General features: G+C 65.4%; 101 protein-coding genes, 3 tRNA genes and 1 pseudogene. 48 read left to right on the forward strand and 57 right to left on the reverse strand.

All coding sequences use genetic code 11. The features are described from left to right. The 11 genes and pseudogenes from M3I53_RS11005 to M3I53_RS11055 all read right to left on the reverse strand — a co-directional run. Positions 1–613: pseudogene (locus tag M3I53_RS11005) on the reverse strand (hypothetical protein); the annotation flags it as partial. 544 nt (positions 614–1,157) lie between these two features. Continuing rightward, positions 1,158–3,254, reverse strand: coding sequence for an ABC transporter ATP-binding protein (locus tag M3I53_RS11010; protein ID WP_254315983.1), 2,097 nt, complete (start codon positions 3,252–3,254; stop codon positions 1,158–1,160). After that, positions 3,251–4,144: an ABC transporter permease gene (locus M3I53_RS11015; RefSeq protein WP_375542497.1), complete on the reverse strand. Its 894-nt coding sequence runs from the start codon at positions 4,142–4,144 to the stop codon at positions 3,251–3,253. Before M3I53_RS11015 ends, M3I53_RS11010 begins: the two co-directional genes overlap by 4 nt. Continuing rightward, positions 4,141–5,163 (reverse strand): ABC transporter permease, encoded by a 1,023-nt coding sequence (locus tag M3I53_RS11020; RefSeq protein ID WP_254315984.1) that lies wholly within the window; start codon positions 5,161–5,163, stop codon positions 4,141–4,143. Before M3I53_RS11020 ends, M3I53_RS11015 begins: the two co-directional genes overlap by 4 nt. Positions 5,164–5,195: 32 nt before the next feature. Beyond that, on the reverse strand, positions 5,196–6,884 hold the full coding sequence (locus tag M3I53_RS11025) for an ABC transporter substrate-binding protein (protein WP_254315985.1): 1,689 nt from the start codon (positions 6,882–6,884) through the stop codon (positions 5,196–5,198). 240 nt (positions 6,885–7,124) lie between these two features. Beyond that, positions 7,125–8,135 (reverse strand): HoxN/HupN/NixA family nickel/cobalt transporter, encoded by a 1,011-nt coding sequence (locus tag M3I53_RS11030; protein WP_254315986.1) that lies wholly within the window; start codon positions 8,133–8,135, stop codon positions 7,125–7,127. A gap of 48 nt (positions 8,136–8,183) precedes the next feature. After that, a complete protein-coding gene (locus M3I53_RS11035) occupies positions 8,184–8,702 on the reverse strand; it encodes a cupin domain-containing protein (protein WP_254315987.1) in 519 nt (172 codons plus the stop codon). Positions 8,703–8,843: 141 nt separating this feature from the next. Then, on the reverse strand, positions 8,844–10,952 hold the full coding sequence (gene fusA / locus M3I53_RS11040) for an elongation factor G (protein WP_309249517.1): 2,109 nt from the start codon (positions 10,950–10,952) through the stop codon (positions 8,844–8,846). A gap of 311 nt (positions 10,953–11,263) precedes the next feature. Next, positions 11,264–11,782, reverse strand: a complete 519-nt coding sequence (locus M3I53_RS11045; protein WP_375542498.1) for a DUF192 domain-containing protein — start codon at positions 11,780–11,782, stop codon at positions 11,264–11,266. Positions 11,783–12,014: 232 nt separating this feature from the next. Next, positions 12,015–12,215, reverse strand: coding sequence for a hypothetical protein (locus M3I53_RS11050; RefSeq protein WP_028213393.1), 201 nt, complete (start codon positions 12,213–12,215; stop codon positions 12,015–12,017). Positions 12,216–12,560: 345 nt separating this feature from the next. Beyond that, positions 12,561–13,142 (reverse strand): pseudouridine synthase, encoded by a 582-nt coding sequence (locus M3I53_RS11055; protein WP_254315989.1) that lies wholly within the window; start codon positions 13,140–13,142, stop codon positions 12,561–12,563. 344 nt (positions 13,143–13,486) lie between these two features. On the opposite strand from M3I53_RS11055, the gene icd reads away from it, so the two are divergent. Then, on the forward strand, positions 13,487–14,743 hold the full coding sequence (gene icd / locus M3I53_RS11060) for an NADP-dependent isocitrate dehydrogenase (RefSeq protein WP_254315990.1): 1,257 nt from the start codon (positions 13,487–13,489) through the stop codon (positions 14,741–14,743). A 178-nt stretch (positions 14,744–14,921) separates the two neighbouring features. Here icd and M3I53_RS11065 read toward each other — a convergent pair whose 3' ends face one another. Continuing rightward, complete coding sequence (locus M3I53_RS11065; RefSeq protein WP_254315991.1) at positions 14,922–15,116, reverse strand: hypothetical protein; 195 nt, start codon at positions 15,114–15,116, stop codon at positions 14,922–14,924. A gap of 313 nt (positions 15,117–15,429) precedes the next feature. On the opposite strand from M3I53_RS11065, the gene M3I53_RS11070 reads away from it, so the two are divergent. Continuing rightward, positions 15,430–17,034, forward strand: coding sequence for a multicopper oxidase family protein (locus tag M3I53_RS11070; protein ID WP_254315992.1), 1,605 nt, complete (start codon positions 15,430–15,432; stop codon positions 17,032–17,034). 79 nt (positions 17,035–17,113) lie between these two features. Here the strand turns inward: M3I53_RS11070 and cspD are convergent, their stop codons facing one another. Next, a complete protein-coding gene (gene cspD, locus M3I53_RS11075; RefSeq protein WP_017776809.1) occupies positions 17,114–17,320 on the reverse strand; it encodes a cold shock domain-containing protein CspD in 207 nt (68 codons plus the stop codon). A gap of 586 nt (positions 17,321–17,906) precedes the next feature. Between cspD and clpS the strand changes: the two genes are divergently transcribed. The 3 genes from clpS (at position 17,907) to M3I53_RS11090 (ending at position 22,134) form a co-directional block, all read left to right on the forward strand. Continuing rightward, on the forward strand, positions 17,907–18,221 hold the full coding sequence (clpS, locus tag M3I53_RS11080; RefSeq protein WP_028213389.1) for an ATP-dependent Clp protease adapter ClpS: 315 nt from the start codon (positions 17,907–17,909) through the stop codon (positions 18,219–18,221). Further along, positions 18,218–20,509 (forward strand): ATP-dependent Clp protease ATP-binding subunit ClpA, encoded by a 2,292-nt coding sequence (gene clpA / locus M3I53_RS11085; RefSeq protein WP_069262762.1) that lies wholly within the window; start codon positions 18,218–18,220, stop codon positions 20,507–20,509. The genes clpS and clpA overlap by 4 nt, the downstream gene beginning before the upstream one ends. A gap of 209 nt (positions 20,510–20,718) precedes the next feature. Continuing rightward, complete coding sequence (locus M3I53_RS11090; RefSeq protein WP_254315993.1) at positions 20,719–22,134, forward strand: amino acid permease; 1,416 nt, start codon at positions 20,719–20,721, stop codon at positions 22,132–22,134. A gap of 54 nt (positions 22,135–22,188) precedes the next feature. On the opposite strand, the gene dut is transcribed toward M3I53_RS11090, so the two are convergent. The 6 genes from dut to M3I53_RS11120 form a co-directional block, all read right to left on the reverse strand. Further along, a complete protein-coding gene (dut, locus tag M3I53_RS11095; RefSeq protein WP_028205273.1) occupies positions 22,189–22,635 on the reverse strand; it encodes a dUTP diphosphatase in 447 nt (148 codons plus the stop codon). 32 nt (positions 22,636–22,667) lie between these two features. Beyond that, complete coding sequence (locus M3I53_RS11100) at positions 22,668–23,672, reverse strand: LLM class flavin-dependent oxidoreductase (RefSeq protein ID WP_254315994.1); 1,005 nt, start codon at positions 23,670–23,672, stop codon at positions 22,668–22,670. 67 nt (positions 23,673–23,739) lie between these two features. Beyond that, positions 23,740–24,969, reverse strand: a complete 1,230-nt coding sequence (gene coaBC / locus M3I53_RS11105; RefSeq protein WP_302057647.1) for a bifunctional phosphopantothenoylcysteine decarboxylase/phosphopantothenate--cysteine ligase CoaBC — start codon at positions 24,967–24,969, stop codon at positions 23,740–23,742. Between the two features lie 85 nt (positions 24,970–25,054). Further along, complete coding sequence (gene lspA, locus M3I53_RS11110; protein WP_254315995.1) at positions 25,055–25,570, reverse strand: signal peptidase II; 516 nt, start codon at positions 25,568–25,570, stop codon at positions 25,055–25,057. After that, positions 25,570–28,419, reverse strand: a complete 2,850-nt coding sequence (gene ileS, locus M3I53_RS11115) for an isoleucine--tRNA ligase (RefSeq protein ID WP_254315996.1) — start codon at positions 28,417–28,419, stop codon at positions 25,570–25,572. The genes lspA and ileS overlap by 1 nt, the downstream gene beginning before the upstream one ends. A 141-nt stretch (positions 28,420–28,560) precedes the next feature. After that, positions 28,561–29,556, reverse strand: coding sequence for a bifunctional riboflavin kinase/FAD synthetase (locus M3I53_RS11120; RefSeq protein WP_254315997.1), 996 nt, complete (start codon positions 29,554–29,556; stop codon positions 28,561–28,563). Positions 29,557–29,745: 189 nt separating this feature from the next. Between M3I53_RS11120 and purN the strand changes: the two genes are divergently transcribed. The 5 genes from purN to nadC all read left to right on the forward strand — a co-directional run bounded on the left by purN (position 29,746) and on the right by nadC (position 35,672). Beyond that, a complete protein-coding gene (purN, locus tag M3I53_RS11125; RefSeq protein ID WP_254315998.1) occupies positions 29,746–30,405 on the forward strand; it encodes a phosphoribosylglycinamide formyltransferase in 660 nt (219 codons plus the stop codon). Continuing rightward, a complete protein-coding gene (locus M3I53_RS11130) occupies positions 30,402–31,793 on the forward strand; it encodes an RsmB/NOP family class I SAM-dependent RNA methyltransferase (RefSeq protein WP_254315999.1) in 1,392 nt (463 codons plus the stop codon). The genes purN and M3I53_RS11130 overlap by 4 nt, the downstream gene beginning before the upstream one ends. Positions 31,794–32,266: 473 nt before the next feature. After that, entirely contained in the window at positions 32,267–33,463 is a 1,197-nt protein-coding gene (locus M3I53_RS11135) for an acyl-CoA desaturase (RefSeq protein ID WP_254316000.1), read from the forward strand. Between the two features lie 178 nt (positions 33,464–33,641). After that, a complete protein-coding gene (nadA, locus tag M3I53_RS11140; RefSeq protein WP_254316206.1) occupies positions 33,642–34,772 on the forward strand; it encodes a quinolinate synthase NadA in 1,131 nt (376 codons plus the stop codon). Next, entirely contained in the window at positions 34,773–35,672 is a 900-nt protein-coding gene (gene nadC / locus M3I53_RS11145) for a carboxylating nicotinate-nucleotide diphosphorylase (RefSeq protein ID WP_254316001.1), read from the forward strand. It begins immediately after the preceding gene. A gap of 89 nt (positions 35,673–35,761) precedes the next feature. Here nadC and nadB read toward each other — a convergent pair whose 3' ends face one another. From nadB to radC, 4 genes are all read right to left on the reverse strand, one after another. After that, on the reverse strand, positions 35,762–37,363 hold the full coding sequence (gene nadB / locus M3I53_RS11150) for an L-aspartate oxidase (RefSeq protein WP_254316002.1): 1,602 nt from the start codon (positions 37,361–37,363) through the stop codon (positions 35,762–35,764). A gap of 290 nt (positions 37,364–37,653) precedes the next feature. Continuing rightward, a complete protein-coding gene (gene rpmG, locus M3I53_RS11155; RefSeq protein ID WP_027794136.1) occupies positions 37,654–37,821 on the reverse strand; it encodes a 50S ribosomal protein L33 in 168 nt (55 codons plus the stop codon). A gap of 10 nt (positions 37,822–37,831) precedes the next feature. After that, a complete protein-coding gene (gene rpmB / locus M3I53_RS11160; protein ID WP_027794135.1) occupies positions 37,832–38,065 on the reverse strand; it encodes a 50S ribosomal protein L28 in 234 nt (77 codons plus the stop codon). Positions 38,066–38,321: 256 nt separating this feature from the next. Next, entirely contained in the window at positions 38,322–39,146 is an 825-nt protein-coding gene (gene radC / locus M3I53_RS11165; RefSeq protein ID WP_254316003.1) for a DNA repair protein RadC, read from the reverse strand. 189 nt (positions 39,147–39,335) lie between these two features. On the opposite strand from radC, the gene M3I53_RS11170 reads away from it, so the two are divergent. Continuing rightward, on the forward strand, positions 39,336–39,791 hold the full coding sequence (locus M3I53_RS11170; protein ID WP_254316004.1) for a peptidylprolyl isomerase: 456 nt from the start codon (positions 39,336–39,338) through the stop codon (positions 39,789–39,791). A gap of 5 nt (positions 39,792–39,796) precedes the next feature. After that, complete coding sequence (ispH, locus tag M3I53_RS11175; protein WP_254316005.1) at positions 39,797–40,768, forward strand: 4-hydroxy-3-methylbut-2-enyl diphosphate reductase; 972 nt, start codon at positions 39,797–39,799, stop codon at positions 40,766–40,768. Between the two features lie 300 nt (positions 40,769–41,068). Here the strand turns inward: ispH and M3I53_RS11180 are convergent, their stop codons facing one another. Beyond that, positions 41,069–41,434 (reverse strand): hypothetical protein, encoded by a 366-nt coding sequence (locus M3I53_RS11180; protein WP_254316006.1) that lies wholly within the window; start codon positions 41,432–41,434, stop codon positions 41,069–41,071. A gap of 278 nt (positions 41,435–41,712) precedes the next feature. Between M3I53_RS11180 and M3I53_RS11185 the strand changes: the two genes are divergently transcribed. Genes M3I53_RS11185 through M3I53_RS11200 form a run of 4 tightly spaced genes read left to right on the forward strand, consistent with a single transcriptional unit; the run spans position 41,713 to position 45,357 of the window. After that, the gene (locus M3I53_RS11185; protein ID WP_254316007.1) at positions 41,713–42,663 is read left to right on the forward strand and encodes a branched-chain amino acid ABC transporter permease; all 951 of its coding nucleotides are present in this window, start codon (positions 41,713–41,715) and stop codon (positions 42,661–42,663) included. A gap of 16 nt (positions 42,664–42,679) precedes the next feature. Continuing rightward, entirely contained in the window at positions 42,680–43,849 is a 1,170-nt protein-coding gene (locus M3I53_RS11190; RefSeq protein WP_254316008.1) for an ABC transporter ATP-binding protein, read from the forward strand. A gap of 15 nt (positions 43,850–43,864) precedes the next feature. Next, a complete protein-coding gene (locus M3I53_RS11195; protein ID WP_254316009.1) occupies positions 43,865–44,641 on the forward strand; it encodes an ABC transporter ATP-binding protein in 777 nt (258 codons plus the stop codon). Continuing rightward, positions 44,641–45,357, forward strand: a complete 717-nt coding sequence (locus M3I53_RS11200) for an ABC transporter ATP-binding protein (RefSeq protein ID WP_254316010.1) — start codon at positions 44,641–44,643, stop codon at positions 45,355–45,357. The genes M3I53_RS11195 and M3I53_RS11200 overlap by 1 nt, the downstream gene beginning before the upstream one ends. A 95-nt stretch (positions 45,358–45,452) precedes the next feature. Here M3I53_RS11200 and M3I53_RS11205 read toward each other — a convergent pair whose 3' ends face one another. The 3 genes from M3I53_RS11205 to M3I53_RS11215 form a co-directional block, all read right to left on the reverse strand. Continuing rightward, entirely contained in the window at positions 45,453–45,923 is a 471-nt protein-coding gene (locus M3I53_RS11205) for a GNAT family acetyltransferase (protein ID WP_254316011.1), read from the reverse strand. A gap of 18 nt (positions 45,924–45,941) precedes the next feature. After that, positions 45,942–47,126, reverse strand: a complete 1,185-nt coding sequence (locus M3I53_RS11210) for an acetylornithine transaminase (RefSeq protein WP_254316012.1) — start codon at positions 47,124–47,126, stop codon at positions 45,942–45,944. Between the two features lie 332 nt (positions 47,127–47,458). Then, positions 47,459–48,490, reverse strand: coding sequence for a CDP-6-deoxy-delta-3,4-glucoseen reductase (locus M3I53_RS11215; RefSeq protein WP_254316013.1), 1,032 nt, complete (start codon positions 48,488–48,490; stop codon positions 47,459–47,461). A 121-nt stretch (positions 48,491–48,611) separates the two neighbouring features. On the opposite strand from M3I53_RS11215, the gene M3I53_RS11220 reads away from it, so the two are divergent. Continuing rightward, complete coding sequence (locus M3I53_RS11220) at positions 48,612–49,694, forward strand: NAD-dependent epimerase/dehydratase family protein (protein WP_254316014.1); 1,083 nt, start codon at positions 48,612–48,614, stop codon at positions 49,692–49,694. Positions 49,695–49,728: 34 nt separating this feature from the next. Here M3I53_RS11220 and M3I53_RS11225 read toward each other — a convergent pair whose 3' ends face one another. Together M3I53_RS11225 and M3I53_RS11230 are read right to left on the reverse strand one after the other, a co-directional pair. Continuing rightward, positions 49,729–49,917 (reverse strand): hypothetical protein, encoded by a 189-nt coding sequence (locus M3I53_RS11225; protein ID WP_254316015.1) that lies wholly within the window; start codon positions 49,915–49,917, stop codon positions 49,729–49,731. Positions 49,918–50,072: 155 nt separating this feature from the next. Next, complete coding sequence (locus M3I53_RS11230; RefSeq protein ID WP_254316016.1) at positions 50,073–50,780, reverse strand: pseudouridine synthase; 708 nt, start codon at positions 50,778–50,780, stop codon at positions 50,073–50,075. A gap of 254 nt (positions 50,781–51,034) precedes the next feature. Here M3I53_RS11230 and poxB point away from each other — a divergent pair, with 254 nt between their 5' ends. Beyond that, a complete protein-coding gene (gene poxB, locus M3I53_RS11235) occupies positions 51,035–52,753 on the forward strand; it encodes a ubiquinone-dependent pyruvate dehydrogenase (protein ID WP_254316017.1) in 1,719 nt (572 codons plus the stop codon). 127 nt (positions 52,754–52,880) lie between these two features. Here poxB and M3I53_RS11240 read toward each other — a convergent pair. Next, positions 52,881–52,965, reverse strand: a tRNA-Leu gene (locus M3I53_RS11240). Positions 52,966–53,075: 110 nt separating this feature from the next. Continuing rightward, positions 53,076–54,461: an oxygen-independent coproporphyrinogen III oxidase gene (gene hemN, locus M3I53_RS11245; protein WP_254316018.1), complete on the reverse strand. Its 1,386-nt coding sequence runs from the start codon at positions 54,459–54,461 to the stop codon at positions 53,076–53,078. A 222-nt stretch (positions 54,462–54,683) separates the two neighbouring features. On the opposite strand from hemN, the gene M3I53_RS11250 reads away from it, so the two are divergent. From M3I53_RS11250 to M3I53_RS11260, 3 genes are all read left to right on the forward strand, one after another. After that, a complete protein-coding gene (locus tag M3I53_RS11250) occupies positions 54,684–55,001 on the forward strand; it encodes a YkgJ family cysteine cluster protein (protein WP_254316019.1) in 318 nt (105 codons plus the stop codon). 80 nt (positions 55,002–55,081) lie between these two features. After that, positions 55,082–55,669, forward strand: coding sequence for a DUF1439 domain-containing protein (locus M3I53_RS11255; RefSeq protein ID WP_375542499.1), 588 nt, complete (start codon positions 55,082–55,084; stop codon positions 55,667–55,669). 91 nt (positions 55,670–55,760) lie between these two features. Next, positions 55,761–56,615 (forward strand): undecaprenyl-diphosphate phosphatase, encoded by an 855-nt coding sequence (locus tag M3I53_RS11260; RefSeq protein ID WP_254316020.1) that lies wholly within the window; start codon positions 55,761–55,763, stop codon positions 56,613–56,615. A gap of 57 nt (positions 56,616–56,672) precedes the next feature. Here M3I53_RS11260 and trmB read toward each other — a convergent pair whose 3' ends face one another. From trmB to M3I53_RS11285, 5 genes are all read right to left on the reverse strand, one after another. Further along, positions 56,673–57,440 (reverse strand): tRNA (guanosine(46)-N7)-methyltransferase TrmB, encoded by a 768-nt coding sequence (trmB, locus tag M3I53_RS11265; protein WP_254316021.1) that lies wholly within the window; start codon positions 57,438–57,440, stop codon positions 56,673–56,675. Between the two features lie 335 nt (positions 57,441–57,775). Further along, the gene (locus M3I53_RS11270) at positions 57,776–57,985 is read right to left on the reverse strand and encodes a hypothetical protein (protein WP_254316022.1); all 210 of its coding nucleotides are present in this window, start codon (positions 57,983–57,985) and stop codon (positions 57,776–57,778) included. A gap of 259 nt (positions 57,986–58,244) precedes the next feature. Then, positions 58,245–58,319: transfer RNA gene (locus tag M3I53_RS11275), tRNA-Gly, on the reverse strand. A gap of 96 nt (positions 58,320–58,415) precedes the next feature. Next, positions 58,416–58,979 carry a YggT family protein gene (locus tag M3I53_RS11280; RefSeq protein WP_254316023.1) on the reverse strand — a complete coding sequence of 188 codons (564 nt, stop codon included), beginning with the start codon at positions 58,977–58,979 and terminating at the stop codon, positions 58,416–58,418. Between the two features lie 105 nt (positions 58,980–59,084). Next, entirely contained in the window at positions 59,085–59,405 is a 321-nt protein-coding gene (locus M3I53_RS11285) for an EthD family reductase (RefSeq protein WP_254316024.1), read from the reverse strand. 600 nt (positions 59,406–60,005) lie between these two features. On the opposite strand from M3I53_RS11285, the gene M3I53_RS11290 reads away from it, so the two are divergent. Then, complete coding sequence (locus M3I53_RS11290; RefSeq protein ID WP_254316025.1) at positions 60,006–60,167, forward strand: hypothetical protein; 162 nt, start codon at positions 60,006–60,008, stop codon at positions 60,165–60,167. A 136-nt stretch (positions 60,168–60,303) separates the two neighbouring features. Here the strand turns inward: M3I53_RS11290 and M3I53_RS11295 are convergent, their stop codons facing one another. Further along, the gene (locus M3I53_RS11295; RefSeq protein ID WP_254316026.1) at positions 60,304–60,606 is read right to left on the reverse strand and encodes a hypothetical protein; all 303 of its coding nucleotides are present in this window, start codon (positions 60,604–60,606) and stop codon (positions 60,304–60,306) included. Between M3I53_RS11295 and M3I53_RS11300 the strand changes: the two genes are divergently transcribed. Further along, positions 60,584–60,892, forward strand: a complete 309-nt coding sequence (locus tag M3I53_RS11300; RefSeq protein ID WP_069262732.1) for a hypothetical protein — start codon at positions 60,584–60,586, stop codon at positions 60,890–60,892. The genes M3I53_RS11295 and M3I53_RS11300 overlap by 23 nt on opposite strands. Before the next feature lie 180 nt (positions 60,893–61,072). On the opposite strand, the gene M3I53_RS11305 is transcribed toward M3I53_RS11300, so the two are convergent. From M3I53_RS11305 to M3I53_RS11315, 3 genes are all read right to left on the reverse strand, one after another. Further along, entirely contained in the window at positions 61,073–61,747 is a 675-nt protein-coding gene (locus tag M3I53_RS11305; protein ID WP_254316027.1) for a LysE family translocator, read from the reverse strand. An 82-nt stretch (positions 61,748–61,829) separates the two neighbouring features. Next, positions 61,830–63,296: an NAD-dependent succinate-semialdehyde dehydrogenase gene (locus M3I53_RS11310; protein ID WP_375542506.1), complete on the reverse strand. Its 1,467-nt coding sequence runs from the start codon at positions 63,294–63,296 to the stop codon at positions 61,830–61,832. A 170-nt stretch (positions 63,297–63,466) separates the two neighbouring features. Beyond that, positions 63,467–65,044: a UbiD family decarboxylase gene (locus M3I53_RS11315; protein WP_254316029.1), complete on the reverse strand. Its 1,578-nt coding sequence runs from the start codon at positions 65,042–65,044 to the stop codon at positions 63,467–63,469. Positions 65,045–65,697: 653 nt separating this feature from the next. Here M3I53_RS11315 and M3I53_RS11320 point away from each other — a divergent pair. Further along, the gene (locus tag M3I53_RS11320; protein ID WP_254316030.1) at positions 65,698–66,921 is read left to right on the forward strand and encodes a transglycosylase SLT domain-containing protein; all 1,224 of its coding nucleotides are present in this window, start codon (positions 65,698–65,700) and stop codon (positions 66,919–66,921) included. A gap of 76 nt (positions 66,922–66,997) precedes the next feature. On the opposite strand, the gene M3I53_RS11325 is transcribed toward M3I53_RS11320, so the two are convergent. From M3I53_RS11325 to M3I53_RS11365, 9 genes are all read right to left on the reverse strand, one after another. Continuing rightward, the gene (locus tag M3I53_RS11325) at positions 66,998–68,191 is read right to left on the reverse strand and encodes a pyridoxal phosphate-dependent aminotransferase (protein ID WP_254316031.1); all 1,194 of its coding nucleotides are present in this window, start codon (positions 68,189–68,191) and stop codon (positions 66,998–67,000) included. Between the two features lie 84 nt (positions 68,192–68,275). Further along, positions 68,276–68,710, reverse strand: a complete 435-nt coding sequence (nusB, locus tag M3I53_RS11330; RefSeq protein ID WP_042260852.1) for a transcription antitermination factor NusB — start codon at positions 68,708–68,710, stop codon at positions 68,276–68,278. Beyond that, entirely contained in the window at positions 68,707–69,222 is a 516-nt protein-coding gene (gene ribH, locus M3I53_RS11335; RefSeq protein WP_254316032.1) for a 6,7-dimethyl-8-ribityllumazine synthase, read from the reverse strand. Before ribH ends, nusB begins: the two co-directional genes overlap by 4 nt. Before the next feature lie 57 nt (positions 69,223–69,279). After that, positions 69,280–70,446, reverse strand: a complete 1,167-nt coding sequence (gene ribBA, locus M3I53_RS11340; RefSeq protein WP_254316033.1) for a bifunctional 3,4-dihydroxy-2-butanone-4-phosphate synthase/GTP cyclohydrolase II — start codon at positions 70,444–70,446, stop codon at positions 69,280–69,282. A 232-nt stretch (positions 70,447–70,678) separates the two neighbouring features. Continuing rightward, the gene (locus tag M3I53_RS11345) at positions 70,679–72,514 is read right to left on the reverse strand and encodes an ABC transporter ATP-binding protein (protein ID WP_254316034.1); all 1,836 of its coding nucleotides are present in this window, start codon (positions 72,512–72,514) and stop codon (positions 70,679–70,681) included. A 404-nt stretch (positions 72,515–72,918) separates the two neighbouring features. Beyond that, entirely contained in the window at positions 72,919–73,557 is a 639-nt protein-coding gene (locus tag M3I53_RS11350; RefSeq protein ID WP_254316035.1) for a riboflavin synthase, read from the reverse strand. Between the two features lie 35 nt (positions 73,558–73,592). After that, on the reverse strand, positions 73,593–74,711 hold the full coding sequence (gene ribD, locus M3I53_RS11355) for a bifunctional diaminohydroxyphosphoribosylaminopyrimidine deaminase/5-amino-6-(5-phosphoribosylamino)uracil reductase RibD (RefSeq protein WP_254316036.1): 1,119 nt from the start codon (positions 74,709–74,711) through the stop codon (positions 73,593–73,595). A 78-nt stretch (positions 74,712–74,789) separates the two neighbouring features. Then, a complete protein-coding gene (gene hemL / locus M3I53_RS11360) occupies positions 74,790–76,115 on the reverse strand; it encodes a glutamate-1-semialdehyde 2,1-aminomutase (protein WP_254316037.1) in 1,326 nt (441 codons plus the stop codon). Between the two features lie 210 nt (positions 76,116–76,325). Beyond that, positions 76,326–76,865 carry a hypothetical protein gene (locus M3I53_RS11365; protein WP_254316038.1) on the reverse strand — a complete coding sequence of 180 codons (540 nt, stop codon included), beginning with the start codon at positions 76,863–76,865 and terminating at the stop codon, positions 76,326–76,328. A gap of 219 nt (positions 76,866–77,084) precedes the next feature. On the opposite strand from M3I53_RS11365, the gene M3I53_RS11370 reads away from it, so the two are divergent. Further along, positions 77,085–78,317 (forward strand): Bcr/CflA family multidrug efflux MFS transporter, encoded by a 1,233-nt coding sequence (locus tag M3I53_RS11370; protein WP_254316039.1) that lies wholly within the window; start codon positions 77,085–77,087, stop codon positions 78,315–78,317. A gap of 99 nt (positions 78,318–78,416) precedes the next feature. On the opposite strand, the gene M3I53_RS11375 is transcribed toward M3I53_RS11370, so the two are convergent. The 3 genes from M3I53_RS11375 to zwf all read right to left on the reverse strand — a co-directional run bounded on the left by M3I53_RS11375 (position 78,417) and on the right by zwf (position 82,578). Continuing rightward, complete coding sequence (locus tag M3I53_RS11375) at positions 78,417–80,333, reverse strand: bifunctional transcriptional regulator/glucokinase (protein WP_254316040.1); 1,917 nt, start codon at positions 80,331–80,333, stop codon at positions 78,417–78,419. Continuing rightward, the gene (pgl, locus tag M3I53_RS11380; RefSeq protein ID WP_254316041.1) at positions 80,314–81,015 is read right to left on the reverse strand and encodes a 6-phosphogluconolactonase; all 702 of its coding nucleotides are present in this window, start codon (positions 81,013–81,015) and stop codon (positions 80,314–80,316) included. The genes M3I53_RS11375 and pgl overlap by 20 nt, the downstream gene beginning before the upstream one ends. Positions 81,016–81,108: 93 nt before the next feature. Beyond that, positions 81,109–82,578 (reverse strand): glucose-6-phosphate dehydrogenase, encoded by a 1,470-nt coding sequence (gene zwf / locus M3I53_RS11385; protein ID WP_254316042.1) that lies wholly within the window; start codon positions 82,576–82,578, stop codon positions 81,109–81,111. Positions 82,579–83,152: 574 nt separating this feature from the next. On the opposite strand from zwf, the gene M3I53_RS11390 reads away from it, so the two are divergent. The 4 genes from M3I53_RS11390 to M3I53_RS11405 all read left to right on the forward strand — a co-directional run bounded on the left by M3I53_RS11390 (position 83,153) and on the right by M3I53_RS11405 (position 87,464). After that, on the forward strand, positions 83,153–84,400 hold the full coding sequence (locus M3I53_RS11390; protein WP_254316043.1) for an ABC transporter substrate-binding protein: 1,248 nt from the start codon (positions 83,153–83,155) through the stop codon (positions 84,398–84,400). A gap of 124 nt (positions 84,401–84,524) precedes the next feature. Next, complete coding sequence (locus M3I53_RS11395; protein WP_254316044.1) at positions 84,525–85,466, forward strand: carbohydrate ABC transporter permease; 942 nt, start codon at positions 84,525–84,527, stop codon at positions 85,464–85,466. Continuing rightward, positions 85,456–86,313 (forward strand): carbohydrate ABC transporter permease, encoded by an 858-nt coding sequence (locus tag M3I53_RS11400; protein WP_254316045.1) that lies wholly within the window; start codon positions 85,456–85,458, stop codon positions 86,311–86,313. The genes M3I53_RS11395 and M3I53_RS11400 overlap by 11 nt, the downstream gene beginning before the upstream one ends. 32 nt (positions 86,314–86,345) lie before the next feature. Continuing rightward, positions 86,346–87,464: an ABC transporter ATP-binding protein gene (locus tag M3I53_RS11405; protein ID WP_254316046.1), complete on the forward strand. Its 1,119-nt coding sequence runs from the start codon at positions 86,346–86,348 to the stop codon at positions 87,462–87,464. Positions 87,465–87,566: 102 nt separating this feature from the next. On the opposite strand, the gene M3I53_RS11410 is transcribed toward M3I53_RS11405, so the two are convergent. Both M3I53_RS11410 and trxB read right to left on the reverse strand, forming a co-directional pair. Next, positions 87,567–88,343 (reverse strand): Smr/MutS family protein, encoded by a 777-nt coding sequence (locus tag M3I53_RS11410; protein WP_254316047.1) that lies wholly within the window; start codon positions 88,341–88,343, stop codon positions 87,567–87,569. Positions 88,344–88,378: 35 nt separating this feature from the next. Continuing rightward, complete coding sequence (gene trxB, locus M3I53_RS11415; RefSeq protein ID WP_254316048.1) at positions 88,379–89,374, reverse strand: thioredoxin-disulfide reductase; 996 nt, start codon at positions 89,372–89,374, stop codon at positions 88,379–88,381. Between the two features lie 465 nt (positions 89,375–89,839). Here trxB and M3I53_RS11420 point away from each other — a divergent pair, with 465 nt between their 5' ends. Next, on the forward strand, positions 89,840–92,161 hold the full coding sequence (locus tag M3I53_RS11420; RefSeq protein WP_254316049.1) for a DNA translocase FtsK: 2,322 nt from the start codon (positions 89,840–89,842) through the stop codon (positions 92,159–92,161). An 88-nt stretch (positions 92,162–92,249) separates the two neighbouring features. Continuing rightward, positions 92,250–92,957, forward strand: coding sequence for an outer membrane lipoprotein chaperone LolA (lolA, locus tag M3I53_RS11425; protein ID WP_254316050.1), 708 nt, complete (start codon positions 92,250–92,252; stop codon positions 92,955–92,957). A 77-nt stretch (positions 92,958–93,034) separates the two neighbouring features. Here lolA and M3I53_RS11430 read toward each other — a convergent pair whose 3' ends face one another. After that, positions 93,035–94,105 (reverse strand): MBL fold metallo-hydrolase, encoded by a 1,071-nt coding sequence (locus tag M3I53_RS11430; RefSeq protein WP_254316051.1) that lies wholly within the window; start codon positions 94,103–94,105, stop codon positions 93,035–93,037. Positions 94,106–94,331: 226 nt separating this feature from the next. Between M3I53_RS11430 and M3I53_RS11435 the strand changes: the two genes are divergently transcribed. The 10 genes from M3I53_RS11435 (at position 94,332) to bioB (ending at position 105,970) form a co-directional block, all read left to right on the forward strand. After that, positions 94,332–94,775, forward strand: coding sequence for a MerR family DNA-binding transcriptional regulator (locus M3I53_RS11435; protein WP_254316052.1), 444 nt, complete (start codon positions 94,332–94,334; stop codon positions 94,773–94,775). 25 nt (positions 94,776–94,800) lie between these two features. Then, a complete protein-coding gene (aceK, locus tag M3I53_RS11440) occupies positions 94,801–96,603 on the forward strand; it encodes a bifunctional isocitrate dehydrogenase kinase/phosphatase (RefSeq protein WP_254316208.1) in 1,803 nt (600 codons plus the stop codon). A gap of 75 nt (positions 96,604–96,678) precedes the next feature. Beyond that, entirely contained in the window at positions 96,679–97,875 is a 1,197-nt protein-coding gene (locus M3I53_RS11445; protein ID WP_254316053.1) for an acetyl-CoA C-acetyltransferase, read from the forward strand. An 87-nt stretch (positions 97,876–97,962) separates the two neighbouring features. Continuing rightward, positions 97,963–98,640 carry an SDR family oxidoreductase gene (locus tag M3I53_RS11450; RefSeq protein WP_254316054.1) on the forward strand — a complete coding sequence of 226 codons (678 nt, stop codon included), beginning with the start codon at positions 97,963–97,965 and terminating at the stop codon, positions 98,638–98,640. A 53-nt stretch (positions 98,641–98,693) separates the two neighbouring features. Beyond that, on the forward strand, positions 98,694–99,158 hold the full coding sequence (locus M3I53_RS11455) for a YchJ family protein (RefSeq protein WP_254316055.1): 465 nt from the start codon (positions 98,694–98,696) through the stop codon (positions 99,156–99,158). 565 nt (positions 99,159–99,723) lie between these two features. Beyond that, complete coding sequence (locus M3I53_RS11460) at positions 99,724–101,118, forward strand: dienelactone hydrolase family protein (protein ID WP_254316056.1); 1,395 nt, start codon at positions 99,724–99,726, stop codon at positions 101,116–101,118. Positions 101,119–101,536: 418 nt separating this feature from the next. Beyond that, a complete protein-coding gene (bioA, locus tag M3I53_RS11465) occupies positions 101,537–102,907 on the forward strand; it encodes an adenosylmethionine--8-amino-7-oxononanoate transaminase (protein WP_254316057.1) in 1,371 nt (456 codons plus the stop codon). 1 nt (position 102,908) lies between these two features. After that, the gene (gene bioF, locus M3I53_RS11470; RefSeq protein WP_254316058.1) at positions 102,909–104,105 is read left to right on the forward strand and encodes an 8-amino-7-oxononanoate synthase; all 1,197 of its coding nucleotides are present in this window, start codon (positions 102,909–102,911) and stop codon (positions 104,103–104,105) included. Then, positions 104,102–104,815, forward strand: a complete 714-nt coding sequence (gene bioD / locus M3I53_RS11475) for a dethiobiotin synthase (RefSeq protein WP_254316059.1) — start codon at positions 104,102–104,104, stop codon at positions 104,813–104,815. Before bioF ends, bioD begins: the two co-directional genes overlap by 4 nt. A gap of 69 nt (positions 104,816–104,884) precedes the next feature. Then, positions 104,885–105,970 (forward strand): biotin synthase BioB, encoded by a 1,086-nt coding sequence (gene bioB / locus M3I53_RS11480; protein WP_254316060.1) that lies wholly within the window; start codon positions 104,885–104,887, stop codon positions 105,968–105,970. Between the two features lie 79 nt (positions 105,971–106,049). Here the strand turns inward: bioB and cytX are convergent, their stop codons facing one another. Beyond that, positions 106,050–107,366 carry a putative hydroxymethylpyrimidine transporter CytX gene (gene cytX / locus M3I53_RS11485; RefSeq protein WP_254316061.1) on the reverse strand — a complete coding sequence of 439 codons (1,317 nt, stop codon included), beginning with the start codon at positions 107,364–107,366 and terminating at the stop codon, positions 106,050–106,052. A gap of 226 nt (positions 107,367–107,592) precedes the next feature. On the opposite strand from cytX, the gene M3I53_RS11490 reads away from it, so the two are divergent. The 7 genes from M3I53_RS11490 to M3I53_RS11515 all read left to right on the forward strand — a co-directional run bounded on the left by M3I53_RS11490 (position 107,593) and on the right by M3I53_RS11515 (position 114,211). Next, complete coding sequence (locus M3I53_RS11490) at positions 107,593–108,924, forward strand: replication-associated recombination protein A (RefSeq protein ID WP_254316062.1); 1,332 nt, start codon at positions 107,593–107,595, stop codon at positions 108,922–108,924. Positions 108,925–109,021: 97 nt separating this feature from the next. Next, positions 109,022–110,314: a serine--tRNA ligase gene (gene serS / locus M3I53_RS11495; RefSeq protein ID WP_254316063.1), complete on the forward strand. Its 1,293-nt coding sequence runs from the start codon at positions 109,022–109,024 to the stop codon at positions 110,312–110,314. A 146-nt stretch (positions 110,315–110,460) separates the two neighbouring features. Continuing rightward, positions 110,461–110,551 (forward strand) — tRNA-Ser (locus tag M3I53_RS11500). Positions 110,552–110,718: 167 nt separating this feature from the next. Next, a complete protein-coding gene (locus tag M3I53_RS38605) occupies positions 110,719–111,198 on the forward strand; it encodes a DUF927 domain-containing protein (RefSeq protein WP_375542501.1) in 480 nt (159 codons plus the stop codon). Beyond that, on the forward strand, positions 111,104–111,667 hold the full coding sequence (locus M3I53_RS11505) for a DUF927 domain-containing protein (protein ID WP_375542507.1): 564 nt from the start codon (positions 111,104–111,106) through the stop codon (positions 111,665–111,667). Before M3I53_RS38605 ends, M3I53_RS11505 begins: the two co-directional genes overlap by 95 nt. A gap of 256 nt (positions 111,668–111,923) precedes the next feature. Beyond that, entirely contained in the window at positions 111,924–112,385 is a 462-nt protein-coding gene (locus M3I53_RS11510; protein WP_254316065.1) for a DUF3304 domain-containing protein, read from the forward strand. A 23-nt stretch (positions 112,386–112,408) separates the two neighbouring features. After that, a complete protein-coding gene (locus M3I53_RS11515) occupies positions 112,409–114,211 on the forward strand; it encodes a DUF2235 domain-containing protein (RefSeq protein ID WP_254316066.1) in 1,803 nt (600 codons plus the stop codon). Here M3I53_RS11515 and M3I53_RS38445 read toward each other — a convergent pair. Then, the gene (locus M3I53_RS38445; RefSeq protein ID WP_309249518.1) at positions 114,124–114,594 is read right to left on the reverse strand and encodes an Arm DNA-binding domain-containing protein; all 471 of its coding nucleotides are present in this window, start codon (positions 114,592–114,594) and stop codon (positions 114,124–114,126) included. The genes M3I53_RS11515 and M3I53_RS38445 overlap by 88 nt on opposite strands. Between the last annotated feature and the right edge of the window lie 254 nt (positions 114,595–114,848).

Below are 114,848 nucleotides of genomic sequence, written 5' to 3' on the forward strand. Positions count from 1 at the left end.
CCGTTATTGCCACCGCCGCTGTTGCTGCCACCCGCGTTACTCCCACCGCTGTTGCCCCCGCCGTTGTTACCGCCGCCGCCTTTCCCACCACCGCCTTTGCCGCCGCCGGAGTTGCTGGAACCGCCTCCCGAGCCGCTCGGTCCCGTCCCTCCCACGCCAGAGCTGCCGCTGCGGCCAAGCCCCCCGTGCTGGCCGTCGCGCCGCCCGCACCGCCGCCGTTGCTGCCGTCGCTGCCGCTCGACGAACCCAGGCCCCCATGGCCGCCGCTGCCGCCGTTGCCCCGGAAACACGCGCTGCCCGTCCGGCTAATGCAGTCGTTCGGTGCGAACACGTTAGAAACGTCGCTCGCCAGCGTGACCGAATCGGACTCCGAATCAGTTTTCGACGGGATGCTGGCGGCAGGCGAATCCGCAGCAACCGGCGCGCCGAAAGCCCCTAACCCCTCGGCCCCGCTCGCCGGCAGAGGTGCATCGGCGAGCAGGATCACCGGATTGATGGCATCGCCTGCGGCGTGCGCAGAGATCGCCGGGAACAAAACGCCCGCGCCCACCGCGCACATGGCTGCTCCCTGTCTTATCCAATAGCAGTACTGATGAACGTTGGTCTTTTTCATCTTGTTCTCCCCCGCAAGGCGCCAGCGTGATGCGCTGTCGTCTCCCATGCCCCCGTGCAGGCCGCACACGTTGTGCGCGTGCGCCGACTCCGTCAGACTCACAACCCGCTTCGCGCCGGTGTATTGGGTTCGATCCGGCTGGAGCGGTACTCGCCAGACAAAAGGCACCCGGTCTGGCCGCGCGCAGGATGACCGGTTTACGCAGGACTACTTGTTGATTGCCGGAACCCATTAGCATGGGACGGCAGATTACAAGCGCGTCGAGCTACCGGTCATTCGTCCGCCCGGTGCGACGCCCCGCGCGTGCTGGGGCGGATTGCACTGGATTGCAGCGGCCGGATGCCTGATGCCGATGTAGCCAGTTTTGTGCCATCGGCCGGGGAGAGGCGTGCGGGGCGGACTTGACAATTGATGTGTCGGCCGCGCGACGGAAAAAATGCGGAAAACGTTACGGCGATGAAACGCGCGCGCTGAAGGGCGCGATTCGCGTTGCGAAAGCGGACAGCGCAACGAAGCCGGATGCGATACGCACGCTATCGCTCCGTCAGGTCGCCGCTTGTGTATCTGTGGTGGCGCTCTGTTGTGCGCGCAATTCGTCTACGGGAATGTGGCAGAGAATGCGATGGCCGCCGCCCGCGTCGGTAAGCGGTGGGGGTGCTTCGTCGCAAATGGCGCCGAGCTTGCGCGGGCAGTGCGCGCTGAAAATGCAGCCGCGCCCCGCGGCCGTCGCGCCGTTGGCCGTTGCCGCTCCGAGCGCGCGTGCAGCCAGTAGCGTTTCTGTATACGGATGCCAGGGGCCGTCGAACACCGCGCCGGCCGGCCCGCTCTCCACGACACGGCCCGCGTAGAGAACGACGATGCGATCGGCGAGATAGCGCACGACATCGAGGTCGTGCGAAATGAACAGGTAGCTCACGCCGCGTTCGCGCTGCAGGCGTGCGAGCAGGTTGAGAATCGCGGCCTGCACGGAGACGTCGAGCGCCGAGGTGGGTTCGTCGCAGATCACGATGCGCGGCTCGCCCGCGAACGCCTGGGCGATCGCCACGCGCTGCTTGAGGCCGCCCGAAAGTTGCCGCGCGCGCGCCACGAGATACCGCGCCGGCACGCGCACGGCTTCGAGCAGTCCCGCGATGCGCGATTCGTCTGAGGGCTGGGGGCCTGCCGGCGTGCCGCCGTGCGTCCGGGACAGCGCGCGCTCGATCAGCCGTTTCACGGGCAGCGCGCGATTGAGCGACGCGTCCGGATGCTGGAACACGACGCGCAGCGCCGCGCGCTCGTCGGCTCGGCGTCGCGCAACGTGAGCGTGCAGGCGCTTGCCGTCTAGCTCGACGGCCCCGCCCGCGTCCGGCGCATGCAGGCCGAGCAGCATACGCGCGAGCGTCGTCTTGCCGCTGCCCGATTCGCCCACGACGCCGAGCGTCTCGCCCGCATGCAGTTCGATCGATACGCCATCCAACGCGCGTACGGCTTGCGCGCCGTGTCCGAAAGTGCGCGAGACGTCGAGCGCGCGCAACACGATGCGCGGTTCGGCTTCGCCATTCGACGGACCATCGCTCGAGATCAGCGAGCCGTCGCCGCCTCCGATCAGATTCCCGAACGGCAATTCCATCGCGCGTTCGTGATAGTGGCAGCGCGACATCTGCTCGCCGTGCGGCGACGTCATGCGATGCGGCGGCGGCGCTTCCACGCGGCAACGCGCGTCGGCCAGGCGACAGCGCGGTGCGTAGATGCAGCCGGGCGCACTCGCGCCAGGCGCTGGCAACTCGCCCGGTATCGTATCGAGTGCACCCGCATGCTTGTTGCGGCCCTGCGCCGGCAGGCAGCGCAGCAGGCCGACCGTGTACGGATGGCGCGCGCGCTCGAACACGTCGCGCGTGGCGCCTTCCTCCACGAGCCGCCCCGCGTAGAGCACGCCCACGCGTTCGCACATGCGCCCGATCACCGCGAGGTCGTGACTGATGAGCAGCACCGCCATGCCCAGCTCCGCACGCAGCTTCGCGATGAGGTCGAGCACCTCCGCCTCGACGGTGGCGTCGAGGCCCGTGGTCGGTTCGTCGAGGATCAGGAGCTCGGGGTTCGACGCGAGCGCCATCGCGATCACCACGCGCTGCTGCATGCCGCCCGAGAGCTGATGCGGATAGCTCGCCAGCACGCGGCCCGGATCGGCAATGCGCACACGTTCGAGCATCGCGTGCGAGCGCGAGCGGGCCACGCTGGCGTCGGCGCCTGCGGCTTCGAACGCTTCGTTCAGCTGTCGGGCAATCGTGAGCGTGGGGTTTAGCGCGCTGGCGGGGTCCTGATAGACCATCGAAACGGCATTGGCGCGCAGTCTGCGCAGGCCCTCGGCGTCGAGCGCGAGCACGTCGTCGCCGGCAATCGCGATGCGCCCGGCCTTCACGCGGCCATTGCGCGGGAGATAGCGCAGTGCGGCGAGCGCGACCGTCGACTTGCCGCAGCCCGACTCGCCGACGAGCCCATACGCTTCGCCGCGCCGGATGCGCAGCGAGATGTCGGTGAGCACGTCGCGATCGCGACCGCGCACGCGGTAAGCGACGGTGAGGCCGACGAGCGCGAGCGCGTCGTCGTCGCGCGGCGTGCTGAAAGTGGCGAGAGCGGGGCGTGAAGAAGCGGGGCGGTTCACGATTGGAGCACCTCGCGCAGGCTGTCGGCGATCAGGTTCACGGCGACCACGAGCGAGGCGATGGCGAGCGCGTCGAACGCCACGGTCCACCATGCGCCGCCCGCGAGCAGCGTGTACGACTCGGCGAGCGCGAGCCCCCAGTCGGCGGACGGCGGCTGGATGCCGAAGCCGAGGAACGAGAGCGTCGCCACCGCGAAGATCGCGTAGCCGAGACGCACTGTCGCCTCGACGACGATGGGCGGCCACACGTTCGGCAGGATCTCCGTGAACATCACGGCGAACGCATTCGCGCCGCGCAGGCGAGCCGCCGCCACGTAGTCGAGATGGCGCTCGGCGAGCACCGCCGCGCGCACCGTGCGCGCGATGAGCGGCGCGAACGTAATGCCGATCACGAGCACCACGGCAAGGTTCGAGGCGCCAACGGCCGCGAGCACGAGTAGCGCGACGATCACGAGCGGCAGCGCTAGAACGGCGTCTAGCGTGCGTGCGACGAGCGTGCCGAAGACGCCTTCGAAGTAGCCCGTGACGAGCCCGAGCGCCGCGCCCGCGAGCGTGCCGACGAGCGTGGCGAGCGGCGCGATCGTGAGGATGTCGCGCGCGCCCACGATCACGCGCGAACAGATGTCGCGGCCGAGTTGATCGGTGCCGCACCAGTGCGTATGGTCCGGCGGCAGGAGCGAGCTGAGCGGATCGGACGCATAGGCGTCGTGCGGCGCGAACCACTGGCCCGCGAGTGCGCAGACGATCCACCATACGAGGATCAGCGCTCCCGCGACGAACGAGGGCGAGCGCAGCAGCAGATGCAGCGTGTCGCGCCAACGCGTGTCGGCGAGCGCTTCTTCTCCCGGTTCGTCGTCCGGCGAAATTGATTCGGATGCCATATCGTTCATGCACCTCCCGGCGCGCGCAGGCGCGGGTCGAGCAACGCGTGCAGGGCGTCGGCGGCGAGATTGGCGAGCGTATAGACCGCGCCTACCGCGAGCACGCCCGCTTCGAGCAACGGGAAGTCCTTGGCCTTCGCGGCGTTGAAGATGAGGGAGCCCACGCCCGGATAGCGGAACAGCGATTCGACCACCACGAGCCCGCCGATCAGATAACCGAGCTGCGTGGCCGCCACCGTCACGCTGGGCAATAGCGCATTGCGCAGCACGTGCCGCACGATCACGACATGGCTCGGCAGCCCCTTGAGAATCGCGGTGCGCGTGTAGTCGGCGTCGAGCGCCGTGATCGTGCCCGCGCGCGCGATGCGCGCGAGATAGCCGAAGAACACGAGGACGAGCGGCAGCACGGGCAGCACGAGATGCCGCAATTGCTCGAGCGTGCCCGCGCCGCCGGGCGCGGTGGCCTCGATGGGCAGCCAGCGCAGCCACACGCCGAAGATGAGGATCAGCACGATCGACGAGACGAACTCCGGCACGGCGCTCGCGCACAGCCCGCCCGAGCTGATCGCGCGGTCGATCAGGCGGCCTTCGTGGAGCGCCGCCCATACGCCGCCCGCAATGCCGAGCGGCACCACCACCACGAACGCGAGCAGGCCGAGCCTGGCCGACTGCAGGAGCGCTTCGCCCACGAACGGCGCGACGGGCTGCTTGTAGCTCCAGGACATGCCGAAGTCGCCGCGCAGCGCATGCGTGATCCACGAAACGTACTGGTCGAGCACCGGCCGGTCCGCGCCCAGCTCGTGATTGAGCGCGGCCACGGCGCGCGCGTCGGCGAGCGGGCCCAGCACGGCGCGGCCGATGTCGCCGGGCAGCAGCTGGCCGCCCGCGAACACAAGCACCGAGAGCAGCCAGAGCGTGAAGATCGCCCAGGCGGCGCGCCGGCCGAGAAAGCGCGCGACGCCCGCGCGCGGGGCGAAGGCGCGCGCGGTGCCGGCCGGATTCGATATGGGCGGGAGCGGAGTAGCCATCGGACCTCCGTTTCGGGTGCGCTTGGGCCGGTTCAGGCGGCGAGCGTCGCGCGGTCGAAATAGAGCTGGGCGAGCGCCGTGAAGCGCACACCCGAAAGAACGGCGCGCTGTGCGATCAACTGGTCGTAGAAGTACGGGACGATCACGGGCGTCTCGTCGAGCAGCAGCGTCTGGATCTGTCTCGCCACCTGCTTCTGGGCCGCCACGTCGAGCGTCGCCGCGAACTGCGCGACCAGCTTGTCGTACTGCGCGTTGCGAAAGTGGGCAGCATTCCACGTGCCGCCCGAAGTGAGCGGCGCGTTGAGGAACACGTTCGGCACGCCGCGGTGTCCATAGTCGGTAATGCCGAGCGGCGAGTCGAGCCAGTCCGATTTGCCGAACGTGCCCGCGCCGTAGTACTGCGACTGGCTCTCCACCTTGAGCGTGATGCGAATGCCGACCGCCTTCGCCGCGTTCTGCACGACCACAGCGAGGTCCGGGATTTCCATGTACTTCTCGGTGGTGAGCGTCACGTCAAAGCCGTTGGCCACGCCCGCCTGGGCGAGCAACTGGCGTGCCTTCGCGACATCGATCTTGCGCTGGGGCACGTCGGTCGCCGTGGAAGGGAAGATGGGCGCGAACGGACTGTCGTTGCCCACCACGGCTCGGCCCTTGAACAGCCCGCGCACGAGCACGTCGCGATCGAGCGCAAGCGCGAGCGCCTGGCGTACGCGCTTGTCCTTGAACGCAGGCGAGTCGTTGCGCATGTGGATCTGGCGATGTGCGCTGGAGCGCACGCCGATCACCTTGAAGTCGGGATTGTTCAGGATGCCGATGCCGCCCTGCACGGTGAAGGTGCCCATCACATCGGCCTGGTGGCCTTGCAGCGCGAGCAACTGCGCCTGCTCGTCCGCGTAGAAGGCGAACTCCACGCGCGCGGGCAGCGCCTTTTCGCCCCAATAGTCGGGATTGCGCACGAAGCTCGCGCCGCGCCGCGCCTCGAATTTATCGAGCTTGAACGGCCCGGTGCCGATAAAGCTCTTTTCGTAATTGCCCGCATAGTTGGCGGGCAGCATCACGGCGTTGTAGTTGTCCGAGGAAACGTAGTAGGCGAAGTTGCCGTTGGGCGCGTCGAGGTGGAACTCGACCGTGTGATCGTCGACAGCCTTCGTGCCGCCTTTGGAGAGCACGCCCTTGAGCACCGAGAGCGCCGCCGAGCCTGTTGCCGGGTCGGCGAGGCGATCGAACGTCGCCACCACGTCCTTCGCGCCGAACGGCTGGCCGTCGTGGAATTTCACGTTGGGGCGCAGCTTGAACGTCCAGACGTCTGCTTTGGCGTTGGCTTGCCAGGAGAGCGCGAGCGCGGGTTGCAGATGGCCTTGCGCGTCGTCGTTGGCGAGGAATTCGCCGGTCTGGTTCAAGAGACACAGCGCGCCCGCATCGGTCACGGTGAGCGGATCGACGGCGCCCGCGGGCATCAGGTGCGCTACACGGATCGTCTGCTCGCCGGGCTTTGCCGCGCCCTGGGCGTGCGCGCTGCGCGGCACGGCGAGTCCCGCCAACCCGGGCAGCGCTGTGAGGCCTACCGCGCTGGCATAGCGCAGCAGCTCACGGCGCGTGAGGCGGCCGGCAGCGAATTCGTCGAGTGCGTGGTTGCCGTGATCGCCGGCCCGAGGGCGCAGCGCTTCGAGGCGGGACGGCTTGGACACGCCATGCGGACGGCGGGACTGCGGTCGTTTCATCGGTGCGGGTTTCCGTGCGTTTTCCGTTCAGGGGACGCGCGAGGCCCGGGGGCTTTGCGCGACGGCGGCATGCGGTACGGCAGACGACGAATGGGTGCAGCAAAGTGAAACGATTGACGGGGCTATCGGAGTCAATAGCTGGGCCTAGTTTACGCGCTTTCGGCAAACGAGGCGAAGGGTAGGGGTTTCGCGGGGTTGCGCGCGCGGGGCGCGCCGTGCAGTCGTGAGAGGGGGAATGTTCTAACGGGCAGCGGCGGGCCGGCGCCAGCGATGGAACAGCACCGAGCCGATCCAGCAGGCGATGAATGCCGCGACGATGCCGTAGCCCAGCTCGCTGAAGCGCTCGTTGAGACCTGCGATGAGCGCCCACGCGCCGCCGCTCGCGCCGAGCTTGTCGGCGATGAGTCCGAGCGCTTCCACGCCGCCGATCACGATCGCCACGAGCGCCGAGACGAACGTGATGCTCGCGTTGTAGTAGAGCTTGCGCCTGGGATCGTCCATCGCCCAGCCGTAGGCATGAACCATCAACACGTTGTCGGTGGAATCGACGAGCGTCATGCCCGCCGTGAAGAGCGCGGGGAATACGAGGATCGAATAGATCGGCAGGCCCTTGCCCGCTTCTGCGGCGGCGATTGCAAGCAGGCCGATTTCGGTGGCCGTGTCGAAGCCGAGGCCGAACAGCACGCCCACGGGGTACAGGTGCCAGCTCCTGGTGACGAGCGCGAAGAGCGGCCGCAGCGCGCGCGAGAGGAGGCCGGCGGGCGCGGGCGCGCCGGCGGCGAGTGCTGCGTCGTCGCCTTGCTGTGCGCGGCGGTAACGTATCCACACGTCGCGCAGGATCACGAGGTTCAGGCCCGCGAGCACGAGCAGGAACGTCGACGAGACGAGCGTGCCGATGGTCGAGCCGATCTCGTGGTACTGCTCGAAGCGGCCATGCAGCGAGAGCGCCGTGAGCGCGATGCCGAGCGTGGCGGCGATCACGACCGTCGAATGGCCGAGCGAGAACGCGAGTCCCACGCCGAGCGGGCGCTGGCCCTGCTGCATGAGCTTGCGCGTGACGGCGTCGATGGCGGCGATATGGTCGGCGTCCACCGCGTGACGCAGGCCGAAGCCATAGGCGAGCAACGCGGTGCCGAGCAGCAGGGGATAGTGCCGAAACGCGATCAGCGCCCACGCCCACGCGCCGAGATTGGCGGCGATGAGCGCGGCATAGAGCGGAATCAGGCGGGCGCGGAGCGAGGCGGTGGGCATCGTCAGTGCGTTATTGCGTCGTGCAAGGCGGAATGGCCTGCCGGGCGCTCAATGGTCGTGTGGATGACGGTGGATGGGATCGACCCAGTACACGGTTTCCGGGGCTTCGACAGCGTCGATGTTCAGGTTCACCACGACGGCCTCGTTGTCGCTGCGCACGAGCACGCATTCGAGCGGATCGTCGGTGCTCGCGTTGATCTCCTGGTGCGGCACGTAAGGCGGCACGAAGATGAAGTCGCCCGGGCCCGCCTCGGCCGTGAACTCCAGATGCTCGCCCCAGCGCATGCGCGCGTGACCGCGTACGACGTAGATCACGCTTTCCAGCGCGCCGTGATGATGCGCGCCGGTCTTCGCGTTCGGATGGATCGTCACCGTGCCCGCCCAGATCTTCTGCGCGCCCACGCGCGCCGCGTTGATCGCGGCCGCGCGGTTCATGCCGGGCGTTTGCGCCGTGTTCGTGTCGAGCTGATCGCCGCGTATCACCTTGACGCCGTTCTCGCGCCAGTCGATCGGTGCGTCGTCGTGAGCGTGTTCATGAGGGTGTTCGTGGTCGTGCTCGTGACTCATCGTCGTGTCTCCTTGACTGTGGGCGGCGCAGCGTCATCGCCGCATTGTGGCATGGTCAAAATTGCGCCGCGCGCATGCAAAAAAGCCCGTCCGCAGGGGACGGGCCTTCGTGTGCACAGTAACGCCTGCACGTCGCCTGACTTACGCCTTCTTCGCGTTGATGACCGCTTCGGCCACGTTCTGCGGCGTTTCCGCGTAGTGCTTGAACTCCATCGTGTAGGTGGCGCGGCCTTGCGTGAGCGAGCGCAGCGACGTGGAGTAGCCGAACATCTCCGAGAGCGGCACTTCGGCGCGCACGATCTTGCCGCCGCCACCCGCGATGTCCTCCATGCCCTGTACGATGCCGCGACGGCTCGACAGATCGCCCATCACGTTGCCCATGAAGTCCTCGGGCGTCTCCACTTCCACGGCCATCATCGGTTCGAGCAGGATCGGCTTGGCCTTGCGCATCGCTTCCTTGAAGGCCATCGAGCCGGCCATGCGGAACGCGTTTTCGTTCGAGTCCACGTCGTGGTACGAGCCGAACGTGAGCGTGACCTTCGTGTCGACCACCGGGTAGCCCGCGAGCACGCCTGCCTTGAGCGTTTCCTGAATGCCCTTGTCGACCGCCGGGATGAACTCGCGCGGAATCACGCCGCCCTTGATGGCGTCGACGAACTCGTAGCCCTTGCCCGGCGTCTGCGGTTCGAGCGTGATGACGGCGTGGCCATACTGGCCGCGTCCGCCCGACTGCTTGACGAACTTGCCTTCGATGTCCTCGACCTTGTTCTTCACGGTCTCGCGATACGCGACCTGCGGCTTGCCTACGGTCGCCTCCACGCCGAACTCGCGTTTCATGCGGTCGACGAGAATTTCGAGGTGCAGTTCGCCCATGCCCGAGATGATGGTCTGGCCGGACTCTTCATCGGTCTGCACGCGGAACGAGGGGTCTTCCTGCGCGAGGCGATTGAGCGCGATGCCCATCTTTTCCTGGTCGGCCTTGGTCTTCGGCTCGACGGCCTGCGAGATCACTGGCTCGGGGAAGATCATCCTTTCGAGCACGATGGCATGCGCCGGATCGCAGAGCGTGTCGCCCGTCGTCGCTTCCTTCAGGCCCACGGCGGCAGCGATGTCGCCCGCGCGAACTTCCTTGATTTCCTTGCGCTCGTTCGCGTGCATCTGCAGGATGCGGCCGAGGCGCTCCTTCTTGTCCTTGGTCGCGTTGAGCACCGTGTCGCCCGAGTTCACCACGCCCGAATAGACGCGGAAGAAGATCAGCTGGCCGACGAACGGGTCGGTCATGATCTTGAAGGCGAGCGCGGAGAACGGCTCTTCGTCGCTCGGGTGGCGCTCGATTTCCTTGTCGTGGAGGTCGTGGCCGAGAATCGCGGGCACGTCAACCGGCGAGGGGAGGTAGTCGATCACGGCGTCGAGCATGGCCTGCACGCCCTTGTTCTTGAATGCGCTGCCACAGAGCATCGGCACGATCTCGTTGGCGATCGTGCGCTTGCGCAGGCCGCCCTTGATTTCCTCTTCGGTCAGGCTTTCGTGATCGTGAAGGTACTTTTCGAGCAGGGTTTCGTCGGCTTCGGCGGCGGCTTCGACCATCTTCTCGCGCCACTCGTGCGCGAGTTCGACGAGATTCGCGGGAATCTCCTCGTACTCGAACTTCACCCCCTGGCTCTCGTCGTCCCAGACGATCGCCTTCATCTTCACGAGATCGACCACGCCCTGGAAGTGATCTTCCGCGCCCACCGGAATCTGGATAGGCACGGCTACGCCCTTCAGGCGCTCGCCGATCTGCCGCTGCACGCGGAAGAAGTCGGCGCCCACGCGGTCCATCTTGTTGACGAACGCGATGCGCGGCACCTTGTACTTGTTCGCCTGACGCCACACGGTTTCCGACTGCGGCTGCACGCCGCCCACGGAGTCGTACACCATGCACGCGCCGTCGAGCACGCGCATGGAACGCTCGACTTCGATCGTGAAGTCCACGTGCCCCGGGGTGTCGATGATGTTGATGCGGTGCTCGGGGTAATTGCCGGCCATGCCCTTCCAGAACGCAGTGGTCGCGGCCGAGGTGATCGTGATGCCGCGTTCCTGTTCCTGCTCCATCCAGTCCATGGTCGCCGCGCCGTCGTGAACCTCGCCGAGCTTGTGATTCACGCCGGTGTAGAAAAGGATGCGCTCGGTCGTCGTGGTTTTGCCGGCGTCGATGTGAGCGCTGATCCCGATGTTGCGATAGCGCTCGATGGGGGTCTTGCGAGGCACGGTGATCTCCTTGGAATGACGCGCCATGGAAGCTGCCGGGCGGCGCGCGGCGCGGCCAGCGCGCGGCCCGATGCGCCGCATGGGCGCGCCCTGGTGGCACGCGTCATGCGGGGGAATTATAGGATAGCGCTTGCGCGCCGGTTTTGCAGGGCGTATGCCGCGGCGCGGGAAGCGGCGAAAGCGCTGCGGAGCGGCGCCAGGCGGTGCAGGGCGGCCAGGCGGGCGCAAAAAAAGCCGGCGCCGCGTACGTGCGGGGCCGGCTTGCGCTTTTCGTGCAGCGCGCGAATGGCGCGCGCTGGGTCACCGCGCGCTTACTGCAGCGGCGGCAGTCCCTCAATCTTCATGCCGGGCTTGATGCCCTTCGCCGTGAACCAGCCCTTGGGCATTTCGAGCGCGAAGACACCGTTGTTGCGCGGGCAGTGGTTGTTGGTCGTTTCGGCCTGCATCTCGTCGATGTCGGTGATCGTGCCGTCGGCGCGCATGAACGCGATCGACAGCGGGATCAGCGTGTTCTTCATCCAGAAGCAGTGCACGGCGTTTTCGCCGAACACGAACAGCATGCCTTCATTGGGCCCGAGCTGCGAACGGTACATGAGGCCTTGTTCACGGTCCGCGTCGTTGGCGGCAACCGCTGCGTCGATCACGAACATGCCTGCCGTGAGCTTCACGCGCGGAAATTCGCCTGGCTGCCTGGCGCCCGGCGGCATCTGCTGCGCCTGCGCGATGCTCGACGTGGCCGTCGCGGTGAACATGAGCGCCGCGAAAGCGGCCAAAGGCAATGCGACGACAAGCGCGCAGCGCACGAAGAACGAGCGCGGGGAAAATCGCACGAGAGACTCCTTGCTGTAGGGTAATCCGCGCATGTTACGCGACCAGGTCAGAGCGGGTCAAAATGCGCGTCGCGGTACACGTCATCGACGTGATGCGGCGAGCGTGCGTGACGAAACGAATGGCTAAATTCAGGCAGCCAAACAAAAAGGCAGAACGCCTCGCGGCGCTCTGCCTTTCGTCGCGCTGAAGAGCGGCAACGCGTGCCGCTGCTTCATGCGTCTTACAACAAGCTTACTCCGAAGCTGCCGAAGCGGCTTCAGCCTTCGCTGCCTTCTTGTGCGACGACTTCTTGTGTGCCTTCTTGTGCGACGACTTGTGAGCAGCCGAAGCAGCAGCAGCCGGAGCAGCCGAAGCAGCTTCCGGAGCCGAAGCTTGTGCGAATGCAGCCGATGCGAAGAGACCAGCGACCAGAGCAGCGATCAGTTTGTTCATGTTGTGAATCCTCAAGCTTGAGTTGATTAACCAAGTGACCCGGTTTTTGGAGTCAGGTCGGTAAACGTGCCATCCACCTTTCGGTTGACAGTCGCTTTCGACAAATTCACATGAATTTGAGTTTCTGCGTCTGCCAGCGGTCGGGACCGCACATTGCTGCGAGGACCCTGAAGGCTGAATGCCGGATAGCTTCTGGCGGCATCTGCGTCGAATAACGCATGGTCTCGTGAGACGGTTGACGCAAAGTTTTCATTTGCTTCGTAACGAGACGCAACAGAAAGGTGAGGGACGTGCCGCGTAATTCGAAAAAAAACGATCGGCGCGGGAAAAGTGCTTGCGCAACAATCACTTGGGTTTGTGCGATGTGTTCTGCCAGGGCGCATTGATGGGCACGTCGATGCATTCGCCGGGTGCGAGTCCCAGCGAAAAAATATCGAGCGCGCCGATCGCGACACGTACGAGCCGCAACGTTGGATAGCCCACTGCCGCGGTCATGCGCCGCACCTGCCGGTTCTTGCCTTCGCTGATCGCAATCTCGACCCAAGTGGTGGGTATCGACGCGCGATAGCGGATCGGCGGATTACGCGGCCACAAATTTTCGGGCTCAACAATGATTCGTGTTCGGCACGGTTGCGTCACGAAGTCACCGAGATCGACGCCGCGTTCGAGCGCGGCAAGCGCCCCCGCATCGGCTTCGCCTTCTACTTGCGCCCAATAGCGCTTCACGAGCTTGCGTTTCGGTTCGGCAATGCGCGCTTGCAATGCGCCGTCGTCGGTAAGGAGCAGGAGGCCTTCGCTATCGGAGTCGAGCCGGCCCGCGGGATAGACGCCCGGCACCTTCACCCAGTCCGCGAGAGACTGACGTGTTTCGTGCGGGGAAAACTGACAGATCGTGCCGAACGGTTTATTGAGGGCGATTAAACGCATGAGGGGCGAAGGGTACGAATGGATGACTGGCTGGCGCCGAGATCTTAATGCATATTACGTTTCGCGGATTTCTACGTCTTATATAAGACATAAGACACGAGCGGAACCGGATCGCCCCATGGGGACGCAAGCGGCTTGCCTTACGCGGGCGTTCGTGTGAAGGGCGCGCCACGCATGCGCGAGGCGTGGGCTAGAATAGCCGCCAGATCCTCACGCCGACGGGCTGTTCGCGCCACCAAGGCAAGCCGCCCGCTCTCGCCGGGCGAACAGGCTTCGCCGCCGCCGCGAGCCGCCGAGCGCGCGTCACACCCGCTACAACAGCCTTGCCCTTACTGGAGTCGATCATGCCGTATCAGCACATCGTGGTTCCGACCGGCGGTGAAAAGATCACCGTCAATCCGGACTTCTCGCTCAACGTCTCGGACCAGCCGATCATCCCGTACATCGAAGGCGATGGCACGGGCGTGGACATTACGCCGGTCATGCTGAAGGTGGTCGATGCGGCAGTCGAAAAGGCCTATGGCGGCAAGCGCAAGATTCACTGGATGGAAATCTACGCGGGCGAGAAGGCGACCCGGGTCTACGGTCCCGACGTGTGGCTGCCCGAAGAAACGTTCGACGTCGTGAAGGAATACGTGGTGTCGATCAAGGGGCCGCTCACGACGCCGGTTGGCGGTGGCATCCGTTCGCTCAACGTTGCGCTGCGCCAGCAACTCGATCTGTACGTGTGCCTGCGCCCCGTGCAGTACTTCAAGGGCGTGCCCTCGCCGGTGCGCGCGCCGGAGAAGGTCAACATGGTCATTTTCCGCGAGAACTCGGAGGACATCTATGCGGGCATCGAATGGCCCGCGGAGTCCGAAGGCGCGAAGAAGATCATCAAGTTCCTGCGTGAAGAGATGGGTGTGACGAAGATCCGCTTCCCGGACAGTTCTGGCGTAGGCGTCAAGCCGGTGTCGCGCGAGGGCACCGAGCGTCTCGTGCGCAAGGCCATCCAGTATGCCATCGACAACGAGCGCCGTTCGGTCACGCTCGTGCACAAGGGCAACATCATGAAGTACACCGAAGGCGCGTTCCGCGACTACGGTTACGCGCTCGCGCAGAAGGAGTTCGCCGCGGAACTGATAGACGGCGGTCCGTGGATGAAGATCAAGAATCCGAAGACGGGCGGCGACATCGTGATCAAGGACGTGATCGCCGATGCCTTTCTGCAGCAAATCCTGCTGCGCCCGGCCGAATACGACGTGATCGCGACGCTGAACCTGAACGGCGACTACATTTCCGATGCGCTGGCGGCACAGGTGGGCGGCATCGGTATCGCTCCGGGTGCGAATCTTTCGGACTCCGTGGCGATGTTCGAGGCGACTCACGGTACGGCCCCCAAGTATGCGGGCAAGGACTACGTGAATCCGGGCTCCGAAATTCTATCGGCGGAAATGATGCTGCGTCATCTCGGCTGGTTCGAGGCGGCGAATCTCATCATCGCGTCGATGGAGAAGTCGATTCTGCAAAAGCGCGTGACCTATGACTTCGCGCGTTTGATGGAAGGGGCGACGCAGGTGTCGTGCTCGGGCTTTGGGCAGGTGATGATCGAGAATATGTAGGCGCAAGACTGCGTATCGCTGTCCCAGTAGCAAAAGCCGGCAGACCGAAATGTCTGCCGTTTTTTTATCCGGCTCGCCGTAAATCTGTCACGATTAGCTGGGACATCACCGCATGTGCTGCGATTTGACGAGCGCAAGCCGGTGTGCCGTGCGCTATCATGGCAACGGTCAATCGAGTTCATCCGCAGCTTCGTTCAACGTGCCAGTCGTCTATCGCTTCCTTCTCGTCTGCCTGCTCGCGCTGCTTTCCATGCGCGGCGCGATGGCGTGCGAGCACGCGCAGCACGATGCACTGACGGCGCACGCTGCGCTCACGCCGCACGTTGTCGTGGCTCTCAGCGATCGTTGCGCCGGGACGAGCACGCGCGGTCACGGCTCGCATTCTGGTTGCGGCGCGAGTTGCTGCGTCGCGGGCTGCTGCGCGCATTGCAGCGTGCCTTCCGCCGTGAGCGCATTCGACGCTCACAGCGGTGTTCGTTCCACGCTTATCGTGCTTCCCGCAGCCTTGCGCGCCGGCATTACGCACGCGCCTCCTTTACCTCCTCCAATCGCCTGAGCCGGGCCGCTCGCTCCGGGCGAGTTACGTCGCTCGCACTTTGCGCGAGCGAAACGAATCCCGCGCGCACGGCGTGCGTGTTATTGCGCGCCGCGTGCCCAGGCATGAACGAGGTATGAGGATTTCATCGATGAAACGAAGAGCATTTCTATCCGGCGCGTTGAGCGCCGCCACCGCGACCCTGTTCGCGCGCCATGCATTCGCGCAAGGTGCGGGTGATGCGATGCACGCCATGCACGGCATGACGGACACGCCGTCGATGTCGGGCGGCATGATGCAGGCGCAAGGCTCGCTCGCACCTGCCGATGCATTGCCCGCCGGCGCGCCGCTTGCCGCGCTGCGCACGCTCGCCAACCAGAGCCGCGAGCCGGGCCAATTTCGCGCGACGCTCGTCGCGCAGCCCGCCGCACGTGCGCTGTTGCCCGGAAAGCCGCAAACCGTCTTCTGGCAATACGATGCGCTCGCAGCGGCCGAAAACGACGGCCCGGTCATCGGTCCATTGATCGATGTACGCGAGGGCGACACCGTCGAAATCACCTTCGTGAACCGGCTGCCCCAGCCTTCGACGATTCACTGGCACGGCCTGCCCGTGCCGCCCGATGAGGACGGCAATCCGTCGAAACCGGTCGCGCCGGGCGAGCAGCACGTCTATCGCTTCACGCTGCCGCAGGGGAGCGCAGGCACCTACTGGTATCACCCGCATCCACACATGCTGAGTTCGGAGCAGGTGTTCCGCGGGCTGGCGGGGCCTTTCGTCGTGCGCGCAGCCGACGATCCACTCGCGGCGTGGCCCGAGCGGCATCTGTTCGTGTCCGACCTGAAGCTTGCGGCAGACGGCACCATTCCCGCGAACGGCATGATGGACTGGATGAACGGCCGCGAAGGTCAGTACGTGCTCGTGAACGGTGCGCGTCAGCCGCACATCGAGGTCGTGCGCGACGAGCGCTGGCGCGTCTGGAATGGCTGTAACGCGCGCTATCTGCAACTCGCCTTCGACGACGGCCGCGCCTTTACGCAGGTTGGTACCGACGGCGGGCTGTTGGGTGCGCCGCGCGAGGGGGTCACTTCGCTGTTGCTCGCGCCGGGCGAACGGGCGGAGCTGATCGTGCGCGCGGGGCAGGGCGCCTCGCGTGCGTCGTTGATTGCCGCTCAATACGACCGCCACAAGATGGCGATGACGCACGGCAGCTTGCCTGCGGGGCCATCGCTGATCCTGGCGAGCGTTGGCTTCGCACCGGCGAGCGCGACGCAATCGGCACTGCCGTTGCGCCTGCGCGAGATTGCGCCCCTCGTTTCGTCGGGTCTTCTAACGGTTCCGAAAAAGAGCGTGGTGTTCAGCGAAGCGATGGACATGCAAGCGATGCACGCACCGGGTGCGTCCACGCAGCCCATGCCGCGCGGCATGCAGTTCATGGTGAACGGGGCGGCATTCGATCCGGCGCGCGTGACGCTGGCGAGCCGGCGCGGCGAAGTCGAGCACTGGACGATAGCAAACGGCACGGACATGGATCATCCGTTTCATCTGCACGGTACGCAATATCAGGTGCTGGCGCGCGAGCGGGGGGGTTCGCGCAAGGAGGAGGAACTGCTTGCATGGCGCGACACGGTGAACGTGCGGCCCGGCGAAACGGTGCACATCGCAACCGTCCAGCATGAGGCGGGCGACCGCATGTTTCATTGCCACATCCTCGAGCACGAGGATCTCGGCATGATGGGTACGTTGCGGGTGAGCTAGCACGCGAACGTTAAAAAACCATGTCACCAAAAAGAAACCCGGCCGAAGCCGGGTTTCCAAGGTACGGGTATCGAACGGATCAGGCTGCTGCCTGAATGTTCGATGCCTGTTTACCCTTCGGGCCTTGCACGACCTCGAAGCTCACTTTCTGCCCTTCTTTGAGGGTCTTGAAGCCATTCATTTGAATAGCCGAAAAGTGAGCGAACAGGTCCTCACCGCCTTCATCCGGCGTAATGAACCCGAAACCCTTCGCGTCGTTGAACCACTTGACCGTACCGGTTGCCATACCAACTTCCCCTGTAACTCATGTCACTACCACGAGCAGTTCGAAAAGCTAAACGATCGCGATGCGATCGCCCCCTCCTCACAAGCTCACCAACGGCATTTTTTCGAATTTAAGGCGGTTGAAAAAAGTGCCAGCTTGATTGTTGAGGGTCTTTAATCTGCTGTCAAGAATATTTTGAGACGCTCCTTGACACGTTGTAAAGAGCGCATTTCCAGGGTTTTTCCTGCTTTTCGCCGACGCTGAGCACCGGTGCATAAAGCAACGTGCAGGAGAGCGTCTTGAAAATTTGCGCAGGTGACGCATATGCGATGCACCGCACCATGTAATCTGACACTGAGCGTGCGGGCGCCTACAGTCGCTTCCCACGGCAACGTCAAGGTTGTGCGATACTCGATTCAACGGTGGCGTGAAAGCTGCTGAGAGCAGGATTGTGTACCGGCCCCGCAGCCGGTCCAAGGGATCGGGGCAGGGCCAGGGCGCATGAATTGCTTGCAGCGGGTCGCAGGTCGGGAGCGCCGGGTTCACCGGCCGGCCGGTCAGGTGACGGCAGGATTGCGGGCCTGTCCGAGTTGTTTAGAATGGGTGTATGGCGATTATCCCGGACAAGCAGGATTCAACCGTACTGGAGCGGCAGGAGCAAAAGGTCAAACCGCCCTCCATGTACAAGGTCGTGCTAATGAATGACGACTACACGCCGATGGAATTCGTCGTGATGGTCGTGCAGGAATATTTCAATAAGGACCGCGAGACCGCAACGCAGATCATGTTGAAGGTCCATCGCGAGGGCAGGGGTGTTTGTGGGGTCTATACGCGAGACATCGCGTCGACCAAGGTTGAGCAAGTCGTTACCCACGCACGGCAGGCCGGGCATCCGCTGCAGTGTGTGATGGAGGAAGCATGATTGCCCAGGAACTGGAAGTCAGCCTGCACATGGCGTTCATGGAAGCACGTCAGGCGCGGCACGAGTTCATAACGGTCGAGCATTTGCTGCTGGCGCTGTTGGACAATCCAACAGCGGCGGAAGTGCTGCGCGCGTGTGCCGCCAATATCGAAGACCTGCGACAGAACCTGCGCAACTTCATTCACGACAATACCCCTACGGTTCCCGGCACGGATGACGTCGATACGCAACCGACGCTCGGGTTCCAGCGCGTGATCCAGCGCGCGATCATGCACGTTCAGTCCACTTCCAACGGTAAGAAGGAAGTGACGGGCGCGAACGTGCTGGTTGCCATCTTCGGCGAGAAGGACTCGCACGCGGTGTACTACCTGCAGCAGCAGGGCGTCACGCGTCTGGATGTCGTGAATTTCATTTCGCACGGTATCGCGAAGACGGGCAGCGGCGAAGCCGCCAAGGCCAGCGACGCGAATGCCGAAGCCGAAGACGCCGCCGGCCAGAAGGAAACCCCGCTCGCCCAGTTCACGCAGAACCTGAACCAGATGGCGAAGGACGGCCGGATCGATCCGCTCATCGGTCGCGAACTGGAAGTGGAGCGCGTGGTGCAGGTACTGTGCCGCCGCCGCAAGAACAATCCGCTGCTCGTGGGCGAGGCCGGTGTCGGCAAGACTGCGATCGCGGAAGGGCTCGCGTGGCGCATCACGCGCGGCGAAGTGCCGGACATTCTCGCGGATGCCCAGGTCTATTCGCTCGACATGGGCGCGCTGCTCGCGGGCACGAAATATCGCGGCGACTTCGAGCAACGCCTCAAAACGGTGCTGAAAGAACTGAAAGAGCGTCCGCACGCCATTCTGTTCATCGACGAAATTCATACGCTGATCGGCGCGGGTGCCGCGTCGGGCGGCACGCTCGATGCGTCGAACCTGCTCAAGCCGGCGCTCTCGTCGGGCACGCTCAAGTGCATCGGCGCGACGACGTTCACGGAATACCGCGGCATCTTCGAGAAGGACGCGGCGCTGTCGCGGCGCTTCCAGAAGGTCGACGTGGTCGAGCCGACCGTCGAGCAAACCGTGGCGATCCTGCGCGGTCTGAAGTCGCGCTTCGAAGAGCACCACGGCGTGAAGTATTCGTCGGGCGCACTGAACGCGGCCGCTGAACTGTCGGCGCGCTTCATCACCGATCGTCACTTGCCCGACAAGGCCATCGACGTAATTGACGAAGCGGGCGCGGCCCAGCGCATCCTGCCGAAGTCGAAGCAGAAGAAGACCATCGGCAAGAGCGAGATCGAGGAAATCATCTCGAAGATCGCGCGCGTGCCGGCGCAAAGCGTGTCGCAGGACGATCGCAGCAAGTTGCAAACGCTGGACCGCGATCTCAAGGCCGTGGTGTTCGGCCAGGATCCGGCCATCGACGCGCTCTCGGCTTCGATCAAGATGGCGCGCGCGGGTCTCGGCAAGACGGACAAGCCGATCGGCTCGTTCCTGTTCTCGGGCCCGACCGGCGTCGGCAAGACCGAAGTGGCGCGCCAGCTCGCGTTCACGCTCGGCATCGAACTGATCCGCTTCGACATGTCCGAGTACATGGAGCGCCACGCGGTGAGCCGTCTGATCGGCGCGCCGCCGGGCTACGTCGGGTTCGACCAGGGCGGTCTGCTCACCGAAGCCGTCACGAAGAAGCCGCACTGCGTGCTGCTGCTCGACGAAATCGAGAAGGCGCACCCGGACATCTTCAACGTGCTGCTGCAGGTGATGGACCACGGCACGCTGACCGACAACAACGGCCGCAAGGCGGATTTCCGCAACGTCATCATCATCATGACGACGAATGCGGGTGCCGAGGCGATGAACAAGTCGACGATCGGCTTCACGACCCGGCGCGAGCAGGGCGACGAGCTGGCCGATATCAAGCGCCTGTTCACGCCCGAGTTCCGCAACCGGCTCGATCAGACGATCAGCTTCCGTGCGCTCGATGAGGAAATCATCATGCGCGTGGTCGACAAGTTCCTCATGCAACTGGAAGACCAGCTGCACGAGAAGAAGGTCGACGCGGTCTTCACAGACGCGCTGCGCAAGCATCTGGCCAAGCACGGCTTCGACCCGCTCATGGGCGCGCGGCCGATGCAGCGCCTGATCCAGGACACGATCCGCCGTGCGCTCGCCGACGAACTCCTGTTCGGCAAGCTCATGAACGGCGGGCGCGTGACCGTGGACGTCGATGCGGAAGACAAGGTCCAGCTCACGTTCGATGAGCAGCCGGCGCCGCGCAATCCGGAAGCGGTCGAAGTGGAATAAGCGGCGGCGCTACTGCGCAAACAGCCTTCAGGCAAGACGGCGCAGTCCGAAAGGACTGCGCCGTTTTTATTTGCGCTGACAGGTCCAGGGGGTGCGCCGTGCCGCGCAGGCGCGCCAGCCGTCAGCCGGTAAAATGCGCGTTTGTCCGCCGTCGGCGTTTTCTTGATGCGCAGCGCTGAGTAGCGCTCGCGCGAAGCAGGGGTGTAACAGTGGTACCACGTAAATCGGGCGCGTTCGAAGCCATCGTCGAGCGCGAACAGGGGCTGCGTCAGGGCTTGTCCGCCGGCCAGATGACGATGATCGCCATCGGCGGCGCAGTCGGCACCGGGCTTTTTCTCGGCAGCGGCTTCGCGATCTCCTTCGCCGGGCCCGGCGTGCTCATTTCCTACGCGATCGGCGCGCTGATCGCCTTGCTGTTGATGGGCGCGCTCGCGGAGATGACCGTCGCGCATCCCGTATCGGGCTCGTTCGGCGCATATGCCGAGCACTATATCGGGCCGCTCGCCGGCTTCGTCGTGCGCTATGCGTACTGGTCGGCATATGTGCTGGCGGTGGGCACCGAGGTCGCTGCAATCGCCGTCTACATGAAGTTCTGGTTGCCCCACGTGCCGGGGCTCTACTGGATCGTCGGATTTTCAGCAGCGCTGATCGTTGTGAACGCAATGAGCGTGCGCGCGTACGGCACCATCGAATATCTGTTTTCGAGCCTCAAGATCGCGGCCATCGTCGCGTTTATCGTGCTGGGTGCATGGTTCGTGTGGCGGGCGCCAGACGGCTCGGGCGTGGGCTTCGCGAACTACACGTCGCACGGCGGCTTGCTGCCGCGAGGCTGGTGGGGCGTGTGGGTCGGGACGATCGTCTCGCTCTTCAGCTACCTGGGCGTGGAGACGATCGCCGTGGCGGCTGCCGAGGCGCAGGACCCGCAGCGCGCCGTCACGCGCGCGTTTCGCGCGACCGTGCTGCGCCTCGTGCTGTTCTACCTGCTCACGCTCGCACTCATGCTCGCCATCGTGCCTTGGACCCAGGCGGGCGGCAACGAGAGCCCGTTCGTGAAAGTCATGGCCGCAACCGGCGTGCCCTACGCGGCGGGCGCGATCAATTTCATCGTGCTCGTGGCGGCGCTCTCGGCCATGAACAGCCAGCTCTACATCACCACGCGCATGATGTTCAGCCTCTCGCGCGCGGGCTATGCACCGGCGGCGTTCGGACGTCTCACGCGCCACGGCGTGCCGACGGCGGCGCTTTCGCTGTCCACCATCGGCATTGCGGTGGCGGCCGTGCTCAACGCGCTCTTGCCGCAGGCCGCGTTCACGCTGATGATGTCGATCGCCATGTTCGGCGCGATGTTCACGTGGTTCATGATCTTCGTCACGCAGATCTTTTTCCGCGTGCGCCAGGCGCGCGAAGGCGGCGCGCCGCTTGCGTTCCGCATGTGGGGCTTCCCGTTCACGAGCGTACTGGGCGCGCTGCTGATGCTCGGCATTCTGGCCGGCACGGCCTTTACGCGCGAATTTCGCATGACGCTGGCCTACGGCCTCGCGTTTCTCGCGGTGCTCGTGGTGGTGTATGCGCTCTGGTATCGTCGGCGTCCCGGCGCGGCGCAGCGAACCGAAGCCTCCGTCTGAACGCAAAAAAGCACGCCAAGGCGTGCTTTTTTGTTGCCGGCGCAACCGCCTGGGTCAGTGCTTGCCCGTGCTGCCGAAGCCGCCCGCGCCGCGCTCGCTCGCCTCGAAGTCGTCGACGATGTTGAACTGCGCCTGCACGACCGGCACGATCACGAGCTGCGCAAGGCGCTCGAGCGGGTTGAGCGTGAAGGTGGTGTGGCCGCGGTTCCAGGTCGAAATCATCAGTTCGCCCTGGTAGTCCGAGTCGATCAGGCCGACCAGATTGCCGAGCACGATGCCGTGCTTGTGGCCAAGGCCCGAGCGCGGCAGGATCAGCGCCGCGTAGCCCGGATCGGCCACGTGGATGGCGAGGCCCGTCGGCACGAGCTTCGTTTCGCCCGGTTCCAGCGTGATCGGCGCGTCGAGGCACGCGCGCAGGTCGAGGCCGGCGCTGCCCGGCGTGGCGTAGTGGGGCAGCTGGTCGCGCATGCGCTCGTTCAGGATCTTGATGTCGATTTTCATGAAGTCAGGTTGATGGGGCGGTGGGGGATCGCTCAGGCGCGAGGCAGCTGGAACGCCTCGGCGAGCAGTTCATAAGAGCGCAGACGAGCCTGGTAGCTGCCCGCAACGGTCAGCACGATCAGTTCGTCGGCGCGAAAGTTGTCCTTGATTGCGAGAAGGCGCTCGGTGACGCTCTCGGGCGTGCCGATGACGCTGCGCGGCTTCTCGCGGTCGATCACGATCTGCTCGCGCTCGCCGTATTCCTGCGCGCGTCCTTGTTCGAGGCTCGGGATCGGCGCGTTCAGGCCGTAGGCCATCTGCACGCGGCGCAGGTCGACGGCCTTCTCGAGGTCGGCGGCCTCGGCTTCGGTGTCCGCGCAGATCGCGAACACGGCGCACGCGAGATACGGCTTCGCTTCGTGGCCGGGCTTGAAGCGGTCGAGATAGGCCTCGGCCACGAGATGCCCGAAGTGGGCGTTGATGAAGTGCGCGAACGAGAAGCGCAGCCCGAGCTGCGCGGCGAGGATGCCGCCGAAGTCGCTCGAGCCGAGCACCCAGAGCTGCGGGCGCGTCTGGATCTGCGGCTGCAGCGCGACGCCGCTCGCGAGATGATCGGCGGGCAGCGTGCCGTCCATCAGGCCGACGAGATCCTGCACCTGCTGCGTGAACTGGTCGCCCCGGTTGTACGCGCCAGCGGCCACGGCCTGCGCCGTGCGCATGTCGCCGCCCGGCGCACGCCCGACACCGAGATCGACGCGCCCCGGAAAGAGCGCTTCGAGCATCATGAACTGCTCGGCGACCTTGAAGGGGCTGTAATAGGGCAGCATGATGCCGCCCGAGCCGATGCGGACGCGCTTCGTGACGCTGCCGAGGCGCGCGAGCATGACTTCGGGGCAGGGGTTGCACACGCCGAGCAGGCCGTGATGCTCGGCGCACCAGTAGCGCGTGTAGCCGAGGTCGTCGGCGAGCTGTGCAAGTTCGATGGTAGCGGCGATGGCGTCCGCCGCGCTGTGCCCGGCGATGACGGGCGACTGGTCGAGTACGGATAGCAGTGTCATGGCAGTACTGCTCCTTGCCTGGGTCCGCGGCGCCGCACGCCGGCACACGGGTGCGCTGGCGCGCGCGTCACGAGATGATGCTCGGGTCCGGCAGACGCCGCGCGATTTCGGCGACGAGCGTCTGCGCGAGCGCCTGCTTGGCCGCGCGCGGCAGCGGCTTGCGGCCGCTCGCCTCGAACAGCACGACTTCATTGTCGTCCTGACCGAAGGTGAGCGGGCCGAGATTACCGATCAACAGCGGCACGTTCTTGCGCGCGCGCTTTTCTTCGCCGTGCACCTCAAGGTCGCCGCTTTCGGCGGCGAAGCCCACGCAGTACGGCGGATTCGGCAAGGCGGCGACCGAGGCGAGGATGTCCGGGTTCTCGACGAACGCGAACGTCGGCATGCGGTGCTCGGCGGTTTTCTTGATCTTGTGTTCGGCGACGTGATCGACGCGCCAGTCGGCCACGGCCGCCACGCCGATGAAGACATCGGCGTCGGTCGCGGCGCGCATGACCGCGTCGTACATCTGCTGGGCGGTTTGCACGTCTTCGCGATAGACGCCCCAAGGCGTTTCCAGCGCAACCGGGCCGGCGACGAGATGCACCTCGGCGCCCGCCTGCTGTGCGGCGCGCGCGAGCGCGAAGCCCATCTTGCCGCTCGAGCGGTTGGTGATGCCGCGCACCGGATCGAGCGGCTCGAAGGTCGGGCCGGCGGTGATCAGGAGCTTGCGGCCCGCGAGCACCTTCGGCGCGAAAAACGAGACGATCGCCTCGTACACGGCCTCGGGTTCGAGCATGCGCCCGTCGCCGATCTCGCCGCACGCCTGCGGGCCGGAATCGGGACCGAGCGTTTCGATGCCGTCCGCGCGCAGTTGCGCGACGTTGCGCTGCGTGGCCGGGTTTTGCCACATCTGCCGGTTCATCGCGGGCACGACCAGCAGCGGGCAGGCGCGCGCCACGCACAGCGTGGAGAGCAGGTCGTCGGCGAAACCGTGGGCGAGTTTGGCGAGGAAGTCGGTCGAGGCGGGCGCGATGACGATGGCGTCGGCTTCGCGCGAGAGGTCGATGTGCGCCATGTTGTTGGGCACGCGGCCGTCCCACTGGCTCGTGTAGACGGGGCGGCCCGAGAGCGCCTGCATGGTGACCGGCGTGATGAACTGCGTGGCCGCCTCCGTCATCACGACCTGCACGGTCGCGCCGGCCTTGGTCAGCAGGCGCGTGAGCTCGGCGATCTTGTAGCAGGCAATGCCGCCCGTCATGCCGAGCACGAGGTGGCGGCCGGCCAGTTCGCCTGGGTTTGCAGCGGACGTGTTCAAGTCACAGCTCCTTTGTCGACCGGAGTTGGCGCTTTAGCGCCTGACTCTGGTTCCACGTAACGAAGTTGCGGTGCAGCCCGCACACTCAGCGCGCGCCGCGCACGCGCCGCAATTCGTCGAACACCAGCAGCACCGCGCCGATGCAGATCGCGCTATCGGCGAGGTTGAACGCCGGCCAGTGCCAGCCGCCCACGTGGAAATCGAGAAAGTCGATCACGTGGCCGTACAGCAGGCGGTCGATCACATTGCCGAGCGCGCCGCCCATGATGAGTGCGAGCGCCGTGCAGAAGAGCTTTTGTGTGGCGTGGCGCTTGAGCAGATAGCAGATCACGAGCGCCGCCACCACGCCGAGCGCCGTGAACGCCCAGCGCTGCCAGCCGCCCGCGGCCGACAGGAAGCTGAATGCCGCGCCCTTGTTGTAGACCAGCACGAGGTTGAAGAACGGCGTGATCACGCGGCCTTCGCCGTAGCTGAACACCTTGTTGATGGCGATTTTCGTGAGCTGATCGGCGAGGATCACGATGACCGCGACCCCCAGCCACGGCGCGAGCGTGCCGCCCGCGCCATTCGACCTGGACTGCTTCGAAAGGGTCTTTGCCATTATGCCGCGCTCCGTTTTTCACCGTCGCCGAACAGATTCGCAACGCAGCGGCCGCACAGCCCCGGATGCTCCGCGTTCGTGCCGACGTCCTCGCGGTAGTGCCAGCAGCGCTCGCACTTGAGGTACTTCGAGGTGACCACTTCGACGCCTTCCTCCGCTTCGCTTTCCACCTTCACGATTTCCGCCGCCGAGGTGATCAGCACGAATTTCAGGTCGTCGCCGAGCGAGGCGAGGGCGTCGTAGCGCGCGCCGCTCGCGAGAATGCGCACTTCGGCCTGCAGCGACGAGCCGATCTGGTTCGCCACACGCGCCTCTTCGAGCGCCTTCGTCACGTTGCCGCGCACTTCGCGCAACAGCGTCCACTTGGCGATCAGCTCCGGCGCGCCTTCGACGTCCGGGAAGGCGTGGAAGGTCTCGGTGAAGATGGTTTCACTTTGCGGCTGGAACACCTTCCACGCTTCTTCGGCCGTGAACGACAGGAACGGTGCGAGGATGCGCAACAGGCTATGCGTGATGTGATGCAGCGCCGTTTGCGCGCCGCGGCGGGCCTTCGAGTCCGCTGCGCTCGTGTAGAGGCGGTCCTTCAGCACGTCGAGGTAGAAGCCGCCCAGGTCTTCCGAGCAGAACGTCTGGAGCTTGGCCACGACCGGGTGGAACTCGTAGCGGTCGTAGTGGGCGAGCACGTCGTTCTGCAGCGTATGCGTGAGCGCGACGGCGTAGCGGTCGATCTCGAGCCATTCGCTTGCGGGCAGTGCGTGCTTCTCGAAGTCGAAGTCCGAGAGGTTCGAGAGCAGGAAGCGCAGCGTGTTGCGGATACGGCGATAGCCTTCCGTCACGCGCTTGAGAATCTCTTCCGAGATGGCCAGCTCGCCCGAGTAGTCGGTCGAGGCGATCCACAGACGGATGATTTCCGCGCCCAGACGGTTCGCCACTTCATGCGGATCGACGCCGTTGCCGAGCGACTTCGACATCTTGCGGCCTTCGCCGTCGACGGTGAAGCCGTGCGTGAGCAGCGCGTTGTAGGGCGGGCGGCCGTCGAGCATCGAAGCGGTGAGCAGCGACGAGTGGAACCAGCCGCGGTGCTGGTCCGAGCCTTCCAGGTACAGGTCGGCCGGGAACTGCAGTTCGTCCTTGTGCGAGCCGCGCAGCACGTGCCAGTGCGTCGTGCCCGAGTCGAACCACACGTCGAGCGTGTCGCGGTTCTTCTCGTACATATTGGCGTCGTCGCCGAGCAGCTCGCGCGGGTCTAGCGTCTGCCACGCTTCGATGCCTTCTTTCTCCACGCGCTGCGCGACCTGTTCGAGCAGCTCCAGCGTGCGCGGATGCAGCTCGCCGGTTTCCTTGTGCACGAAGAACGCCATCGGCACGCCCCATTGGCGCTGGCGCGAGAGCGTCCAGTCCGGGCGGTTGGCGATCATCGAATACAGGCGCTGCTTGCCCCACGAGGGGTAGAACGCCGTCGCCTCGATGCCTTCGAGTGCCGTTTCGCGCAGCGTCTTGCCGCCGTCCGCAGGCAGAACGTCCATGCCCGCGAACCATTGCGAAGTCGCGCGGTAGATGATCGGCGTCTTGTGGCGCCAGCAGTGCATGTAGCTGTGCAGGTACTTCTCGCTGCGCAGGAGCGTGCCGGCGGCGTCGAGTGCGTCGACGATCTTCGGGTTCGCGGCCCAGATCGAGAGGCCGCCGAACAGCGGCAGCGATTCGATGTAGCGGCCGTCGCCCATCACCGGGCTGATGATGTCGGAATCCGCCATGCCGTGCGCCTTGCACGACACGAAGTCTTCCACGCCGTAGGCGGGTGCAGAGTGCACGATGCCCGTGCCGGTGTCGGTCGTGACGTAGTCGCCGAGGTAGATCGGCGAGGTGCGCTTGTAGCCCGGGTGCGCCGAGGCGAGCGGGTGATTGAAGCGCAGCAGCGAGAGCTTTTCGCCCTTCGTCGTGGCGACGATCTTGCCTTCGAGGCCGAACTCCTTCATGCACGCTTGCACGCGCTCGACGGCGAGGATCAGCAGGCCGCGTTGCGTGTCCACGAGTGCGTAGTCGATCTCGGGATGGACGTTGAGCGCCTGGTTCGACGGAATCGTCCAGGGCGTCGTAGTCCAGATCACGATGCCGCCTTCCTCGCGCGGCAGCGCGGGCAGTCCGAACGCTGCCGCCGTTTCGGCGGGTTGCGCGAACGTGAACAGCACGTCGATGGTCGGGTCGGTCTTGTCCTTGTACTCGACTTCGGCCTCGGCGAGCGCCGAGCCGCAGTCGAAGCACCAGTTCACGGGCTTGAGACCCCGGAACACATAACCCTTCTCGATGATCTTCGCGAGTGCGCGGATCTCGCCGGCCTCGTTCACGAAGTTCATCGTCTTGTACGGGTTGTTCCAGTCGCCGAGCACGCCCAGGCGCTTGAAGCCCTTCTTTTGCGTCTCGATCTGGCCGGCCGCGTACTCGCGCGCCTTCTGCATCACTTCCTGGGCGGGCAGCGACTTGCCGAACTGCTTTTCGATCTGGATTTCGATCGGCATGCCGTGGCAGTCCCAGCCCGGCACGTAGACCGCGTCGAAGCCCGCGAGATTGCGCGCCTTGACGATCATGTCCTTGAGGATCTTGTTCACCGCGTGGCCGAGGTGGATGTCGCCGTTCGCATACGGCGGGCCGTCGTGCAGGATGAACTTCTTGCGGCCCTTCGAAGCCGCGCGGATCTTCTCGTAGACCTGGTTCTCTTCCCATTCCTTGACCCATTGCGGCTCGCGCCTGGGCAGGTCGCCGCGCATCGGGAACGGGGTGTCGAGCAGGTTGACGGGGTACTTCGATTCGGACTTCTGCGGCTTGCCGGAGGATGCTTTTTTGTCGCTCATGGTGAGATCACGTGGAATTCGGGGGATGCATGGCGTCAGCGTTGCGGCCGATGCCGCGCAACCGTCGCCTCGGGCGCTGCATGCCGTGCTGTGGGCACGCGGCGCCTGGGGGCGGGGCAGCCCGCGCATGCGGGCCGCGGGTCACCTAATTCGGTCGGTGGCCGAGGTGGCGAAGCCGGTGGAGGCGCCGCCGGCCACGTCTGCGCCCGCGGCAGCGAACCACGCGCGGGTGTTCGCCACGTCGCGAGCGATCGCGGCGGTGAGCGTTTCGAGGTCGGGAAACTTCTCCTCGTCACGCAGCTTCTTGAGAAACTCGACGCGCACGAGCTTGCCGTAGGCGTCGCCGTGCCAGTCGAGCAGATGCACTTCGAGCAGCACGCGGCCCGAGTCATCGACGGTCGGGCGCAGCCCGAGGCTCGCGACGCCGGGCAGCGGATGATCGGCAATGCCATGCACCATCACGACGAAAATGCCCTTGAGCGCCGGCCGCTTGTGGCCGATCAGCAGGTTCATCGTGGGGAAGCCCAGGTCGCGCCCGAGCTTCAGGCCGTGCGTGACGTGCGCGCTGATGTGATAGCCGCGGCCCAGCGAGGCGCGCGCGGCGTCGAGGTCGCCCGCGTGCAGTTGCGCGCGCACGGCGGAGCTGGAAATGCGCACGCCCGAAGGGTCGGCCACGGTCGCCATCTGCTCGACTTCGAAGCCGTGATGCGCGCCCGCGGCCCGCAGCGAAGCGAAGTCGCCCGCGCGCTTCGCGCCATAGCGGAAGTCGTCGCCGATCATCATCCAGCGCGCGTGCAGCCCGCCTACGATGATGCGCTCGACGAACGCCTCGGGCGACTGGCTCGCAAACGTGTGGTTGAAATGCTCGACCACCACGCGATCCACGCCGTTCTCGCGCAGCGCTTCGAGCTTGTCGCGCAGCATGGCGATGCGCGGCGGGGCGCTGGCCGGGTTGAAGAATTCGCGCGGATGCGGCTCGAAGGTCATCACGCAGACGGGCAGGCCGCGCGCGTCGGCTGCCGCGCGCACGCGCGCGAGCAATGCCTGATGCCCGCGGTGGACACCGTCGAAATTGCCGATGGTCAGCGCGCAGGGCGCGCGGCTTTCGGCATTGGGAAGACCGCGGAAGACTCTCACGATAGCGGAACCTGGTGGAACCTCGAAAAGCGCGCTGGCGCAGCACGCGTGCTAATGATCGACGGCTGACCGACTGACCTGGCCATTCGCGGCCCAAGGACCGCGACGAAACAGAAGATTATAAACGCACGAGGCGACGATCGCCGCCGCACGAGCGTTGAGCAGGTCCCCCGATGATAAAATCCGCGGATGAAAAATCTCGTCATCCTGATTTCGGGGCGGGGCAGCAACATGGAAGCCATCGTGCGCGCTTGCGCGCAGGAAGCTTGGGGCGCGCGTATCGCCGCCGTGATTGCCAACCGTCCTGACGCCGCGGGCCTCGCGTTCGCGGCTTCGAATGGCATTGCCACGGCGGTGGTCGACCACCGCCAGTTTCCCGATCGCGCCAGCTTCGACACGGCGCTCGCTCAAGTCATCGACGGCTATGCGCCGGACCTCGTCGTGCTGGCGGGCTTCATGCGCGTGCTGACCGAATCCTTCGTCGGCCATTATTCGGGTCGGATGCTCAATATCCATCCGTCGCTGCTGCCGATGTTTCCGGGCCTCAAGACGCACCAGCAGGCGCTCGACGCCGGCTGCCGCGTGCATGGCGCGACGGTGCATTTCGTCACGCCCACGCTCGATCATGGTCCGATCGTCGCGCAGTCGGTAATTCCGGTGCGCGCGGGCGACGACGCCGCGGCGCTCGCCGCGCGCGTGCTCAAAACCGAACATCTGATGTATCCGCGCGCGGTGCGCTGGTTCGTCGAAGGGCGCCTCGCGCTCGACGGCGAACGCGTGGCGCTCACGCCGGCCGAGCCACAGTGGCTCTTCTTTGACGACTCGCAAGCCGCCGGGGAGGGCGCATGAGACTGCATGGTTTTCTGATTGGACAGACCGAAACGTTGCTCGCCGACGTCCTGAAATTCACGGGCCCGGCCGACGCCGTGACGAGCCGCTTCTTCCGCGAGCATCCGAAGCTCGGCCACGCCGAGCGCGGCGTGATCGCCGAAGCCGTGTTCGCGGTGCTGCGCCGGCGCATGGAGTTCGCGCACCTGGCCGAAAGCGGCACGGGCAGCCCGACGCGCCGCCTCACGCTGCTCGGCCTCATGGCGACGGCGGGCCGCTCGGCGATCCGTCCGTTCGTCTCGGACGCAGAGGCGACCTGGCTCGAGCACGTCGCGAAGATCGACCCGGCGAGCCTGCCGCTGCGCGTGCAGCTGAATCTGCCGGAGTGGATCATGAAGGCGCTGGAAACGCGCTTTGAGCCCACCGAACTCGCGCAACTGGCCGCCGCGCTCAACTATCCGGCGCCGCTCGATCTGCGCGCCAATCCCATCAAGGCGAGTCGCGAGGAGCTGATCCGCTCGCTGTCCGAGTCGGGCATCGAAGGCGGCGAAACGCCGTTCGCGCCGTTCGGCGTGCGCGTGACGGGCAAGCCCGCGCTCGCGAAACTCGACTCGTTCAAGAACGGCTGGTTCGAGGTGCAGGACGAGGGCAGCCAGCTGCTGTGCACGCTGCTCGCGCCGCGCCGCGGCGAGATGGTCGTGGACTTCTGCGCGGGCGCGGGCGGCAAGACGCTGGCGCTCGGCGCGATGATGCGCTCGACGGGCCGTCTCTATGCCTTCGACGTGTCCGACCGGCGCCTCGCCAAGCTCAAGCCGCGCCTCGCGCGCAGCGGTCTTTCGAACGTCAATCCGGTGCTGATCGACAGCGAGCACGACGCCAAGATCAAGCGGCTGATCGGCAAGATCGACCGCGTGCTCGTGGATGCGCCATGCTCGGGACTCGGCACGCTGCGCCGCAACCCCGACCTCAAGTGGCGCCAGTCGCCCGAGTCGATCGCCGAACTCGCGCCCAAACAGCTTTCGATTCTCACGAGTGCGGCGCGCCTGCTCAAGCGTGGCGGCCGTCTCGTCTACGCGACCTGCAGCATTCTCGAAGCTGAGAACGAAGCGGTCGTCAAGCAGTTCCTCGAGGCGCATCCCGAGTTCGTGCTGGTGAGCGCGCGTGATGTGCTGGCCGAGCAGCGCGTTGGCATCGACACGGGCGACTATCTCTCGCTGTGGCCGCACCGCCACGCCACCGACGGCTTCTTTGCCGCCGTGCTGGAGCGTCGCGGCGAAGCGAAGCCGAAGACCAAGGCGGCCGGCGCGCAGACCACGCCTGAAGAAGCCGCCGCGGAGCAAGAGACCTCCGACGCGATCGCGAAGGCGCAGGAAAGCGAAGCGGCCGAGCCGGACGCCGCGCTGGAGTAAGTCGCGCGGCAGGTGCGGCGCTTGCGGGACCGTTCGGCGGGGCAGCCGGGCGGTCCGCGATGGCCGTGCTGGCCGACTGCTCGTTGCGTATTGGCGACATCCTCAACGTAGGGACTAGTGAGGCGTGGACGTCATCGCGCCCCGATTCCCGGCGAACGCCGTATAGCTTCGAGTAATCGGGCGAAGCTGCGCAATTCGAACGAGGATGCTTGACAGATCGCGGGACATCGGATGGTGGTGAAAGACGAGTTGGGGCCAGTAACAGGGAAAGGGCCAGTTCAGGTGCGGCAAAGCGCCTCGAAACGGACCTCGGACATTGACGCCGTAACCATTAAAGAAAAAAATCTCCCTTTGTTACAAACACTTGGAACGGTTCTAGTAGAATGCCGTCCAACCGCATCTAATCGCTTTCACTTTCTTGACACTGGCGCCTGGCCCAAAGGCCGGCGCGCTTCGCTTCACAGGTAAATGCCTTGTTGAACTCCCTGCTTGATTTCCTCGCCCACGGGGTGCTCCATTTCTCGTGGTGGCAGATCGTCCTGTTCGCGGCGGTGGTCACCCACATCACGATCATCGGCGTGACGGTGTACCTGCACCGCTGCCAGGCGCACCGCGCGCTGGAACTGCATCCCATCGCGAGTCACTTCTTCCGCTTCTGGCTGTGGATGACCACGGGCATGCTCACGGGCCAGTGGGCGGCGATCCACCGCAAGCACCACGCCAAGTGCGAAACGGAAGAAGATCCGCACAGCCCGCAAACGCGCGGCATCTGGAAGGTGCTGCTCGAAGGCGCCGAGCTCTATCGCACCGAAGCGAAGAACGAAGAAACGCTGCGCCGCTTCAGCCACGGCACGCCGAACGACTGGTTGGAGCGCAACGTCTACACGCGCTACCCCATTCTCGGCGTGAGCATCATGATGGTGATCGACGTCGCGCTGTTCGGCGCAGTCGGCCTCACCGTGTGGGCCGTGCAGATGGCGTGGATTCCGTTCTGGGCGGCGGGCGTCGTGAATGGCCTCGGCCACTTCTGGGGCTACCGCAACTTCAATTCGTCCGACGCGAGCACGAACCTTCTGCCGTTCGGCATCATCATCGGCGGCGAAGAGCTGCACAACAACCACCACACGTTCGCGACTTCCGCGAAGCTCTCGAACAAGTGGTACGAGTTCGACATCGGCTGGATGTATATCCGCGTGATGCAGGCGGTTGGCTTGGCCAAGGTGAAGAAGGTCGCGCCCACGCCGCGCCTCACCAAGGGCAAGCTGGTGCCCGACCACGAAACCCTGCAGGCTGTGCTGTCCAATCGCTACGAGGTGATGGCGCGCTACGCCAAGGCCGTGAAGCAGGCGTACCGTCAGGAACTCGCGCACCTCAAGGAAGTGGGCGAGCGCGAGAAGTACAAGGTCATGCGCGGCGCGCGCAAGTGGTTCGACAAGGAAGAAGCCAGCCTGAACGAGCCGCAGAAGCGCCAGCTTCCGCAAATTTTCGCGAACAGCCAGAAGCTGCGCACGTACATCGAATTGCGTAACGAACTCGCCGCGATCTGGGAACGTTCGAGCGCCTCGCGCGAACAACTGCTCACGCAGCTCCAGGATTGGTGCCATCGCGCTGAACAAAGCGGTATCAAGGCGCTGCAGGAATTCGCTTCGCGCCTGCGCCGTTACGCCTGATCTTCGGCTTGATCGTCCCGAGCGGATTTTGGCCCGTCAGTGGGCCGCAGAAAAATCCTTTAGAATGACGAGACGTCACAAAACCCCGCGCTGGCGGGGTTTTTCTTTTTGGGCCGCAAAAAAGCCGGAGTCCCCACAATGGCTTCAATGGCGCGGCGATCGGTAGGGGCAGGAGATGATGAGTCAGGCGATCAGGAAGGTCGAATATGACCGGCCGCAGGGTGCCGTCTGCAACGTTGGACAGGCTTGGGCGCGTGTGCCCGATGCGCCGTCCGCGGCAGAGCGCGTGGCATTGAAGGAGCGGATTCGCGCGTTGCTCAAGCGCGAGAAGGCGGTGCTTGTCGCGCACTATTATGTGGACCCTGAATTGCAGGAGCTCGCCGACGAAACCGGCGGCTGCGTGGCCGATTCGCTCGAAATGGCGCGCTTCGGCCGCGACCACGAGGCGCAGACGCTCGTCGTGGCGGGCGTACGCTTCATGGGCGAGACCGCGAAGATTCTCAGTCCGAACAAGCGCATTCTCATGCCCGACCTCGATGCGACCTGCTCGCTCGACCTCGGTTGCCCCATCGACGAGTTCTCGGCGTTTTGCGACGAGCATCCGGAGCGCACCGTGGTCGTCTATGCCAACACGAGCGCGGCCGTGAAGGCGCGCGCGGACTGGATGGTCACGTCGTCCATCGGTCTTGAGATCGTCGCCGACCTGCACGCGAAGGGCGAAAAAATTCTATGGGCGCCGGACCGGCACCTGGGCAGCTACATCCAGAAGAAGACCGGCGCCGACATGCTGCTCTGGCAAGGCTCCTGCCTCGTGCACGACGAATTCAAGGGCATCGAACTCGATCTGCTGCGCGCCGAATATCCGGACGCCAAAATTCTCGTCCACCCCGAATCGCCTGAAGGCGTGGTCGCGCTCGCGGACGTGGTGGGCTCGACCACCCAGCTGATCGACGCCGCCGTGAAGCTCGACGCGCAACGCTTCATCGTCGCGACCGATCTCGGCATTCTGCACAAGATGCGCCTCGCGGCGCCGGGCAAGACCTTCATCGAAGCGCCCACGGCCGGCAACAGCGCCACCTGCAAGAGCTGCGCGCATTGCCCGTGGATGGCCATGAACGGTCTGGCGAATCTCGTTGACGTGCTGGAGCGCGGTCACAACGAGATCCACGTCGACGCCGCTATCGGCGAGCGCGCGCGTTTGCCGATCGATCGCATGTTGGCGTTCGCGGCGGAGCACAAGCGCCGCGTGCAGGCGAGCGGCGACCTCGCGCGCGACACCGCGCTGTTCTCGCAAGTGGGGGCGGCGTAAATGGGCGCACTCGAATTGCTCGCAGTCGATGCCGTTGCGCCTGTGCTCGGTGAAGTGCGCTCCCAGTACGGCGCGGCGTTCGACGCCGCGATCGCACGCAACGTGGCCGATGCGCTCGAAGAAGACGTCGGCCCCGGCGACCGGACCGGCCGTCTCGTGCCCGCCGACGAAATGCGCGACGCGCGCATCATCGTGCGCGAAGACGCGGTGCTGTGCGGCGTGCTCTGGTTCGACGGCGTGGTGAAGCAGGTCGATCCGCGCATCGAAGTCCGTTGGCACTATCGCGAAGGCGAGCGCATGGCCGCCGACACGACCGTCTGCTCGCTGCGCGGTCCGGCGCGCTCGCTGCTCACGGCCGAGCGCAACGCGATGAACTTCCTGCAGTTGCTTTCGGGCGTGGCGAGCGTGACGCGCCGCTACGTCGACATGATCGCGCACACCCGCACGCGCATTCTGGACACGCGCAAGACGCTGCCCGGCCTGCGTCTCGCGCAGAAGTACGCGGTGCGCGTGGGCGGCGGCGCAAACCAGCGTATCGCGCTTTACGACGGCATCCTGATCAAGGAAAACCACATTGCCGCGGCAGGCGGCGTGGGGGCGGCGATGGACGCCGCGCTCGCGCTCGATGCGGGCGTGCCGATCCAGATCGAAGTCGAGACGCTCGAACAGCTCGAAACGGCGCTCGCGCACGGCGCGAAGTCGGTACTGCTCGACAACTTCTCCTTCGACATGATGCGCGACGCGGTGAAGCTCACGACGGGGCGTGCGGTGCTCGAAGTCTCGGGCGGCGTGAGCTTCGACACGGTGCGCACGATCGCGGAAACCGGCGTGGACCGCGTATCGATTGGCGCGCTGACGAAGGACGTGCGCGCGACGGACTTTTCGATGCGCATTGTCTGAAGCCGCAAGTTCGCCAGGCTGAATCAGAACGAAAAAGGCCGCCTCGCGATGAGGCGGCCTTTTTTTGCGGCGCGTTCAGTTCGCCCGGCTCATGAAACCGTGCGATTGCGTACGCGCTCCGGCGCGAGCACGGTCGGCAGCGCCTTGGGCAGCGAGTTCGGCCAGTCGCGGCTGTAGTGCAGGCCGCGGCTCTCGCGGCGCGAGCGCGCACTTTCCACGATCAGCGAAGCGACTTCGACGAGGTTGCGCAGTTCCAGCAGGTCGCGCGTGACGCGGAAATTCGCGTAGTACTCGAGAATTTCGTCGCGCAGCAGGGCGAGGCGATGCTGGGCGCGCTCGAGCCGCTTGTCGGTGCGCACGATGCCGACGTAGTTCCACATCAGCCGGCGCAGCTCGTCCCAGTTGTGGGCAACGACGACCTCCTCGTCGGAATCGGAGACGCGGCTTTCGTCCCAGTCGGGCAGCGGTGCATGTGCGCCCGCGCTGAAGCCTTCCGCCTCGATCGCCTCAGCCGCCGAGCGGCCGATCACGAGGCACTCGAGCAGCGAGTTGCTCGCGAGGCGGTTCGCGCCGTGCAGGCCCGTGTACGATGTCTCGCCCACGGCGTAGAGGCCCGCGAGATCGGTGCGCCCGGCCAGGTCGGTGACGACGCCGCCACAGGTGTAGTGCGCGGCGGGCACCACCGGAATCGGCTCCTTCGTGATGTCGATGCCGAATTCGCGGCAGCGCGCGAGGATGGTCGGGAAATGTTCTTCGAGAAATGCCGGCGGCTGATGGCTGATGTCGAGATGCACGCAGTCGATGCCGTGCTTTTTGATCTCGAAGTCGATCGCGCGGGCGACGATGTCGCGCGGCGCCAGCTCGGCGCGCGCGTCGTGCGAGGGCATGAAGCGGGTGCCGTCGGGCAGGCGCAGCACGCCGCCTTCGCCGCGCACGGCCTCCGAAATCAGGAACGACTTGGCGTGCGGGTGGAACAGGCAGGTGGGGTGGAACTGGATGAACTCCATGTTCGCCACCCGGCAGCCCGCGCGCCATGCCATGGCGATGCCGTCGCCGGTGGCCGTATCGGGGTTCGTCGTGTACAGGTAGACCTTGCCCGCGCCGCCCGTGGCGAGCACCGTGTGCGGCGCCTGGATCGTCACCGTGCGGTCGTTCTTCAAATCGAGCGCATAGAGGCCGTGGCAACGACGACCCGGCAGACCCAGCCGGTCGGACGTGATGACATCGATCGCCTGATGGTCTTCGAGAATCGTGATGTTCGGGTGCGAGCGCGCACGCTCGAGCAGCGTTTGCACGACTGCGTGGCCGGTGGCGTCGGCGGCGTGGATGATGCGGCGATGGCTGTGGCCGCCTTCGCGCGTGAGGTGAAAGCCGAGTTCGGCGGCGGCGTCCTTCGTGAACGGCACGTCCTGGGCGATCAGCCATTCGATGGCCTCGCGGCCATGCTCGACGATGTAGCGCGTGGCGGCCTCGTCGCACAGGCCGCCGCCGGCGACGAGCGTATCGTCCACGTGATTCTCCACGCTGTCGGCCGAATCGAGCACGGCGGCAATGCCGCCTTGCGCACGGTCGCTCGCGCCTTCGGTCATCGCGCGCTTGGCGATGATCACGACGCGACGCGAACCGGCGAGATTCAGCGCGACGCTCAGTCCTGCGAGGCCGCTGCCGACGATCGCTACATCGAAATTCATGATCCTGCTTCTCCGTCTCTCTTGTTCTACGCTTTCCGGCCGCCGCGTTTGCCACGGTCCTGGGCTGTCATGGCCTCATGGCCGCTGGCATCGCATATGACACGTGTGTGGCAGCCGGTATAAAGCGGGAAGCATACTCCGAGAGCGGAGCGAACGGATAGCGCCAGTTTGGGCGCTGCCGTTAAAACACCGTTGCATCGCGCGAACCGAGGCGGGGCGGGCGCGCAAAAAGAAAAACCCCGCTAAAAAGCGGGGTTTTTCTGTCTTCGTCAGGCTCGAAACCCGATCAATTACTTGATCTTGGTTTCCTTGTACTCGACGTGCTTGCGAACAACCGGGTCGAACTTCTTGATCGACATTTTTTCCGGCATGTTGCGCTTGTTCTTCGTGGTCGTGTAGAAGTGACCCGTACCTGCGGTCGATTCCAGCTTGATCTTGTCGCGGACGCCCTTGGCCATGATTTACTCCTTACAGTTCGCCGCGTGCACGCAGGTCTGCGAGCACGGAATCGATGCCGTTCTTGTCGATCAGGCGCAGGCCTGCGTTCGAGATGCGCAGACGCACCCAACGGTTTTCGCTTTCAACCCAGAAACGGCGGTTTTGCAGATTCGGGAGGAAACGGCGCTTGGTTTTGTTGTTAGCGTGGGAAACGTTGTTGCCGCTCATCGGCGCTTTCCCAGTGACTTGGCATACACGTGCCATGAGACACTCCTACGGAAATTCTGAGTTCGAGAGCCGCTTAAGTTTCCCAGGCGAGAAATGGCCGGACCAGGAGCGCGCTCACGTATGGATGAGAGACAACCTCGAACCCAGGCCATATTTCCCCTGGAACGCCTCGATGGGCTTCAGAACAGGGTTGGAAATAGGCAAACCGTGATTCTAGCAGGAAAAAGCCTGGAAAATCAAACCCGATTTGCCATTTTGTTTGTGCGCCGTCGCGTCTTGCGCCTGTGGCGCCTCAGCTCCAGCCATGGCGCGCGAAGGAAAACGTCTCCCGGGTGCCGATGACCAGATGATCGATGAGCTGAACTTCCACGAGCGCCAGCGTTTCGCGCAACACTCGCGTGAGGCGCCGGTCGCTCGCGCTCGGCTGCACCGCGCCCGAAGGGTGATTATGGGCAACGATCAGGCTCGCGGCATTGAGCGTCAGCGCGCGCCGCACGATTTCACGAGGATACACCGCCATGCGCGTGAGCGAGCCGCGCGAGCTTTCCTCCGTGCGGATCAGCCGATGGCGCGCGTCCAGGAAGAGGCAAACGAACACTTCGTGCGGCCGCCCGCCAATCAGCAAGCGCAAATAGTCTTCGACTGCGCCGGGGGAGTCGATGAGCGGCTTGTCGTCGAGCGCCTGCGCAAGCGCCCGCCGCGCGAGTTCCGTCACCGCTTCCAGCATCGCGGCTTTTGCGGGCCCGATGCCGCGCACGGCCACGAATTCTTCGTGCGGGGCATCGAGCATGGCGCGCAGCGAGCCGAACTGGGCCAGCAGCGTACGAGCGACTTCGAAGACATCGTGGCCCGGCAAGCCGAAGCCGAGCAGGATCGCGAGCAACTCCACGTCCGAGAGCGCGGCCGCGCCGGCCGCGCGCAGTCGCTCGCGGGGCATGTCGCGGCGTGGTGCCGCAGGCGCCGCGTTCTCGCGGGTCGAGACCGCTGGCGCCGCCCGCGCGGGGAGAGCGGCGCCGCGGGGGCCACGCTCCGCGCAGCCGGGACCGGGCAGGCGGCCGGCCAGGGTGTCGCCGACGGGATCGGGCGCCGTGTCCAGCGTGCAGGCAAGCTCCCTCATGGCAATCTCCACAAACAAATAAAGCGTGTGCGGCGCACGCGAGTGCGAGCGTTGGCGGTGCACAACCGTGCCGCGACCGCCTCGGCCAAGTGGCTTACAATAGATGTTTTCCGGCCGCCCGAGGCAGGCCGGACCGGCGCCTTGCGGCGCGCACGCGCGAAGCGCGCGTTATGACGAAATGAGTTACGCATGAGCATCATCGACATCTCCGAAGTGAAGTCCGGTTCCCACGTGACGCTGAATTACCGGCTTTCACTCGCCGATGGCACCGAAATCGTCAATACCTTTGTCGACCGTCCCGCCACCCTGCTGATGGGCGCCGGCCAGCTTGCGCCGCCGCTGGAAGAGATTTTGCAGGGCCTGAAGGTGGGTCACCACTCGACCTTTCAGCTAGAACCCGGAGTCGCTTTCGGCCAGCGCAACCCCGACCTGATCCAGCGCGTCTCGCTCAAGACCCTGCGCGAGAACGGCATGATCGGCGAGGAGTTCAGCCCGGGCGACCTGATCGAGTTCAATGCCCCCAACGGCGGGCGCTACGCGGGTGTGCTCAAGGAAGTGAGCGAGACCTCCGCCCTGTTCGATTTCAACCACCCGCTCGCTGGCCAGGCGGTTGCGTTCGAAGTGCAAATCATCGGAATCCTTTAAAGCCCATGACCAACACGGACACGTCCCTCATCGCAGAACTCGCCGACGCGGAAATCCTGCTCGCCCAGCCGCGCGGCTTCTGCGCCGGCGTCGATCGGGCCATCGAGATCGTCGAGCGCGCCATCCAGCTTCACGGCGCACCGATCTACGTGCGTCACGAGATCGTCCACAACGCTTATGTCGTCGAAGACCTGCGCAAGAAGGGGGCGATCTTCATCGAGCAACTCGATGAGGTCCCGTCCGGCAACACGGTGATCTTCAGCGCGCACGGCGTCTCCAAGTCGGTGCGCGCCGACGCCGATGCGCGCGGCCTGCGCGTCTACGACGCGACCTGCCCGCTCGTCACGAAGGTGCACGTGGAAGTCGCGAAGATGCGCGACGAGGGGCTCGACATCGTCATGATCGGGCACAAGGGCCATCCGGAAGTGGAAGGCACCATGGGGCAGGTGGCCGAGGGCATGTACCTCGTCGAAGACATTGCCGATGTCGAGGCGCTCAAGCTGCGCGACCCGCAGCGCGTCGCGTTCGTCACGCAAACCACGCTCTCGGTAGACGACGCCGCGGAAATCATCGCGGCGCTCAAGGCGCGCTTTCCCGCCATTCGCGAGCCGAAGAAGCAGGACATCTGCTACGCCACGCAGAATCGCCAGGATGCCGTCAAGTTCATGGCGCCGCAGTGCGACGTCGTGATCGTGGTGGGCAGCCCGAACAGTTCCAATTCGAACCGGCTGCGCGAAGTGGCCGAGAAGCGCGGTATTCCTGCGTATATGGTGGATGCGCCCGAGCAGATCGACCCCCAGTGGCTCGCCGGCAAGCGCCGGATCGGCCTGACGGCGGGAGCCTCGGCTCCAGAAGCGCTCGCTCAGGAGATCATTCGCCGCCTGCACGAACTGGGTGCGCGCAACGTGCGCGCGCTCGAAGGCATCGAGGAGAACATTGCGTTCCCATTGCCCCGCGGACTCGGTCAGCCAGTCTGACGCCTCCCGACCTCCGAAAGAACGCGCCACCCGGCGCGTTTTTTTTATGCGCGCGGGAGTGGAGTAGCGGCGATAATCGGGGTCGCATGACGAGAAAAGACAGGTTAACCTCACATCGGGCGGGTGTTTTCATTAGTGTTTTCTCTAGCGTGAGGGCCGATTTGCTCGATGTGGCCCCTAATTTAGGGGGCAATGGATACGCTTTGGACATGAATGCACCGCTCCAGAGCGGCATTTTTATGCTCTCCCTTAAATATTCGTCATTTGATCCAATGCCCGCCCCATAAGGCATTGCGGCCATTATCTGCAACACATGATGCGAAGCCTGTTGATTTTTGGTGCAACTGGTGCACTGAAATGCGGCGCAACCTGCGGTGCAACCCATCTCGTGCGGTTATCTAAAAATATGGTTGCAATGCAGGAAAACCCTGCCGGCTGAACAATATTGCCCGTCGCATAATTGGCGTTACAATGCGCGCGTTCTGAGGGCTCGACATCCCATGAGAAGGCCATCAGGCAAGCATTTCGGAAGGCGCAGGAGACCTGATTAATGCAATTCAAGTCGGCTTTTGCCGCGTCGTCGGTCAATGCGGTTGCGCCACGCAATGCGTGGCGCGGCGGCAATGCCGAGACGGGCGCTAGCGCAACATCGATCATTTCTGGCATGCAGATTGCTTTTGCATGCACCGGCGTTGTCATGCCGGTTGGCCGAGAATATGACGCGTAGTTGATTGGACCCGACGGCACCGAACCATCCGACGGTGCCGTTTTTGCATCCGCTTTTGGCGAGTCTGCCGCTGCTACACAGCGGCAACGCGAACCAGGGCGGCCAACCGTTACCGGTTTTTACTTCAATACCCGAAAGTGTCGTTGCGGTTCCGTAAAACATCGCCCACCGGCCGATGACGAGCGCGAATCCGGTTGCACGGGCTAAGGAGCATTAAATGGATATTTTCATCCAGCAGATCCTGAATGGGCTGGTGCTTGGCAGCATCTACGCCATCATCGCCCTCGGTTACACGATGGTGTACGGGATTCTGGGCATCATCAACTTCGCGCACGGCGACGTGCTCATGGTGGGCGCCATGGTCGCGCTCTCCGCGATCAACGTGCTCCACAATCATTTCCCGGGTCTCGGGAACATCCCCACGCTGTGCATTGCGCTCGCGGTTGCCGCGCTCGTGTGTGCGGTCGTCGGGTACACGATCGAAAAGGTCGCGTACCGGCCGCTGCGCCGCGCGCCGCGCCTCGCGCCGCTGATCACCGCGATCGGTGTGTCGATCCTGCTGCAGACGCTCGCCATGATCATCTGGGGCCGCAATCCGCTCGCGTTCCCCCAGCTCATCTCGACCGACCCGATCAACGTCATCAAGCCGACTGAAACCGGCGTGGGCGCCGTGATCTCGATGACCGAAATCGTCATCATCGTCGTCGCGTTCCTCGTGATGGCGGGTCTCCTGCTCCTCGTGCACAAGACCAAGCTCGGCCGCGCCATGCGCGCCATTGCCGAGAACCCGAACAATGCCTCGCTGATGGGTGTGAACCCGAACTTCGTGATCTCGGCCACGTTCATGATCGGTTCGGCGCTCGCAGCGCTGGCCGGCGTGATGATCGCCTCGGAATACGGCAATGCGCACTTCTACATGGGTTTCATCCCCGGCATGAAGGCCTTCACGGCCGCGGTGCTGGGCGGTATCGGCAACCTCGGCGGCGCGATGGTCGGCGGCGTGGTGCTCGGTCTGATCGAGCAGCTCGGCGCAGGCTACATCGGTAACCTGACCGGTGGGGTGTTCGGCAGTAACTATCAGGACGTCTTCGCATTCATCGTGCTGATCGTCGTGCTCGTGTTCCGTCCGTCGGGGCTGCTGGGCGAACGTGTCGCGGACCGCGCATAAGAGGGAGTAACACAACATGACTTCAATTCAACCGATCGAGCCGTCGACGACGCTCATCCCCGAAAGGAACATGACGAAGACCCTCACGGTCGGCATCGTGACGGCCATCGTCGTGGCAGCGCTGCCGTTCGTGGTGGGCGCCGCGGGCGGCAACTACTGGGTGCGCGTGCTCGACTTCGCGATGCTCTACGTGATGCTCGCGCTGGGCCTGAACGTGGTGGTGGGCTTCGCCGGCCTGCTGGACCTGGGCTATATCGCGTTCTACGCGGTGGGCGCCTACGTCGCTGCGCTGCTGACTTCGCCGCATCTGACCACGCAGTTCACGTGGATCGCCAACATGTTCCCGGGCGGCATGCATACGCCGTACTGGATCGTGATTCCGTGCGCCATGGCGCTCGCCGCGCTGTTCGGCGTGCTGCTCGGTGCGCCGACGCTGCGCCTGCGCGGCGACTACCTCGCTATCGTGACGCTGGGCTTCGGGGAAATCGTTCGTATCTTCATGAACAACCTCGACCGTCCGGTGAACATCACCAACGGGCCGCAGGGCATTACCGGCGTCGCGCCACTGCAGGTGTTCGGCTTCAATCTCGCGCAGCCGCACGAGATCCTCGGCTTCACGTTCACGTCGGTCTACATGTACTACTACGTGTTCGTGATCTGCGCGCTGCTCGTGATCTGGGTGTGTACGCGTCTGCAGCATTCGCGCATCGGCCGTGCATGGGCCGCAATCCGCGAAGACGAAATTGCCGCCAAGGCGATGGGCATCAATACCCGCAACGTCAAGCTGCTCGCGTTCGCAATGGGCGCGTCGTTCGGCGGCCTGTCGGGCGCGATGTTCGGTGCGTTCCAGGGCTTCGTGTCGCCGGAATCGTTCACCTTCTGGGAGTCGGTCGTCGTGCTCGCCTGCGTGGTGCTGGGCGGCATGGGCCACATCCCCGGCGTGATTCTCGGCGCCGTGCTGCTCGCCATTTTCCCCGAGTTCCTGCGCTCGACGATGGGTCCGCTCCAGCACATGCTGTTCGGCCACGAAGTCGTCGATACGGAAGTCATTCGCCAGTTGCTCTACGGCCTCGCCATGGTCGTCATCATGCTGTATCGCTCGGAAGGCCTGTGGCCGGCGGCGAAGCATGAAGACAAGATCGCGAAGATCGCCAGGCGCGCCAGCAAGAAGCCGGTTCGCGCATAACGGGGAGAACAGAATATGAGCAACAAAGCTATCCGCCTGTCCGTGAAGGGCGTGAACAAGCGCTTCGGCGGCCTGCAGGCGCTGTCCGACGTCGGCCTGCAGATCGAGGAAGGCACGATCTACGGCCTGATCGGCCCGAACGGCGCCGGCAAGACGACGTTCTTCAACGTGATCACCGGTCTCTACACGCCTGACTCGGGCGAATTCAAGCTCGACGGCACGGCCTATACGCCGACCGCCGTGTATCAGGTGGCGCAGGCCGGCATTGCGCGTACCTTCCAGAACATTCGTCTGTTCGGCGGCATGACCGCGCTCGAGAACGTGATGGTCGGCCGCCACGTGCGCACGAAGCACGGCCTGATCGGCGCGGTGCTGCAAACGCCGGCGGAGCGCAAGGAAGAGCGCGAGATCAAGGAACGCGCGATCGAGCTGCTCGAATACGTGGGCATCGCGCAATACGCCGACTACACCTCGCGCAATCTCTCGTACGGCCACCAGCGCCGTCTGGAAATCGCGCGTGCGCTCGCGACCGATCCGAAGCTGCTCGCGCTCGACGAGCCGGCAGCCGGCATGAACGCGACCGAGAAGGTCGAACTCACGCGCCTGCTCGACAAGATCCGCGCCGATGGCAAGACCATCCTGCTGATCGAGCACGACGTGAAACTGGTGATGGGCCTGTGCAACCGGATGACAGTGCTCGACTATGGCAAGGTGATCTCCGAAGGGCTGCCGCAAGACGTGCAGAAGGACCCGAAGGTGATCGAGGCGTATCTGGGTGCGGGGGTTCACTGATGTCGACATCGGTTCTGAAAATCAAGGGTCTGCAGGTCAACTACGGCGGGATCCAGGCAGTCAAGGGCGTGGACATGGAAGTACGCTCTGGCGAACTCGTCACGCTGATCGGCGCGAACGGCGCGGGCAAGACCACGACGATGAAGGCGATCACGGGTCTGAAGCCGTACTCGGCTGGCGACATCGAGTACATGGGCCAGTCGATCAAGGGCGTGCCCGCGTATGAACTGCTCAAGCGCGGCCTCGCGATGGTGCCGGAAGGCCGGGGCATCTTCGCGCGCATGTCGATCCTCGAAAACATGCAGATGGGTGCCTATCTGCGCAGCGACAACGAAGGCATCCAGAAGGACGTCGAGCGCATGTTCGGCTTCTTCCCGCGCCTGAAGGAACGCGCCACGCAGCTCGCGGGCACGCTCTCGGGCGGCGAGCAGCAGATGCTGGCCATGGCGCGCGCGATCATCAGCAAGCCGAAGCTTTTGCTGCTCGACGAGCCTTCGATGGGTCTCTCGCCGATCATGGTGGAGAAGATCTTCGAAGTGGTGCGCACGATCTCGTCGGAAGGCATCACGGTGCTGCTCGTGGAGCAGAACGCACGTCTCGCGCTGCAGGCGGCGAACCGCGGCTACGTGATGGACTCGGGCCTCGTGACGATGGAAGGCGAGGCCAGGCAGATGCTCGACGATCCGAAAGTGCGGGCCGCGTATCTGGGCGAGTAAGCAGCACTGCATTGCGGTCCTCGCGGCCGCAGCAAAACAAAAGCCGCATGGGTGCGACCCCATGCGGCTTTTTTCATGGCGTCGACCGGCCGGCCTCAGACGAGCGCTGCGGACTCCTGCGCGACGAGCCGCTTGCCGAGGCTCACCACGGCATCGGCGCGATAGCCGAGCCGCTCGTAGAACGCGAGCACCTCGGCCTTGTCGGTGAGCACCTGAAGGTTGAGCTTGAGGCACCCCAGCGCGGCAAGCGCGCTTTCTGCATGGCGCACGAGCCGCGTGCCGAGGCCGTGGCGCCGCGCATCGGGCGCGACGGCGACCGAGTAGAGCCAGCCGCGATGCCCGTCGTAACCGGCCATAGCCGTGCCGACGAGCGCGCCGTCGACGTCGCCGCCGTCGCGAACCGCGACGAAGAAAAGCTCCGGCTGCGTTCCGAGCTTGTTCGCGATCGACAAACGCGGATTGCGATGCGGCCGGCTCGCGTCGTTGTACTCGGGAAACGCCTGCAGCCAGAGCGCGATCACCGCTTCGGTATCGGCTTCGCTGAACACGCGGATCGTGACGGACATCGCTCGTGCTCCTCCCGATTACAGCGAGTCGAGGATCGTGCGCAGCATCGCCATCATCTGGTCGATTTCTTGCGTCGTCACGTTCAGCGCCGGCATGAAGCGCAGCAGGTTCGGGCGCGCGGCGTTGAGCAGCAGACCGTCCGGCTGCATGAGGCGCGCCTTCTCGACGATCTCCGGCCCGATGTCCTTGCCGAGCAGCAGCGCGCGCAGCAAGCCTTCGCCACGCTCGCCCTGGAAGCCGCGTTCGGCCGAAAGCTCGAGCAGCTTTTCGCGCAGATACTCGCCGCGGGCCCGGACGCCTTCGAGGAAGCCGGGCGCGACCAGTTGCGAGATCACCGAATAGCCCACGGCGGTCATCAGCGGGTTGCCGTTGTACGTGCCGCCCTGGTCGCCCGCTTCGAACACGGCGATTTCCTTCTTCGCAAGCAGCGCGGCGAGCGGCACGCCGCCGCCAATGCCCTTGCCGAGCGTCATGATGTCCGGCTCGATGCCCGAGAGTTCGTAGGCGAAAAGGGTGCCCGCACGGCCGCAGCCGCTCTGCACTTCGTCGACGATCAGCAGGATGCCGTGCTTCTTCGTGAGCGCACGCAGTTGCTGCATGAATTCGCGCGTGGCGGGAATCACGCCGCCTTCGCCCTGGATCGGCTCGAGCATCACGGCGACGGTCTTCGCGTTGATGAGTTTCTCGACCGAGGCGATGTCGTTCAGGTCCGCCTTCGGGAAGCCCGGCACTTGCGGTGCGTAGATCGTGTCCCAGCCCGGCTTGCCGCTCGCCGACATCGTCGCGATCGTGCGGCCGTGGAAGCTGTGGTCGAACGTGATGATCTCGTAGGCGCCGTCACGATGCTTCTTGCCCCACTTGCGCGCGAGCTTGATCGCGCCTTCGTTGGCTTCGGCGCCGCTGTTGGCGAAGAACACCTTGTCGAAGCAGCTGTGCTCGGTGAGCAGGCCCGCGAGCTTCGCCATCGGCTCGTTGTAGAAGGCCGGCGACGGGTTGATTAGCAGGCGCGACTGCTTTTCCAGCGCCTCGATCATGCCGTCGTTGCAGTGGCCGAGGCTGTTGACGGCCCAGCCCTGGATGAAATCCAGGTATCGCTTGCCCTCGTTGTCGTAGAGCCACGACCCTTTGCCATGCGTGAAAACGATTTCGGGCCGGTTGGTGATGTACATCAGCGACTCGATCGGGTATTCGGAATAATTCATGGCAACGGGCTCCGCGTTGGGGCTGCACAAGGGTTGAAGAAGATACGGCGGAAAAACAAAAAGCCACGGACTGGCCGTGGCTTTCGTGATTCGAACTTGCTGTGCGTTGAGAAGTACAACGCGCGTCCGCGAGTAGCCAGGCCCTAAAGATGGGGCGAGCGGCGACGTCGAAGGGCGGACAGGATGCAGTTCATGGGCGCAAGAATACGACAAGCCGATTGGCGATGTAAACCGTCAATGTGCCGAATTTTTCCAGGCGGCCGAAGAATTTTTCGTGACGGCTGCCCGGCGGCTCGATGCATTGCACACGCAACGACCCGCTCGGGCGAGCTTCAGACCGCGTTCGCGAGGTCGGCGGCGCTCGTGAACGAGTCCGCGTAGAACTCGTCTTCGGGCAGGCCGTGGTGGTGCGTGAAGTCACGCTGCGCGGACTCCACCATCACCGGCGCCCCGCACGCATAGACCTGGTGGCCCGAAAGATCGGGCAGATCCTCGATCACGGCGCGGTGCACGAAGCCCGTGCGGCCGGTCCAGTTGTCGCCGGCGGCGGGCTCGGAGAGCACCGGCACGAAGCGGAAGTTCGGGATCTCCTTCGCCCATTGCTCGGCGAGTTCCATCAGGTACAGGTCCTTCTTCTGGCGCGCGCCCCAGTAGAGCGTCATCGGGCGGTTCAGGTTCTTGTGGACCGCATGCTCGACGATCGCCTTGAGCGGCGCGAAGCCGGTGCCGGAGGCGAGCAGCACGATGGGCTTATCGGAATCCTCGCGCAGGAAGAAGGTGCCGAGCGGGGCTTCGAAGCGCAGGATGTCGCGCTCCTTCATCTGCGAGAAGACGTGGTCGGTGAACTTGCCGCCCGGCATGTGGCGGATGTGCAGCTCGATAGGGCCTTCCTCGTGCGGCGCGCTCGCCATGGAGTAGCTGCGGCGCGTGCCGTCCTTGAGGATGAATTCGAGGTACTGGCCGGCCAGATACTGCAGGCGCTCGTTGGCGGGCAGTTGCAGCCTGAGGACGACGACGTCGTCGGCGCGGCGCTCGATGGCGGCGATGCGGGTAGGCAGCTTGCGCACCTGCACGTCGCCCACGCCCGCCACTTCACGGATATCGATTTCGAGGTCGGTTTGCGCCGTCGCACAGCAGAGGAGGGCCATGCCGCGCGTTCTTTCGTCATTGGAAAGCGCCGAAGCCGCGTGGGCGCGCTGCTCGACTTCGCCGCCGCAGACCGTGCCCTTGCACGAGCCGCACGCGCCGTTCTTGCAGCCATACGGCAGGCCGACGCCCTGGCGCAGGGCCGCGTTGAGAATGGGTTCGTCGGGCTCGACCTGGAACTGCCGGCCGCTTTGCTTGAGCGTTACGTTGAAAGCCATATTCAGGGAAGCGTAAGTCTGTATCCGAGGGTTGATTCCGGGCGCGGGTCCCTTTGGGTAAGGTGCCGCGTTTTCTTGCCGGCCTTCGCCGCGAGGCCCGGGCCGCTAAAATGGTTCCACCATGATTGCTACACGAACCTTGCGCCGTGCGCGCATCCTGATTGTCGGTTGCGGCGACGTCGGCCTGCGTAGCCTCGCGCAGTTGCGCGAGCGGCCAGACCGCGCGCGCGTGTTCGCGCTCGCGCGCCATGCCGAACGCGCAGACGCGGTGCGGGCCGCGGGTGCAACGCCGGTGCGCGGCGACCTTGATTCGCGCACGAGTCTGGCGCGCATCGCGGGCCTGGCGGGCACCGTCCTGCACCTCGCGCCGCCGCAAAAATCCGGCGATGACGACCTGCGCACGCGCCGCCTGATCGCAGCGCTCGCGGCGCGGCGCCGCGCGGTGTCGCGGCCTGCGCTCGCGGGCGCCGCGCCGCGTGCCTTGCGGCCCCCATTGCATTGCCTCGTGGACCGCATTCGCCGCAGCGCTGCATGCCATGCCGCAGCCTTTGGAGCATCCGTCATTGTACCCGAGCGCATCCGGCGGTTTTCGCACGCCCGGCCGAGGCGCCTCGAACGCCCGCGCCTCGTCTACGCAAGCACGACGGGGGTGTACGGGGATTGCGGCGGCGCGCGCATCGACGAAACACGCACGGTGCAGCCCGCCAACGCCCGCGCCATTCGCCGGGTATCGGCCGAGCGGCAACTGCGCCGCGCCACGGCGCGCGGCGCGTTCAGCGCCACGATCGCGCGCATTCCGGGCATTTACGCTGCGAACCGCCTCCCGCTCGCGCGGCTCGAGAAGCGCACGCCGGCGCTCATAACGAGCGACGACGTCTACACGAGCCACATCCACGCAGACGACCTCGCGGCGATTCTGCTGCGCCTGGCGACACACGGCCGCCCGGGGCGCACGATCCACGCCACGGACGACAGCGAACTGAAGATGGGCGAGTATTTCGACCGCGTGGCCGATGCCTTCGGCCTCGCGCGCGCGCCGCGCGTGAGCCGCGCCGAGGCGGAGCGTGAGCTCGAGCCCGTCTTGCTGTCGTTCATGCGGGAGTCGAGACGGCTCGCCAATACGCGCCTTAAGCGCGAACTGCGCGTGCGTTTGCGTTATCCCGACGTAGATGCCTTCTTGCGCACGCTGCCGCCGCACCCGTGACTCCGGGCGGGCGGCGCGGCGCAAAGCGTGCCGTTCACGTGATGGCCGGCAGCGCTTCGAGCAGGAGGAAGCACAATAGCGCTCCGATGAGCGCCCCGATGAGGTTCGGATGGTACCGATGTCGCATATGCATCAACGCGAGCAGGCCCCCAATCAGAACCGCCCCTAGCGCCATGAAGGCCATCAACACGAATGAGATTTCGAATGAGCCGTTGATGTTCATGATGCCCCTCCTTGCAACTTGTAATCGTTCTTGAGACGAGTATAGGGCGGAAGCCCGACAAGGACATGCTGCGGCGCGGCGAAAACGCTGCCGGTTTGCAAGCATCGGTGCGTCAACGCACTGCGCGGCGGGCGCTCGCGCCGCCCGGTGGTGGTTTACCCCTTGTTGCGCAACGCGTCGAGCGCGGCGGCGTCGAGCCATTGCCAGGCGCCCGGCGCCAGACCGGCGGGCAGCGAAAAGCCGCCGATGCACTCGCGGTGGAGCGCCTCGACGCGGTTGCCGGCCGCGGCCACCATCCGCTTGACCTGATGATATTTGCCCTCGAGCACGGTCAGCTCCAGCTCGTGATCCGCACGTGCGTTGGCTGCGACGGCGGCGCTCGGCTCGCGCTCGCCGTGCAGCAGCACGCCTGCACGCAGCGCATCGAGCTGGGTCTCGTCGAGCGGATGACGCGTGCTCGCCACGTAGACCTTCGGCACCTTGCGTTTTGGCGACGTGAAGGCGTGGACGAACTGGCCATCGTCGGAAAGCAGCAGCAGGCCGGTCGTATCCTGATCGAGGCGGCCGACGCACTGCACGTTGCGCTGCGCGAACTGCGGCGGCAGCAGATGAAACACGCTCAGGTGATGCTGCGGATCGCGCGAGCATTCATAGCCCGCGGGTTTGTTGAGGGCAATGTAGGCGCGCTCGTGAAACGGCCACGGCGTGCCGTCCACGCTGAAGAGGAGGCCGGCCGTGTCGAACGTCGCGAGCGGATCGCTGCACGGCTCGCCCGCGACGGCGACCCGCGCGTCGGCGATGAGCGCGCGGCATTGGCGGCGTGAGCCGAAACCCTGAGTGAAGAGGATGCTTTCGAGATTCATGACGGACGGCTGACAGCGTAGAGCCGGCTATTTTATCCGTGGCGACGTGGTCCGCGGCGCCGTGGCCGCCGCCTGTCCGCTTCGCACGGCTTGACCGCGTATTTCGGGCGGATGGCGTAACGTAGCGCAGGGTATTGGCAGTCCGGAGCCGTTGCAGGACCCGGACGCCTGAATACTTGCCCCCTAATTTTCTTCTCGCGCAGCGCCGGGCCTCGGAGCGCGCGCTGCGCCATTCGGCTCTCGTGGAGAACACCATGGCGAAGACAATAGCGGATCATCTGGCGAAAACGCTCGAGGCAGTCGGCGTCGAGCGCATCTGGGGCGTGACCGGCGACAGCCTGAACGGGTTGTCGGCGAGCCTGCGCAAGCTCGGAACGATCCGCTGGATGCACACGCGGCACGAGGAAGTCGCCGCCTTCGCGGCGGGCGCAGAAGCGGCGGCGACCGGCCGGCTCGCCGTGTGCGCGGGCAGTTGCGGGCCCGGCAACCTGCATCTCATCAACGGTCTTTACGACTGCCATCGCAACCGCTCGCCGGTGCTGGCGATCGCGGCGCACATTCCGTCGACGGAAATCGGCCTCGGCTATTTCCAGGAGACGCACCCGACCGAACTCTTCCGCGAGTGCAGCCATTACGTGGAGCTGGTGACGAACGCCTCGCAGTTCCCGCGCGTGCTAGACACCGCGCTGCGCACCGCGATCGACCAGAAGGGCGTCGCCGTGATCGTGCTGCCCGGCGACGTGGCGCTTCTGGACGCGTCCGACGAGGAGCCGGCATGGGCCTATGCGGCGCGTCCGGCGACCTTGCCTTCGTCGGCGGATATCGACCGGCTCGCCGAGCTGCTCAATCGCTCCGAGGCCGTGACGCTGCTGTGCGGCAGCGGCTGCAAGGGCTCGCACGACGAAGTGGTGGCCTTCGCGGACACGCTCGGCGCGCCGACGGTGCATGCGCTGCGCGGCAAGCAGTACGTCGAATGGGATAACCCATACGACGTGGGCATGACCGGGCTGATCGGCTTCAGCTCGGGCTACCACGCGATGATGTCGTGCGACACGCTCGTCATGCTCGGCACCGATTTCCCGTATCGCAACTTCTATCCGCAGCACGCGAATATCGTGCAGATCGACCGCGACGCGGCCGCGCTCGGCAAACGTGCGCCGCTCACGCTCGGGCTCATCGGCGACGTACGCGAGACGTTGCGCGCGCTCGCGCCGAAGCTCACGCGCAAGACCGACCGCCGCTTCATCGAGCATGCGCGCGAGCACTACGCGAACGCGCGCAAGGGACTCGACGAACTCGCGCGCCCGGCAGCCGCCGGCAAGCCGCTGCATCCGCAGTATGTGGTCGCGCGTCTGGACGCGCTCGCCGAAGACGATGCGATCTTCGCGGTCGACGTTGGCACGCCCACGCTCTGGGCCGCGCGCTACCTGACGATGAACGGCCGGCGCCGCCTGCACGGCTCGTTCAACCACGGCTCGATGGCGAACGCCATGCCGCAGGCGCTCGGCGCGCAGGCAGCGCACGCCGGGCGCCAGGTGGTTTCGCTCTCCGGCGACGGCGGCCTTTCGATGCTGCTCGGCGACATTCTCACGGCGCGTCAGCTCGATCTGCCAATCAAGATCGTTGTCCTGAATAATAGTTCGCTCGGTTTCGTCGCCATGGAGATGAAGGCGGGCGGCTACGTGGAGACGGGCACCGATCTGGCGGCCACCAACTTCGCGGATATCGCGCAAGGCGCGGGCCTTTTCAGCGTGCGCGTTGAGACGTCGGAAGCGCTTGATGAGGCGTTGCGCGCGGCGTTCTCTCACGCGGGGCCGGCGCTCGTCGACGTGGTGACGACGAAGCACGAACTGGCCATGCCGCCGAAGCTGCAGTGGGCGCAGGCGAAAGGGTTCAGCCTCTACATGCTGCGTGCGGTGCTGAGCGGACGCGGAGACGAAGTGGTGGAGCTGGCGCAGACGAATTTGCGCTGAGGTTCGTGCGGCAAGCCTGCGTCAGTCAATGATCGAGACCTAGGTGCTGTCCTGGCAACAAAAAACCCGCGAAGCGTCGAGCTTTCGCGGGTTTCAGGATTCCGGCGGCCATTGCCGGAAAGCATTCTGGTGCCTCGGGCCGGAATCGAACCGGCACTCCTTTCGGAACCGGATTTTGAGTCCGGCGCGTCTACCAATTTCACCACCGAGGCGTGTGTTTTTGCGAGTTTCCCGCACTCGAGCAAACTTGCAAGCGCTCGACGTAGCCGGTGATTATGACGCAAATCGCCCGCCTAGGCAACTACGCGGCGCCCGCAAGCCGTCAAATCGTCCGCGAGAACCGCTCGGGCTGCTGCGCGCCAAAGTAGCGGTCAAACACCATCGCAATATTGCGCACCAGCATGCGTCCAGCGGGCAGCACCTCGAGGCGGTCGGCGCTGCGCGCAACGAGCCCGTCGCGTTCGAACTCGCGCAGCCGATCGAGTTCGGCCGCGAAGGTCGCCGGCAAACGAATGCCGTAGGCGGCCTCTAACTCGTCGTAACGCAGTTCGAGATTGCACATAAGTTCCGTGATGATGTCGCGGCGCAGACGGTCATCGGCGGTGAGGCGCACGCCTTTCGTAGTGGCGAGCTTGCCAGCGCCGATGGCCGCACCGTAGCCGATCAGATCCTTCGCGTTCTGCGCGTACACGTCGCCGACCTTGCCGATCGCCGAGGCGCCGAAGCCAATCAGGTCGCAGTCGGCGCGCGTGCTGTAGCCCTGGAAATTGCGGTGCAGCGTGCGCTGCGCCTGGGCGCGCGCGAGTTCGTCGGTGGGCAGTGCGAAATGGTCCATGCCGATGTAGACGTAGCCCGCCTCGGTGAGCTGCTCGATCACGAGCCTCAGCAGCGCCATGCGCTCGGCGGGCGTGGGCAAGGTGGCTTCGTCCATCTGGCGTTGCATCTTGAACAGATGCGGCATATGCGCGTAACCGAACACCGAAATGCGGTCGGGCGCGAGCAGCAACATCGTTTCGAGCGTGCGGCTGAAGGTTTTGACGTTCTGGTACGGCAAGCCGTAGATCAGATCGACGCTGATCGATTCGAAGCCGTTCGTGCGCGCGGCGTTCATGACGTCGACGGTCAGCTCGAGCGGCTGGATGCGGTTGACCGCCTTTTGTACGACCGGATCGAAGTCCTGAACACCCAGGCTCAGCCGGTTGAAGCCCAGCGAACGCAGATGCGCAATGGTGTGCGCCGTGGCTTCGCGCGGGTCGATCTCGATCGAGTACTCGCCGGCGTCGTCGGGCTGCAGCGCGAAGTGTTCGCGCGTGGCAGCCATGAGCGTGCTCATTTCGTCCAGCGAGAGAAAAGTGGGCGTGCCGCCGCCCCAATGCAGCTGCGAAACGGGGCGCTTCGTGTCGAAGAGCGCGGCCTGCAACTCCACTTCGCGGATCATCTGCGCGAGATACGGTTTCGCGCGGCCGCGGTTCCTCGTGATGACCTTGTTGCAGCCGCAATAGAAACAGACGGTGTCGCAGAACGGGATGTGGAAGTACAGCGAGAGATCGGTTTCGCTCGCGCCCGGATCGGCCGCCGCGCGCCGGTAGTCGGCGGGATCGAAGTCGTCGCGGAACTGCAGGGCGGTGGGGTAGGACGTGTAGCGCGGACCGTTGGCGCCATATTTGGCAAGCAGGTCGGGGCGAAAGAGCAGGTCGGCGTCGCTCATGCAAAGCTCACTGGGAAGGGCGGCGCACGGGTGGGCAGCGTCCAGCGCTGCCGAACGCCGCGCACAGGTGGCCTGTCCCTTGTCCTACAGCGCCAGATGGACAAAGTGTACGAGCGCGTAGGAGGAACCGATTGTGTAAAAAGGTCGCAGACAAGCGATGGCACAATGCCGTCTGGTCCGTCGACTCGCGGACGCGATTTGTCAGAGTTCCAGGAAGCCGAATTGAGTACCGTTTTTCCCGCCGATGCCACAGGGCACGCCTGCCGTCCCGGTTGCGGAGCGTGCTGCATCGCGCCGTCCATTACGAGCCCCATTCCGGGCATGCCTGAAGGCAAGCCGGCCGGCGTGCGTTGTGTTCAACTCGGCGAGGACCTGCGCTGCATGATCTTCGGCTCGCCGCTGCGGCCGGCGTGCTGCTCGGGGCTGCAGCCGCAGCCCGAGATGTGCGGCGAGTCGCGCGAGGAGGCGATTGCCTGGCTCACGCGTCTCGAGGCGCAAACCCAGCCGCAAACCCTGCCACAAGCGCCAGCCGCGCGCTGAAGCCGGCGCAAACTGCGTCGGCCAGCCGCCATGCGCCAGAATGACGGCGCGCCAGTCCCGGCTCAACAAGGAGATTTCGCATGGCCCACACCGCAACGCGCGTTTCCCGGCGCGCCTTCCTGTTCACAGCCTGCGCTGCGGCGGGTACGGCGATGTCGCTCGGCGCGTGTGCGACGGGGATTTTCCCGTTCATTCCCGATCACTACACGTTTTCGCAGCAACAGGTGCAGGACGCGGTGCAGCGCAAGTTTCCCTATCACCGCTCGATGCAGCAGATTTTCGACGTCTCGCTCACGAACCCGGTCGTGACGCTGAAGCCCGATCGCAACCGCGTGGCCGTGCGGCTCGACGCGCACCTCGAAAGCCCGTTGATGCAGCAGCCCGTGAGCGGCGCGTTCACGGTGTCGAGCGAGCTCGCCTACGACAGCGCGAACCGCGCCGTGGTGCTGCGCTCGCCTTCGGTCGATGGCGTCGACATGGCGGGCAATGCCGCCGCCTACGCGCCGCAGGTGAGTGCGGTCGCCGCGCTCGTCGCCACCCAGCTGCTCAACAATTACCCCGTCTATACGTTCAAGCCCGACCAGCTCCAATTTGCCGGCGTCAATTACGAACCCGGTACAATCACCATCCTTACAAACGGCATACGCGTGCAGATCGTCGAGAAGTAAGCCGACGAGACGCCGTCCGGCGCACGCGGCCGTCGTCGGTCGCGTGGCGCGCCGTGTGCCGTCCCGACGCTCAAAGAAGAGGGATAAAGGGATGGACTGGATTTTGACCTGCAAGGCCTTGATTCTCGGCATCGTCGAAGGGCTGACGGAGTTTCTGCCCGTGTCGAGTACGGGGCATCTGATCGTCGTGGGCAGCTTGCTCAATTTCGAGGGCGCGTATGCCAAGACTTTCTACGTGGTGATCCAGTTTGGCGCGATTCTCGCCGTGTGCTGGGAGTTCCGGCGCAAGATCGGCGAAGTGGTCGTAGGGTTGCCCTCGCGGCCCGATGCGCGGCGCTTCACGCTCAACGTGATCGTCGCCACCATTCCAGCCGTCGTGCTGGGTCTGATGTTCGAGAAGACGATCAAGTCGGTGCTCTTCGCGCCGGTGCCGGTCGCGTTCGCGCTGGTGGGCGGCGGCCTCGTCATCCTGTGGGTCGAGAATCGCCTGCGCGGCCCGAAGGGGCTGCCGGTCGCTGAGCAGCGCGCCGCGCGCGTGAATTCGATTGACGAGGTCACGCCGCTCGACGCCTTCAAGGTGGGCTGCGCGCAGTGCTTCGCGCTGATTCCGGGCATGTCGCGTTCGGGCTCGACCATCATCGGCGCGATGCTGTTTGGCCTCGAGCGGCGCGTCGCGACCGAGTTCTCGTTCTTCCTTGCGATCCCCGTGATCTTCGGCGCGACCGTTTATGAGCTGTACAAGAGCTGGCACGAGCTTTCCGTTGACTGGCTCGGGCTCTTCGGCATTGGCTTCGTCGCCGCGTTCGTCAGCGCCTTCGCGTGTGTGCGCTGGCTGCTGCGCTTCGTGGCATCGCACGATTTCACCGCCTTCGCCTGGTACCGGATCGCGTTTGGTCTCGTGATCCTGCTGTTCGGCTATGGCGGCGGGCTAGGCTGGGACGACTAAAAACGCAACGGGCGCCGTGTGACATCACGGCGCCCGTTTTCTTTACGGTTCGCGGTTTCAGTCCGCGCGGCGTCGGAACACGAGATCCCACACACCGTGACCGAGGCGCAGGCCGCGGCGCTCGAACTTCGTCACCGGGCGGTAGTCGGGGCGCGGCGCGTAGCCGGCGGCCGTATTCTCGAGCGCAGGCTCCGCGCTGAGCACTTCGAGCATCTGCTCGGCGTAGTTCTGCCAGTCGGTCGCGCAGTGCAGGTACGCGCCCGGTTTCATGCGCGAGACGAGATGCGCGACGAACTTCGGCTGAATCAGGCGGCGCTTGTGATGGCGCGCTTTGTGCCACGGATCGGGGAAGAAAATGTGGACGCCGTCGAGGCTCCCCGGCGCGATCATGTGCTCGAGCACTTCCACGGCGTCGTGCTGAATGATGCGGATGTTTTCCAGATTCTGTTCGCCAATCAGCTTGAGCAGTGCGCCAACGCCAGGCTCGTGGACCTCGACGCCGAGGAAGTCGTCCTCACGGCGCAAGGCGGCGATTTCTGCCGTGCTCGCGCCCATCCCGAAACCGATCTCCAGGATGCGCGGGGCGTGCCGTTCAAACACGGCGTCCCAGTCGGCGGCTTCGGCCGCGTACGGCACGACGAAGCGCGGGCCGAGCTCGTCGAGCGCGCGGCGCTGGCCGGTCGAGACGCGGCCAGCGCGGGTCACGAAGCTGCGGATGCGGCGGTGGTGCAGCGCGTCGCTGTGCGCGTTCGTTTCGGAGGCGGCGTCTTGTGCGTCGGACTGCGTGGAGTCAGGACGGGCGTCGTCGTTGGGATCGTGATTCATCTTCGCGGGTGGGTGTGCAAGCGGCGGATGTCGCGGCTGTCGATAATGGGGGCGGGCTGCGCCTTCGGCTCGGTGCGAGGCATGTCGGGCCATTCGTGGCGACCCAGTGCCGGGGGCGACGCAGGCCGGTATGGCGGGACGCCTCGTGGGCCGTTTTCGCGTTCGCCCTAACCGGCGACGGCGTTGAGCCCGGCAGGCGGGCGCGGCGCGCTCGAAGCCCAGCGGCTCCGAAGCCGTCGCGCATTATATCAGCGCGCTTGCACGGCTCCGGCAGCGGCTGGGCCGGCGCGGCGTGCCTACAGCGCCTCAACGTCGTCCGCGCATCGATCGACATCTCAGTCGGCTGAAACGACGACCCGCATGCGCGTGGGTTCGCTCAACTCGAACGCGTTCACACGTCCGGCGCGCACGTCGAATAGCAGGCGTGTGAGGTCGCCGGCCGCGCCGCGCAGGCGCTCGGCTTCGGCGGCCGGGCGTTCGTCGGCATCGGCGAGAAGGGCTTGGCGCGAGCGCGCGATCAGCCTGATCGCGCTCGGTCGGGACATGAAAAATTGATCCATCGGGGACTGGTGCGCCACGGGCGCGCAGCGAGTCGTTATGCGGCAGTCGAGCGAATTACGGGTCGGCGGACCAGCTCGCGGCGCGTGCGGGAAGGACCCGAGGAGCGCCAGAGTGCATTGTGCAACGGAGGAATTCAGGTCGTGCCCGGCATGTGCCGGTCGGGCGGGCTTGGCGTCCCAGGGGTGTCCTGGCAGGCGCGCTGTTTGAAAGCCCAAGCCTCGAAGAGAGGTCGGCAAGCCGACGTGGAGCGGGCGATGGGAATCGAACCCACGTCATCAGCTTGGGAAGCTGAGGTAATGGCCATTATACGACGCCCGCAGAGCGCGCTATTTTACGCGTTTTTGGCCTTCTTGCGCAATGACGCGGCGCGCCGGGCGCGCCGCCAGATGGATCACGCCGTCTGCCGATGCGTCATCAAATCCCGAACAGCGTGAGCGAAACCGCCGCGCGCGTGACCACCATCAGCAGCACCTGCACGATTACGAAGAGCAAAATCGGCGAGAGATCGAGGCCGCCCAGGTTCGGCAGAATGCGGCGCAGCGGGTTGAGGAACGGCGCCGTCAGCTGGAACAACACGGGCATCGCCGCCGAGCGCGGGTTGAGCCACGAGAGCAGCGCCATCAGGATCGTCAGCCAGATCAGCAGGTTGAGCGCCCATTTCACGAGCGTGAGCACGGCGACGATCAGAAGCGTCGGCAAAAGACCCAGTGGGTCCACGCCCGCGATCCATACCATCAGCAGCACGTAGGCAATGGCCGCGATCAGCGCGCCGACCACGCTCGCCCAGTCGATGCCGCGCACGCCGGGAATCACGTGCCGCAGCGGCAGCACCAGCCAGTTGGTGACCTGCTGGATCGCGTGGGTCACGGGGTTGTACGGCGGCACACGCACGTACTGGAGCCAGGCGCGCAGCAGCAGGGCGGCGCCGAATAGCGTGAAGACCGTATTGAGCAGAAAGCGGGCGATATCGCCGAACATCGGTGTTGTTTCCTTCTTGTGTGGGTGGCGGCGCGCTTGGCGTGTGGCGGCCGATAAAAGGTCATGTCGGGGTTCCGCTCGCCCCGTTCAACCCTGCGGAGCACTTCAGACGGACACCTTGACCTCGCTGATCAGAATGGTGCCATTTCCGCCGTCGGTGTAGTTGGGAATGTCGTCGAGGAGTGTGTCGGCATGCGGCTGAAACACCGCGTAGAACGCATCGACCGTCTCGAACAGGAAGTGTCCGGCCGCGACGTACGGCGGGGGCGTGCCCGGCGGCCCGGCGTTGATGCCGATGTCGACCGACCAGCCCTTGAGCGACTCGCCAAAGAGCTTCGCCGCGAGCGGCATGTGGTGCGTGCAGTAGTACCCGGTGTCGAAACGCCCGTTCGCGCGAGACGGATAGAGGATGCTGACCTTGATCATTGTGCGTGCTCGTCGGTGTATCCCATGGGCGCGCGCGGTGCCTGCGTTGCGATGCGCGCGCCGTCGCCACATTACCACGGCTCACGCCTTGCCAGTATCCGCGAGCGAAACCGCCGCGAAGGCCTGGCGCGCGGCGGGGCCGCGGCTTTGGCGTGCAAGCCGCGCAAAATGGTTGCGCTCACGGCAGGCTTTTCGGCGAACGGCTACAGTGATTCTGACAGACCGCGCCAGAAGGCGCCTCAGGGCGCAAGTGTTGCGCCGGGGCCGCACGGGCGCACGATATGTTCGCTTTCGTACCGATCACGCGCCAATGGTGCGACTACAAATGACAGTGATGGGCACGACGTCGCGCCGGTAGCCCTGAGGCGGCACGATTCCTGCTGTTAGCTCGCGGCGCACTATGCGCAGCAACTCAAACCCAGCACGTGGAAGCCGCAACGAATAGTGCGGTATGCATATACGGCACTAGTGAGGCTATCTCACAACACTGCCATTTTTGTCCTGGAATCTGAGCACAATACTTCTCATCGTTTCGGTTTCGTTGTTGCAGTCGTGCAATTGGGTTTGTTCCTGTCGGTAGTCCGATTCGGGGAGTTCACCATGAGCATCTTCGCTTACCGAAAGCATTTACGGTTTCTCACGCCCTTTCAGCGCCGCCGCTGGTGGGATCAGAAGAAGCGTCTCACGCCGCGTGTGCGCATCAGCGGTGCGTATGTGCCACCGAGCGTCACGCGCGAATTCACCTATGTAAAGGTCGGATAGCGGAGAGTTTGCTCAGCCTGGCGGGCGGTTTGTGCGCCGCCGGTGGGTCGGAAGAGATGCCCGGTTCCAGGACCGGGCATCGTCGTTTACAGCCGCGCCGCGCCTGGCGGCCGCAGTCCGGCCGACCAATTTGTAATCAAACATTACCGGGTGATTGGCCTGCCGGCACCTTCGCGCCGGTAACAATGACAGCGCCCTGGTTTTTGTAACGAATCGCGGCGTGATCGGGCGCGCGTGTGGCGATTTTTCGCAGCGGCCGCGCCCATCGGGCTTGACACGCTATTAAGCGCCCCCAAAACAGGATTGCAATTCGAAACAAATGGCTACCAATAAGGGCCGCCGTTTTCGATACATTGATTGCGTGGGCAGTGCCCGTCATATGCGTGTCGCCGCTGGTGGCCGCCAGGAGAAGAGAAGTGAAAAAGACCGTATCGTTCATCGTTGCCGCCGCGCTGGGTGTGGGGTTCGTCAGCGCGGCCCAGGCGCACGTCTCGGTGGGTATCGGCATTGGCATTCCGGTGGCACCGGCGTATCCCGTCTATGCGGCGCCCGTCTACGCACCGCCGCCCCCGCCCGTAGTCTATGCGCCGCCGCCGGTGGTCTACGCACCGCCGCCCGCGGTCGTCGTAGGCGGCTACGGTGGCTATGGCTACTACGGCCGTCCGTACTGGCATCACGGCTACTATGGCCACGGTTACTACGGCCGCGGCTACTATCGTCATTGAGCGCGACGGGCGGCGCACGCGGCCCGGCAGCAGGTTTCACGAACGGCGCAACGCCGGCTCACGCCGCGTTGCGCCGTTTGTTTTGGGCGTTCGCTTTCGCGCCTTGCGCGGCGCGCCAAGTCGCTGCGCGCGGATCCGGATCTTGATGCGCGGCGAGGTACACGCTGCGCCCGACACCGCTTACGACGCGCCCGCGCCCTGCAGGATCAAATCGCGATAGCCGTGCACGGTCACGCTGTACGAGAAATAAGCGAACAGCAGCGCCGAAAGCACGTGGCAGGCGCGCAGCAGGGCGGTGCCGGCGCGTTTGCGGCCATGGCTGGCCAGTCCGCAAAGGAAAAAGGTCCAGCCGAGCCCGCCCGCAAAAAAGCCCAGCAGGAAGAGCGAGGCCGCCTTGGCGCTCGTCGCCCCCGACTTTGCGATGAGCGCGCCGCCGACTGCCGCAAACCAGAGAATCGCACTAGGCGACGAGAGCGCGAGCAACACGCCCCGCCCGAAGCTTCGCCACGGGTTGGGCAGCGGCGCGGCGTAGCCGGCTTCGCCTTCCACGGGCGGCGCCGATGCCGGATTGAGCGCTTCGCGCGCCATCTTCCACGTGAGCATGAGCAGCAGGGCGGAGCCGCCGATCCACACGATCCAGCGCACGGGCGAAAACTGCAGCAGCGCGGCCATGCCGGCAAGCGCGAGCGCGGCGTAGATGAGGTCGCCGAAACACGAGCCGAGCCCTAGCCAGAAGCCCGGGCGAAAGCCGTGCGTGAGCGTGAGCGAGATGATGGCGACGTTGACGAGACCGATGTCGAGGCAAAGCGAAAGCGACAGGAAAAAGCCGTCGGAAAGCAGGGATACGTGAGACATGAAAACGATTTTTTGTTGGTATGGACTGCATGCCGCACACGCCCGCCCGTGAGGAAGCGGGCGCAGGCGGCTCAAACGTGCTTCAAACGCCGATGCACAGATACTTCAATTCGACATATTCGTCGATGCCGTACTTCGAACCTTCGCGCCCGAGACCCGACTGCTTCACGCCGCCGAACGGCGCGACTTCGTTCGAGATGAGTCCGGTGTTCACGCCGACCATGCCGTACTCGAGCGCTTCCGCGACGCGCCAGACGCGGCCGATGTCGCGGCTGTAGAAGTACGAGGCGAGGCCGAATTCGGTGTCGTTGGCGAGGCCAATCACTTCGGCTTCGTCACTGAAGCGCAATACCGCCGCGACCGGACCGAAGGTTTCCTCGCGGGCGATCAGCATGTCGCGCGTAACGTCGGCGAGCACGGTGGGCTCGACGTAACGCCCCGAGCTGACCTTGCCGCCCGCCACGAGCCTCGCGCCCTGGGCGGTCGCATCGCTGATGTGCTGCTCGACCTTGGCGACGGCCGCGTCGTCGATCAACGGCCCCTGGCTTACACCGTCATCGAAACCGTTGCCTACCTTGATCTTGCGCGAGGCGGCGGCGAGCTTCTCGACGAAAGCTTCGTACACCCTGTCGTGCACATAGAAGCGGTTCGTGCAGACGCAGGTCTGGCCCGCGTTGCGATACTTCGAGATCATCGCGCCTTCCACGGCGGCGTCGAGGTCGGCGTCGTCGAACACGATGAAGGGGGCATGGCCGCCCAGTTCGAGGGCGAGTTTCTTGACCGTCGGCGCGCACTGCTGCATGAGGATGCGGCCCACCGACGTCGATCCCGTGAACGAGAGATGGCGCACGATGTCGCTCTCGCAGAGAGCTTTGCCAATTGCGATGGAGTTCGCGGAGTCGGCGGTGAGCACGTTGAACACGCCCTTGGGCACGCCCGCGCGCTGCGCCAGTTCGGCGAGCGCGAGTGCGCAAAGCGGCGTCTGCTCGGCGGGCTTCACGACGATCGTGCAGCCCGCGGCAATGGCCGGCGCGACCTTGCGTGTGATCATCGCGATCGGGAAATTCCAGGGAGTGATCGAGGCGCACACGCCGATCGGCTGCTTGAGCACGACGAGCTTGCGGTCGCTGGCCGGGCTCGCGAGCACGTCGCCGTTCACACGCTTGGCTTCTTCGGCGAACCACTCCAGGAAAGACGCGCCATAGATCACTTCGCCGCGCGCCTCGGCGAGCGGCTTGCCTTGCTCGGCGGTCATGATCGCGGCGAGATCGTCGGCGTGCTCGATCACGAGGTCGAACCAGCGCCGCAGGATGGCGGCGCGCTCCTTGCCTGTCTTCGCGCGCCACTCGGGCAGCGCGGCGTTCGCGGCGCCGATGGCGCGATGCGCCTCGTCGGCGCCGAAGTCGGGCACGCTCGCGATCTCTGCGTTGTCGGCGGGGTCGAGCACGGCGAACGTCGCCGCACCGCCGCTCCATTCGCCGTCGATGTACGCACGGGTCTTGAAGAGGGCGGGGTCGTTCAGTTGCGTCAGGCGCTCCGATGCGGGCATCATCCTCGAGTCTCCTTCAGGTTCACTGGCGCCGCGGCTCATGCCATGCACGAGGCGTGACGCGGTAAGCGCGGCGTCGCGAAAAGGCGTCGCGGATGAATCGGCCGGCGTTGGGCCTTGGGCCCGATGCCGGGTAACGCCGGGTTGCGCCGGTCGCGCAGCGCAGCGCGTCAGGTGCTGCTAAAGCCGAGCTCGTCGTACAGACGGTCGACGCGCGTCTTCACAGCGGCGTCCATCTCGATTGCGCGGCCCCATTCGCGATCCGTCTCGCCGGGCCACTTGTTGGTGGCGTCGAGCCCCATTTTCGAGCCGAGGCCGGCCACCGGCGAAGCGAAGTCGAGATAGTCGATCGGCGTGTTCTCGACGAGCACGGTATCGCGCGCCGGATCGATACGTGTGGTGATCGCCCAGATCACCTCCTTCCAGTCGCGAATGTCCACATCATCGTCGACCACGACAATGAACTTTGTATACATGAACTGGCGCAGGAAGCTCCATACTCCGAACATCACGCGTTTTGCGTGCCCGGGGTAGCTCTTCTTCATCTGCACGATCGCCATGCGGTAGCTGCACCCCTCGGGCGGCAGATAGAAGTCGGTGATCTCGGCAAACTGTTTCTGCAGGAGCGGCACGAACACTTCGTTGAGCGCCACGCCGAGCACCGCGGGCTCGTCGGGCGGCTTGCCTGTATATGTGGAATGGTAGATCGCATCGCGGCGCATGGTGATGCGCTCGACTGTGAACACGGGGAACCATTCCTGTTCGTTGTAGTAGCCCGTGTGGTCGCCGTAGGGGCCTTCGAGCGCGTGTTCGTACGCGGCGCTCGCGCCTTTGGCGGGGCGGGGCGGCGCGCCAGCGGGTGCCGGGCCGGTCTCGCCCGCCTGCGGGTAGATGAAGCCTTCGAGCACGATCTCGGCGCGCGCGGGCACCTGCAGCGTGTCGACGCCGGGCGTCAGGCACTTGGCGAGCTCGGTGCGGGCGCCGCGCAACAGGCCCGCGAACTGATATTCGGAGAGCGTGTCGGGCACCGGGGTGACGGCGCCGAGGATCGTCGCCGGGTCGGCGCCGAGCACGACCGCCACCGGATAAGGCTTGCCCGGGTTCTTCAGGGCGAACTCGCGGAAGTCGAGCGCGCCGCCGCGATGCGCGAGCCAGCGCATGATGAGCTTGTTGCGGCCAATCAGCTGCTGGCGGTAGATGCCGAGATTCTGGCGCGTCTTGTTGGGACCGCGTGTGACGGTCAGGCCCCAGGTGACGAGCGGGCCAGCGTCGCCAGGCCAGCAGGTCTGGATCGGCAGTCTGGCGAGATCGACGTCGTAGCCTTCCCAGACGATTTCCTGGCAAGGTGGCGCGCTCACGGACTTCGGCGCCATGTCCCAGACGGCCTTGGCGAGCGTGAGCAGCTTGCCCGCGTCCTTCAAGCCGCGCGGCGGCTCGGGCTCCTTGAGCGCCGAAAGCAGGCGCCCCACGTCGCGCAGCGACTCGAGCGCGGCGCCGTCGCCGCCGCTTTCGGGCGCGTCGATGCCCATGCCGAGCGCGACGCGCCGGGGCGTGCCGAACAGATTGCCGAGCACCGGGAACGCGTGCGTCGAACGGTTCTCAAAGAGCAGGGCCGGGCCGCCGGCGCGCAAGACGCGGTCGCACAGCTCGGTCATTTCCAGCACCGGGGAGACAGCTTGCGGGACGCGGCGCAATTCGCCGATCGTCTCCAGGCGACCAACGAAGTCGCGCAGGTCTTTGTATTTCATTGGGGGCCAGTTGGGCAACTCGGTGGGCAACCCTGCGGGCACGCTCGCGCGGCCAGTGCCGGCCGGATTGGGAGGCTGCGCAACGGTTGCAGGGCGGCTGCGGTCCGCGCCCGGCGATCGAAGCCGGACCGAAACGCGGCGTAACGATTGTCGATTTTACCTGTGTTGGCTGGCACACGCTGCTAGCCAATCGGCATAACAAGCCGCAGAGGCACTTGGCACGCGGTTTCCGGAGGATTGAACGGTGTTCATCATTACAATTAGTTATAGATTTGACATTCTATAGTATTGACGATCTATAACAGGCTGCTAGAATCCGTCCACATTGGTTGCAGGGTTTGAAATTTTTAACCACCTTCCCGGCCCTTCAGACGCAACGCGTCGCCGTTTTGCCGAACCCCTGCACGGCTTGCATACGGTAAAGATTGGTTGTCCACGTCAGCGCCACTTCGTGCTGGCTTTTCGCGTGAGAACTCCCGGCGCGCGCACATTGCGTGCCTGGTTGCCCCAAAGGAGTTCCACCCACGGCGAACTTGCCGTTTTCCCGACATCGCTGCCGCACCAGCCAGGGCGCGCGATGTCTTGATCCTGCGATTGGCCGTCTGCCTCGTGCCGACCCCTGCGCGGGATCATGCAACATGGGAGATCTGTAGATGAATACCTGGTTATCGTGGTGGCGCGCCGACGAGCGTGTAGCTCTTGGCCTGCGTGCGCTGCTGCGTCGTGGCACGCGTCTTAGCCATCACCTCTTCAGCATTGTTGGCGGTTGTGCCGTCGTGCTCGCGGTCGCCCTCTGGCTGCTGCCCACGTGGCGCGGCACGCTGGCCGCGCGCGTGATGCCCTTCGTCTCGGCGGCCGTGCAGGCCGGCCCGGCACGTCTGCTGCAAGGCAACCCGCTGCCCTCGTTTGCGCCTCCTGGCGTGACGAACAACGACGACAACGCCGACGGCGCGATGCTGCCTACCGCGCTCGCGCCCGATGCCGGCGCGCCCGGCCCTGCCGGCGCCGCGGGCATTTCGCCCGCTGGCTCCAACGGCACGGTCGCGAAGGTCGCGAGTTCGGTGTCGAACGGCGGCATCGCCACGCTCGATGCCGTCACGCTCAACGGCCTCGATCCGCGTGCGCTGCCGACCAGCGTCGGCTCGCTCGCGCGCATGATTCCGCCCCAGCGCGTCACGCCCGACGCCCGTGATGACCGCGTGCTCGTTTCGGCGCGTGAACAGGCGCTCGTCGCCACCTATCTGGCGCGCCGCTACCGGGTCGCGCAGGAGCCGGTCGGCGAACTCGTGAAAGCGGCGTTCGACACCGGCCGTGAAGTGGGGCTCGATCCTCTGCTGCTGCTCGCCGTGATGGCGATCGAATCGGGCTTCAACCCGTACGCCGAGAGTGGCGTGGGCGCGCAGGGCCTCATGCAGGTCATGTCGAAGGTGCACTCGGACAAGTTCCAGTACTTCGGCGGTCAGCGCGCGGCGCTCGATCCGCTCGCCAACATCAAGGTCGGCGCGCTGGTGCTCAAGGATTGCATCGCGCGCGGCGGTTCGCTGCCGGGCGGCCTGCGTCTGTACGTCGGTTCGACGTCGCCGGACGACGGCGGCTACGGCGCCAAGGTGATGGCCGAGCGGGGACGTCTGCGCGACGTCGCACGCGGGCGCAACGTGCCGATCAACGCGCCGCAGGCGCCCGTCACCACCACGGCCACCACGTCTGCGCCGCAGAAGGTGGCGAGCATCAACGGCGAGAAGCGCGTGCACGTGACGCTCGACAGCGCCCACGCGATCGTCGAGAAGTCGTCGGCCGCGAACAGCGGTTCGGCTCAGGACGACGCCAGTACCGGCACGACGGCCCAGAAGCACGCTTCGCCCGAATTGGGTGCCTGAGCCTCTGGCTGAAAGACGGGACCAAACGAAAAAGGCACCTTCGGGTGCCTTTTTCCATTTCTCGACCACCAGCGGTTCAGTGTCCGAAGAACGTATGCAGCCGTTCGACCGCTTCCTCCAGGCGCTCGTACGCCGTGGCATACGAGAGCCGCACGTACCGGTGCGGCGCGGCGACGCCGAAGTCCATGCCGGGCACCATTACCGTGCCTGCGTCGTGCAGCATCGCGCGGGTGAGCGCGTCGCTGTCGCCGGCGGCCGGGTGCGCGACGTTCGAGCAGTCGGCGTAGACGTAGAATGCGCCGTCGGGCATCACGGGCACCGTGAAGCCAAGCGACTCGAGCGCCGGCGCGATGAAGTCGCGTCGGCGCTTGAATTCGAGCCGGCGGCCTTCGTAGAGCTTCAGCGTGTCCGGCTCGAAGCACGCGAGCGCGGCATGCTGCGCGAGCGCCGACGCGCAGATGAACAGGTTCTGCGCGAGTTTTTCGAATGCGCCGACCAGCGAAGGCGGCACGACGAGCCAGCCCAGACGCCAGCCGGTCATGTTGAAGTACTTCGAGAAGCTGTTGACGGTCACCACGTCGTCGCCGAACGACAGTGCGGAGACGGGCGGCGTGTCGTACGAGAGGCCTTGATAGATCTCGTCGACGATCGTGAACCCGCCGCGCGCACGCACGCTGTGCACGATGCGTTTGAGTTCGTCGGGCTCGATAGAAGTGCCGGTGGGGTTCGACGGCGAGGCGAGCAGCACGCCGCGGGTGCGCGGCGACCACAGGCGCTCGACATCGGCGGCGGTGAGCTGGAAGCGCGCCTCCGGTCCGCTCGGCACGAGCACCGGCTTGCCTTCCGCGGCGGTCACGAAGTGGCGGTTGCACGGATAGCAGGGGTCGGGCATCAGCACTTCGTCGTCGCGATCGACGAGCGCGGTGCAGGCGAGCAGGAGCGCCGCCGAGGCGCCGGCCGTCACGACGATGCGCGCGGGGTCGACCGTAAGGCCGTACGCGTGCTGGTAGTGCGCGGCGATCGCCTCGCGCAGCGCGTGGATGCCGAGCGCGCTCGTGTATTGGGTGACGCCGCGGCGCAGCGCGGCGGCGGCCGCCTCGACGACGGGCTCGGGTGCCGTGAAGTCCGGCTCGCCGATACCCATGTGGATGATGTCGCGCCCAGCGCGCTCGAGCTTCGCGGCTTCCTTCGCCAGTTCCATGACGTAGAAAGGCTGGATCTCGTCGACGCGCGCGGCTAGCCGCAGCAGCGGTTCGGCAACGGTGTTCATGCGGGTCTTTCCAGTACTGACAGATCACGCGGCGCGCGGGGCCGGGCGCTCAGGCGCACCCGCTTGCCCCGGCGGCTCGCGTTCTTACGACTTGCGGGCGTTTTGCGCTTCGGTGGCGCGCAATTGCGCCGCGAGCTTGTCGAGCACGCCGTTCACGTACTTGTAGCCGTCCGAGCCGCCGAAGGTCTTCGTGAGCTCGACCGCCTCGTTGATCACGACGCGGTACGGAATGTCGACGTGATGCTTGAACTCGTAGGTCGCGACGAGCAGCACCGCGCGTTCGACAGGCGAAAGCTGCTCGATCGGACGGTCGAGACACGGCGTGATGGCGGCGGACAGTTCGTCCGACTCGCGGATGACGCCGTGCAGGATCGCGTCCAGATGCTCGTGATCGGCCTTGTCGTAGCCCTGCGAACCGCGCAGCTGCGCGTCGATCTCGCCGGCGGGCACACCCGACAGCAGCCACTGATACAACCCCTGCGTGGCCAGTTCGCGGGAGCGGCGGCGCGCGCTCTTCATTGCTGTTCCTCTTCGTCTTCCTCGTCTTCTTCGTCGTCGTCGCCGCCGTCGAGCTGCTCCAACGCCACCGTCAGGTTCGCCATTTCCACGGCGACACGCGCGGCGTCACGACCCTTCTCGGTCATGCGGGCCACGGCCTGCTCGTCGTTCTCGGTGGTGAGCACGGCGTTCGCAACGGGCACGTTGAAGTCGAGCGAGACGCGCGAGATGCCCGCGCCGCTTTCGTTCGAGACGAGCTCGAAGTGGTAGGTCTCGCCGCGCACGACCGCGCCGAGCGCGATCAGGGCGTCGAACTGACCGCTTTCGGCGAGCTTTTGCAGCGCCAGCGGGATTTCGAGTGCGCCCGGCACGGTGACGAGCAGCACGTCCTCGCCCGTTACGCCGAGGCGTTCGAGTTCTTCGATGCAGGCGTCGGCGAGGCCGTTGCAGACCGGTTCGTTAAAGCGCGACTGGACGATGCCGATGCGCAGTCCGTCGCCGTCGAGGTTCGGTTGGTATTGTCCGATTTCCATGTGGTGTCCGTAAGTTCGGTTGAGCGTGGTGACGCGTGAAAAGAGCGCGATGCGACTTCAGGCGCGCGACGAGGCAGGGTCAGCGGCTTCCGGCGGGCAGGGCGCTTGCGGGTTGCCGCCGGGCATCGGCACGAAGCCGGTGACCTCGAGACCGTAGCCCGACATGCTGCCGAGGCGGCGCGGCTTCGAAAGCACCTGCATGCGGCCCACGCCGAGTTCGCGAAGGATCTGCGCGCCGATGCCGTAGGTCTTGAAGTCTACGGGCCGGCGGGCGAGGGCCTCCGCGCGTTCTTTCTGGTCGAACGCCTTGAAGACGTCGATCAGGTGTTCCTTGGGTTCGCCGCAGTTGAGCATGACGATCACGCCCACGTCGCGCGAGGCGATCTCGCGCATGGCGGCGTCGAGCGTCCACGAGTGCGTGGACGAACCCGTTTCGAGCAGATCCAGCACCGAAAGCGGCTCGTGCACGCGCACGGGCGTATCGACGCCGGGCTTGGGCGTGCCGCGCACGAGGGCGATGTGCGGCGTGCGCGTGGGCTGGTCGACATACATGACCGCGCGGAACGGGCCGTGGGCGGTTTGCATAGTGCGCTCGGCCACGCGCTCGACGATCGATTCGGTGCGGCTGCGGTAGTGGATCAGGTCGGCGATGGTGCCGACCTTCAGGCCGTGCTCCTGCGCGAACTCCATGAGGTCGGGCAGGCGCGCCATCGTGCCGTCGTCCTTGATGACCTCGCAGATCACCGAGGCGGGCGTGAGGCCGGCGAGCGCCGTGAAGTCGCAGCCTGCTTCGGTGTGGCCCGCGCGCACGAGCACGCCGCCGGGCTGGGCCATGATCGGGAACACGTGGCCGGGCTGCACGATGTGCTCGGCGCGCGCGTCGTGCGCGACGGCCGCCTGGATCGTGCGGGCGCGGTCGGCGGCGGAAATACCGGTCGTGACGCCTTCGGCGGCCTCGATGCTGACCGTGAACGCCGTGCCGTACTGCGTGCCGTTGCGGTAGGTCATGAGCGGCAGGTTGAGCAGCTTGCAGCGCTCCTGGGTGAGCGTGAGGCAGATCAGCCCGCGGCCGTACTTCGCCATGAAGTTGATGGCTTCAGGCGTGACGAACTCCGCAGCGATGACGAGGTCACCCTCGTTTTCCCGGTCTTCTTCGTCGACGAGGATGACCATCTTGCCGGCTTTGAGCTCGGCGATGATCTCAGGGGTGGAGGCGAGCGTCATGTTCGGATTCTGGCTGGAAAGGCCACATTTTACGCCACGCGGGCGGGCGCGTCGCCCAGAACGCGGGAAGGCGCGAATCGCGTCTGTTTCACGCTAGTAACGCAATACGTCATTCAGGTGAAACGTTACTATTCGTGCTTCATTTTCCGTGCCCGCGCGCATCACGCCGCACGCGCGCGCGGCTTCCGCCTGAGCCGGCTTGCGGCGGGAAGGTACGCGAAGGGTCGACGCGTCAGCGCAGGATCACGTCGTCGGCGAGTCCTTTCGTCAGTTCCAGCGCCTGGCGCTCGAACAGGCGCCGGTACAGGCCGTTTTCGCGGCGCACGAGCGCGTCGTGTGTGCCTTCCTCCGCCACGCGTCCGCGCTCGAGCACGAGCAGCCGGTCGAGCGCTCGCACGGTCGAGAGCCGGTGCGCGACGACCACGGTCGTGCGGCCCTCCATGAGCCGCTCCATGGCCTGCTGGATCAGCACTTCGCTTTCACTGTCGAGGCTCGAGGTCGCTTCGTCGAAGATCAGGATCGGCGCATTCGCGAGGAATGCGCGCGCGATCGCCACGCGCTGGCGCTCGCCGCCCGAGAGCTTCACGCCGCGCTCGCCCACGAGCGTGTCGTAGCCGTGCGGCAGCGCCGTGATGAAGTCGTGGGCGCTCGCGAGCTTCGCCGCGCGCTCGATTTCGGCGTGGGTCGCGCCGGGCCGGGCATAGGCGATGTTCTCGGCAAGCGAGCGGTGGAACAGCACCGGCTCCTGCTGCACGATGGCGATCTGCGAGCGCAGCGACGCCTGCTGCACGCGCGCAATGTCCTGGCCGTCGATCGTGATGCGTCCGCCGGACACGTCGTAAAGGCGCTGGATCAGCTTGATCAGCGTGGTCTTGCCGGAGCCCGAATGGCCGACGAGGCCCACGCGCTCGCCCGGCGCGATACGCAGCGTGAGGTTCTCGTAGAGCGCCCGGCCTTGCGCGTGGTCGCCATAGCGGAACGTCATGTTCTCGAAGCAGATATCGCCCTGATCGATCACGATGGGCGGCGCATCACGCTGATCCTCGATGCCGAGCGGCGCCGCGTCGAGCGCGACGAGCTCTTCCATGTCGTTGACCGAGCGCTGCAGGTTGCGCACGTGCATGCCCACATCGCGCAGATATCCCTTGAGCAGGAAGAACAGCGTGAGCGCGAACGTGATGTCGCCGACGCTCGCGAGACCGCGCGCCCAAAGCAGCAGCGCCGCACCGAGGATGGCTGCCTGCATGCCCACGAGCAGCGCGCCCTGCACGCCGCCGTTGAGCGTGCCGCGCTGCCACGTGCGCCGCGTGCGGCTGCTCCACTTGGTGACGACGCGCGCGAGCCGCGCTTCTTCGCGCGTTTCCGCGCCGAACGCCTTGACGACGGCGTTGCACGAAATGGCGTCGGCGAGCGCGCCGCCCATCTTCGTATCCCACTGGTTCGCGAGCCGGGCCGAGGGCGCGACGTAAAAGAGCGAGAGCGAGACCGTGATCGCCAGATACACGGCCGAGCCGATGCCGACCACGAGGCCCATCACATGCCACTGCACCGCGAGCAGGATGGTCGAGCCGACCAGCATGACGAGTGACGGGAAGAGGGCGACGAGCAGCGTGTCGTTGAGCAGGTCGAGCGCCCACATGCCGCGCGTGACCTTGCGCACCGTTGAGCCGGCAAAGCTGTTCGCGTGCCAGTCTGTCGAGAAGCGCTGCACGCGATGGAAGGCCTGCGTGGCGATCTCGCTCATCATGCGCAGCGTCAGCGTGATGATGTTGCGGTACGCGGCCTGGCGCATGATCGTGCCGCCGAGCCCGAGCGCCGTGAGCGCCCAGAACGCGACGACCGCCGCATGCCAGGCGGCGGCGCTGCTAGCTGCGCCGCCGTGCGTGAGGGCGTCGACGAGCTGGCCCGCGTAGTGGGGCGTGAGCACGTCGGCGAGCGCGCCGAGGAGCGAGGCGAGCGCGACGGCCGTGACGCGCGCCGGTTGGCGCGCCCAGTGCCGGAAGGTGAAGCCGAGGACCTTGCGGAAAGTTTGCCCGCCCGATTCGGGTTTTGTATTTAGCTCTGTCATGGACAGCATGCTCCGGACGTGACGCCCGAAGACTCTCCTGAAGGAAGCGTGAAGCGTTAAGACGGAAAACGGGCTTCGCACGCCCGGGCATCGGTTGCCGGACGGCCTGACCTCGAATTCGCTGAATACGGCGCGGCGTCTGAAAACATGCCGCGCGGGACGCGCTATGGCTGCGCTGGAAGCGGGACGGTTGCGTGACGCGACGCAACGTGCAACATCACCCGGACCATCGGCATGGCGGCGCTCGTGTCAATCGTTGCCAACTGTGCCTCCTGGTTCGATTCGGGTGATGGGAACGCGGCACGCCGTGTGGCGAACGCGTAGGGGAAGGCTAGATTCTATCAGCGCCCCGGCGCGCGTGCTTGCGCGCGTCCGGGGCAGGCATGGCGCCGGCCCGGCGGCTTTTAGTCCTGCGCGGCCGAATTCGCTGCCTTTTCCGCCGAGAGCATCCGCTCGACATAGCGCGCAATCAGATCGATCTCGAGATTTACCTTCGTACCGGTCCGAAGATGCTTGAGCGTGGTGACTTCCACGGTGTGGGGAATCAGGTTGATCGAGAATTCACAGCCGTCCGCGTGATCGTCGACCGAGTTGACCGTGAGGCTCACGCCGTTCACGGTGATCGAGCCCTTGTAGGCGAGATAGCGGCCGATATCCGCCGGGGCGAGAATGCGCAGTTCATGCGACTCGCCCACGGGCGCGAAGCGCGTGACGGTGCCGAGGCCGTCCACGTGACCCGAGACGATGTGGCCACCCAGGCGGTCGTTCGCGCGCAGCGCCTTTTCGAGGTTCACTTCGCCCGTCGCCGCGAGGCCCACGGTGCGGTTCAGGCTTTCGCGCGAAACGTCGACGTCGAAGCCCGTTGCCGACTTCTCGATGACAGTCATGCACGCGCCCTGGATCGCGATGCTGTCGCCGAGCTGCACGTCCTCGAGGCCGAGGCTCCCTGCGTTGACGGCGAGGCGCACGCCTGCGTCGGCGCCGGTGCCGAGCGGTTTGATCGATTCGATGCGGCCCACTGCCGCGACGATTCCGGTAAACATCGTGCTGTTCCTTGTGTTCAGTGCATCAGTGAGGGTCAGGCGTCTTGCGTCGTGACGACGCGCGCAAGAATGCGCAGATCGTTGCCGAGGCGATCGACGGAATGAAAGGCGAGGCGCGTGCGCTCGTCGAGCGTCGCGGGCGCAGCGATGTCGATCATGCCGAGCGCGTTCGTGCCGAGCAGCGACGGCGCCACATACACGAGCAGTTCGTCCACGCAGCCTTCGCGCAGGAGCGAGCCGTTGAGCTTGTAGCCCGCTTCCACGTGCAGTTCGTTCACGCCGCGCGCGGCGAGCTCGGTAAGCATGGCCGGCAGATCGACCTTGCCCTGGTCGTTGCCGAGCGCGACGATTTCGGCGCCGCGCACGCGCAGCGCTTCGGCGCGTTCTTCGTTGCTCGCGTCGAGCGCCGCGCAGAACACGAGCGTGGGCGCGCCCACGAAAATCTGCGCGAGCGGCGAGGCGTCGAGCCGGCTGTCGATCAGCACGCGTTTGGGCTGGCGCGGGGTGTCGACGGCGCGCACGGTCATGCGCGGGTCGTCTTCCTTCACCGTGCCGATACCCGTGAGGATGGCCGAGGCGCGCGCGCGCCAGGCGTGGCCGTCGGCGCGCGCGGCTTCGCCCGTGATCCATTGGCTTTCGCCCGAGGGCAGGCCGGTGCGGCCGTCGAGCGATGCGGCCACCTTCATGCGCACCCACGGACGCTTGCGTGTCATGCGCGAAACGAAGCCTATATTCAGTTCGCGCGCCTCGTTGGCCAGCAGCCCGCAACGCACGTCGACACCCGCGTCGCGCAAAATCGAAAGCCCGCGCCCCGACACGAGGGGGTTCGGGTCTTCCATCGCCGCAATCACGCGCGCGACCTTCGCTTCGATCAGCGCGTTCGCGCAGGGCGGCGTGCGGCCGAAGTGGCTGCACGGCTCGAGCGTCACGTACGCGGTCGCACCGCGCAGGTCGTGCCCGCGTGCGCGGGCGTCCTTCATCGCCTGGATTTCGGCGTGATCCTGGCCGGCCGGCTGCGTGAAGCCCTCGCCGATCACCACGCCGTCCTTCACCAGCACGCAGCCGACGCGCGGGTTCGGGTCGGTCGTGTACAGGCCGCGGTGCGCGAGCGCGAGCGCACGCTCCATGTGGACGAAATCGGATTGCGAAAACATCGTCGGGCTTTCTCTCGGGCGGCGGTCAGAGGGGGCCGGCGAGGCGCGCGCCGCGCCGGCGGTCGTTTGCGTGATGCCTTATTGCGTGACGTTTTCAGCCGCGGCTTCCGCTGCGAACGCGCTGCGTGCCGCGGCGATCGTTTCGTCGAGGATCGCGTCGTCGTGCGCGCTCGAGACGAAACCTGCCTCGTAGGCCGACGGCGCGAAGTAGACGCCCGCGTCCAGCATGCGGTGGAAGAAGCGGTTGAAGCGCACGATGTCGCTCTTCGTGACCTCGGCAAAGCTGCCTGGCACCTTGTCCGCGAAATAGAGGCCGAACATGCCGCCCACCGAATCCGCCACGAACGGCACCTTCGTTTCGCGCGCCGCCGCCGACAGCCCCTTGGCGAGACGTTCGGTTTTCGCGGTGAGCTGCTCGTAGAAGCCGGGCGCCTGGATGAGTTGCAGCGTCTTCAGGCCCGCCGCGACCGCGATCGGGTTGCCCGAGAGCGTGCCCGCCTGGTACACCGAGCCGTTGGGCGCGAGGTGATCCATGATCTCGCGACGGCCGCCGAACGCCGCCGCCGGCATACCGCCGCCGATCACCTTGCCGAGGCACACCATGTCCGCCTCGACGCCGTAGAGCGCCTGCGCGCCGCGCAGGCCGACGCGGAAGCCGCACATCACTTCGTCGAAGATCAGCACGCTGCCGTGCTTCGCCGTGAGGCTGCGCAATGCGCCGATGAACTCGGGCGTGGCCTTCACGAGGTTCATGTTGCCCGCGACCGGTTCGACGATCACGGCGGCGATCTCGTCGCCGAATGCCTTGAACGCTTCTTCGAGCGCCGCGACGTTGTTGTATTCGAGCACCGTGGTGTGCTTCGCGATATCCACCGGCACGCCCGCCGACGTCGGGTTGCCGAACGTGAGCAGGCCCGAGCCGGCCTTCACGAGCAGGCTGTCGGCGTGGCCGTGGTAGCAGCCTTCGAACTTCACGATGCGGTCGCGCTTCGTGAAGCCGCGCGCGAGACGCAGCGCGCTCATGGTCGCCTCGGTGCCGCTCGACACCATGCGCACCTGCTCCATCGACGGGACGATCTTGCAGATTTCCTCGGCGATCTCGATCTCGGCCTCGGTCGGCGCGCCAAACGAGAACCCATTCGCGAGCACACGTTGCACGGCTTCGAGCACTTCCGGATGCACGTGGCCGACGATCATCGGGCCCCACGAGCCGATATAGTCGATATATCGCTTGCCTTCGGCGTCCCAGAAGTACGCCCCCTGCGCGCGCTCGATGAAGCGCGGCGTGCCGCCGACCGAGCGGAACGCGCGCACCGGCGAATTCACGCCGCCCGGAATGGTGCGCTGGGCGCGTTCGAAGAGGGCTTCGTTGCGGTTGTGCGTGCTGGACTGGGTGTTGGACATGAGTGCTGGACCTGCGAAAGTGGTGTGGCGCGCGGCGCTGACGAAAGGGGGCCGGCGTACGGACCCATGCGGCGCCGCAAGGGGCGCGGGCGATGGGGCTGTTCTCCCGAAATTGTACCGGAGTCGCGCGGATCGGGCCGGCCCCCCCGGTCGGTCTGGGCGGTCCGGACGCGCCCCGATTCAGCGCGCTGACGGGCCCGTTTCTGCCTGCTACTGTCTGCGTTTGCGGGCTGGCGGCAGGAGGTGCGGCGCCGTGTTGCGCAGATTGTCGTGCCATGCCTGCATGGCCGCGATGGCCGGCGCCGGCATGGGCCGCCGCCCGGTCAGCTCCGCCCAGCGCTTTTCCAGCGCGCCTTCGGCCGCCGGCTTGATGACGGTGCCCGAACTTTGTGCGTCCCACGTCTGGATCGAAAACGGGTGCACGCGCAAGTCGTCGCGCGCGATGACGACATTTTCGCCCGCGTCGACGAGCCAGTCGTAGACGAAGTCGATACACAACCGGTAGCCGCGCTTGTACGCGGCGTCCGGCACTTCGTAGGGCGCGCGCGTGACGTAGCCGGAACCGAACAGCCCGCGCGGCTCGGCGGCCACGCGGTGCAGGAACACGCGGTCGCCCGGCAGAATGCCGCGCGCGAACCCGCATCCCCAGGTGTCGGCGACAGCTTCCCCGGCGCGCACACGGCGCGCGAAGCCGGGCAGTTCAGGCCAGGGCCACTTCTTGGGGCTCCAGATGAGCAGGAAGGCGGTCATGTCGGCAACGCGGCAAGATGAGCGAAAGCGGGCAGCTTAGCGCAAAGCCGCGACGCCGCCGGATGTGGGGCGGCGGATGGCCTCCGAGGGGCGTCAGGTACAATTCGCGGCACCGCGTTGCTGTTTTTGTCCGCTTTCGTCCGCTCCTGCAGCGACGGATGACTCGGCCCATGACATCGAGACCGCGCGAGCCGCGCGTGTTTCGCCGCCACACACACCATGTCCCATTCCCCGCGCCGCCGGCCCGATGGCCGGCTGATCCTGTTGCTGGGCGCACTCGCCGCCTGCGGCCCGCTCGCCACCGACATGTATCTGCCGAGCCTGCCCGCCATCGCGCAGTCGTTCGGCGTGAGCGCCGCCGCCGCGGCCTCGACGCTCACGAGCTTCATGGCCGGCTTTTCGATCGGTATGCTGCTCTACGGCCCGGTTTCCGACGCGTATGGCCGCCGCCCCGTGCTGCTCGGCGGCATCGCGCTGTTCACGGTGGCCAGCATTGCCTGCTGGCTCTCGTTTTCGGTGGGCGAGCTCGTGATCGTGCGCTTTCTGCAGGCGCTCGGCGCGGGCGCGGCCTCGGTGCTCTCGCGGGCCATCGCGCGCGACGCCCACGAGCCATCGGACGCCGCCAAAGTCCTCTCGATGGTCGCGATCGTCACGGCGATCGGGCCGCTGCTCGCACCGCTGATCGGCGGACAGTTGCTGCTGATCGGCGGCTGGCGCGTGGTGTTCGTCGCGCTCACGCTGTTCGGCCTCGCGTGCGCCGTGGCGGCCTATCTGCGCGTACCGGAAACCTGGCCGCCGGAAAAGCGCGAAAGCGCGGCCGTGCTGCGCTCATTCGCGGCTTATGGGCGCTTGCTGCGCGATCCGCTCGTCTGGGGGCACATGCTCTGCGGCGGCATGGCGTTCGCCGCGATGTTCACCTATATCTCGGCCACGCCGTTCGTCTATATCGAGTACTTCCACGTTTCGCCGCAGCACTACGGGTTCTTCTTCGGCGCGAACGTGTTCGGGATCATGCTCGGCAACTTCCTCAACACGCGCTTCATCGGGCGGCTCGGCACCCTGCGCATGGTGTCGATCGCTTCGGGCGTGAGCATCGTCGCGTCGCTCTTCGTCGCGCTCATGTGCGTGACGGGCTGGGGCGGCCTGTGGTCGATCGCGTTTGGCCTCTTCTTCGTGGTGAGCGTAGTGGGGCTACTCGGCGCGAACTGCGCGACCGATCTCATGTACCGCTATCCGAAGAACGCGGGCGCGGCGGCGGCCGTATTCGGCGCGACGCAGCTTGCACTCGGCGCGTTCGCGAGCGCCGTGGTCGGCTGGTTCCCGGGCATCTCGCCGTTCGGCATGGGCGTGACGATCGGCGTGTGCGGCCTGCTCACGTGGGCGGGGCGCGCGCTCGTCGTGAAGTGGCACGGCACGCCGGCGCCGGACGCGGTGCAAACGGCAACGCCGTGACGCGTACGTCGGGACGTCGATACGACGTGCAAAATTAAAATGGGACGCCTCGGCGTCCCATTTTTTCACCGCTCGAATGAGCCGACGAATGAGCTGACCTCAGTCGCGCGCCGTGGGTGAAGCGCCGTGGCTCAGCCAGTCGAGCACGGCCGATGCATCGTCGTCGGCATGTTCGCGGGCCTTTTCGACGGTGTTGCCGAGGTCCGCATCGGGCGAAGCGCGGCGAATCGCGACGCCCACCGCGAGGATGTCGATCATCAGCAGATGCAGGATGCGCGAGATCATCGAAAGCTGCGATTCGCGCATCTCGATGTGATCGGTTTCTAGCGCAACGGTCGCGCGCTTCGCGAGCGGCGTGTTGCTCGACGTGATCGCGATCACCTTAGCGCCCGCCTGCATGGCGACGTCGAGCACGCGCAGCAGTTCCGGCGCGCGGCCCGACTTCGAGACGGCCACGATCACGTCGCCCTTGCCGAGCAGCGCGGCGGAAGCGGCCTGCATGTACAGGTCACCATAGGCGATGGTCGGGATGCCGAAGCGGAAGAACTTGTAGTGCGCGTCCTGCGCGACGATATGCGAGTTGCCGAGACCATAGAACTCGATGCGGCGCGCGCCGTTGAGCAGCGTGATCGCACTCTCGACCTGCTCGAAGTTCAGGTGCTCGCGCAGTTGCAGGATGGCCGAGACGGTATTGTCGAGCACTTTCGCGCCGAAGTCGGTGGCGGTGTCGCCCAGATGCACCTGGCTGTGGCTCACCGGAATCGTGCCCGTGAGGCCCGTGGCGAGCTTGAGCTTGAAGTCCGAGAGGCCCTGGCAGCCCAGCGAGCGGCAGAAACGGATGACCGTGGGCTGGCTCACGTCGGCCTTGCGCGCGATATCGACGATCGGATCGTTGATGATCGAGCGCGGATGGTTGAGCGCGAGGTCGGCCACGCGGCGCTCGGCGGGCGTTAGCGCGTCGCGCATCTGGCGAATGCGTTCGAACACGGCCGACGAGCCGCCGCCCGCGCGATTGGACAGCTGCTCCGCGAGAATCGCCGACACGCCGAGGAACGCCGGATACTCGGCCGTGATCACGTAGGTGGGCACGTTCGAGAGATAGGTATCGAAACGGCCCTTCGCCTCGAAGCGCTGGCGGAACGACGAGCGCGTGAAGAGGTCGCCCAGGCGCGGCACCACGCCGCCGCCGATATAGATGCCGCCGAGCGAGCCGAGCGTCATCGCGATGTTGCCCGCGAAGCTGCCGAGAATGCCGCAGAAGCATTCGACGGTCTCGAGCGCGAGCGCTTCACCGTCATGCGCGCGCTGCACGACTTCGGCGGTGCCGAGATCGGCGGGCAGCTTCTTCTTGTCGCGAGTGGCGAGCGCGCGGTAGATCAGTTCGAGGCCGGGCCCCGCGCACACGCGCTCGAACGACACATGCGGCCACTTCTTGCGCGCGAACTGCAGCACGATGTCTTCGCGCTCGTCTTGCGGCGAGAAGCTTGCGTGGCCGCCTTCGCTGCCGAGCGCGATCCAGCGGTCGTCGGCGGGAATCAGGCCCGAGACGCCGAGGCCCGTGCCCGGCCCGAGCAGGCCGATTACGCTGTTCTGGCGGCGCTGGCCGCCACCTACCTGCACGCGCTGCGAGTCGGTCAGGCCGGGCAGCGCCATGGCGAGCGCGGTGAAATCGTTGACGACCAGCAGCGTGTCGAAGCCGAGCGCGCGGCGCGTGGCTTCGATCGAGAAGGTCCAGTCGTGATTGGTCATGCGCACCTGGTCGCCGTCGACCGGATTCGCAATGGCGATGGCCGCATGATTCACGCGGCCGATCTTGTTGTCCTTCAGGTATTGCTGGATCACTTCCGCGACGCCGGGATACTGCGCGCACGGATACACGCGCACCTGGCCGATTTCGCCCGGACGCGTTTCCAGCGCGAAGCGCGCGTTGGTTCCGCCGATGTCGGCGAGCAGCCTCGGACCGTCGGCGTGCTGGCCTGCGCCAGGGGCGTTTTTATTAGGCGCACCAGTAGACATCGAGTCTCACTCCCTTGTCGTTCGCCAGCTTCGAGATGGCGTTGTTTTGTTCGGCCGCGGCGGCCTGTTGCAGCACTTCGAGCTTGCGCTGTCCCGCGATCAGCAGGAACAGGCGATCGACCTGGCGCAGCGCCTGCATCGACCACGAGACGCGCGCGTGGGGCGCGGCCTGCGGATGCACGGCCACGAACGGGCGCGCCGTGGTGATGGCTTCGTGCCATTCGGGGGCGTCGGCGAAAATCGAGGCCGTGTGGCCGTCCTCGCCCATACCGAGCACGGCGACGTTCGGCAGCCTGCGGGCCGGGTCGGCATTGAGCGCGGCGACATGCGCGTCGAGATCCTGCGTCACGTCGACGAGCGGCAGGAAGTGCGCGCCGGCCGCTTCGTGCGTGAGCAGCGTCTCGCGCGCGAGGCGCGCGTTGCTCGCCGAGTCGGTGTCCGGCACCCAGCGGTCGTCGACGAGCGTGACGTCGATGTGCGCCCAGTCGAAACGGTGCGTCGAGAGGGCCTCGAGGAAGGGGCGCGGGCTCGTGCCGCCGGAGACCGCAAGCGTTGCACGGCGCACGGCAGTACCGGGCGCCGCCTGCTGAGCGGCGAGCGACGCATGTAGCGCGTCGCCCACGGCTCGCGCCAGCGCGTCGGATTGGACGCGCGGGTCGTCGAATACGTGAAGCTCGATCACTTCTCCTCCATGCTGCTTTTTTGTAGGTCTACGGGGTAGTTCATCTGTCCGGTCCGGCGTCGCGCTCGCCGTGCGCGCCGCCATGCAATCCCATCAATTCTCTTCTTCTAGCCAGCAGGTGTCGTGCTGTGCAAGCATCGCGCTCGCCGCCGCCGGTCCCCATGTGCCGGCCGCGTACGGCTTGGGCGCGCGCGGCGTTGCCGCCCACTCGTTCAAGATCGGCTCGACCCACGTCCACGCCGCTTCCTGCTCGTCGCGGCGCACGAACAGCGCGAGGCGCCCGTTGATCACGTCGAGCAGCAGGCGCTGGTAAGCCTCCATCTGGCCTTCGCGGAAGAACTGGTCGAACGCGAGATCCAGATGCACGCTCGCGAGATTCATGCCTTCGCCGGGCTGCTTCGCGAGGCAGTAGAGGCGGATGTTCTCGTTCGGCTGCAGGCGGATCACGAGACGATTCGCGCCGGGGCGCAGCGCCGGCGCGCCGAGCGCCGAATGCGGCACCGGACGGAAGTTCACGACGATCTCGGCCACGCGGTCGGCAAGACGCTTGCCGGTGCGCAGGAAGAAGGGCACGCCCGCCCAGCGCCAGTTCTCGATCTCCACCTTGAGCGCGACGAAGGTTTCCGTGTGGCTCTCGGGCTTCACGCCATGCTCGGTCGCATAGCCCGGCACCGCCTGGCCGCGGATCACGCCCGCGTGATACTGCCCGCGCACCGCGACCTTGCTGATGTCGAGCGGGTTGATCGGCTTGAGCGCGCGCAGCACGCGAAGCTTTTCGTCACGCACCGAATCCGAATCCATCGAATGCGGCGGCTCCATGGCGACGATCGAAAGCAACTGCAACAGGTGATTTTGCACCATGTCGCGCAGCGCGCCAGTGTTGTCATAAAAGTCGCCGCGCGCTTCGACGCCCAGTTCTTCGGCAATCGTGATCTGGATGCTCTCGACCCATTCGCGGCGCCACAGCGGTTCGAATAGCGCGTTGCCGAAACGCAGCGCGAGCAGGTTCTGCACCGGCTCCTTGCCGAGGTAGTGATCGATCCGGTAGATCTGGCCTTCGGCGAAGATCTCGCCCACGGCGTCGTTGATTGCGTTGGACGACTTGAGGTCGTAGCCGAGCGGCTTTTCCAGCACGATGCGTGAGTTCTCGTTCAGACCGACGGCGGCAAGCGCGCGGCAGATCGGCACGAACAGCGACGGGCCCGTAGCCAGATAGAACACACGAATGCCGGGCAGCGACGCGATGCCGTCGCGCAGATGCGTGAAGTCTTCGGCGCGCGAGAGGTCTAGCTTCACGTAGACGATGCGCTCGAGGAAGCTGGCCCACGCGTTGTCGTCGAAGCCGCCGTTCTTCTTCACATGCGGCTTGACGTGCTCGTCGACCCACTGGATGTACGCTTCACGATCCTCTTCGTGGCGCGCGACGCCCACGATCTTGCCGGCCTGGGCGAGCATGCCTGAACGGTGCGCTTCATACAGGGCGGGGAGGATCTTGCGCATCGACAGGTCGCCGGTGGCGCCGAAGAGCACGAACGTGAAACCTGAATCGATCTGGGTTTGCATGAGTCTCAGTCAAGTCCTGGGGGCCGCTGCAGGGTACAACGGGTGCCCGCCACTGTGGGCGATCGCGCGGCCGTAGTCCGATAAAATTTTTTTTGACACTGAATTGTAGTTTAACTACAATCCAAATCAAGAGGTAACGTTCATTCGATGAAAAAAGCGTGAAACGCAGCCAGCAAGGCGGTTTGCGCGGTTTCGCGAGCGGACGGAATGCCCCCTCATGTTAACGGAGAACAACGCGGGACTCAGCCCGGCTTGCCAGTGAGCCGGGCGCCCGGTTCCCCAGCGTGTGGAGGCTTCAAGGCCGCGTGACGCAAGCGGCGCCTCGGCCGGCCAGGTGGCCGGTGAAAATCAAAAGAGGAGACAGTCAACTTGCATTCCGAACCACTCATCTCTTGAGCGTCCTGCGGCCGGTAACCGGCCCGCGGCCCGCGCGCATCTAATGAAAAGCACGCGCGCGCGGCACTCCGGCGCCCGTCCGTCCAGTGTTTTGCCTGTTTTGCTGTTTGACCAACCACCGCACCCTGGCGATCAGGGGCCAATCGTTTTTTGTTCAGGTGTCTGGAGGAGATAAGCAATGAAATTCCGCGCGATCATGGGCGCCCTGTGCGCAGCAGGTCTGTTGGGTGGCGTCGCCACGGCGCAAGCGGCCGAGTCCCTCGAAGTGCTGCACTGGTGGACTTCGGGCGGCGAGTCGAAGGCCGTCGGCGTGCTCAAGGACGACATGACGAAGCAGGGCTATGTGTGGAAGGACTTCGCGGTCGCCGGTGGCGCGGGCGCGGCGGCCATGACCGCACTGAAGACCCAGGTGATCTCGGGCAACGCACCGACGGCCGCCCAGATCAAGGGTCCGCTGATCCAGGAATGGGCTGACCAGGGCGTGCTGGTGAACGTCGACTCCGTCGCCGGCGACTGGAAGGCCAACCTGCCGCCGCAGATCGACAAGATCATGCACGCCGATGGCCACTACGTTGCGGCGCCGTTCTCGGTGCACCGCGTGAACTGGGTGTGGATCAACAAGGCAGCGCTCGACAAGGTGGGCGGCAAGGCGCCGACCACGTGGCCGGAATTCTTCGCGCTGGCGGACAAGATGAAGGCCGCGGGCATCCAGGCGGTCGCCGCCGGTGGTCAGCCGTGGCAGGACCTGACGCTGTGGGAAGACGTGGTCCTCTCGCAGGGCGCGGACTTCTACAAGAAGGCACTCGTCGACCTCGACCAGAAGACCCTGACGTCGCAGCAGATGGTCGGCGTGTTCGACACGGTCCGCAAGATCGAGTCGTACATGGATAACGGCCGCACGGGCCGCGACTGGAACCTCGCCACGGCCATGGTCATCAACGGCAAGGCCGGCATGCAGTTCATGGGCGACTGGGCAAAGGGCGAGTTCGCGAACGCGAACAAGCAGCCGGACACGGACTACGTTTGCGCAGCGGTGCCGGGCACGGCGAAGGCCTACACTTTTAACGTCGACTCGTTCGTGTTCTTCCAGCAGAAGGGCCAGAAGACTGCGACGCCTGGCCAGCTCGCGCTCGCGAAGACGATCATGAGCCCGGAATTCCAGGAGCAGTTCAGCCTGTACAAGGGTTCGATTCCGGTTCGTCTCGGCGTGGACATGAGCAAGTTCGACGCATGCGCGAAGAAGTCGTACGCGGATGAGCAGACCGCGATCAAGGCCGGCGGCTATGTGCCGTCGCTCGCTCACGGCATGGCTCAGCCGGACGCCACGGCCGGTGCGATCACCGACGTCGTGACGAAGTTCATGAACTCGAACCAGGATTCGAAGAGCGCGGTGGAGGCGCTCGCGAAGGCTGCGAAGACGAAGTGAGCGTAGCAGGTTAGTGCTGTAAGACGGGGGGCGCCATACGTGGCGCGCCCCGGGCATGACGGTTCACCCTCTGAACCCCATCATCGTGCGAAAGCGGTTTTCGCACCGTACCAGGAGTTGCGCAGTGACTGCTTCTCTTAGCGGCAACGGCAAGGCGGCCACGCCTGCTACCCGCCGCGCGTCGCCCATGGCGGCGCTCGCAGACCGCTGGATCCCGAAGCTGGTGCTTTCGCCCAGCATTCTGATCAGCCTCGTATTCGTCTACGGCTTCATTCTCATTACCGGGTATCTGTCGCTCTCGACCTCGCGACTGATGCCGCGCTATGAATTCGCGGGTCTCGACCGCTATCGCGAGCTGTTCGCGAACGACGTCTGGTGGACGTCGGCGCAGAACCTCGGATGGTTCGGCATCCCGTTCATCGCGATTTGCGTGGCGCTCGGGCTGTTCCTCGCGATCCTGCTCGACCAGCAGATTCGTCAGGAAGGCGCGCTGCGCGCTGTGTTCCTCTATCCGATGGCGCTCTCGTACATCGTGACGGGCACGGCATGGCAGTGGATCTTCAATCCGGACCTCGGCATTCAGCAGGTGATGCACAGCATCGGCTGGACGAGCTTTCACATCGACTGGCTCAACGACCCGGACAAGGCCATTTTCTGTATCGTGGTCGCCGCTGTGTGGCAGTCCACGGGCTTTTGCATGGCGCTGTTCCTCGCCGGTCTGCGCGGTGTCGACAGCGAGATCTTCAAGGCGGCCCAGGTGGACGGCGCGACGCTGCCCACGATCTACCGCAAGATCGTGATTCCGAGCATGCGTCCGGTGTTCTTCTCCGTGCTGCTGATCCTGTGCCACATCACGATCAAGACGTTCGACCTCGTCGTCGCCTTGACGGCCGGTGGTCCGGGCACGTCGTCGTCGCTGCCGGCCATCTTCATGTACACGTTTTCGTTCAACCGCGGGCAGCTCGGCGTCGGCGCAGCGTCGTCGATGATGATGCTTGCGACGGTGGTGGCCGTGCTCGTGCCGCTCATGTATCTGGAATCGAGGAGCACGCGCAATGCAGCCTAAGATGAACGTGAGCCGCGTGGTCATCTATGCGGCGCTGATCCTGTTCGCGTTGTACTTCCTGTTCCCGCTCTACGTGATGCTGTCGACGTCGTTCAAGTCGCTCGACCAGATTCACACGGGCACCATGCTCTCGCTGCCCACGAACCCGACCTTCGCGCCGTGGATCAAGGCGTGGAGCGAAGCGTGTACCGGCGTGCGCTGTGACGGCATGCAGCCGTTCTTCATGAACTCGGTGAAGATGGTGATTCCGGCCGTGCTGATCTCGTCGATCATCGGCGCGTTCAACGGCTACGTGCTCACGCACTGGCGCTTTCGCGGCGCGGACGCGCTCTTCACAATGCTGCTGGTGGGCTGCTTCATCCCGTTCCAGGCCATCCTGCTGCCGATGGCCCGTCTCGAAGGCTTCCTCGGCCTGTCGAACACGATCGGCGGCCTGGTGCTGGTGCACGTCGTGTATGGTATTGCGTTCACCACGATGTTCTTCCGCAACTTCTACGTGAGCGTGCCCGCTGAACTCGTGAAGGCCGCGCGCATCGACGGCGCCGGTTTCTTCATGATCTTCACGCGCATCATGCTGCCGATCTCGCTGCCGATCTTCATGGTGTGCCTGATCTGGCAATTCACGCAGATCTGGAATGACTTCCTGTTCGGTATCGTGTTCTCGGGCGTCGATTCGATGCCGATCACGGTGGCGCTGAACAATCTCGTGAACACGTCCACGGGCGTGAAGGAATACAACGTCGACATGGCCGGCGCGATCATCGCCGCGCTGCCCACGCTGCTCGTCTACGTGATCGCCGGCCGCTACTTCGTGCGCGGTCTCACGGCGGGCGCGGTGAAGGGTTAAACCCGCATTCGATTAAAAGGATTCATAGCATCATGGCAAGCCTTTCCATTCGCGACGTCTACAAGACCTACCCGAACGGCGTTCCCGTCCTCAAGGGCGTGAACATCGACATCGAAGACGGCCAGTTCCTGATTCTGGTCGGCGGCTCGGGTTGCGGTAAGTCGACGCTGCTCAACATGATCGCGGGTCTCGAAACCGTGACCAAGGGCGAGATCCAGATCGACGGCAAGACGGTCAATAATCTCTCGCCGAAGGATCGCGACATCGCAATGGTGTTCCAGTCGTACGCGCTTTACCCGTCGATGACGGTGCGCGAGAACATCTCGTTCGGTCTGAACATTCGCAAGGTGCCGAAGAACCAGCAGACGGAGATCGTCGGCCGGGTGTCGAAGCTGCTGCAGATCGAGCACCTGCTCGACCGCAAGCCGGGCCAGCTCTCGGGCGGCCAGCGCCAGCGCGTGGCCATGGGCCGTGCGCTCGCGCGCGATCCGGTCATGTTCCTGTTCGACGAGCCGCTCTCGAACCTCGACGCGAAGCTGCGTATCGAGATGCGCTCGGAAATCAAGCTGCTGCATCAGCGCGTGGGCACGACCATCGTCTACGTGACGCACGACCAGATCGAAGCGATGACGCTCGGCGACCGCATCGCGGTCATGAAGGACGGCATCGTGCAGCAGTTCGGCGCACCGCAGGAGATCTACGACTCGCCGTCGAACCTCTTCGTGGCGGGCTTCATCGGCGCGCCGCCGATGAACTTCATCAACGGCAAGCTGGTGGAGCAGGGCTCGGGCATCGGTATCGAACTCGACACGGGGGTGGCGCGCAACGTGCTGAACCTGCCGTTCGAAGCGAACAAGCTGCGCGGCCAGATCGGCCAGGAAGTGGTGCTGGGCCTGCGCCCGGAGCGCATCACCGACGCGCGCAGCTCGCACGACGGCCACGGCCACGAACTGCAGCGCCACTCGGTGAAGGTCGACGTGATCGAGCCGACCGGTCCGGACACGCTCGTGTTCGCGCAGGTCAACGGCAAGCGCATCGTGAGCCGCGTGCACCCGGGTGCGAACCCGCAGCCGCTCAACAACATGGAACTGCTGTTCGACGTTTCGAAGGCCGTGCTGTTCGATCCGAAGACGGAAGAGCGCCTCGCCTGATCGTCGTGCGCCGGTTTGCCCGGCGCGATAAAAAAACCCCGTTCGCTGCGCAAGCAGCAACGGGGTTTTTTCATATCGACGACGCGCCGATGACGGGTTCGGTCAGGGCAGGTGAGGATGATGCTGCCCGTGCCCGACCGGGTGCGGCTGCAACAGCACGAGCACAGCGCCCGCGCCGCCGTCGTGCGGCCGCGCCTGGCAGAACGCGATGACTTCTTCCTTCTGCACGAGCCATGCTCGCACCTTGCCCTTGAGCACCGGCTCCTTGCCGACGGAACCCAGGCCCTTGCCGTGGATCACGCGCACGCAGCGCAGCCCGCGCTTGCCTGCTTCACGGATGAAGTTCTGCAGCGCCTCGCGCGCTTCCTCGCGGCGCATGCCGTGCAGGTCGAGTTGCGCTTGCACGATCCACGTGCCGCGCCGCAGCTTCTTGACGACTTCCTCGCTCACGCCGGGGCGGTGGTAGTAGAGCGAGTCGTCGGTGTCGAGCAGCGCTTCCGGGTCGAATTCGTCGGAGATCGCTTCGTGCAGCACAGCCTGCTCGTCGAGCTGCGTTTGCAGTGGCAGCGGCACCGGTGCTGCGCGACGCGCCTGCGCGCGCGCAGGCTGCTTGAGCGGCGCGACCTGGCCGATCTCGCGGCGAAAGAGGTCGCTGTCGGCGGCGGCTTCGACGCGCGTCGCCTGTGCGGCCACGCGTTCGCGCTCGCGCTGGCGGGTTTGCACCTTGAGCGCGTCGCGCAGGCTGCCGAGGCCGGCGAAGCCGGCAGCCGTCTTGCCAGACGCGGCTTCGTCCGCTGCGGGAGCAGGCGTGGGCGCGGGAGCCGGGCGAGCGGAGGCGGGGCGCCTGGGTTCGCCCGGGTGGGGCACGTTCTTGGGCATGACGAAAGACGCTGGGTGAATCCCGCTCGCCCGGCTTAGCGGTCGGCTTCGGCGCTCATCACGTGCGCCTGACCCAATTCGTTCACGGTCTCGAGGTAGCGCTGCGCGTCGAGCGCGGCCATACAGCCCGTACCCGCGCTCGTGATCGCCTGGCGATAGACGTGATCCTGCACGTCGCCGGCCGCGAACACGCCCGGCACGCTCGTGCCCGTGGCGTTGCCGTTCAGGCCGCCGTTCGTGATGATGTAGCCGTTCTTCATCTCGAGCTGGCCTTCGAAGATGTCCGTGTTCGGCTTGTGGCCGATCGCGACGAACAGACCCTGCAGGTCGAGCTCGGTGGTCTCACCCGTCTTCACGTTCTTGATGCGCAGGCCGTTCACGCCGCCTTCGTTGCCCTTCACTTCGTCGAGCACGTGCTCCCACTTGATCTCAACCACGCCTTCCTTTTCCTTCTCCAGCAGGCGGTCGATCAGGATCGGCTCGGCGCGGAACTTGTCGCGGCGGTGAATGACCGTGACCTTCTTCGCGATGCCCGAGAGGTAGAGGGCTTCTTCAACGGCCGTGTTGCCGCCGCCGACCACGGCGACGTGCTGGTTGCGGTAGAAGAAGCCGTCGCAGGTCGCGCATGCCGAGACGCCGCGGCCCATGTACAGCTCTTCGCTCGGCAGGCCGAGGTATTGCGCCGATGCGCCGGTCGCGATGACGAGCGAGTCGCAGGTGTACTCGCCCGAGTCGCCGATCAGGCGGATGGGCTTTTCGTTCAGCCTGGCCGTATGGATGTGATCGAACACGATTTCCGTGTTGAAGCGCTCGGCGTGCTCGAGGAAACGCTGCATCAGTTCGGGGCCTTGCACGCCGTTCGGGTCCGCAGGCCAGTTTTCGACGTCGGTCGTCGTCATGAGCTGGCCGCCCTGGGCGAGACCCGTGACGAGCAGCGGCGAAAGGTTCGCACGCGCCGCATAGACGGCAGCCGTGTAGCCGGCGGGGCCGGAACCGAGAATCAGGACTTTGGCGTGTTTGGTTGCAGACATGATCGAATTCCGTAGAAAGACGCTGCGTGGCGCGTAAGGTCGGGCGCCCGGCCGAAAGGCTCCCGGCCAGGGCCGCCCGGCGTTGCGGCGGGGCTCACACATGCAGTTGGGCATCAGCCCGCAATTATAAAGGCGGGGGAAGTTCACCGCTCGATGAAGCTTCTTCATCAGCGCGATAGCCCGGGCTTCAAGGCGGCCCGCGCAGGGCGACCCGCGCAGGGTGGCCCGCGCAGTGTCGCCCGCGCAGGGCGGCTCGACGGGGCGCGGCGCGGCCCGATGTCGCCCTGCGGCGCTCGCGCAGCGTTGTCAGTTACCGTCATTTACAGCGAGGGGCCGCCGGGGCCGAAACAACGCGTTTACAATAGGCCGGATCGGACGATGGCGGCCGCGCCCGTCTGCCCGGGGTTTCGGGCATACGGAAGGACTGGCGGACCGCAAACGCATCAAGAATCAGCCCAGGATTCAATGGCCAAAGCTCCCTTTTCCGCACAGGCGCAGGCATTGCCTCACCGCATGTCGCGCCTTTTCACCGAAATTCGCTGGATCCTGCAGGTCGCGCTAGGCGTGTTCCTGCTGATGGCGCTCATCAGCTACAGCCGCCACGACCCGAGCTGGACGCACGCGGCCCAGGTCGACCACATCTCGAACTGGGCGGGACGCGTCGGCGCGCGCGTCTCGGACATCCTGCTGCTGCTGTTCGGACTGTCCGCCTATTGGTGGATCGTGCTGCTCGGGCGCCTCATCTCGGCGAACTACCAGCGCATTACGCGCCACGAAGCGATCGCCGACGATGACGACGACAAGCCGCGCGACATCAGCTGGGTCGCCGAAGCGCTGTCGTTCGTGCTCGTCATGCTGTCCAGTTGCGGCATCGAAGCGCTGCGCATGTGGTCGCTTAGGGTGCAGCTGCCCCAGACGCCCGGCGGCGTGGTGGGCGGCGCGGTGGCGCGCGGCGTTTCGCACGCGCTCGGCTTCACGGGCGGCACACTTGCGCTCCTGCTCGCGCTCGCGATCGGTCTTTCGCTCTATTTCCGCTTCTCGTGGCTCTCGGTCGCCGAACGGGTCGGCGAACACATCATCAACGCCGTCACCATGGCCAGGCTGCGCCGCGAGGCGGGCCGCGACCGCAAGCTCGGCGAGGCAGCGGCCGTCAAGCGCGAAGGCAAGGTCGAGCGCGGCCGCGTCAAGATCGAGGAACACGAGCCGGTCACGATCGTGCCGCCGGTTGTCACGCCGCAGCGCTCCGAGCGCGTGGAAAAAGAGCGCCAGGTGCCGCTCTTCAAGGACCTGCCTGGAGACTCCACGCTGCCGGCGATCTCGCTGCTCGATCCGGCTTCGGCCACCCAGGAAACCATCTCCGACGACACGCTCGAATTCACCTCGCGCCTGATCGAGAAGAAGCTCAAGGACTTCGGCGTGGACGTGGCCGTGGTGGCCGCGTATCCGGGCCCGGTCGTCACGCGCTACGAGATCGAGCCGGCCACGGGCGTGAAGGGCAGCCAGATCGTGGGCCTCGCGAAGGATCTCGCGCGTTCGCTCTCGCTCGTGTCGATCCGTGTAGTCGAAACGATTCCGGGCAAGAATTTCATGGCGCTGGAGCTGCCGAACCAGCGCCGCCAGACTGTGCGACTTTCGGAAATCCTCGGCTCGGCGGTCTATTCCGACGCGCCTTCCGCGCTCACCATGGGCCTTGGCAAGGACATCGGCGGCAAGCCGGTGTGCGCCGACCTCGCGAAGATGCCTCACCTGCTCGTGGCCGGCACGACCGGCTCGGGCAAGTCGGTGGGGATCAACGCGATGATCCTGTCGCTGCTCTACAAGGCGAGCGCCGAGCAGGTCCGCATGATCCTGATCGACCCGAAGATGCTTGAAATGAGCGTCTACGAGGGCATTCCGCATCTGCTCTGCCCGGTCGTGACCGACATGCGCCAGGCCGGCAACGCGCTGAACTGGACCGTGGCCGAGATGGAGCGCCGCTACAAGCTCATGAGCAAGCTGGGCGTGCGCAATCTCGCGGGCTACAACAACAAGATCGAAGAGGCGAACAAGCGCGAGGAGAAGATCCCGAACCCGTTCAGCCTCACACCGGACGATCCGGAACCGTGCCAGAAGCTGCCGCATATCGTGGTCGTGATCGACGAACTCGCCGACCTCATGATGGTGGTCGGCAAGAAGGTCGAAGAGCTGATCGCGCGTATCGCCCAGAAGGCGCGCGCCGCCGGCATCCACCTGATTCTCGCGACGCAGCGGCCTTCGGTGGACGTCATCACCGGCCTCATCAAGGCCAACGTGCCGACGCGTATGGCGTTCCAGGTCTCCTCGAAGATCGACTCGCGCACGATTCTCGACCAGATGGGCGCCGAGTCGCTGCTCGGCATGGGCGACATGCTCTACCTGCCGCCGGGCTCGGGTCTGCCCGTGCGCGTGCACGGCGCGTTCGTCGCCGACGACGAGGTGCACCGCGTCGTCGAGAAGCTCAAGGAGCAGGGCGAGCCGAACTATATCGAGGGCATTCTCGAAGGCGCGGTGGGCGGCGAGGGCGACGAAGGCACGACTGCGGGAACCAGCGGCACTGGCGACGAGTCCGATCCGCTGTACGACCAGGCCGTCGAAGTGGTGATCAAAAACCGCCGCGCTTCGATCTCGCTCGTGCAGCGGCACTTGCGCATCGGCTACAACCGCGCGGCGCGGCTGCTCGAACAAATGGAGCAGTCCGGGCTCGTTTCGGCGATGTCGTCGAGCGGCAACCGCGAGATCCTGGTGCCAAACCGCGGCGAAGCCGAATAAGCCGCGCCAGGCCGCCGTGCTTTGGCAACGGCCTGACAACGGCTGCGGCAACCCGACGGCCAAAGACACACCTCTTGGAGAACGATAGATGCAGTATCCGGCTGGACTTCCGACCCGCCTTGCGCGCACCGCGCGCCGCGCGCTCTTTCTTGCGCTTGGCGCGTCGGTCCTGATGGTCTCGCAGGCGTATGCGAGCGGCACCGATCAACTGAAGCAGTTCGTCTCGCAGGTGCACTCCGCGCGCGGCAGCTTTGTTCAGCGCGAACTCAAGGCGCCCTCGGGCGCGAAGAACGCCAGCGACGCCATCGCCACGGCCACGATGAACGCCAAGACCTCCAGCGGCACGTTCGTGTTCGCGCGGCCCGGCAAGTTCATCTGGTCGTACGAGAAGCCGTATCAGCAACTGCTGCAGTCGGACGGCGACAACCTCTACGTCTACGACAAGGACCTGAACCAGGTGACCGAGCGCAAGCTCGGCGGCGCGCTCGGCGCGAGCCCGGCGGCGATCCTGTTCGGCAGCAACGATCTCGACAAGAATTTCACGCTCTCCGACGCGGGCGTGAAGAACGGCATCGACTGGCTCGAGCTGATTCCGAAGTCGAAGGACACGCAGTTCAAGAGCGTGGGCATCGGCTTTCGCGACGGCAACCTCGAAGCCATGGAACTGCACGACGTGTTCGGCAACGTGACGCTGCTCACGTTCTCCAACATCGAGAAGAATCCGTCACTGCCGGCTTCGACCTTCAAGTTCGTGCGGCCGCCGGGCGCCGATTTGATCACGGGCGGCTCGAACTGAGGCCGTCCACCTCGCGCTCCATGTAAAAAACGGGCGGCTCTTGCGGGCCGCCCGTTTTCTTTGGGCGTAATGGCTTGTCAGGCCGTGAAGCGGATCACGCCGTCCGCGCCGGTCGTGCGCGTGAGCTTGCCGTCGAGCCACAGCAGGTTCAGGTGCGCGAGCGCCTCGCCCATCGCGAAAGTCATCTGGTGGATGTCGAGCTCGCGCTTGAACATCATCGGCACGATGTCGGCGGCGCTTTGTGGCGCTCGCCCGCACGCTTCGATCACTTCGGCGAGACGCGCGTCATGGTGCGCGCGCAACTGCGCGATGCGCGTGCGCACGCCGCGAAACGGCTTGCCGTGCGAGGGGAGCACGAGCGTGTTCTCGGGCAGCGTTTCGTAGCGGCCGAGCGATGCCAGGTAGAGGCCGAGCGGATTGCCTTCCGGCTCCATGTCGAACACGGAGACGTTGGTCGAGATGCGCGGCAGCACCATGTCGCCGGAGATCAGCACGCCGGTTTCCTCGCAGAACAGCGCGCAATGCTCGGGCGAGTGGCCGTAGCCCGTGATGACGCGCCAGTCGCGCCCGCCGATCGCCACCGTATCGGCTTCGCGCAGGCGGCGGTACTGCGTGGGCAGCGCGGGCACGAGGCTGCCGTAGTAGCCGCGGCGATTGCGCAGCTTGTCGAGGGACGCTTCGTCCGTGAGTCCGTGCCGCGCGAAATGGCGCGCGGCGCCTTCTCCGCCCGCGTTCGAGCCGTCGCCGGCCGCCATCACGCGGGCCTGCATGTATTCGCCGAGCGTAGTCCACAGGCGCACGTCCCAGCGCGCCTTGTCCCCGCCCGCGCAAATCCAGTGCGCAAGGCCGATATGGTCGGGGTGACAATGCGTGACGAGTACGCGCAGCACCGGCAGGCCTTCCAGCTGGTTCTCGAACACGGCTTCCCAGCGGGCCTTGATGGTGTCGTTGGTGATGCCGCAGTCCACCACGGTCCAGCCTTGCTGGCCGTCGATCTCGTCGCGCAGCAGCCAGAGGTTGATGTGGTCGAGCGCAAACGGCAGCGGCATGCGCAGCCATTTCATGCCGGGCGCGACATCGAAGGCGAGGCCGGGCTCCGGCAGGGTGTCGGCGTAGGGATAGTCGAGCTGGTGTTCGAGGGCGTTCATTGGGGTGTCTTCTCCTGTCGACCAAAGTTAGCGCTTACTCTGGTCCCACGTAAAACGGTCGACCGGAGGCAGCGCTTGCGCCCACTCCGGCCCCATGCAAAGCGCGTCTTGCGCGTCGCTCCTGCCGGTTGCGTAACCGCGTACTTGACGATAACGTAAACGTCGATTCTATCGTCCCTCGCGCTGTCGTGCAGACAACAGCCGGGCCAGCCGCCTTTCGCACACCATGACGACCCAGTACACGATTACCGAACTCGCCCGGGAATTCGACGTAACGCCACGCGCGATCCGCTTCTACGAGGACCAGGGCCTGCTCGCGCCGAGCCGCGAAGGCGCGGGTGGCCTGAAGCGCGTCTTTTCGGGGCGCGATCGCACGCGGCTGAAGCTGACGCTGCGCGGCAAGCGCCTCGGCTTCACGCTCTCGGAGATCCGCACGCTGCTCGACCTCTACGACTCGCCGACCGACACGCTCCCGCAACTCCAGGCGTTCCTCGACACCGTGGTGCATCACCGCGAGATACTCGAGCGCCAGCGCGCGGACCTCGACGCGACGCTCGAGGATCTCGCGCAGTACGAGGCACAGGCGCGCGCGCTGCTCGACAGGAATGCGGCGCACGAGAGCGCAGCGCACGAAAGCGGCGCTCGCGCCGCCGCTCGCGCGAAACCCTGACGCTCGCGCAACGGGCATGGCCGCCATGAAACACTTCCCGAAACTGCTCTCTTCGCAGATCGGCTTCGATGTCGCGCAGACCATGCTCGACGGCTTCAACCGTCACTACCACAACTTCTGCGATGCGGCGGCGAGGGCGCGGACGTTCTTCGAGGCCGCCGACTGGCGCGCCCTGCAGCAGCTCGCGCGCGAGCGCATCGCCTCCTACGACGATCGTGTAAAGGAGTGCGTGGTCGCGCTCGAAGACGAATACGGCGCCGAGAGCATCGACGACGAAGTCTGGCAGCAGATCAAGCTGCACTACATCGGCCTGCTGACGACGCACCGGCAGCCCGAATGCGCGGAGACGTTCTTCAACTCCGTGTGCTGCAAGATCCTGCATCGCTCGTACTTCAACAACGATTTCATCTTCGTGCGGCCCGCCATCTCGACCGAATACATCGAGAACGACGAGCCCGCCGCGAAGCCCACCTATCGCGCGTACTATCCGGGCAAGGACGGCGTCGCGGCGACGCTCGAGCGCATCGTCACGAACTTCCAGCTACAGACGCCGTTCGAGGACCTCGGGCGCGACGTCGGCTGCATCATGCAGACGATGCTCGACACCTTCGGTGTGGTCGAGCCGAAGCCTGACTTCCAGATTCACGTGCTGTCGTCGCTGTTTTTCCGGCATAAAGGCGCGTATATCGTCGGGCGCATCATCAACGGCGATCTGCTCGCGCCGTTCGTCGTGCCGATCCGTCATGTGGAGTCGGGCAGGCTGGCACTGGACACGGTGCTGCTGCGCACGCAACAGCTGCTCATCCTCTTCAGCTTCTCGCACTCGTATTTTCTGGTGGACATGGAAGTGCCGTCCGCCTATGTCGAGTTCCTGCGCACCATCATGCCGCGCAAGGCCAAGGGCGAAATCTACACGTCGCTCGGCTTGCAGAAGCAGGGCAAGAACCTGTTCTATCGCGACCTGCTGCACCACCTTTCGCATTCGAGCGACCGGTTCATCGTCGCGCCCGGCATCCGCGGCATGGTGATGATCGTGTTCACGCTGCCTTCGTATCCGTACGTGTTCAAGGTCATCAAGGACAGCTTTCCCGCGCCGAAAGAGACCACGCGCGAGCAGGTCGAAGCGAAGTATCAGCTCGTGAAGCGCCACGACCGGCTCGGGCGCCTTGCCGACACGCTCGAATATTCGAGCGTGGCGCTGCCCGTCGCGCGGCTCGACGAGGCGCTCGTGCGCGAGCTGGAGACGCTTGCGCCCTCGATGCTCGAGTACGAGGGCGACAACCTCGTGATCCGTCACGTCTACATCGAGCGGCGCATGGTGCCGCTCAATCTGTATCTGCAGAACGGCAGCGACGCCGAAGTCGAGCACGGCATACGCGAATACGGCAACGCGATCAAGGACCTGCTGCGCGCGAACATCTTTCCTGGCGACATGCTCTACAAGAATTTCGGCGTGACGCGCAACGGCCGCGTGGTGTTTTACGACTACGACGAGATCGAATATCTCACCGACTGCAACGTGCGCGCCGTGCCGCCGCCGCGTCATGAGGAGGACGAACTATTGGGCGAGCCATGGTACGCAGTCGGCCCGCGCGACATCTTTCCGCAGACGTACGGCACATTTTTGCTCGGCGATCCGCGCGTGAAGCGCGCATTTCTCGCCCATCACGCGGACTTCTTCGAGCCCGGGCTCTGGCAGGAGAGCCGCGCGAGGCTCATCGCGGGCGAAGTGCCGGACTGCTTTCCCTACGACGCCTCGATTCGTTTCAGCGTGTGTTACCCGGAACGTTTCGCGCGTGAAGACGCGCCGGCCGTGCGCGTTGCCTGAGCGCGCGGCCAACAGGTTGAAACGGAATCAAGCGGATTCAAGCTTGTTCAAACAGATTCATCAAGGAGCACAAACATGAGTGAGACGCAAAAGCAGGACGCCATCGTGATCGTTGCGGCGGCGCGCACGCCGATGGCAGGTTTTCAGGGTGATTTCGCGGCGCTCACCGCGCCGCAGCTTGGCGCGGCTGCGATCGCGGCGGCCGTCGAGCGCGCGGGGTTGAAGCCCGAGCAGATCGACGAGGTCGTGATGGGCTGCGTGCTGCCCGCGGGGCAGGGCCAGGCGCCCGCGCGCCAGGCGGCGCTCGGCGCGGGGCTGCCGCTCGCAGCGGGCGCCACGACCGTCAACAAGATGTGCGGCTCGGGCATGCGTGCGGCGATGTTCGCGCACGACATGCTGCTGGCGGGTTCGGCCGATGTGATCGTCGCGGGCGGCATGGAGAGCATGTCGAACGCGCCTTATCTGCTGCCGAAGGCGCGCGCGGGCATGCGCATGGGCCATGGCCAGGTACTCGACCACATGTTCCTCGACGGCCTCGAAGACGCCTATGACAAGGGTCGCCTGATGGGCACGTTCGCGGAAGAATGCGCGGGCGAGTACGACTTCTCGCGCGAGCGCCAGGATGCGTTCGCGATCGAGTCGCTCAAGCGCGCGAAACGCGCCAACGAGGACGGCTCGTTCGCATGGGAGATCGCGCCGGTGAAGGTGGCCTCGCGCGCGGGCGAAACGACGATCGAGCGCGACGAGCAGCCGTTCAAGGCCAATCTCGACAAGATCCCGACGCTCAAGCCCGCGTTCAGCAAGACCGGCACGGTGACGGCGGCGAATTCGTCGTCGATTTCGGACGGCGCGGCGGCGCTCGTGATGATGCGCGAATCGACCGCGAAGCAGCTCGGCCTCAAGCCGCTCGCACGCGTGACGGGCCATTCGACCTTTGCGCAGCAGCCCGCGAAGTTCACGACGGCGCCGGTGGGCGCGATCAAAAAGCTGTTCGAGAAGACCGGCTGGACGGCCGACGACGTCGATCTCTACGAGATCAACGAGGCCTTTGCCGTGGTGACGATGGCCGCGATGAAGGACCACGATCTGCCGCACGAGAAGGTCAACGTGAACGGCGGCGCGTGTGCGCTCGGTCACCCGATCGGCGCTTCGGGCGCGCGCATTCTCGTGACGCTGATCGGCGCGTTGCGCGCACGCGGCGGCAAACGCGGCGTGGCGGCGCTGTGCATCGGCGGCGGAGAAGCCACGGCGATGGGCGTCGAACTGCTGTAGGCTAAGCCAGAAGAAGCGCGCCGCCTTTGAGAGCGGGCAGGCGGCGCGCTGCAGCGGTTTCAATGCACAGACAAGCAAGGTGACGAGATGAAGACAGCGTTGATCGTGGGCGCGTCGCGGGGCCTGGGTTTCGAGTTCGCGCGGCAGTATGCGAAGGCCGGCTGGCGCGTGCTGGCCACGGCGCGCGGGCCCGAAGCGCTCGAAGCGTTGCGTGCAATCGGCGCGCAGACATTCCAGCTCGACATCGCGCGGCCCGAGGAAATCGCTGCGCTCGGCTGGAAGCTCGACGGCGAACGGCTCGATGTGGCGCTCGTCGTCTGCGGCGTCTACGGTCCGCGCACCGAGGGGGTGGAGACCATCACGGCCGACGACTTCGAATACGTGATGAACACCAACGTGCGCGGCCCGATGCAACTGATCCCCGTCCTGTTGCCGCTTGTCGACGACGCCCACGGCGTGCTCGGCGTCCTATCGAGCCGCATGGGCAGCATTGCGGAGACCACGGGCACGACGGGTTGGCTGTATCGCGCGAGCAAGGCCGCGCTCAACGACGTGCTGAAGATCACCTCGCTGCAAACGCGCCGAGCCACCTGCGTCGCGCTGCATCCGGGCTGGGTGCGCACCGACATGGGTGGCGCGCACGCGGCGATCGACCCGGCGGTGAGCGTCGCAGGCATGCGCGAGGTGGTGGCAGAAGCGGCCGCCGCGCGTGACGTCTTCAATGGCCGCTTCTTCCAGTACGACGGCACCGAGCTCGACTGGTAAAGCGGCGCCCGTCTGCGCTACGCTTGCGGCCTCTCGCAACTCGGCCCTGACCCATGAACTCTGAAACCGCGCGCGTCGTCTCGCCTGCCGTCCGGGCCGCCGATTGTCCCTGCGGCGGCGCCGCGCCCAACCAGAAAGCGCCCGCGAGGGCGCCGCGTTACGCGCAGTGCTGTGGCCGCTTCATCGACGACGCGGCAATTCCCGCCACGGCGCTCGAACTGATGCGCTCGCGCTACACGGCCTACGTGCTGGGCGAGAAGGCGTATTTGCGCTCGACCTGGGCGCCTGAAACCTGCCCCGCCGATCTCGATGTCGATCCCTCAGCCGAAGGCGCGCCGCGCTGGCTAGGCCTTGCCGTGAAGCGTCATGAACAACACGACGACGCGCACGCGATCGTCGAATTCGTCGCGCGCTACAAAACGGGCGGCCGCGCATTCCGGCTGCACGAAACGAGCCGTTTCTCGCGCGGCGAGGACGGCCGCTGGCGTTATGTTGACGGCGACGTTTCGTCTGGCTAACGAATTGCTGACTGCCGAGCAAAGATTGTCGCAGCGAAATTCCGCCCCGGTTCGCAGCAAGCGCCGGAAATAACGCCTTTGCAAACAAGCGCTTACTGAATAATCGCGCGGCTGTTGCCGCCGCGCGACGTTCCGTACCCGGACCTCTTTAAAAATTTGCACGTTCGTTGCGAAGCGGACGCCGTGCGTGCGCCATGTCTCATGGGGGCTGCAGGCTCTTGGCATGCCTTATGCCGGGTTACCCCTGAATTGCACAACAAATATTTGTCGTGCGAGTATCTAATCACAGTGCCCGGCGCAATACGTAAGTGCATAGTGAAAAAGCCTTTTCGCATGCACATGTGTCGAATGCAGACGGGTGCTGGCGGCGGGTCTGATCGACGATAGAACTGCGCCGCGCAGGTGTTCCGATCGATGTAATTCCCCGTTACGGGTCACGCCTTCGCTCCTGCCTTCGCGGCCAGGCGCCACGGTGTCTCGTTGTGCCTGAAACGGGTGAAGTGCGGGTCAAGGTCGGACGGTTGTCGGATACACAGCAGCAGGTCTTTTGCAGGTGGTGTAGCGCATGGCGTTCAGGAAGCTCCTTACCGGATGGGTCGTAGCCGGCACCGCGTGTGTGCTTTCGGTTGCTCACGCAGCGTCGCTTTCCGATCCGGCAAGTGCGAGCGCGAACCCGCAGCTCGCTGCCAACGCCCCCGCCACGCATTCCGGCAACGCTCCCCAATCCGGCCTCGCAGGCGGTCCCCTCGGCAGCGCCAACGTGCCGCGCATTGCGCTCGACGACGCGTATCTGCCCGTCGTGCCCGCCAGCATGAACGAGCAGGTGATCCGCGTTCCCGTCGACGCATCGGGTGACGTCACGCTCGAAACCACGATTTACCGCCCGAACGGCCCCGGCCCGTTCCCGATGGTGATCTTCAACCACGGCAAGATTCCCGGCGACCCGCACCTCCAGGCTCGCAGCGACCCGCTCTCGTTCGCGCGCGAATTCGTGCGCCGCGGCTACGTCGTCGTCGCACCGAACCGCCAGGGCTTCGCGGAGTCGGGCGGCTCGTATCAGCAGGACGGTTGCGATGTCGCGAGCAACGGCCTCGGCCAGGCGGCCGATGTCGCATCGACCATCGCGTACATGTCGAAGCAGCCCTATGTGGACGCGAGCCAGATCATCGTCGCGGGCACCTCGCACGGCGGCCTTGCCACCATGGCCTATGGCACCGAGGCGGCCAACGGCGTGCGCGCACTGATCAACTTCTCGGGCGGCCTGCGCCAGGACGCCTGCACGGGCTGGCAGAGCAACCTGACCCAGGCGTTCGGCGACTACGGTGGCAAGGCCCGCGTGGCCTCGCTGTGGCTCTACGGCGACAACGACTCGGTCTGGTCGCCCGATCTCGTCGCGAAGATGTTCGCCGCTTACCGCGACGCGCAAACGGGTGACGATCGCCCGGCTGCGACGGCGAAGCTCGTGGACTTCGGCGCCTACAAGAACGACGCGCACCGCCTCGTTGGCGATCGCGACGGCGTGAAGATCTGGTGGCCCACGGTCGAGGCGTTCCTCGCCAACCGCGGCCTGCCGACCGCGGTGCAGTACCGCGTGGCCGCGCCGGTCGCGCCGCGCGGCACCGGCTTCGCGCAGATCGATTCGGTCGGCTCGGTGCCGTTCGTCGATCAGGCGGGCCGCGACGGTTATCGCAACTTCCTCAAGCAGTATCCGAGCCGCGCCTTCGCGGTGTCCGACTCCGGCGCGTGGTCATGGGCCGAAGGCGGCGACAACCCGATGGCCGTGGCGATCTCGAACTGTGAAAAGCACAGCGCCGATCCTTGCCGCCTCTATGCCGTCAACAACACGGTGGTCTGGAACAACGGCGGCACGCAGACCGCCCAGACCGACGAGAGCGACACCACGCGCGCCACGGCGGACAACCCCGCCAACGACAGCGACCACCCGCTGGCGAGCCGCTAAGGCGCGTTGCCCGGCGAGTTGCCGGGCGCACACTCTCCATCGCATCGGAAGCTTGCGGCCCCAAAGCGGGCCGCTTTGCTTTTGCGCGGGCCATTTACTCGCAGGCAAACCCCGTTGTATCGCCCCTGGCGTCTCCTTTGGGAGCGTCGCCGCGCTCGCCACTCGTCGCCAAAAATATCCGCCGCGCAGTCCCGCGTTCTGCAATCTCGCACCGCCGCGCAGATTTTTTTGCATAAGGCGGCTTCACTTTGCCGTCGTCATCTCCGGGCATTTCCAGTCTTTCGTTTCCATCGGTCGGGAGTTGTCACGAACGGCTAGAAACGCCGCGTCGCCGTGCGTTGGAAGGCGATTTTGGGGGTAGTGCATTGCGGCGGCTAACACGTTAATCTCGGTCCCGCTGTCGTATCGGGAGTCGTATTTGAATTCGCAATCTCACGTTGCCCGCGAAGATCGCGCCGGGACCGACTGGGTCGCTCGCAGCCTGCGCGCCGTGTGGCACCCCTGCACCCAGATGAAACATCACGAGCGCCTGCCGCTCGTGGCCGTCGCACGCGGCGAAGGCCCGTGGCTGCATGACCGCGACGGACGCCGTTATCTGGACGCGATCAGTTCGTGGTGGGTGAACCTCTTCGGCCACGCCAATGCCTCGATCAATGCCGCGCTCAAGGCGCAGCTCGACACGCTCGAGCACGTCATGCTCGCGGGCTGTACGCACGAGCCCGCCGTTGAGCTTGCCGAGCGGCTGTCGGCGCGCACGGACGGCGTGCTCGGTCACGCGTTCTTCGCTTCCGATGGCGCCTCTGCCGTCGAAATCGCGCTCAAGATGAGCTTTCATGCGTGGCGCAACCGCGGCGAGAGCGGCAAGTGCGAATTCGTCTGCGTGGCCAACAGCTATCACGGCGAGACCATCGGCGCGCTCGGCGTGACCGATGTGAAGCTCTTCAGGGATGCTTACGATCCGCTGCTGCATCACGCGCATGTGGTCGCTTCGCCCGACGCGCGCACGGCGCAACCCGGCGAAACGGCGGCGGCTGTCGCGGCCCGCGCGCTGGCCGATGTCGAGCGTCTTTTCATTGAACGCGAAGGGCGGATCGCCGCGCTGATCGTCGAGCCGCTCGTGCAGTGCGCCGCCGGCATGGCGATGCACGATCCCGCGTATCTCAAGGGCCTTCGCGCGCTGTGCGACGGCCATCGCGTCCACCTGATCGCCGATGAAATCGCCGTGGGCTGCGGGCGCACCGGCACGTTCTTCGCGTGCGAGCAGGCGGGCATCTGGCCCGATCTGCTCACGCTTTCGAAGGGCATCAGCGGCGGCTATCTGCCGCTTTCGATCGTGCTGTCGCGCGACGCGATCTACGAGTCGTTCTACGACGACGACACGACGCGCGGCTTCCTCCATTCGCATTCGTACACGGGCAATCCGCTCGCGTGCCGCGCGGCGCTCGCCACGCTCGACCTGTTCGAGCGCGATGACGTGCTGGTTGCGAACGCGCGCAAATCGGCGCAACTGCGCGATTTATTCGAGCCGTTCGCTGCGCATCCGCTCGTGCGCAACCTGCGCCAGTGCGGCACGATTCTCGCGTTCGACGTCGCGCTCGAAGACGCGCAGCGCGCGGCGACGTTTTCGCGCCGCTTCTTTGAAAACGCACTGCAGCGCGAACTGCTGCTGCGCCCGATCGGCACGACGGTCTACGTCATGCCGCCGTATATTCTGGACCACGAAATGCAGGCGTTCCTCGCTACACGCACGCGCGAGACTTTCGACGCCACCGTCGCGGAGGACCTCTGACATGGCATTGCTCGATACCCTCGAACAGGGCTTGCGCGATATCGACGCGCGCGGCCTGCACCGCCGCCGCCGCACCGCCGAAACGCCTTGCAGCGCGCATATGAAGGTGGACGGCCGCGCGACTATCGGTTTTGCCAGCAACGACTATCTCGGCCTCGCCGCGCACCCGCAACTCGTCGCGGCCATCGCTGAAGGCGCGCAGCGTTACGGCGCGGGCAGCGGCGGCTCGCATCTGCTGGGCGGGCACTCGCGTGCGCACGCCCAACTCGAAGACGATCTCGCGGCATTCGCGGGCACCTTCGTCGATGCGCCGCGCGCGCTGTACTTCAGCACCGGCTATATGGCGAACCTGGCCGTGCTCACCGCGCTCGCGGGGCGCGGCACGACGATCTTTTCCGATTCGCTCAACCACGCCTCGCTGATCGACGGCGCGCGGCTCTCGCGCGCCGACATCGAGATCTATCCGCATGCCGACATGGCGGCGCTCGCCGCGATGCTCGAAGCCTGTGACGCGAGCGCAAAAGTGATCGTGAGTGACACGGTGTTCAGCATGGACGGTGATGTCGCGCCGCTCGCGCGTCTCGTCGAACTGGCGCAACAGCATGGCGCGTGGCTCCTGGTCGACGACGCACACGGCTTCGGCGTCCTTGGCCCGCAAGGCCGCGGCGCACTCGCGCAAGCCGCGCTGCACTCGGAACATCTAGTGATGGTCGGCACGCTCGGGAAGGCGGCGGGCGTGTCGGGCGCGTTCATTTGCGCGCATGGCACCGTGATCGAATGGCTCGTGCAGCGCGCGCGGCCGTACATCTTCACCACGGCTTCCTCGCCGGCGGTTGCACATGCGGTGTCCGCGAGCCTGCGGTTGATCGAAGGCGAGGAGGGCGATGCGCGCCGCGCGCATCTCAAGCATCTGATCGCGCGCACGCGTGCGCTGCTGGGCGAGACCTGCTGGCAACCCGTCGATTCGCATACCGCCGTGCAGCCGCTCGTCATCGGCGCGAACGAGGCGACGCTCGCGCTGCAGGCCGCGCTGGAGCGCGACGGCCTGTGGGTGCCCGCCATTCGTCCGCCCACCGTGCCCGAGGGCACGTCGCGCCTGCGCATTTCGCTCTCCGCTGCGCATTCGGATGCCGACCTCGACCAACTGAACGCATCGCTGCAACGCGCGAGCCTCGAAGCACGGGAGCTCGTGCAATGACGGTTTCGCTTTTCGTCACCGGCACCGATACCGAGATAGGCAAGACGTTCGTGAGCGCGGCGCTCCTGCGCGGCTTCGCCCACGCGGGGCTGCGCGCCACGGCGCTCAAGCCGATCGCCGCGGGCGCTTACGAGCGCGACGGCGTCTGGCACAACGAGGACGCCGATCAGCTCGACGCCGCCGCGAGCGTGCTGCTGCCGCCCGAGATCCGCACGCCGTTCCTGCTCAAGGAGCCCGCCGCGCCGCACATCGCCGCCGCGCTCGAAGGCGTGACGCTCGACATGGCGCGCATCGTCGATTGCTACGAGGCGGCCCGCGAGCGCGCGGACGCCATCGTCGTGGAAGGCGTGGGCGGTTTTCGCGTGCCCCTCACGGCGACCGAAGACACCGCCGATCTCGCCGTCGCGCTCGGTCTGCCCGTCGTGCTCGTCGTGGGCATGCGCCTGGGCTGCATCAGCCACGCGCTGCTCACTGCCGAAGCGATTGCCGCGCGCGGATTGAAGCTCGCGGGCTGGGTCGCGAACCGTATCGACCCGGCCATGACGTTCCCCGAAGAAAACATCGCCGCGCTGCGCGAGCGCCTTGCCGCCCAGTACGGCGCGCCGCTCGTCGGCGTCGTGCCGCACATGCGCGGTGCGAGCGCCGACGACGCAGCCGGACATCTGAACATCGACGCGTTGCTCGCGCGCCTGCGAGCCGTCGCTCAATGAACAGTCAAGCACAGCCAAGCACAGTCAAGCACAGTCAAGCACAGTCACGTAAAGAAGGACCCCGACACCATGACGCAAACCCACATCGACATCACCTCGCTGAAAGCCACCGCGCCGAGCGCCCAGGCTGCAGCCGAAGCCGCCGCGCGCTGGAAAGTCGCCGACGTTGCCGAGCTCTACGAGCTGCCGTTCAACGATCTGATGTTCCGCGCACAGCAGGTGCATCGCGAGCATTTCGATGCGAACGCCGTGCAGCTTTCCACGCTCCTCTCGATCAAGACCGGCGGCTGCGAGGAAGACTGCGCGTACTGCCCGCAATCGGCGCATCACGACACGGAACTGGAAGCCGGCAAGCTGATGGAAGTCGACGCCGTGCTGGACGCGGCGCGCGCCGCCAAGGCCAACGGCGCGACGCGCTTTTGCATGGGCGCGGCGTGGCGCAACCCGAAGGATCGCCACCTCGAGCCGATCAAGGACATGATCCGCGGCGTGAAGGCGATGGGTCTGGAAACCTGCGTGACGCTCGGCATGCTCGAAGATCACCAGGCGAAGGCGCTGGCCGACGCGGGCCTCGACTACTACAACCATAACCTCGATACGTCGCCGGAGTTCTACGGCAAGATCATTTCGACGCGCACCTACGAGGATCGCCTCGAGACGCTCGAGCGCGTGCGCGACGCGGGCATCAACGTGTGCTGCGGCGGCATCGTCGGCATGGGCGAATCGCGCCGCGAGCGCGCAGGCCTGATCGCCCAGCTCGCGAACATGGAGCCGTATCCGGAGTCGGTGCCCATCAACAATCTCGTGCAGGTCACGGGCACGCCGCTCGAAGGTACCGAACCGATCGACCCGTTCGAATTCGTGCGCACGATCGCCGTGGCGCGCATCACGATGCCCAAGGCGATGGTGCGCCTCTCGGCGGGCCGCGAGCAGATGGACGACGCGCTCCAGGCACTGTGCTTCATGGCGGGCGCGAACTCGATTTTCTACGGCGACCAGCTGCTCACCACGAGCAACCCGCAGGCGGAAGCCGACCGCAGGCTGCTGCAGCGTCTGGGCATCACGGCGCAGGCCGCGCAGCATCTGCCCGCCGACGACCACGCGCATCACGGCCATCACGGTCATTCGCACGGCGGCTGCGGCCACTGCGAGTGACGTTTCGCACGTCGCCAGAAGCAAAAACGCCAGGCTGCGAAGCCTGGCGTTTTTTATTGCCCAGCGGAAGGACGGCGCGTTACGCGTAAGCCGCGCGCCGGCGCCCAGCGAGCACGAGATAGCACAGCGCGCCGATCACGAGCGAAGGCAGCGTGGCGCCGAGGTTCGGCAGCCACTGGTTGAGCGCCTGATACGCGGCGAAACCGACCACCCACGCGACGAACGCGCTCACGTGCCAGCCGCCCGAATAGCCATAGGCGCCGTTCAGATCGGCGAGCGCCTGCGTGTCGATGCGGCGGCGGCGCACGATGAAGTGATCGGCGAGCACCACGCCGAAGAGCGGCGCGAACACCGAGCCGATGAAGAGCAGGAAGTTCTCGTACTTCGCCATCGGCACGACGAGACCGATCAGCGTGCACAGCGCGCCGAACGCTGCCGAGAGCCACGGCACGCTGGCGCGCGTCCAGAACGTGCCGGTCGAGACCGCGGCCGAGTGGATATCGGCGAAGGCGTTGTCGATTTCGTCGATCAGCACGAGCAGCAGCGCGAAGCCGCCGCCGGCCTGCGCGAGCGCCGTGGTGAGGAGCGCGTCGCCGCCGCCCGCGGCGAGGCCGTAGATGGCGCCGAGCGCATAGAACCACAGGTTCGCGATGCCATAGCCGAACAGCGTGCCGCGGAAGGTTTCGCCCGCTTTGCGGCCAAAACGCGTGTAGTCGGCGATGAGCGGCAGCCACGAGAGCGGCATCGCCACTACGAGGTCGATGGCGCTGCCAAACGGCATTTCGCCCGTGCCGGGGCGGCGCATCAGCGCGCCCAGGTCCTGCTTCACGAGCAGGCTCCACGTGAGCCAGGCCGCGCCCGCAAGCAGCAGCCAGATGCCCCACGTACGCAGGAAGCGCCGCACGAACGAGAGCGGGCCGCTCACGGCGAGCAGCGTGGCGAGCACGCCGAAGATCACGGTCCAGACGAGCGGCATCGACAGGCCGAAGGCTTGCCTGGCGAGCGCATCGGCGGAATCGCGCATCACGATGATCTCGAACGAGCCCCAGCCAACGAGTTGCACCATGTTGATGACGGCCGGCACCGACACGCCACGCACGCCGAGAGTCGGGCGCAGCGACGACATGGCGGCGAGGCCCGTGTCCGTGCCGATCACGCCCGCGAGCGCGAGCAGCACGACGCCGATTACGCTGCCGATGACGATGGCCAGGAGCGCATGGGGCAGCGAGAGGCCCGGCACGAGCAGCGCGCCTGCCTGCGCGACGAGCAGGCCGATGCCGAGCGAAAACCATAGCGCGAAGGCGTCGCCGGTGCGGAACTGGCGGCGCGCGTCGGGCACGGGCACGTTCGGCGCGTAGGCGGAGCCGGCGTCGCCGGCGTGCGAATCTTGAGTCATGTGGAACGCTTTCCTCTGTATCGTCTGTTTTGTGTGTTTTGTCCGGCTGCGTCGGCTCGAGCGGCTCCGCCCGCGCTTCGCGCCGCGGCGCACGCTGTCATAATGCACGACTGCATCCGGAGCGGCGGGCCGTTTTGTGGTGTCGGGCGCTGTGTCCCCGAATCTGCCACCGAATTTGCCACACACGTGCGGCCAGCCGGAAAGCCGTCATTATCGCGAAAACGTCATGTTTGAAGAAACCCGTGCCAACGTCCCGCTCGCCGAACGGCTGCGCCCGCGCTCCATCGACGAGGTCATCGGCCAGAAGCATCTGCTCGGGCCCAACAAGCCGCTGCGCGTCGCGTTCGAATCCGGCGAAGCGCATTCGATGATCCTGTGGGGGCCGCCGGGCGTGGGCAAGACCACGCTCGCGCGCCTCATGGCCGATGCCTTTCACGCCGAATTCATCGCGCTCTCGGCGGTGCTCTCGGGTGTGAAGGACATCCGCGAGGCCGTGGAGCAGGCGCAGCTGCATCGCGCGCATGGCCGCCAGACGCTCGTGTTCGTCGACGAGGTCCATCGCTTCAACAAGAGCCAGCAAGACGCCTTCTTGCCGCATGTGGAGTCGGGCCTCTTTGTGTTCGTCGGCGCGACGACGGAAAACCCGTCGTTCGAGGTGAACAGCGCGTTGCTTTCTCGCGCCGCCGTGTATGTGCTCAGGAGCCTCGACGAGGAAGAGCAGGGCGAACTGCTCGAGCGCGCGAGCGTGGAGCTGGGCGGCCTGACCTTCACGGACGAAGCGAAAAAGGCGTTGATCGGCTCCGCCGACGGCGACGGGCGCAAGCTCCTGAACAACCTCGAAATCGTCGCGCGCGCGGCCGCCCAGCAGAAGAAGACCGGGATCGACGGCGAACTGCTCGGCAGCGCGCTGGCGGAAAACCTGCGCCGCTTCGACAAGGGCGGCGACGCGTTCTACGACCAGATCAGCGCGCTGCACAAGTCGGTGCGCGGCAGCAACCCGGACGGTGCGCTCTACTGGTTCTGCCGCATGCTCGACGGCGGCGCGGACCCGCGTTATCTCGCGCGGCGCATCGTGCGCATGGCGTGGGAGGACATCGGCTTGGCCGATCCACGCGCCGGGCGCATCACGCTCGACGCCGCCGAGACCTACGAGCGCCTCGGTTCGCCCGAAGGCGAACTCGCGCTCGCGCAGGCCGTGATCTATCTGGCGGTCGCGCCGAAGTCGAACGCGGGCTACAACGCCTATAACGAGGCGCGGCGCTTCGTCAGCAAGGACCAGTCGCGCGCGGTGCCCATCCATCTGCGCAATGCGCCGACCAAGCTGATGAAGGAGCTGGGCTACGGTCACGAATACCGCTACGCGCACGACGAACCCGACGCCTACGCGGCCGGCGAGACCTATCTGCCCGATGGCATGCGCGAGCCGCGCTGGTATCAGCCCACGCCGCGCGGGCTCGAAGGCAAGATCGGCGAAAAGCTCGCGCGCCTGGCCGAACTCGACGCGCAATGGCGCGATGAACACCGTGAGGAAATCCGCGAGAGGAAGCGCAAGGGCTGAATCGCCACGAACAACGGCGACGCCCGCCGCGCCGGGCTGCCCCGGCCGGTGCGCTAAAATCGTCCCTTCACACAACGAAACTGCGTCTCACAATCCCATGCTCGACATCCAGCTGCTGCGCAAAGACCTCGAAGGCGTCGCGAAGCGCCTCGCCGACCGCGGCTACACCCTCGACGTCGCGGCCTTCTCCGCGCTCGAAGCGGAACGCCGCGCCATCCAGACCCGCACCGAAGAGCTCCAGGCACGTCGCAACAGCCTGTCGAAGCAGATCGGCGCGATGAAAGGCCGCGGCGAGGACACCTCGGCGGTCATGGCCGAAGTGGGCGGCATCGGCGACGAAATGAAGACGTCGGCCGCCAAGCTCGACGAGATCCAGTCGAAGCTCTCGGACCTGCTGCTCGGCGTGCCGAACCTGCCGCACGAGAGCGTGCCCGCGGGCAAGGACGAGGCCGACAACGTGGAAGTGCGCCGCTGGGGCACGCCGCGCGCGTTCGACTTCGAGGTGAAGGATCACGTGGACGTCGGCACGCCGCTGGGTCTGGACTTCGAGACGGGCGCGAAGCTCTCGGGCGCACGCTTCACGATGCTGCGCGGCCAGATCGCGCGCCTGCACCGCGCGCTCGCGCAGTTCATGATCGACACGCACACGCTCCACCACGGCTACACGGAAACGTACACGCCCTACATCGTCAACCCGGAAATCCTGTACGGCACGGGCCAGTTGCCCAAGTTCGCCGACGACATGTTCCGCGTGGAAAAGGGCGGCGGCGAAAACACGGTCACGCAGTACCTCATCTCGACCTCGGAAATCTCGCTCACGAACACGGTGCGCGAGAGCATCGTGGAAGGCAGCGCGCTGCCGATCAAGCTCACGGCGCACTCGCCGTGCTTCCGCTCCGAAGCCGGTTCATATGGCCGCGACACGCGCGGCATGATCCGTCAGCACCAGTTCGACAAGGTCGAGATGGTGCAGATCGTTGCGCCCGAAACGTCCTACGACGCGCTCGAGCAGATGGTCGTCCACGCGGAAACCATCCTGCAGAAACTCGGCCTGCCGTATCGCGTCATCACGCTGTGCACGGGCGACATGGGCTTCTCGGCCACCAAGACCTACGACCTCGAAGTCTGGCTGCCGGCGCAGAACACGTATCGCGAAATTTCGAGCTGCTCGAACACGGAAGCGTTCCAGGCGCGCCGCATGCAGGCGCGCTATCGCAACGCGCAGGGCAAGCCGGAACTCGTGCACACGCTCAACGGTTCGGGCCTCGCCGTGGGCCGCACGCTGGTTGCCGTGCTGGAGAACTATCAGGAAGCCGATGGCTCGGTCGCCGTGCCGGAAGTGCTGCGGCCGTATATGGGCGGCGTGGCGCGTCTCGAAGCAGGCACCTGAGGCGCTGTCTCGCGTGCAGAACGTGTGAATTCCTTGCCCTCGAAACTTTTTCCCATGAGGGCTTGCAAAATTCAAAACATGTTCTATAATCTTCGCTTCTCCGGTTGCCGACCAACGCCGGGGAAGCAGTAAAAAAGCAGTACCCCGGAGAGGTGGCAGAGTGGTCGAATGTACCTGACTCGAAATCAGGCGTACGGTTTCCCCGTACCGTGGGTTCGAATCCCACCCTCTCCGCCAGATTCATAGGCAAAAGCCCCGTCTAGTCAATGACTTACGGGGCTTTCGTTTTTTCTGGCCCCTCACGCAGCGCGGACTGGACCCCGCTGGCGGGGCGCGATGTGATTGTGTGGCCCGACAACGATATGCCCCGGCCAGAAGTACGCCGATGAAGTAGCGGCGCTTTTGTGTACGCTCGGCTGCAAGGTCGAACGGCTCGACGTGTCGGCGCTCGGACTCGGCAAAAGTGGCGATGTTATCGACTGGCTGGCGCAATCGCGTTTCGCCAGTGGACGCGACCGAGGGTCCCCAAGCCGCCGCCAGCATACCAGGCTGACGGCGAAGAAGCCGGCGTTGATAACGGTGACCGCGAGGCAGGCGGTACGCCGCCCGGCTTCGCTGTTCGCGACGACGGTTTGTTCTATGAGGACGACGACGGTGTCGCACACCGTATCTGTTCGCCGCTTCGTGTGACCGCACTGGTGCGCGATGCAAGCTCGGAAAACTGGGGCCGTCTGCTCGAATGGCACGACGCCGAAGGCGTGCCGCATCGGTGGGCCATGCCGCTGGAAACTGCTCGGCGGCGACGGTGCGGACATGCGCGGCGAACTCGCACGCCTGGGTCTCGACATTGCGCCCGGCATGCGCACCCGCCAGCGACTTGCTGAGTACATCACGAAGGCGCGGCCCGAGAAGCGGGCACGCTGCGTCACGCGTACCGGCTGGCATCAACGCGTCTTCGTGCTGCCCGAGCGGACCATCGGCGAATCGCCCGAGCATGTGATTTACCAGGCCGACGTATCGCGGCACAGCTACGCCCAGGCGGGCACGCTCGCCGAATGGCAGGAACATGTTGCGCGTTATTGGTTTGGTAACTCGCGGCTGCTGCTCGCGGTGTCCGCCGCATTCGCGTCAATGCTGGTTCACGTCGCTGGGCAGGAATCTGGCGGCCTGAACTTCGTCGGTGGGTCGAGTCGTGGCAAGACGGCGACCTTGCGCACCGCCGCCAGCGTCTTCGGCGGCCCGGACTATCTGTGTCGCTGGCGCAGTACCGCGAACGGTCTGGAAGCGCTCGCCGCCACGCACAACGATACGTTACTCGTGCTGGATGAACTCGCCCAGGTAGACCAACGATAAAAAACATACGGGCGCGACGGCAGCACTACGAGCACCCCGACCTTACCCCGCCAGCAAATCAATAACCTTCGCCGAAAGCAACCTGACCGCCCTCGCCGGGCTGGCTTTGCCCTCTTTGTCAAACATCGTCACTCAATGCTCCGAATCATGGACATTCTTCAGATGATTTGCTCTACTCGATTGCCTTTGATGCGCCCGCTTCCCGATTAACCGCAGCGGAGCGGCCCACTTCATACAGAACGGCAGTCGAGCACCAATGACGACACCAGGAAAACTTGCCTTTGGACTGGCGTTCGTGCTGAGCGCCTTGCTTTCCGGTTGCCATGCCGGTGACGCCAGCAGCCACCCCGCATCCAGCACCGAGACAATGGGGCTCGGTGTGGTCGGCTACAACCATACCGATCACGATATTGGCGACTTCTCAGTTAACGGCGAGGCCGGTTCATATGTTGGCAAGCACGAAGAGCATGGCGTTGCCTGCTGTGTGTCTCTACCCGCGAAACATACGCCTGGCCTGACGGTGACGGTGACTTGGACGGACGAGGACAACAAGCACCCGCAAAGTCGTGTTGTCGCCGTTCCTCCATACACGCCAGCCGATGGGGGGGAATTTCACGTCCACTTTCTTCGTAACGGAAACATCAAGGTATTTGCCACAGCCATTGTCTTTCTAGGCAACCCCGACTATCCGCTGAAGGGTGACGAAGCCAGGATGTAAATCCAATAACAAGGACAATCCAGATGTCTTACTCAGTCTCCATTCCTGAACCTCTTCCAGCAGATGGTTACCGCAAGCTTTCTCCGCGTGAAATGGCCCGAAGGGCCGCCGCAATGGAATGTATCCACAAGAAGGAAGCGGGCCAATGCCAGGGGCAGATATATGCCACGCTGTTCTTCGACGGCACCGGTAACAACCAGGACTGGACTGAGCCGAAGAAAACTGGCAATCAGCAGGCTCGTAATAAGCACAGCAATGTTGCGCGGCTGTTTAACGCAACGCCACTCGCACGAGCAGAGGGATTTTTTCCCTACTACGTTCCCGGCGTCGGCACGCCGTTCGCTAAGATCGGCGACAACAATCAGAGCGGCGATACACTCGGCCTCGGAGCTGGCTACATGGGGGCCGACCGCATCAACTGGGGCATCACCCAACTTTTCAATGCGGTGCATGAATACGCCACGGATGGCCATGTCCTGGTCACCGAGGATGTGGCCAAGGCTCTCGTGAACTCCATCAGTTCCAACTCAGCCTCAACGTTGGAGCAAACGCTCGCGAACACGGTGGTGGAAAAGCAGCGCCGAGTCGCGGCCTTGCTCCAACTCGAAGAAAGACTTGCGGCGGTGCTGAAAACCACGCAACGCAAGGTGACTTCAATCAACGTCGCGGTATTTGGTTTTTCACGCGGTGCGGCGGAAGCCCGCGCGTTTACGAACTGGCTGAACGATTTACTCAAGCGCGATGACGGCGGTTACTACACGCTGGCGGCCGTACCGTTGCGCCTGTATTTTCTTGGCCTGTTCGATACGGTTGCGTCGGTGGGCGTTCCGAACATGATTCCGGGGGTGAATGGGCATATGGCGTGGGCGGACGGCACACAAACCATCCCGGGAATCGTCGAGCAGTGCGTCCACTTCATTGCACTGCACGAGCAACGCGCCTGCTTTCCGCTGGAAATGGCCTCCAATGTGCGCCAGGTGGCTTACCCCGGTATGCACTCAGACTTGGGGGGCGGTTACTTGCCCACCGAGCAGGGCAAGGCCGGGCAGCTCTCACAGATTCCGCTGAATGACATGTACTACGAGGCGTTCAAGGCGGGGGTGCCGCTGTTGTCTCGCGACGAGATTAATAGCAGGCCCGCCCTGAAGGCCCAGTTCGAGATTCCGGCCGACTTGCTTGCCGCGTATAAGGCGTACTGGCGCGACAACGGCATTGGTCCGGACGGCTCGGGCAAGAATGGCGCACTGAATATGATCCGCCAGCACACGCACCAATATCTGCAATGGCGCAAGGCGTTTCCGTCAAGGCTCGACCTGGACAACCGTCCCTTCTGGAAGCGGGCCGCTGGTGACGACCAGGCTCAATTGTCCGAGGCGCAAAACGACTTGGCCGAGCAGGTGCAGGATATTGGCCCACGCCTGCAATCCACACTGAAAACCGCCGGGACTGCGACGATGCTTGAGGTGCTTTCGCCAGTACTGGCTACACGCTACGCATGGGACCATCGCCCGGTAAGCAGTGAAACGCATGAACTGTTCTCTGTTGTGATCGGGCACGTGGAAGTGCCCGCCGCCGTGCAAAAATTCTTTGATGACTATCTGCACGATTCGCGTGCGGGATTTCGCATTCGGAACAAGATGGAGTTCCATGACCTTACAGGCGGGTATCTGCGCTATCGCAACATCTATCAGAACACCCGCGAGGAGACGGTAGCGGTTGAGCCGCTGGACCCCAACTCCTACGAACAACAAGCCGCACAGATGCAGCAGATGGTCAACATGAAAGGATACGGCGTCAAGGACATGTTCCCACCTGGCGGCTGGTAGCCGGGTATTTGCGGCTCAACGGGCGCAAACATGCGCCGCCCACGCTTCCATGATCGGGCGGCGCTGTTCAAGAAGGTCTGTGCGGTGATAGGCCGCTTCGACCTTGTTCGAAACCGTATGGGCGAGCGCCCGCTCGGCAAGGTCGCGTGCGTAGCCGTTTTCGCTGGCCCAATCTTACCCGCGTCGAGTTGGGTGCGCATCGCAAGCGCCTTGTTGCGTGCGTCCAGTATCGAGACTTCGGGATAAACGCCGAGACCCGCGTCCCGCCTTTTGTGGGTTACCGGGCTGCTAAAGCGCAGTATCCATTTGCTGCACGTCTTGCCGGGAACGAGCATTAATCCCGTTACCTTGCCGTCGAAGACCGGCTTGTCGCCGGGTCGCAATGCTTTTGCCTGTTTGTCTGTTTGTCTGTGAGCGCCATTTCCAGCCTATCAGTTGGCCCCATCACAAAACGCCGGATGGGGTCGCACTAGTGTAGACTGGAACGCACCACCAAAGTACGCGACAACATACTGATATATAAGGGTTTCGCGAACTGCGATGGACTGGCGCTGAATAAAATTCGGCAGTCACCCTCTCCGCCAGATTCAGAAAACCCCTGCACGCTTGACCGCTGCAGGGGTTTTTGCTTTTCTGC

This window comes from Paraburkholderia sp. CNPSo 3272 (assembly GCF_024206495.1).
Taxonomy (GTDB): domain Bacteria; phylum Pseudomonadota; class Gammaproteobacteria; order Burkholderiales; family Burkholderiaceae; genus Paraburkholderia.

Excerpts from the sequence above, each read along its gene's own strand:
- M3I53_RS11260 (WP_254316020.1), top strand. The coding sequence starts at position 55,761 with ATGGACTGGATTTTGACCTGCAAGGCCTTGATTCTCGGCATCGTCGAA.
- clpA (WP_069262762.1), top strand. The coding sequence starts at position 18,218 with ATGATTGCCCAGGAACTGGAAGTCAGCCTGCACATGGCGTTCATGGAA.
- M3I53_RS11305 (WP_254316027.1), bottom strand. The coding sequence starts at position 61,747 with ATGTCTCACGTATCCCTGCTTTCCGACGGCTTTTTCCTGTCGCTTTCG.
- rpmB (WP_027794135.1), bottom strand. The coding sequence starts at position 38,065 with ATGGCACGTGTATGCCAAGTCACTGGGAAAGCGCCGATGAGCGGCAAC.
- M3I53_RS11255 (WP_375542499.1), top strand. The coding sequence starts at position 55,082 with ATGGCCCACACCGCAACGCGCGTTTCCCGGCGCGCCTTCCTGTTCACA.
- trxB (WP_254316048.1), bottom strand. The coding sequence starts at position 89,374 with ATGTCTGCAACCAAACACGCCAAAGTCCTGATTCTCGGTTCCGGCCCC.
- M3I53_RS11325 (WP_254316031.1), bottom strand. The coding sequence starts at position 68,191 with ATGAACACCGTTGCCGAACCGCTGCTGCGGCTAGCCGCGCGCGTCGAC.
- M3I53_RS11510 (WP_254316065.1), top strand. The coding sequence starts at position 111,924 with ATGACGACACCAGGAAAACTTGCCTTTGGACTGGCGTTCGTGCTGAGC.
- M3I53_RS11295 (WP_254316026.1), bottom strand. The coding sequence starts at position 60,606 with ATGAACGATACGGTCTTTTTCACTTCTCTTCTCCTGGCGGCCACCAGC.
- M3I53_RS11375 (WP_254316040.1), bottom strand. The coding sequence starts at position 80,333 with ATGTCTACTGGTGCGCCTAATAAAAACGCCCCTGGCGCAGGCCAGCAC.
- poxB (WP_254316017.1), top strand. The coding sequence starts at position 51,035 with ATGGCGAAGACAATAGCGGATCATCTGGCGAAAACGCTCGAGGCAGTC.
- nusB (WP_042260852.1), bottom strand. The coding sequence starts at position 68,710 with ATGAAGAGCGCGCGCCGCCGCTCCCGCGAACTGGCCACGCAGGGGTTG.
- M3I53_RS11170 (WP_254316004.1), top strand. The coding sequence starts at position 39,336 with ATGAGCATCATCGACATCTCCGAAGTGAAGTCCGGTTCCCACGTGACG.
- M3I53_RS11490 (WP_254316062.1), top strand. The coding sequence starts at position 107,593 with ATGTTTGAAGAAACCCGTGCCAACGTCCCGCTCGCCGAACGGCTGCGC.
- M3I53_RS11320 (WP_254316030.1), top strand. The coding sequence starts at position 65,698 with ATGAATACCTGGTTATCGTGGTGGCGCGCCGACGAGCGTGTAGCTCTT.
- M3I53_RS11390 (WP_254316043.1), top strand. The coding sequence starts at position 83,153 with ATGAAATTCCGCGCGATCATGGGCGCCCTGTGCGCAGCAGGTCTGTTG.
- lspA (WP_254315995.1), bottom strand. The coding sequence starts at position 25,570 with ATGGCAAAGACCCTTTCGAAGCAGTCCAGGTCGAATGGCGCGGGCGGC.
- M3I53_RS11130 (WP_254315999.1), top strand. The coding sequence starts at position 30,402 with ATGAGACTGCATGGTTTTCTGATTGGACAGACCGAAACGTTGCTCGCC.
- M3I53_RS11070 (WP_254315992.1), top strand. The coding sequence starts at position 15,430 with ATGAAACGAAGAGCATTTCTATCCGGCGCGTTGAGCGCCGCCACCGCG.
- M3I53_RS11450 (WP_254316054.1), top strand. The coding sequence starts at position 97,963 with ATGAAGACAGCGTTGATCGTGGGCGCGTCGCGGGGCCTGGGTTTCGAG.
- M3I53_RS11230 (WP_254316016.1), bottom strand. The coding sequence starts at position 50,780 with ATGAATCTCGAAAGCATCCTCTTCACTCAGGGTTTCGGCTCACGCCGC.
- M3I53_RS11405 (WP_254316046.1), top strand. The coding sequence starts at position 86,346 with ATGGCAAGCCTTTCCATTCGCGACGTCTACAAGACCTACCCGAACGGC.
- ispH (WP_254316005.1), top strand. The coding sequence starts at position 39,797 with ATGACCAACACGGACACGTCCCTCATCGCAGAACTCGCCGACGCGGAA.
- serS (WP_254316063.1), top strand. The coding sequence starts at position 109,022 with ATGCTCGACATCCAGCTGCTGCGCAAAGACCTCGAAGGCGTCGCGAAG.
- radC (WP_254316003.1), bottom strand. The coding sequence starts at position 39,146 with ATGAGGGAGCTTGCCTGCACGCTGGACACGGCGCCCGATCCCGTCGGC.
- purN (WP_254315998.1), top strand. The coding sequence starts at position 29,746 with ATGAAAAATCTCGTCATCCTGATTTCGGGGCGGGGCAGCAACATGGAA.
- M3I53_RS11215 (WP_254316013.1), bottom strand. The coding sequence starts at position 48,490 with ATGGCTTTCAACGTAACGCTCAAGCAAAGCGGCCGGCAGTTCCAGGTC.
- trmB (WP_254316021.1), bottom strand. The coding sequence starts at position 57,440 with ATGAATCACGATCCCAACGACGACGCCCGTCCTGACTCCACGCAGTCC.
- M3I53_RS11370 (WP_254316039.1), top strand. The coding sequence starts at position 77,085 with ATGTCCCATTCCCCGCGCCGCCGGCCCGATGGCCGGCTGATCCTGTTG.
- cspD (WP_017776809.1), bottom strand. The coding sequence starts at position 17,320 with ATGGCAACCGGTACGGTCAAGTGGTTCAACGACGCGAAGGGTTTCGGG.
- nadB (WP_254316002.1), bottom strand. The coding sequence starts at position 37,363 with ATGAATTTCGATGTAGCGATCGTCGGCAGCGGCCTCGCAGGACTGAGC.
- lolA (WP_254316050.1), top strand. The coding sequence starts at position 92,250 with ATGCAGTATCCGGCTGGACTTCCGACCCGCCTTGCGCGCACCGCGCGC.
- M3I53_RS11035 (WP_254315987.1), bottom strand. The coding sequence starts at position 8,702 with ATGAGTCACGAGCACGACCACGAACACCCTCATGAACACGCTCACGAC.
- nadA (WP_254316206.1), top strand. The coding sequence starts at position 33,642 with ATGAGTCAGGCGATCAGGAAGGTCGAATATGACCGGCCGCAGGGTGCC.
- ribBA (WP_254316033.1), bottom strand. The coding sequence starts at position 70,446 with ATGACGCTCGCCTCCACCCCTGAGATCATCGCCGAGCTCAAAGCCGGC.
- nadC (WP_254316001.1), top strand. The coding sequence starts at position 34,773 with ATGGGCGCACTCGAATTGCTCGCAGTCGATGCCGTTGCGCCTGTGCTC.
- M3I53_RS11210 (WP_254316012.1), bottom strand. The coding sequence starts at position 47,126 with ATGAATTATTCCGAATACCCGATCGAGTCGCTGATGTACATCACCAAC.
- ileS (WP_254315996.1), bottom strand. The coding sequence starts at position 28,419 with ATGAGCGACAAAAAAGCATCCTCCGGCAAGCCGCAGAAGTCCGAATCG.
- M3I53_RS11195 (WP_254316009.1), top strand. The coding sequence starts at position 43,865 with ATGAGCAACAAAGCTATCCGCCTGTCCGTGAAGGGCGTGAACAAGCGC.
- M3I53_RS11420 (WP_254316049.1), top strand. The coding sequence starts at position 89,840 with ATGGCCAAAGCTCCCTTTTCCGCACAGGCGCAGGCATTGCCTCACCGC.
- M3I53_RS11515 (WP_254316066.1), top strand. The coding sequence starts at position 112,409 with ATGTCTTACTCAGTCTCCATTCCTGAACCTCTTCCAGCAGATGGTTAC.
- M3I53_RS11430 (WP_254316051.1), bottom strand. The coding sequence starts at position 94,105 with ATGAACGCCCTCGAACACCAGCTCGACTATCCCTACGCCGACACCCTG.
- M3I53_RS11200 (WP_254316010.1), top strand. The coding sequence starts at position 44,641 with ATGTCGACATCGGTTCTGAAAATCAAGGGTCTGCAGGTCAACTACGGC.
- M3I53_RS11055 (WP_254315989.1), bottom strand. The coding sequence starts at position 13,142 with ATGCGTTTAATCGCCCTCAATAAACCGTTCGGCACGATCTGTCAGTTT.
- cytX (WP_254316061.1), bottom strand. The coding sequence starts at position 107,366 with ATGACTCAAGATTCGCACGCCGGCGACGCCGGCTCCGCCTACGCGCCG.
- M3I53_RS11100 (WP_254315994.1), bottom strand. The coding sequence starts at position 23,672 with ATGACACTGCTATCCGTACTCGACCAGTCGCCCGTCATCGCCGGGCAC.
- M3I53_RS11445 (WP_254316053.1), top strand. The coding sequence starts at position 96,679 with ATGAGTGAGACGCAAAAGCAGGACGCCATCGTGATCGTTGCGGCGGCG.
- hemL (WP_254316037.1), bottom strand. The coding sequence starts at position 76,115 with ATGTCCAACACCCAGTCCAGCACGCACAACCGCAACGAAGCCCTCTTC.
- bioD (WP_254316059.1), top strand. The coding sequence starts at position 104,102 with ATGACGGTTTCGCTTTTCGTCACCGGCACCGATACCGAGATAGGCAAG.
- M3I53_RS11345 (WP_254316034.1), bottom strand. The coding sequence starts at position 72,514 with ATGACAGAGCTAAATACAAAACCCGAATCGGGCGGGCAAACTTTCCGC.
- M3I53_RS11455 (WP_254316055.1), top strand. The coding sequence starts at position 98,694 with ATGAACTCTGAAACCGCGCGCGTCGTCTCGCCTGCCGTCCGGGCCGCC.
- M3I53_RS11290 (WP_254316025.1), top strand. The coding sequence starts at position 60,006 with ATGAGCATCTTCGCTTACCGAAAGCATTTACGGTTTCTCACGCCCTTT.
- M3I53_RS11410 (WP_254316047.1), bottom strand. The coding sequence starts at position 88,343 with ATGCCCAAGAACGTGCCCCACCCGGGCGAACCCAGGCGCCCCGCCTCC.
- M3I53_RS11285 (WP_254316024.1), bottom strand. The coding sequence starts at position 59,405 with ATGATCAAGGTCAGCATCCTCTATCCGTCTCGCGCGAACGGGCGTTTC.
- ribD (WP_254316036.1), bottom strand. The coding sequence starts at position 74,711 with ATGTTTTCGCAATCCGATTTCGTCCACATGGAGCGTGCGCTCGCGCTC.
- rpmG (WP_027794136.1), bottom strand. The coding sequence starts at position 37,821 with ATGGCCAAGGGCGTCCGCGACAAGATCAAGCTGGAATCGACCGCAGGT.
- M3I53_RS11205 (WP_254316011.1), bottom strand. The coding sequence starts at position 45,923 with ATGTCCGTCACGATCCGCGTGTTCAGCGAAGCCGATACCGAAGCGGTG.
- M3I53_RS11190 (WP_254316008.1), top strand. The coding sequence starts at position 42,680 with ATGACTTCAATTCAACCGATCGAGCCGTCGACGACGCTCATCCCCGAA.
- M3I53_RS11050 (WP_028213393.1), bottom strand. The coding sequence starts at position 12,215 with ATGAACAAACTGATCGCTGCTCTGGTCGCTGGTCTCTTCGCATCGGCT.
- M3I53_RS11020 (WP_254315984.1), bottom strand. The coding sequence starts at position 5,163 with ATGGCTACTCCGCTCCCGCCCATATCGAATCCGGCCGGCACCGCGCGC.
- M3I53_RS11185 (WP_254316007.1), top strand. The coding sequence starts at position 41,713 with ATGGATATTTTCATCCAGCAGATCCTGAATGGGCTGGTGCTTGGCAGC.
- M3I53_RS11225 (WP_254316015.1), bottom strand. The coding sequence starts at position 49,917 with ATGAACATCAACGGCTCATTCGAAATCTCATTCGTGTTGATGGCCTTC.
- zwf (WP_254316042.1), bottom strand. The coding sequence starts at position 82,578 with ATGCAAACCCAGATCGATTCAGGTTTCACGTTCGTGCTCTTCGGCGCC.
- clpS (WP_028213389.1), top strand. The coding sequence starts at position 17,907 with ATGGCGATTATCCCGGACAAGCAGGATTCAACCGTACTGGAGCGGCAG.
- M3I53_RS11280 (WP_254316023.1), bottom strand. The coding sequence starts at position 58,979 with ATGTTCGGCGATATCGCCCGCTTTCTGCTCAATACGGTCTTCACGCTA.
- icd (WP_254315990.1), top strand. The coding sequence starts at position 13,487 with ATGCCGTATCAGCACATCGTGGTTCCGACCGGCGGTGAAAAGATCACC.
- M3I53_RS11460 (WP_254316056.1), top strand. The coding sequence starts at position 99,724 with ATGGCGTTCAGGAAGCTCCTTACCGGATGGGTCGTAGCCGGCACCGCG.
- dut (WP_028205273.1), bottom strand. The coding sequence starts at position 22,635 with ATGAAAATCGACATCAAGATCCTGAACGAGCGCATGCGCGACCAGCTG.
- M3I53_RS11435 (WP_254316052.1), top strand. The coding sequence starts at position 94,332 with ATGACGACCCAGTACACGATTACCGAACTCGCCCGGGAATTCGACGTA.
- aceK (WP_254316208.1), top strand. The coding sequence starts at position 94,801 with ATGAAACACTTCCCGAAACTGCTCTCTTCGCAGATCGGCTTCGATGTC.
- bioF (WP_254316058.1), top strand. The coding sequence starts at position 102,909 with ATGGCATTGCTCGATACCCTCGAACAGGGCTTGCGCGATATCGACGCG.
- M3I53_RS11350 (WP_254316035.1), bottom strand. The coding sequence starts at position 73,557 with ATGTTTACCGGAATCGTCGCGGCAGTGGGCCGCATCGAATCGATCAAA.
- M3I53_RS11400 (WP_254316045.1), top strand. The coding sequence starts at position 85,456 with ATGCAGCCTAAGATGAACGTGAGCCGCGTGGTCATCTATGCGGCGCTG.
- M3I53_RS11315 (WP_254316029.1), bottom strand. The coding sequence starts at position 65,044 with ATGAAATACAAAGACCTGCGCGACTTCGTTGGTCGCCTGGAGACGATC.
- M3I53_RS11180 (WP_254316006.1), bottom strand. The coding sequence starts at position 41,434 with ATGCCAGAAATGATCGATGTTGCGCTAGCGCCCGTCTCGGCATTGCCG.
- M3I53_RS11025 (WP_254315985.1), bottom strand. The coding sequence starts at position 6,884 with ATGAAACGACCGCAGTCCCGCCGTCCGCATGGCGTGTCCAAGCCGTCC.
- bioB (WP_254316060.1), top strand. The coding sequence starts at position 104,885 with ATGACGCAAACCCACATCGACATCACCTCGCTGAAAGCCACCGCGCCG.
- ribH (WP_254316032.1), bottom strand. The coding sequence starts at position 69,222 with ATGGAAATCGGACAATACCAACCGAACCTCGACGGCGACGGACTGCGC.
- M3I53_RS11030 (WP_254315986.1), bottom strand. The coding sequence starts at position 8,135 with ATGCCCACCGCCTCGCTCCGCGCCCGCCTGATTCCGCTCTATGCCGCG.
- M3I53_RS11365 (WP_254316038.1), bottom strand. The coding sequence starts at position 76,865 with ATGACCGCCTTCCTGCTCATCTGGAGCCCCAAGAAGTGGCCCTGGCCT.
- hemN (WP_254316018.1), bottom strand. The coding sequence starts at position 54,461 with ATGAGCGACGCCGACCTGCTCTTTCGCCCCGACCTGCTTGCCAAATAT.
- M3I53_RS11015 (WP_375542497.1), bottom strand. The coding sequence starts at position 4,144 with ATGAACGATATGGCATCCGAATCAATTTCGCCGGACGACGAACCGGGA.
- M3I53_RS11270 (WP_254316022.1), bottom strand. The coding sequence starts at position 57,985 with ATGTCCCGACCGAGCGCGATCAGGCTGATCGCGCGCTCGCGCCAAGCC.
- M3I53_RS11310 (WP_375542506.1), bottom strand. The coding sequence starts at position 63,296 with ATGCCCGCATCGGAGCGCCTGACGCAACTGAACGACCCCGCCCTCTTC.
- M3I53_RS11220 (WP_254316014.1), top strand. The coding sequence starts at position 48,612 with ATGATTGCTACACGAACCTTGCGCCGTGCGCGCATCCTGATTGTCGGT.